The 115,343-nt window shown below is 61.8% G+C and carries 104 protein-coding genes, 1 tRNA gene and 1 pseudogene (1 of these 106 running past the window's edge); 57 read left to right on the top strand and 49 right to left on the bottom strand.

Annotated features, from left to right (window positions below; all coding sequences use genetic code 11):
• Positions 1–290 precede the first annotated feature (290 nt).
• Positions 291–1,490, bottom strand: coding sequence for a tyrosine--tRNA ligase (gene tyrS / locus BBG20_RS14465; RefSeq protein ID WP_065904579.1), 1,200 nt, complete (start codon positions 1,488–1,490; stop codon positions 291–293).
• Positions 1,491–1,699: 209 nt separating this feature from the next.
• On the opposite strand from tyrS, the gene BBG20_RS14470 reads away from it, so the two are divergent.
• Complete coding sequence (locus BBG20_RS14470; RefSeq protein ID WP_065904580.1) at positions 1,700–3,118, top strand: peptidoglycan DD-metalloendopeptidase family protein; 1,419 nt, start codon at positions 1,700–1,702, stop codon at positions 3,116–3,118.
• 3 nt (positions 3,119–3,121) lie between these two features.
• On the top strand, positions 3,122–4,213 hold the full coding sequence (locus BBG20_RS14475) for an anhydro-N-acetylmuramic acid kinase (protein WP_065904582.1): 1,092 nt from the start codon (positions 3,122–3,124) through the stop codon (positions 4,211–4,213).
• An 80-nt stretch (positions 4,214–4,293) separates the two neighbouring features.
• Here the strand turns inward: BBG20_RS14475 and erpA are convergent, their stop codons facing one another.
• Entirely contained in the window at positions 4,294–4,644 is a 351-nt protein-coding gene (erpA, locus tag BBG20_RS14480; RefSeq protein ID WP_003176443.1) for an iron-sulfur cluster insertion protein ErpA, read from the bottom strand.
• A 146-nt stretch (positions 4,645–4,790) separates the two neighbouring features.
• Positions 4,791–5,825 (bottom strand): N-acetyl-gamma-glutamyl-phosphate reductase, encoded by a 1,035-nt coding sequence (gene argC / locus BBG20_RS14485; RefSeq protein ID WP_065904584.1) that lies wholly within the window; start codon positions 5,823–5,825, stop codon positions 4,791–4,793.
• Positions 5,826–5,961: 136 nt separating this feature from the next.
• On the opposite strand from argC, the gene hemJ reads away from it, so the two are divergent.
• From hemJ to coq7, 6 genes are all read left to right on the top strand, one after another.
• Positions 5,962–6,390, top strand: a complete 429-nt coding sequence (gene hemJ, locus BBG20_RS14490) for a protoporphyrinogen oxidase HemJ (RefSeq protein WP_065904586.1) — start codon at positions 5,962–5,964, stop codon at positions 6,388–6,390.
• A 24-nt stretch (positions 6,391–6,414) separates the two neighbouring features.
• Positions 6,415–7,377, top strand: coding sequence for an NAD(P)H-dependent flavin oxidoreductase (locus BBG20_RS14495; RefSeq protein WP_065904588.1), 963 nt, complete (start codon positions 6,415–6,417; stop codon positions 7,375–7,377).
• Positions 7,378–7,446: 69 nt separating this feature from the next.
• Entirely contained in the window at positions 7,447–8,409 is a 963-nt protein-coding gene (locus BBG20_RS14500) for a DUF805 domain-containing protein (RefSeq protein WP_065904590.1), read from the top strand.
• A 62-nt stretch (positions 8,410–8,471) separates the two neighbouring features.
• Positions 8,472–9,260, top strand: coding sequence for an SDR family NAD(P)-dependent oxidoreductase (locus BBG20_RS14505; RefSeq protein WP_065904592.1), 789 nt, complete (start codon positions 8,472–8,474; stop codon positions 9,258–9,260).
• A gap of 46 nt (positions 9,261–9,306) precedes the next feature.
• Positions 9,307–9,645, top strand: a complete 339-nt coding sequence (locus tag BBG20_RS14510; protein ID WP_010206940.1) for a histidine triad nucleotide-binding protein — start codon at positions 9,307–9,309, stop codon at positions 9,643–9,645.
• A gap of 137 nt (positions 9,646–9,782) precedes the next feature.
• Complete coding sequence (coq7, locus tag BBG20_RS14515; protein ID WP_017138087.1) at positions 9,783–10,430, top strand: 2-polyprenyl-3-methyl-6-methoxy-1,4-benzoquinone monooxygenase; 648 nt, start codon at positions 9,783–9,785, stop codon at positions 10,428–10,430.
• A gap of 71 nt (positions 10,431–10,501) precedes the next feature.
• Here coq7 and BBG20_RS14520 read toward each other — a convergent pair whose 3' ends face one another.
• Positions 10,502–10,924 carry an OsmC family protein gene (locus tag BBG20_RS14520; protein WP_005792019.1) on the bottom strand — a complete coding sequence of 141 codons (423 nt, stop codon included), beginning with the start codon at positions 10,922–10,924 and terminating at the stop codon, positions 10,502–10,504.
• A gap of 248 nt (positions 10,925–11,172) precedes the next feature.
• On the opposite strand from BBG20_RS14520, the gene crp reads away from it, so the two are divergent.
• Positions 11,173–11,817 carry a cAMP-activated global transcriptional regulator CRP gene (crp, locus tag BBG20_RS14525; RefSeq protein WP_065904593.1) on the top strand — a complete coding sequence of 215 codons (645 nt, stop codon included), beginning with the start codon at positions 11,173–11,175 and terminating at the stop codon, positions 11,815–11,817.
• Here crp and BBG20_RS14530 read toward each other — a convergent pair.
• The 14 genes from BBG20_RS14530 to BBG20_RS14595 all read right to left on the bottom strand — a co-directional run bounded on the left by BBG20_RS14530 (position 11,814) and on the right by BBG20_RS14595 (position 27,056).
• Positions 11,814–12,509, bottom strand: a complete 696-nt coding sequence (locus tag BBG20_RS14530) for a lipoate--protein ligase family protein (protein WP_065904595.1) — start codon at positions 12,507–12,509, stop codon at positions 11,814–11,816. The two genes, crp and BBG20_RS14530, sit on opposite strands and share 4 nt — an antisense overlap.
• Positions 12,510–12,665: 156 nt before the next feature.
• Positions 12,666–13,502: an indole-3-glycerol phosphate synthase TrpC gene (gene trpC / locus BBG20_RS14535; protein ID WP_065904597.1), complete on the bottom strand. Its 837-nt coding sequence runs from the start codon at positions 13,500–13,502 to the stop codon at positions 12,666–12,668.
• A complete protein-coding gene (trpD, locus tag BBG20_RS14540; RefSeq protein WP_065904599.1) occupies positions 13,499–14,548 on the bottom strand; it encodes an anthranilate phosphoribosyltransferase in 1,050 nt (349 codons plus the stop codon). The genes trpC and trpD overlap by 4 nt, the downstream gene beginning before the upstream one ends.
• A gap of 9 nt (positions 14,549–14,557) precedes the next feature.
• Entirely contained in the window at positions 14,558–15,151 is a 594-nt protein-coding gene (locus BBG20_RS14545) for an aminodeoxychorismate/anthranilate synthase component II (RefSeq protein WP_065904600.1), read from the bottom strand.
• 10 nt (positions 15,152–15,161) lie between these two features.
• The gene (gene trpE, locus BBG20_RS14550) at positions 15,162–16,643 is read right to left on the bottom strand and encodes an anthranilate synthase component I (protein WP_065904602.1); all 1,482 of its coding nucleotides are present in this window, start codon (positions 16,641–16,643) and stop codon (positions 15,162–15,164) included.
• Between the two features lie 68 nt (positions 16,644–16,711).
• The gene (locus tag BBG20_RS14555) at positions 16,712–17,530 is read right to left on the bottom strand and encodes a phosphoglycolate phosphatase (RefSeq protein WP_065904604.1); all 819 of its coding nucleotides are present in this window, start codon (positions 17,528–17,530) and stop codon (positions 16,712–16,714) included.
• A complete protein-coding gene (rpe, locus tag BBG20_RS14560; protein ID WP_065904606.1) occupies positions 17,527–18,201 on the bottom strand; it encodes a ribulose-phosphate 3-epimerase in 675 nt (224 codons plus the stop codon). Before rpe ends, BBG20_RS14555 begins: the two co-directional genes overlap by 4 nt.
• A gap of 84 nt (positions 18,202–18,285) precedes the next feature.
• Positions 18,286–19,434: an iron-containing alcohol dehydrogenase gene (locus BBG20_RS14565; protein WP_065904608.1), complete on the bottom strand. Its 1,149-nt coding sequence runs from the start codon at positions 19,432–19,434 to the stop codon at positions 18,286–18,288.
• 209 nt (positions 19,435–19,643) lie between these two features.
• Positions 19,644–20,468, bottom strand: a complete 825-nt coding sequence (locus BBG20_RS14570; RefSeq protein WP_017739612.1) for an ABC transporter permease — start codon at positions 20,466–20,468, stop codon at positions 19,644–19,646.
• Between the two features lie 12 nt (positions 20,469–20,480).
• Positions 20,481–21,713: an ABC transporter permease gene (locus BBG20_RS14575; RefSeq protein ID WP_065904609.1), complete on the bottom strand. Its 1,233-nt coding sequence runs from the start codon at positions 21,711–21,713 to the stop codon at positions 20,481–20,483.
• 197 nt (positions 21,714–21,910) lie between these two features.
• Positions 21,911–22,951 (bottom strand): ABC transporter substrate-binding protein, encoded by a 1,041-nt coding sequence (locus tag BBG20_RS14580; RefSeq protein WP_065904610.1) that lies wholly within the window; start codon positions 22,949–22,951, stop codon positions 21,911–21,913.
• 43 nt (positions 22,952–22,994) lie between these two features.
• Positions 22,995–24,107 (bottom strand): ABC transporter ATP-binding protein, encoded by a 1,113-nt coding sequence (locus BBG20_RS14585; protein ID WP_065904611.1) that lies wholly within the window; start codon positions 24,105–24,107, stop codon positions 22,995–22,997.
• A 306-nt stretch (positions 24,108–24,413) separates the two neighbouring features.
• Positions 24,414–25,043 carry a response regulator gene (locus tag BBG20_RS14590; RefSeq protein ID WP_065904613.1) on the bottom strand — a complete coding sequence of 210 codons (630 nt, stop codon included), beginning with the start codon at positions 25,041–25,043 and terminating at the stop codon, positions 24,414–24,416.
• A gap of 18 nt (positions 25,044–25,061) precedes the next feature.
• Positions 25,062–27,056 carry a PAS domain-containing sensor histidine kinase gene (locus tag BBG20_RS14595; RefSeq protein WP_065904615.1) on the bottom strand — a complete coding sequence of 665 codons (1,995 nt, stop codon included), beginning with the start codon at positions 27,054–27,056 and terminating at the stop codon, positions 25,062–25,064.
• Between the two features lie 77 nt (positions 27,057–27,133).
• On the opposite strand from BBG20_RS14595, the gene BBG20_RS14600 reads away from it, so the two are divergent.
• Positions 27,134–28,108, top strand: a complete 975-nt coding sequence (locus tag BBG20_RS14600) for an alpha/beta hydrolase family protein (RefSeq protein ID WP_065904617.1) — start codon at positions 27,134–27,136, stop codon at positions 28,106–28,108.
• Between the two features lie 87 nt (positions 28,109–28,195).
• Here BBG20_RS14600 and BBG20_RS14605 read toward each other — a convergent pair whose 3' ends face one another.
• Genes BBG20_RS14605 through BBG20_RS14615 form a run of 3 tightly spaced genes read right to left on the bottom strand, consistent with a single transcriptional unit; the run spans position 28,196 to position 30,661 of the window.
• A complete protein-coding gene (locus tag BBG20_RS14605; protein ID WP_065904619.1) occupies positions 28,196–28,963 on the bottom strand; it encodes a TerB family tellurite resistance protein in 768 nt (255 codons plus the stop codon).
• Between the two features lies 1 nt (position 28,964).
• Positions 28,965–29,639, bottom strand: a complete 675-nt coding sequence (murU, locus tag BBG20_RS14610) for an N-acetylmuramate alpha-1-phosphate uridylyltransferase MurU (RefSeq protein WP_065904621.1) — start codon at positions 29,637–29,639, stop codon at positions 28,965–28,967.
• The gene (locus BBG20_RS14615; RefSeq protein WP_065904623.1) at positions 29,636–30,661 is read right to left on the bottom strand and encodes an aminoglycoside phosphotransferase family protein; all 1,026 of its coding nucleotides are present in this window, start codon (positions 30,659–30,661) and stop codon (positions 29,636–29,638) included. Before BBG20_RS14615 ends, murU begins: the two co-directional genes overlap by 4 nt.
• A gap of 130 nt (positions 30,662–30,791) precedes the next feature.
• Between BBG20_RS14615 and BBG20_RS14620 the strand changes: the two genes are divergently transcribed.
• The 11 genes from BBG20_RS14620 (at position 30,792) to BBG20_RS14670 (ending at position 44,926) form a co-directional block, all read left to right on the top strand.
• Entirely contained in the window at positions 30,792–33,602 is a 2,811-nt protein-coding gene (locus BBG20_RS14620) for an LPS-assembly protein LptD (RefSeq protein WP_065904625.1), read from the top strand.
• Positions 33,577–34,917, top strand: a complete 1,341-nt coding sequence (locus tag BBG20_RS14625; RefSeq protein ID WP_065904630.1) for a peptidylprolyl isomerase — start codon at positions 33,577–33,579, stop codon at positions 34,915–34,917. Before BBG20_RS14620 ends, BBG20_RS14625 begins: the two co-directional genes overlap by 26 nt.
• Positions 34,914–35,903 (top strand): 4-hydroxythreonine-4-phosphate dehydrogenase PdxA, encoded by a 990-nt coding sequence (gene pdxA / locus BBG20_RS14630; protein WP_065904632.1) that lies wholly within the window; start codon positions 34,914–34,916, stop codon positions 35,901–35,903. The genes BBG20_RS14625 and pdxA overlap by 4 nt, the downstream gene beginning before the upstream one ends.
• Positions 35,900–36,712, top strand: coding sequence for a 16S rRNA (adenine(1518)-N(6)/adenine(1519)-N(6))-dimethyltransferase RsmA (rsmA, locus tag BBG20_RS14635; protein WP_065904634.1), 813 nt, complete (start codon positions 35,900–35,902; stop codon positions 36,710–36,712). Before pdxA ends, rsmA begins: the two co-directional genes overlap by 4 nt.
• A gap of 175 nt (positions 36,713–36,887) precedes the next feature.
• On the top strand, positions 36,888–37,268 hold the full coding sequence (apaG, locus tag BBG20_RS14640; RefSeq protein WP_065904636.1) for a Co2+/Mg2+ efflux protein ApaG: 381 nt from the start codon (positions 36,888–36,890) through the stop codon (positions 37,266–37,268).
• Positions 37,268–38,119, top strand: coding sequence for a symmetrical bis(5'-nucleosyl)-tetraphosphatase (locus BBG20_RS14645; RefSeq protein ID WP_065904637.1), 852 nt, complete (start codon positions 37,268–37,270; stop codon positions 38,117–38,119). The genes apaG and BBG20_RS14645 overlap by 1 nt, the downstream gene beginning before the upstream one ends.
• A gap of 29 nt (positions 38,120–38,148) precedes the next feature.
• A complete protein-coding gene (gene glpE / locus BBG20_RS14650; RefSeq protein WP_065904641.1) occupies positions 38,149–38,478 on the top strand; it encodes a thiosulfate sulfurtransferase GlpE in 330 nt (109 codons plus the stop codon).
• A 285-nt stretch (positions 38,479–38,763) separates the two neighbouring features.
• Entirely contained in the window at positions 38,764–40,686 is a 1,923-nt protein-coding gene (locus BBG20_RS14655) for a PrkA family serine protein kinase (RefSeq protein ID WP_003194732.1), read from the top strand.
• A gap of 113 nt (positions 40,687–40,799) precedes the next feature.
• Entirely contained in the window at positions 40,800–42,071 is a 1,272-nt protein-coding gene (locus BBG20_RS14660) for a YeaH/YhbH family protein (RefSeq protein ID WP_065904643.1), read from the top strand.
• Entirely contained in the window at positions 42,068–43,633 is a 1,566-nt protein-coding gene (locus tag BBG20_RS14665) for a SpoVR family protein (protein ID WP_065904645.1), read from the top strand. Before BBG20_RS14660 ends, BBG20_RS14665 begins: the two co-directional genes overlap by 4 nt.
• 63 nt (positions 43,634–43,696) lie before the next feature.
• On the top strand, positions 43,697–44,926 hold the full coding sequence (locus BBG20_RS14670; RefSeq protein WP_065904647.1) for a multifunctional CCA addition/repair protein: 1,230 nt from the start codon (positions 43,697–43,699) through the stop codon (positions 44,924–44,926).
• A gap of 57 nt (positions 44,927–44,983) precedes the next feature.
• On the opposite strand, the gene folK is transcribed toward BBG20_RS14670, so the two are convergent.
• Both folK and folB read right to left on the bottom strand, forming a co-directional pair.
• On the bottom strand, positions 44,984–45,502 hold the full coding sequence (gene folK / locus BBG20_RS14675) for a 2-amino-4-hydroxy-6-hydroxymethyldihydropteridine diphosphokinase (protein ID WP_065904649.1): 519 nt from the start codon (positions 45,500–45,502) through the stop codon (positions 44,984–44,986).
• Positions 45,493–45,846, bottom strand: coding sequence for a dihydroneopterin aldolase (gene folB / locus BBG20_RS14680; protein ID WP_015886183.1), 354 nt, complete (start codon positions 45,844–45,846; stop codon positions 45,493–45,495). Before folB ends, folK begins: the two co-directional genes overlap by 10 nt.
• Positions 45,847–45,920: 74 nt before the next feature.
• Between folB and plsY the strand changes: the two genes are divergently transcribed.
• On the top strand, positions 45,921–46,490 hold the full coding sequence (plsY, locus tag BBG20_RS14685; protein ID WP_065904651.1) for a glycerol-3-phosphate 1-O-acyltransferase PlsY: 570 nt from the start codon (positions 45,921–45,923) through the stop codon (positions 46,488–46,490).
• A gap of 33 nt (positions 46,491–46,523) precedes the next feature.
• On the opposite strand, the gene tsaD is transcribed toward plsY, so the two are convergent.
• A complete protein-coding gene (gene tsaD / locus BBG20_RS14690) occupies positions 46,524–47,549 on the bottom strand; it encodes a tRNA (adenosine(37)-N6)-threonylcarbamoyltransferase complex transferase subunit TsaD (protein ID WP_065904654.1) in 1,026 nt (341 codons plus the stop codon).
• Positions 47,550–47,751: 202 nt separating this feature from the next.
• Here tsaD and rpsU point away from each other — a divergent pair, with 202 nt between their 5' ends.
• The 15 genes from rpsU to pqqE all read left to right on the top strand — a co-directional run bounded on the left by rpsU (position 47,752) and on the right by pqqE (position 65,938).
• On the top strand, positions 47,752–47,967 hold the full coding sequence (rpsU, locus tag BBG20_RS31825; RefSeq protein WP_002551877.1) for a 30S ribosomal protein S21: 216 nt from the start codon (positions 47,752–47,754) through the stop codon (positions 47,965–47,967).
• A gap of 444 nt (positions 47,968–48,411) precedes the next feature.
• Positions 48,412–50,382: a DNA primase gene (dnaG, locus tag BBG20_RS14700; protein ID WP_065904655.1), complete on the top strand. Its 1,971-nt coding sequence runs from the start codon at positions 48,412–48,414 to the stop codon at positions 50,380–50,382.
• A 67-nt stretch (positions 50,383–50,449) separates the two neighbouring features.
• Positions 50,450–52,300, top strand: coding sequence for an RNA polymerase sigma factor RpoD (rpoD, locus tag BBG20_RS14705; RefSeq protein WP_065904657.1), 1,851 nt, complete (start codon positions 50,450–50,452; stop codon positions 52,298–52,300).
• A gap of 136 nt (positions 52,301–52,436) precedes the next feature.
• On the top strand, positions 52,437–56,180 hold the full coding sequence (locus BBG20_RS14710; RefSeq protein ID WP_065904658.1) for an EAL domain-containing protein: 3,744 nt from the start codon (positions 52,437–52,439) through the stop codon (positions 56,178–56,180).
• 15 nt (positions 56,181–56,195) lie between these two features.
• Positions 56,196–56,272 (top strand) — tRNA-Ile (locus BBG20_RS14715).
• 169 nt (positions 56,273–56,441) lie between these two features.
• A complete protein-coding gene (locus BBG20_RS14720) occupies positions 56,442–56,960 on the top strand; it encodes a cupin domain-containing protein (RefSeq protein ID WP_065904660.1) in 519 nt (172 codons plus the stop codon).
• Between the two features lie 84 nt (positions 56,961–57,044).
• The gene (locus BBG20_RS14725; protein ID WP_065904662.1) at positions 57,045–57,491 is read left to right on the top strand and encodes an Lrp/AsnC family transcriptional regulator; all 447 of its coding nucleotides are present in this window, start codon (positions 57,045–57,047) and stop codon (positions 57,489–57,491) included.
• 168 nt (positions 57,492–57,659) lie between these two features.
• A complete protein-coding gene (locus tag BBG20_RS14730) occupies positions 57,660–59,342 on the top strand; it encodes a flavin monoamine oxidase family protein (RefSeq protein WP_065904799.1) in 1,683 nt (560 codons plus the stop codon).
• A gap of 10 nt (positions 59,343–59,352) precedes the next feature.
• Positions 59,353–60,147, top strand: a complete 795-nt coding sequence (locus tag BBG20_RS14735; protein ID WP_065904664.1) for a carbon-nitrogen hydrolase family protein — start codon at positions 59,353–59,355, stop codon at positions 60,145–60,147.
• A gap of 48 nt (positions 60,148–60,195) precedes the next feature.
• A complete protein-coding gene (gene pqqF, locus BBG20_RS14740) occupies positions 60,196–62,562 on the top strand; it encodes a pyrroloquinoline quinone biosynthesis protein PqqF (RefSeq protein WP_065904665.1) in 2,367 nt (788 codons plus the stop codon).
• A gap of 159 nt (positions 62,563–62,721) precedes the next feature.
• Positions 62,722–62,796, top strand: a complete 75-nt coding sequence (gene pqqA, locus BBG20_RS14745) for a pyrroloquinoline quinone precursor peptide PqqA (RefSeq protein ID WP_003194766.1) — start codon at positions 62,722–62,724, stop codon at positions 62,794–62,796.
• Positions 62,797–62,867: 71 nt separating this feature from the next.
• Complete coding sequence (pqqB, locus tag BBG20_RS14750) at positions 62,868–63,779, top strand: pyrroloquinoline quinone biosynthesis protein PqqB (RefSeq protein WP_065904667.1); 912 nt, start codon at positions 62,868–62,870, stop codon at positions 63,777–63,779.
• An 11-nt stretch (positions 63,780–63,790) separates the two neighbouring features.
• Positions 63,791–64,543, top strand: coding sequence for a pyrroloquinoline-quinone synthase PqqC (gene pqqC, locus BBG20_RS14755; protein ID WP_017138042.1), 753 nt, complete (start codon positions 63,791–63,793; stop codon positions 64,541–64,543).
• On the top strand, positions 64,540–64,815 hold the full coding sequence (pqqD, locus tag BBG20_RS14760; RefSeq protein WP_065904669.1) for a pyrroloquinoline quinone biosynthesis peptide chaperone PqqD: 276 nt from the start codon (positions 64,540–64,542) through the stop codon (positions 64,813–64,815). The genes pqqC and pqqD overlap by 4 nt, the downstream gene beginning before the upstream one ends.
• Complete coding sequence (gene pqqE, locus BBG20_RS14765; RefSeq protein WP_065904671.1) at positions 64,808–65,938, top strand: pyrroloquinoline quinone biosynthesis protein PqqE; 1,131 nt, start codon at positions 64,808–64,810, stop codon at positions 65,936–65,938. The genes pqqD and pqqE overlap by 8 nt, the downstream gene beginning before the upstream one ends.
• Positions 65,939–65,943: 5 nt before the next feature.
• On the opposite strand, the gene BBG20_RS14770 is transcribed toward pqqE, so the two are convergent.
• From BBG20_RS14770 to BBG20_RS14780, 3 genes and pseudogenes are all read right to left on the bottom strand, one after another.
• Entirely contained in the window at positions 65,944–66,102 is a 159-nt protein-coding gene (locus tag BBG20_RS14770; protein WP_007904205.1) for a YqaE/Pmp3 family membrane protein, read from the bottom strand.
• A gap of 96 nt (positions 66,103–66,198) precedes the next feature.
• A pseudogene (locus BBG20_RS14775) lies at positions 66,199–66,369 on the bottom strand (helix-turn-helix domain-containing protein); the annotation flags it as partial.
• A gap of 169 nt (positions 66,370–66,538) precedes the next feature.
• Complete coding sequence (locus tag BBG20_RS14780; RefSeq protein WP_065904673.1) at positions 66,539–67,807, bottom strand: aspartate aminotransferase family protein; 1,269 nt, start codon at positions 67,805–67,807, stop codon at positions 66,539–66,541.
• A gap of 209 nt (positions 67,808–68,016) precedes the next feature.
• On the opposite strand from BBG20_RS14780, the gene BBG20_RS14785 reads away from it, so the two are divergent.
• Positions 68,017–68,916 (top strand): LysR family transcriptional regulator, encoded by a 900-nt coding sequence (locus tag BBG20_RS14785; protein ID WP_065904676.1) that lies wholly within the window; start codon positions 68,017–68,019, stop codon positions 68,914–68,916.
• Between the two features lie 241 nt (positions 68,917–69,157).
• Here the strand turns inward: BBG20_RS14785 and BBG20_RS14790 are convergent, their stop codons facing one another.
• The 10 genes from BBG20_RS14790 to bioB form a co-directional block, all read right to left on the bottom strand.
• Positions 69,158–70,936 (bottom strand): acyl-CoA dehydrogenase C-terminal domain-containing protein, encoded by a 1,779-nt coding sequence (locus BBG20_RS14790; RefSeq protein WP_065904677.1) that lies wholly within the window; start codon positions 70,934–70,936, stop codon positions 69,158–69,160.
• 247 nt (positions 70,937–71,183) lie between these two features.
• A complete protein-coding gene (locus tag BBG20_RS14795) occupies positions 71,184–72,953 on the bottom strand; it encodes an acyl-CoA dehydrogenase C-terminal domain-containing protein (protein WP_065904679.1) in 1,770 nt (589 codons plus the stop codon).
• Positions 72,954–73,043: 90 nt separating this feature from the next.
• On the bottom strand, positions 73,044–74,333 hold the full coding sequence (locus tag BBG20_RS14800) for a GGDEF domain-containing protein (protein WP_065904681.1): 1,290 nt from the start codon (positions 74,331–74,333) through the stop codon (positions 73,044–73,046).
• Positions 74,334–74,541: 208 nt separating this feature from the next.
• Positions 74,542–76,347 carry a phenylacyl-CoA dehydrogenase gene (locus BBG20_RS14805; RefSeq protein WP_065904685.1) on the bottom strand — a complete coding sequence of 602 codons (1,806 nt, stop codon included), beginning with the start codon at positions 76,345–76,347 and terminating at the stop codon, positions 74,542–74,544.
• Between the two features lie 316 nt (positions 76,348–76,663).
• Complete coding sequence (locus BBG20_RS14810; protein ID WP_065904687.1) at positions 76,664–76,945, bottom strand: pyrroloquinoline quinone biosynthesis protein PqqE; 282 nt, start codon at positions 76,943–76,945, stop codon at positions 76,664–76,666.
• 106 nt (positions 76,946–77,051) lie between these two features.
• Complete coding sequence (bioD, locus tag BBG20_RS14815; protein ID WP_065904689.1) at positions 77,052–77,732, bottom strand: dethiobiotin synthase; 681 nt, start codon at positions 77,730–77,732, stop codon at positions 77,052–77,054.
• Complete coding sequence (bioC, locus tag BBG20_RS14820; RefSeq protein WP_065904691.1) at positions 77,729–78,541, bottom strand: malonyl-ACP O-methyltransferase BioC; 813 nt, start codon at positions 78,539–78,541, stop codon at positions 77,729–77,731. The genes bioD and bioC overlap by 4 nt, the downstream gene beginning before the upstream one ends.
• Positions 78,534–79,265, bottom strand: a complete 732-nt coding sequence (locus tag BBG20_RS14825) for an alpha/beta fold hydrolase (RefSeq protein WP_065904693.1) — start codon at positions 79,263–79,265, stop codon at positions 78,534–78,536. Before BBG20_RS14825 ends, bioC begins: the two co-directional genes overlap by 8 nt.
• Positions 79,258–80,427 carry an 8-amino-7-oxononanoate synthase gene (bioF, locus tag BBG20_RS14830; protein ID WP_065904696.1) on the bottom strand — a complete coding sequence of 390 codons (1,170 nt, stop codon included), beginning with the start codon at positions 80,425–80,427 and terminating at the stop codon, positions 79,258–79,260. Before bioF ends, BBG20_RS14825 begins: the two co-directional genes overlap by 8 nt.
• A gap of 163 nt (positions 80,428–80,590) precedes the next feature.
• Positions 80,591–81,646, bottom strand: a complete 1,056-nt coding sequence (bioB, locus tag BBG20_RS14835; protein ID WP_016977842.1) for a biotin synthase BioB — start codon at positions 81,644–81,646, stop codon at positions 80,591–80,593.
• 92 nt (positions 81,647–81,738) lie between these two features.
• Here bioB and BBG20_RS14840 point away from each other — a divergent pair, with 92 nt between their 5' ends.
• The 5 genes from BBG20_RS14840 (at position 81,739) to rarD (ending at position 87,618) form a co-directional block, all read left to right on the top strand.
• Positions 81,739–82,476 carry a ComF family protein gene (locus tag BBG20_RS14840; protein WP_065904698.1) on the top strand — a complete coding sequence of 246 codons (738 nt, stop codon included), beginning with the start codon at positions 81,739–81,741 and terminating at the stop codon, positions 82,474–82,476.
• A 57-nt stretch (positions 82,477–82,533) separates the two neighbouring features.
• Positions 82,534–83,298 carry a TOBE domain-containing protein gene (locus BBG20_RS14845; RefSeq protein WP_065904701.1) on the top strand — a complete coding sequence of 255 codons (765 nt, stop codon included), beginning with the start codon at positions 82,534–82,536 and terminating at the stop codon, positions 83,296–83,298.
• 79 nt (positions 83,299–83,377) lie between these two features.
• Entirely contained in the window at positions 83,378–85,276 is a 1,899-nt protein-coding gene (locus tag BBG20_RS14850; RefSeq protein WP_065904704.1) for a PhoX family protein, read from the top strand.
• Between the two features lie 311 nt (positions 85,277–85,587).
• Positions 85,588–86,562: a serine/threonine protein kinase gene (locus BBG20_RS14855; protein ID WP_065904707.1), complete on the top strand. Its 975-nt coding sequence runs from the start codon at positions 85,588–85,590 to the stop codon at positions 86,560–86,562.
• Positions 86,563–86,733: 171 nt separating this feature from the next.
• Positions 86,734–87,618: an EamA family transporter RarD gene (gene rarD / locus BBG20_RS14860; RefSeq protein WP_065904709.1), complete on the top strand. Its 885-nt coding sequence runs from the start codon at positions 86,734–86,736 to the stop codon at positions 87,616–87,618.
• A 222-nt stretch (positions 87,619–87,840) separates the two neighbouring features.
• On the opposite strand, the gene BBG20_RS14865 is transcribed toward rarD, so the two are convergent.
• The gene (locus tag BBG20_RS14865; RefSeq protein ID WP_065904712.1) at positions 87,841–88,353 is read right to left on the bottom strand and encodes a glycine cleavage system protein R; all 513 of its coding nucleotides are present in this window, start codon (positions 88,351–88,353) and stop codon (positions 87,841–87,843) included.
• A 365-nt stretch (positions 88,354–88,718) separates the two neighbouring features.
• On the opposite strand from BBG20_RS14865, the gene BBG20_RS14870 reads away from it, so the two are divergent.
• Positions 88,719–90,896: a malate synthase G gene (locus tag BBG20_RS14870; protein WP_065904715.1), complete on the top strand. Its 2,178-nt coding sequence runs from the start codon at positions 88,719–88,721 to the stop codon at positions 90,894–90,896.
• A 50-nt stretch (positions 90,897–90,946) separates the two neighbouring features.
• Here BBG20_RS14870 and BBG20_RS14875 read toward each other — a convergent pair whose 3' ends face one another.
• Together BBG20_RS14875 and BBG20_RS14880 are read right to left on the bottom strand one after the other, a co-directional pair.
• Complete coding sequence (locus tag BBG20_RS14875) at positions 90,947–91,387, bottom strand: hypothetical protein (RefSeq protein ID WP_065904717.1); 441 nt, start codon at positions 91,385–91,387, stop codon at positions 90,947–90,949.
• Between the two features lie 126 nt (positions 91,388–91,513).
• Complete coding sequence (locus BBG20_RS14880) at positions 91,514–91,960, bottom strand: response regulator (protein WP_065904718.1); 447 nt, start codon at positions 91,958–91,960, stop codon at positions 91,514–91,516.
• A gap of 245 nt (positions 91,961–92,205) precedes the next feature.
• Here BBG20_RS14880 and BBG20_RS14885 point away from each other — a divergent pair, with 245 nt between their 5' ends.
• The 8 genes from BBG20_RS14885 to BBG20_RS14920 all read left to right on the top strand — a co-directional run bounded on the left by BBG20_RS14885 (position 92,206) and on the right by BBG20_RS14920 (position 101,152).
• Positions 92,206–94,128 (top strand): putative nucleotidyltransferase substrate binding domain-containing protein, encoded by a 1,923-nt coding sequence (locus BBG20_RS14885; protein ID WP_065904720.1) that lies wholly within the window; start codon positions 92,206–92,208, stop codon positions 94,126–94,128.
• Positions 94,125–94,832 carry a 3'-5' exonuclease gene (locus tag BBG20_RS14890; RefSeq protein WP_065904723.1) on the top strand — a complete coding sequence of 236 codons (708 nt, stop codon included), beginning with the start codon at positions 94,125–94,127 and terminating at the stop codon, positions 94,830–94,832. The genes BBG20_RS14885 and BBG20_RS14890 overlap by 4 nt, the downstream gene beginning before the upstream one ends.
• A gap of 100 nt (positions 94,833–94,932) precedes the next feature.
• Positions 94,933–95,451, top strand: a complete 519-nt coding sequence (locus tag BBG20_RS14895) for an RNA polymerase sigma factor (protein ID WP_065904725.1) — start codon at positions 94,933–94,935, stop codon at positions 95,449–95,451.
• Complete coding sequence (locus BBG20_RS14900) at positions 95,448–96,416, top strand: FecR domain-containing protein (RefSeq protein WP_065904726.1); 969 nt, start codon at positions 95,448–95,450, stop codon at positions 96,414–96,416. The genes BBG20_RS14895 and BBG20_RS14900 overlap by 4 nt, the downstream gene beginning before the upstream one ends.
• Before the next feature lie 234 nt (positions 96,417–96,650).
• A complete protein-coding gene (locus BBG20_RS14905; RefSeq protein WP_065904728.1) occupies positions 96,651–99,083 on the top strand; it encodes a TonB-dependent siderophore receptor in 2,433 nt (810 codons plus the stop codon).
• Positions 99,084–99,145: 62 nt separating this feature from the next.
• The gene (locus tag BBG20_RS14910) at positions 99,146–100,249 is read left to right on the top strand and encodes a PepSY-associated TM helix domain-containing protein (RefSeq protein WP_065904730.1); all 1,104 of its coding nucleotides are present in this window, start codon (positions 99,146–99,148) and stop codon (positions 100,247–100,249) included.
• Positions 100,246–100,443 carry a hypothetical protein gene (locus BBG20_RS33185; protein ID WP_065904732.1) on the top strand — a complete coding sequence of 66 codons (198 nt, stop codon included), beginning with the start codon at positions 100,246–100,248 and terminating at the stop codon, positions 100,441–100,443. The genes BBG20_RS14910 and BBG20_RS33185 overlap by 4 nt, the downstream gene beginning before the upstream one ends.
• A gap of 79 nt (positions 100,444–100,522) precedes the next feature.
• Entirely contained in the window at positions 100,523–101,152 is a 630-nt protein-coding gene (locus tag BBG20_RS14920) for a glutathione S-transferase family protein (protein ID WP_065904739.1), read from the top strand.
• Positions 101,153–101,409: 257 nt separating this feature from the next.
• Here BBG20_RS14920 and creD read toward each other — a convergent pair whose 3' ends face one another.
• From creD to rloA2, 4 genes are read right to left on the bottom strand one after another with little or no spacing between them, the layout of a single operon-like run.
• Positions 101,410–102,783 (bottom strand): cell envelope integrity protein CreD, encoded by a 1,374-nt coding sequence (gene creD / locus BBG20_RS14925; RefSeq protein WP_065904740.1) that lies wholly within the window; start codon positions 102,781–102,783, stop codon positions 101,410–101,412.
• A 51-nt stretch (positions 102,784–102,834) separates the two neighbouring features.
• Positions 102,835–104,274 (bottom strand): two-component system sensor histidine kinase CreC, encoded by a 1,440-nt coding sequence (gene creC, locus BBG20_RS14930; RefSeq protein ID WP_065904741.1) that lies wholly within the window; start codon positions 104,272–104,274, stop codon positions 102,835–102,837.
• Positions 104,274–104,942 carry a two-component system response regulator CreB gene (gene creB, locus BBG20_RS14935; RefSeq protein WP_065904742.1) on the bottom strand — a complete coding sequence of 223 codons (669 nt, stop codon included), beginning with the start codon at positions 104,940–104,942 and terminating at the stop codon, positions 104,274–104,276. The genes creC and creB overlap by 1 nt, the downstream gene beginning before the upstream one ends.
• Positions 104,943–104,950: 8 nt before the next feature.
• A complete protein-coding gene (rloA2, locus tag BBG20_RS14940; RefSeq protein WP_065904748.1) occupies positions 104,951–105,451 on the bottom strand; it encodes a retropepsin-like aspartic peptidase RloA2 in 501 nt (166 codons plus the stop codon).
• 173 nt (positions 105,452–105,624) lie between these two features.
• Between rloA2 and BBG20_RS14945 the strand changes: the two genes are divergently transcribed.
• The gene (locus BBG20_RS14945) at positions 105,625–106,512 is read left to right on the top strand and encodes an acyltransferase (RefSeq protein ID WP_065904750.1); all 888 of its coding nucleotides are present in this window, start codon (positions 105,625–105,627) and stop codon (positions 106,510–106,512) included.
• On the opposite strand, the gene BBG20_RS14950 is transcribed toward BBG20_RS14945, so the two are convergent.
• Positions 106,509–107,081 (bottom strand): DUF2780 domain-containing protein, encoded by a 573-nt coding sequence (locus BBG20_RS14950; RefSeq protein ID WP_065904752.1) that lies wholly within the window; start codon positions 107,079–107,081, stop codon positions 106,509–106,511. The two genes, BBG20_RS14945 and BBG20_RS14950, sit on opposite strands and share 4 nt — an antisense overlap.
• 127 nt (positions 107,082–107,208) lie before the next feature.
• Between BBG20_RS14950 and BBG20_RS14955 the strand changes: the two genes are divergently transcribed.
• The 4 genes from BBG20_RS14955 (at position 107,209) to BBG20_RS14970 (ending at position 109,606) form a co-directional block, all read left to right on the top strand.
• Complete coding sequence (locus tag BBG20_RS14955) at positions 107,209–107,853, top strand: sigma-70 family RNA polymerase sigma factor (RefSeq protein ID WP_065904754.1); 645 nt, start codon at positions 107,209–107,211, stop codon at positions 107,851–107,853.
• Positions 107,850–108,527 carry an anti-sigma factor gene (locus BBG20_RS14960; RefSeq protein WP_065904756.1) on the top strand — a complete coding sequence of 226 codons (678 nt, stop codon included), beginning with the start codon at positions 107,850–107,852 and terminating at the stop codon, positions 108,525–108,527. Before BBG20_RS14955 ends, BBG20_RS14960 begins: the two co-directional genes overlap by 4 nt.
• Before the next feature lie 76 nt (positions 108,528–108,603).
• The gene (locus tag BBG20_RS14965; protein WP_065904758.1) at positions 108,604–109,062 is read left to right on the top strand and encodes an anti-sigma factor; all 459 of its coding nucleotides are present in this window, start codon (positions 108,604–108,606) and stop codon (positions 109,060–109,062) included.
• Between the two features lie 139 nt (positions 109,063–109,201).
• Positions 109,202–109,606, top strand: coding sequence for a DUF3757 domain-containing protein (locus tag BBG20_RS14970; protein WP_065904760.1), 405 nt, complete (start codon positions 109,202–109,204; stop codon positions 109,604–109,606).
• Positions 109,607–109,635: 29 nt separating this feature from the next.
• On the opposite strand, the gene fdhA is transcribed toward BBG20_RS14970, so the two are convergent.
• The 4 genes from fdhA to BBG20_RS14990 form a co-directional block, all read right to left on the bottom strand.
• A complete protein-coding gene (fdhA, locus tag BBG20_RS14975; RefSeq protein ID WP_034116135.1) occupies positions 109,636–110,835 on the bottom strand; it encodes a formaldehyde dehydrogenase, glutathione-independent in 1,200 nt (399 codons plus the stop codon).
• A 194-nt stretch (positions 110,836–111,029) separates the two neighbouring features.
• Entirely contained in the window at positions 111,030–111,887 is an 858-nt protein-coding gene (purU, locus tag BBG20_RS14980) for a formyltetrahydrofolate deformylase (protein ID WP_005792124.1), read from the bottom strand.
• A 125-nt stretch (positions 111,888–112,012) separates the two neighbouring features.
• On the bottom strand, positions 112,013–112,645 hold the full coding sequence (locus BBG20_RS14985; protein WP_065904762.1) for a sarcosine oxidase subunit gamma: 633 nt from the start codon (positions 112,643–112,645) through the stop codon (positions 112,013–112,015).
• Between the two features lie 132 nt (positions 112,646–112,777).
• Positions 112,778–115,343, bottom strand: partial view of a sarcosine oxidase subunit alpha gene (locus BBG20_RS14990; RefSeq protein WP_065904764.1) — the 3' portion only. 452 nt of this gene lie beyond the right edge of the window; only the last 2,566 of its 3,018 coding nucleotides appear in the window; the start codon falls outside the window, past its right edge — the gene reads right to left on this strand; the stop codon is at positions 112,778–112,780.

The following is a 115,343-nucleotide window of genomic DNA, read 5'->3' on the forward strand; positions in this document are numbered from 1 at the left end:
ACTTCAACCACTTGCGCTTCCGATCTCTCGTTAGCGGGAGGCGAATTCTACAGCGTTACACGCTGCTGTCAACACCTCTTTTTCTCCGCTTTCGACCGAGAAGATCGAAACGTTAATAGAGCCAAACAACACTGCTCTACCAACTCCTTCTGGGCTTCGATGAACTGAAGCAAGTCGCTGTCGAATCTCGCGTAACTCTTTGTTTACCAAGGAGTTTTCCGTTTCGACTGCGCCGGAAGTGGGGCGAATTATAGACAGATATAATTCGCCGTCAACACTTAATTTCAGGTTTATTCGGATTTGAGCGTAATACGCGCAAATGCCTTCTTCCCGGCCTGGCAGACGTGGGTAGCGCCCAGCGCGTATATAAAGGTGCGATCGACAACCTCACCATCTATACGCACACCACCGGAACCCAGGAGGTCACGCGCAACCGCCGAGTTCTTGACCAGACCTGCCTTATTAAGCACAGCAGCAATCGGCATCGCCTCAGCGGCAGACAGCTCAATCTCCGGCAGATCATCCGGCAGCTCGCCATCCTTCATGCGATTGCCCGCCGCGCGATGCGCACTGGCCGCTGCCTCTTCACCATGGAAGCGCGCAACGATCTCTTCAGCCAGCTTGATCTTGACGTCACGCGGATTTGCGCCCGCCTCGACATCGGCGCGCAGGGCATTGATCTCATCCATGGAGCGGAAGCTCAACAGCTCGAAGTAGCGCCACATCAGCGCGTCGGGAATGGAAACCAGCTTGCCGTACATCACGCCCGGCGCTTCCTGGATGCCGACATAGTTGCCCAGGGACTTGGACATCTTCTTGACGCCATCCAACCCTTCCAGCAACGGCATGGTCAGAATGCACTGAGCCTCCTGCCCATAAGCACGCTGCAGTTCACGCCCCATCAACAGGTTGAACTTCTGGTCAGTGCCGCCCAACTCAACGTCAGCACGCAACGCTACCGAGTCATAGCCCTGAACCAGCGGATATAGGAACTCATGAATGGCGATCGGCTGATTTGTCGAGTAACGCTTGTCGAAGTCATCGCGCTCAAGCATGCGCGCCACGGTGTACTGCGAGGTCAGGCGAATGAAATCCGCCGGCCCCATCTGATCCATCCAGGTGGAGTTGAACGCCACCTCGGTTTTCGCCGGATCGAGAATCTTGAACACCTGAGTCTTGTAGGTCTCAGCATTGTCGAGAACCTGCTCGCGCGTCAGCGGCGGACGCGTCGCACTCTTGCCGCTCGGATCACCGATCATCCCGGTGAAGTCACCTATAAGGAAGATGACCTGGTGCCCCAGCTCCTGGAACTGGCGCAGCTTATTAATAAGCACGGTATGCCCCAGGTGCAGATCCGGCGCCGTCGGATCAAAGCCAGCCTTGATACGCAGGGGCTGGCCACGCTTGAGCTTTTCGATCAGCTCGGCCTCGACCAACAGTTCTTCCGCACCACGTTTTATCAGCGCTAGCTGCTCTTCAACCGACTTCATAACAGACCCGCAAGGCTCAGATTCAAAAGGGAACCAACCATACAAGATCAGGGACTAATTACAAGTTTTGCCCTGCGCACGGACACCGTTCAGCAAGCCCAGCGTTCGCGAGCTTGCGCCACAGATGATTTGGTTATATTTTATACAGTTATTTCATCTTCATCATGTCATTCATCTTTTCCATTTCATCTTCAAAGTCAAAATTACTTATGACCACAGAACCGTCTAAAGCGCCGCCGCTTTACCCGAAGACCCACCTGCTCGCAGCAAGTGGTATCGCCGCCCTTCTCAGCCTGGCACTCCTGGTATTCCCTTCCAGTGACGTAGAAGCCAAACGAACATCCCTGAGCCTTGACCTGGAAAGCCCGGTTGAACAACTCACACAAGATCAAGACGCTTCCGACGCACAACAAGCCACAAATGCGCCAACCGAATCGCCGTTCGCACAGATAGAAAGCAGCCCCGAAGACACCCAGCAGGCAACCCAGGACCAGCCTGCACCGGCTGCCGACGCGGCCAAGAACCCTCTGCACCGCGAAGTGATCGTGACAAAGGGCGACACTCTGTCGACCCTGTTCGGGAAAGTCGGCCTCCCTGCCACTACCGTTAACGAGGTACTGGCCAGCGACAAACAAGCCAAGCAATTCACCCAGCTCAAACATGGCCAAAAGCTTGAATTTGAATTCACTCCCGATGGCCAGCTGAACAACCTGCACAGCAATGTCAGCGACCTTGAAAGCATCACCCTGACCAAGGGAGCCAAAGGCTTCGCCTTCAACCGCATTACCACCAAGCCGGTGATGCGCTCCGCCTACGTCCACGGCGTGATCAACAGCTCGCTGTCACAATCCGCCGCGCGCGCCGGCTTGTCCCATAGCATGACCATGGACATGGCCAGCGTGTTTGGCTACGACATCGACTTCGCTCAGGACATCCGCCAGGGCGACGAATTCGACGTGATCTACGAGCAGAAAGTCGCCAAAGGCAAAGTGGTCGGTACCGGCAATATTCTCTCCGCGCGCTTCACCAACCGCGGCAAGACCTACACCGCCGTGCGCTACACCAACAAGCAAGGCAACAGCAGCTACTACACCGCCGATGGCAATAGCATGCGCAAGGCCTTCATCCGCACCCCGGTAGACTTCGCTCGTATTAGCTCGCGTTTCTCCATGGGTCGCAAGCATCCAATTCTGAACAAAATTCGCGCTCACAAGGGCGTGGACTATGCAGCCCCGCGCGGCACGCCCATCAAGGCAGCCGGTGACGGCAAGGTGCTGCTGGCCGGACGTCGCGGCGGTTACGGCAATACCGTGATCATCCAGCACGGCAATACCTACCGCACGCTGTATGGCCACATGCAGGGCTTCGCCAAGGGCGTGTCGACCGGCAGTAATGTCAAGCAAGGCCAGGTGATCGGCTACATCGGCACCACAGGCCTGTCGACCGGCCCGCACTTGCACTACGAGTTCCAGGTGAATGGCGTGCACGTCGATCCACTGGGCCAGAAACTGCCAATGGCCGACCCGATCGCCAAGGCCGAGCGCGCACGCTTCCTGCAACAAAGCCAGCCGCTGATGGCGCGCATGGACCAGGAGCGCTCCACCCTGCTCGCCTCGGCGAAGCGCTAAGCCATGCCACGCTATATAGGTGTGATGTCCGGGACCAGCCTTGATGGCCTGGACATAGCCCTGATCGAACAAGACCCGGCGATCAAACTGATCGCCACGCACTACATCCCCATGCCCAGCGCCCTGCGCACCGAGCTGCTGGGTCTTTGCGCCAGCGGCCCGGATGAGATAGCGCGCTCGGCCATCGCCCAGCAGCACTGGGTAGAACTCGCCGCGCAAGGCATTCACGCCTTGCTCGAGCAGCAAAACCTCAAGCCCCAGGACATCCGCGCGATTGGCAGCCATGGCCAGACCATCCGCCACGAACCCGCTCGGGGCTTTACGGTGCAGATTGGCAACCCTGCTCTACTCACAGAGCTGACAGGCATCACGGTTGTCAGTGACTTTCGCAGCCGCGATGTGGCTGCCGGCGGCCAGGGCGCGCCATTGGTGCCCGCGTTTCATGAGGCATTGTTTGGTGAACGCACCGGCAACCGTGCCGTATTGAATGTGGGAGGCTTCAGCAATCTCAGCCTGATCGAGACCGGCAACCCTGTCGCCGGTTTCGACTGCGGCCCGGGTAACGTCTTGTTGGACGCCTGGATTCACCTGCAGCGCGGCGAACACTTTGATCGCGACGGCCAGTGGTCTGCCAGCGGCAAGGTAGAACCCCAGTTGCTCAACGCGCTGCTGGCCGATCCCTTCTTCCAGACCCAAGGCCCGAAAAGCACCGGGCGCGAAGTGTTCAACCTCGAGTGGCTGCAACGACACCTCGCACGCTTGCCCGTGTTCGAGCCCCAAAATGTCCAGGCTACCCTGCTGGAACTGACGGCCCAGACCATCGTCGAGTCCTTGCAGGCTGCACAGGCCCAGACAGAGACCCTGCTGGTCTGTGGCGGCGGCGCCCACAATGGCACACTGATGAAGCGGCTGGCCGCGCTGCTCCCTGCGACCCAGGTCAGCAGTACTGCCACTTTCGGCGTAGACCCCGACTGGGTCGAAGCGATGGCCTTCGCCTGGCTGGCCCATTGCTGCCTGGCAGGCATTGCCGCCAACCGCCCGAGCGTCACCGGTGCACGCGGACTGCGGGTACTGGGTGCCATCTACCCCGCGTAACAATCCCCAGACAGCAAAACGCCGCTTGGCCGATCAAAGCCAAGCGGCGTTTTTGTATCCGTTGCAGACCAGGACGTCGATCAGATCGAGAACGAAGACCCGCAACCACAGGTAGTGGTAGCGTTAGGGTTCTTGATCACGAAACGCGACCCCTCCAGACCTTCCTGGTAATCCACCTCGGCACCTGCCAGGTATTGGAAGCTCATCGGATCCACGACCAGGCTCACGCCCTCGCGCTCGACGATGGTGTCGTCATCGGCCACATCTTCATCGAAGGTAAAACCGTACTGAAACCCTGAACAACCGCCGCCCGTAACGAATACGCGCAGCTTCAAGCGATCATTACCCTCTTCATCGACCAGGCTCTTCACCTTGTGCGCAGCACCGTGGGTGAATTGCAAAGCCGTGGGGGTGAAGGATTCAACGCTCATGCTGATAATCTCCCGGCGTAGCGCCGCCATATGCGTAATGGCCGGCATTATCCGCTTCTCCTAGAAAAGCGGTCAACTATTATGGGAACAGTGGCAAGCTTCAAGCCATGAGCTTCAAGCTTGCCACTTACACCTTGAAGCTGTTTTTAAGGCAGCATGCCCGCGTGGGACAAGCCCAGCTTCTCATCCAGGCCAAACAGGATGTTCATGTTCTGCAGCGCCTGGCCCGACGCACCCTTGACCAGGTTGTCGATCACCGACAGCACCACGACCAGGTCGCCATCCTGAGGACGATGCACGGCAATCCGGCACACGTTGGCACCGCGCACGCTGCGGGTTTCCGGGTGGCTGCCAGCTGGCATCACGTCGACGAACGGTTCATTGGCGTAGCGCTTTTCAAACAATGCCTGCAGATCCACCGACCGATCGACCACGGTTGCGTAGAGTGTGGAGTGAATGCCACGGATCATCGGCGTCAGATGCGGCACGAAAGTCAGGCCCACCTCCTTACCTGCGGCACGGCGCAGCCCTTGGCGGATTTCCGGCAGATGGCGATGCCCTTTTACCGCGTACGCCTTCATGCTTTCCGACGTCTCGGAGTACAGCGACCCCACAGCCGCACCACGACCGGCGCCGCTCACACCCGACTTGCAGTCCGCGATCAGGCGCGAAGCATCCGCCAGACCCGCTTCCAGCAATGGCAGGAAACCCAACTGCGTGGCGGTCGGATAGCACCCCGGTACCGCGATCAGCCGCGCTTGCTTGATCTGCTCACGATTGACTTCCGGCAGGCCGTAGACCGCTTCCTCCAGCAATTGCGGCGCACCGTGGGGCTGGCCGTACCACTTGGCCCACTCATCGGCGTCCTGCAGGCGAAAGTCCGCCGACAAATCGATCACCTTGGTGCCCGCAGCCAGCAATTCGCCAGCCAACGCGTGAGCAACGCCGTGAGGAGTGGCAAAGAACACCACATCGCAGGCGCCCAGTGTCTTGATGTCCGGAACGCTGAACGCCAGGCCGTCATAGTGGCCGCGCAGGTTCGGGTACATATCGGCCACGGCCAGTCCGGCCTCGGATCGGGAAGTGATGACCACCACCTCAGCTTGCGGATGCTGAGCCAACAGACGCAGCAATTCGACACCGGTGTAACCCGTGCCGCCGACGATACCGACCTTGACCATAAACCTGCCCTCAACGAACCCACTGGAAAGCCGTCGATAATAGGGGCCGTATCGTCCTGCGACAACCGTCAACGTGACGTACGGGCGCATGAGCCACTACTATCTTCAGTTACCGTGAACCTGGGAATAACTAGAAATGCTCTATCTATGGATCAAAGCCTTCCACATCGTCAGCATCGTCTGCTGGTTTGCCGGGTTGTTCTACCTGCCACGCCTGTTTGTCTACCACGCCCAAAGCGAAGACACCGTCAGCAAGGAACGCTTCAGCATCATGGAGCGCAAGCTCTACCGCGGCATCATGGGCCCGGCGATGGTCGCCAGCCTGGTATTCGGCATCTGGCTGATTGCGCTCAACCCTGCGATCTTTAAATCCGGCGCCTGGATCCACGCCAAGCTCAGCCTGGTGGTGTTGCTGATCGGCTACCACCACATGTGCGGCGCGCAGGTAAAACGCTTCGCCCGTGGCGAAAACACCCGCAGCCATGTCTTTTATCGCTGGTTCAATGAAGTGCCCGTTCTGATATTGCTGGCTATCGTAATTTTGGTCGTGGTCAAACCGTTCTAATTTCAATTACTCGGGGTACCTCCAATGTCGCTGCCCGCTTTGCTTGAACAACGTCTGCGCCTGCCGGTCGTCGCTGCGCCGATGTTTCTGATTTCCAACCCCCAACTGGTCCTGGCGTGCTGTCGCAACGGGGTGGTCGGCAGCTTTCCGGCGCTCAATCAGCGCGAGAGCAGCGGCTTCAAGGCTTGGCTGGAGGAAATCGAAGCGGGCCTGGCGCAGTTGGACAATCCCGCGCCGTATGCCGTCAACCTGATCGTGCATAACAGCAACCCACGGCTTGAGGCTGACCTGGCGATCTGCGTCGAGCACAAGGTGCCCATCGTCATCACCAGCCTCGGTGCAGTGAAGGAGCTGGTGGATGCCGTCCACAGCTACGGCGGCTTGGTGTTCCACGATGTCACGACCCGGCGCCATGCCGAAAAGGCCGCTGAAGCCGGCGTGGATGGCTTGATTGCCGTAGCCGCCGGAGCCGGTGGTCATGCTGGCACCTGGAGCCCATTCGCGCTGATCGCCGAGATTCGCCAGTTCTTCGACAAGACCCTGCTGCTGGCCGGCTGCCTCAACCATGGACACGAAATCCTCGCGGCCCAGTTGTTGGGCGCAGACCTGGCGTATTTCGGCACGCGCTTTATCGGCACCACCGAAAGCCACGCCCCGGATGCCTATAAAGAGATGCTGCTCACATCGCGCGCCGCCGACATCGTGCACACTCCCGCTGTCTCCGGCGTGCCTGCCAGCTTCATGCGCCAGAGCCTGGAAAACGCCGGTTTCGACCTGGCTGCGCTGCAAGGCAAGGGCGAAGTCAACTTCGGCTCCAAGCTCAAGCCGTTGAGCGACGAAGCGAAAGCCTGGAAGACGGTATGGTCTGCCGGCCAGGGGGTCGGCGAGATTGACGATTTGCCCAGCGTCGATGAACTCGTTGCCCGCCTGGATGCCGAATACCGCAAGGCGCGCGAGCAGGCGGCACAATTGCGCTGGCCACGCTGAACCCATCGCAAGGCCTGCCCATCCGGCAAGCCTGCACCACCTCCCTGAACAAGTGACAAGGAAGCCCGCATGAGCGACAACCGTTTCAAGATTGTGTTTGATGGAGCCTTGCTCCCGGGTGTCGAAAGCACCACGGCCAAACTGAACCTGGCCGAGCTGTTCAAGAGTGAAGTCGAAGCCATCGAGAAACTCTTCACTGGCCGCCCGGTTGCACTCAAACGCGATCTATCCCGTCCGGATGCCGAAACCTACCTCACTGCGCTGAAAAACGCCGGGGTGGATGCGCGCATCGAACCCGAACAACCAGTGGCCTTCAGCCTCGCCGAAACCCACGAGACGGAGTCCTCCAACACCGATTACTCGCGCCCGGCGGCCTCACCTTACGCCCCGCCACGCGCCACCGTGGGCGATGACCTGCCGGAATACGCCACCCTCAAGGTCTTTACCATCCACGGGCGCATTGGCCGTCTGCGGTATCTGGCCTGGACGCTGGTACTGACTCTCGCGCTGCTGGTGGCTGGCGGCATTATCAGCACCGTCAGTTTCGCGGTAGCCACGGCCTCGCCAGTATTGGGCACCCTCATTGGCGTGGTGCTCGGCCTGGCATTGTTCGTTGCGCTGGTGTGGGTCAGCGTGCAAATCGGTGTGCAGCGCCTGCACGACCTGGGATGGTCCGGCTGGCTGTACTTTCTCAACCTCGTACCGCTGGTGAACAGCGTCTTCCCGATCCTGCTGCTGGTATTGCCAGGTAATGCGGGCGCCAACCAATACGGCGCACCGCCTCCGCGCAACTCCACGGCGGTAAAAGTCCTCGCCACGTTGTGGCTGGCGTTTATCCCGGTGGTGCTGGCCATCGTCGTCACGCTGGGCATGAACGGTTACCTGGACCAGCTCGAAGCCAACATGGACAGCAGCTACGAAAGCAGCTCCATCACCTCCGATGACGAAGCCGATCAAGCCGCCACTGTCGAGGAAGACGACGCGCAAAGTGCTGACGAAGCGGCCGAACCTGTAGACTCTCCAGAACAGTAAAGAAACGCCCGCCGCCTGTGATGCCTCCGTCACAGGCCGGGGGCGTTGCGATGGAGAAAGGCATGACCCGTTACGCTCTGATCACCGGTGCCTCAAGCGGCATCGGCCTGGCCTTGGCCGAAGCCCTTGCCCGTCGCGGCCGCAGCTTGATTCTGGTGGCCCGCCAGCGTGATCAGTTGGAAAGCATTGCAATCGAATTGACTCAACGCTTTGGCGTCGAAGTGCTGTTTCGCGCCTGCGACCTGGGCGAGCCACTGCGCTTGTCCGGGTTCCTGCTGGAGCTGGAAGAAGGCGAGCGGCAGATCGATTTGCTGGTGAACTGCGCCGGCATCGGCACCAGCGGCCCATTCCTGGCCCAGGACTGGATGACCGAGCAGGATCTGATCGAAGTCAACATCCTGGCCCTGACCCGCATGTGTCACGCCCTTGGCAATGCCATGGCGCTGCATGGCGGCGGGCAGATCCTCAACGTTGCCTCGGTTGCAGCGTTCCAACCCGGCCCGTGGATGAGCAGCTATTACGCCAGCAAGGCCTATGTACTGCACTTCTCCGAAGGACTGCGTGAAGAACTCAAGACCTGTGGCATCAAGGTCTCGGTGCTCTGCCCGGGCCCGACGCGTACCGCGTTCTACGGCACCGCGCAAATGGACACGGCCAAGCTCGAGGGCAGCGACAAGCTGATGAGCCCGGAAGAAGTGGCGCTTTACACTGTGCGTGCGCTGGAAAAGAACAAAGCCATCATCATTCCCGGCCGACGCAACCGCTGGATCGCCTTCAGCCCGCGTTTCAGCCCGCGCTGGCTCACCCGCAAGATTGCCGGGGCCATCAACAAGGCCTATTGCCCGCGCTGATTGCCTGAGTACACTCACCCTGCACTTTCATAATGGAGAAACAGCTGTGGATACTCTGTTCACCAAGATCATCAACAGAGAAATACCCGCGGATATCATCTACGAAGATGATCAAGTCCTTGCCTTCAAGGACATCCACCCGGCAGCCCCCGTACATTTCCTGGTGATCCCGAAGAAACACATTCCCACCCTCAACGACCTGACTGAGGAAGACAAGGCCCTGGCTGGCCATATTCTGTTCACTGCCCAGCGCCTGGCGGTGGAGCAAGGCTGCGAAGAAGGCTTCCGGGTGGTGATGAACTGCAACCCGAAAGGCGGACAGACCGTTTATCACATCCATATGCATGTGCTGGGTCAGCGCCAGATGAACTGGCCGCCGGGCTGATTCCCCGTTGGAGCTTGCGACTGCTTCGTAGTCGAACGGCAGCAAGCTCCCTCGCCACAAGGGCAAATTGACTCAGCGCAAACGCTCCCCCCTCTCTTGCGGTAAACTGGCCGCCGAGATTCTTCCCGGAGGTCAGCATGACTACCCAACGTCACTACTCGCCGATTGATCGCCTGTTGCTGCAAGCCGACATGGCCATGCGCACGCTGCTGCCTTTCAGCGGCCAACCGTATCGCCCGTCGCCCGCCATCGTGCAGCCCGATGCACAGATGAGCGAGACCGATACCCGCCATGTCGCTGGCCTGATGCGTATCAACCATACCGGTGAAGTCTGTGCCCAGGCGCTGTATCAAGGCCAGGCCTTGACCGCCAAGCTGCCGCAGGTGCGTGCAGCCATGGAGCATGCGGCCGAGGAAGAAATCGACCACCTGGCCTGGTGCGAGCAACGCATCCGCCAGTTGGGGAGCCACCCTAGCGTGCTGAACCCGCTGTTTTATGGCTTGTCGTTTGGCATCGGCGCCGCCGCAGGGCTGATCAGCGACAAGGTCAGCCTGGGTTTTGTCGCAGCAACCGAACATCAGGTGTGCAAGCACCTGGATGAACACCTTGAGCAACTGCCGGCCGAAGACGAAAAGTCGCGGGCGATTCTCGAACAAATGCGCATCGACGAAGAGCACCACGCCGAAAGCGCGCTGGATGCCGGCGGCTTTCGCTTCCCGGCTCCGGTGCGGTTTGGCATGAGCGTGCTGGCCAAGGTCATGACCAAAAGCACGTATCGGATCTGAATGCAGCAAGCCTGAGTCGCAAAAAAGGGCGCTTTCAAAGCGCCCTTTCTTTTTGCCAGCAGATTGTGCGATCAACCCAGCTCAATGATTTCGTAATCATGGGTGATGGCCACACCGGCCGCGCCCAGCATGATCGACGCCGAGCAGTACTTCTCTGCCGACAGCTCGATGGCCCGCTTGACCTGGGCTTCCTTCAGCGCCCGCCCCTTGACCACAAAGTGCATGTGGATCTTGGTGAACACCTTGGGATCTTCAGTGGCGCGCTCGGCTTCCAGGAAGGCTTCGCAGCTTTCCACGGCCTGGCGGGACTTTTTCAGGATACTGACCACGTCGAAATTGCTGCAACCGCCTACACCCAGCAGGAGCATTTCCATCGGGCGTACGCCCAGGTTACGGCCACCGGCTTCCGGCGGGCCGTCCATGACCACCACATGGCCACTGCCCGACTCACCGAGGAACATGGCTTCGCCCGCCCATTGGATGCGTGCCTTCATCGCCCAGACTCCACTGCTAAAAAAGGGTCGCCAGCTTAGCACAGGGGCTGATCACGGCAGTGTTTCCCATGAAAGCGATCAATAGCAGGATTTCCCGGCTAATTTGGCTAATAGAGACAGAATGTGTCTGGTAAGCTGGCGCCAACTCAATGGCGCATTGCCATCCTTTGTACAGCGTGTATCAATGCCGATACCGCTGGTATAAAAACAAATCCATCTACACCGTGCAGTCTTTTCGGGATACAACCATGGTTGCTCTTACTCCCATACCCAAGATCAAGAATCTCGACAAGCTGCTGATGCACTGCCAGCGCCGGCGCTATCCGGCCAAGCACAACATCATCTGCGCCGGCGAGCGCTCCGAAACGCTGTTCTTCATTATCAAAGGCTCGGTCACCATCCTGATCGAGGATGAAGACGGCCGTGAAATGATCATCGCCTACCTGAACACCGGGGATTTCTTTGGGGAGCTGGGGCTGTTTGAACAGGCCGGCAAGGAGCAGGAGCGCAGTGCCTGGGTGCGCGCCAAGGTCGAATGCGAAGTGGCCGAGATCAGTTACGCCAAATTTCGCGAACTGGCCCAGCACGATCCCGACATTCTCTACGCCCTCAGCGGTCAAATCGCCCAGCGTCTGCGTGACACCACGCGCAAGGTCGGCGACCTGGCGTTCTTTGATGTCACCGGCCGCGTGGCGCGCTGCCTGTTGGAGTTGTGCAAGCAGCCCGACGCCATGACCCATCCCGACGGCATGCAGATCAAAGTCACGCGCCAGGAAATCGGGCGCATTGTCGGCTGTTCACGGGAGATGGTCGGACGAGTGCTCAAGGACCTCGAAGAACGCAACCTGGTGCACGTCAAAGGCAAGACGATGGTGGTGTTCGGTACCCGTTAACCCGGCAGGAAGCTGGCCAACATCTGACGGTACAACGTGTCGAGCCGGCTGATGGCGTCCGGCGCGGCGAAGGCTTCGTGCAGGGCGATATGGCTGTCGGCACGCACCCGCTGCTCAAGGCCACACGCCTGGTTGAAGCGATTGACCGCCGCGATCAACTCATCGCGATCGTTTTCCAGCAACAGCGCACCGTGCACCAACCCCACCGGACGACCGCCGACTTGCCGCCAGCGCTGGGCAGTGCCGACCATCTTGCGACCGTTGAGGTTGACGTTATAGCGACCATCACAGAACGCCCCGTCGATTTCACCGACCGAGGCGTCACCGCCCAACTCGATCAACATATCGCAGATCGGCTGGCATAAACGCTGGTAACCGGTTTCGATGCGGCCTTGGTCGCCTTCGCTGCGTGGGGGTGCGTAGACCAGGGCAATATTCACCGTGGCACTCGACTGCGGCACCGGCTCGCCGCCGGTTTCGCGCAGCAATACCGGCCAACCGGCGTCCGCCGAGACCTGGCTAGCGGTTTCGAACGCTGGCAGCCGACTCAAGCGGCGGGGCATTACCAGGGCTTGGTCGCTGGGTTGCCAGAATAATAGGCCGAATTCCTGCTCACCCGCGCAAACGGCCGCCAGGAGGTCTTGCTCGCCGGCAAGACCTGCTTGGACAGTCATCGACATTGGCTTGGTCATCGAACACCTACCTCTCTGGATCAGCACAGAATCAAATGTGGGAGCTGGCTTGCCTGCGATGCAAGCACCTCGGTGTATCTATATCACCAAGGTGACGCTATCGCAGGCAAGCCAGCTCCCACAAAAGCCAGCCCCCACACTTACCGACGTTGAAAGTCAGTCGAGGGTCGAACCACTCACCGCCACGCCACGCTCCGGGAAGAACAGACGCTGCAACTCCGCCCCCGGGTTCTCGGCACGCATGAAGGTCTCGCCCACCAGGAACGAGTACACCCCACTGATTTCCATCAGTTCCACATCGGCACGGTTGACGATGCCACTCTCGGTAATCACCAGACGGTCGCGCGGAATCCGCGGCAGCAGGTCGAGGGTGTTTTCCAGGCTGACTTCGAAGGTGTGCAGATTACGGTTGTTGACGCCCACCAGCGGGGTGTCGAGGGTTTTCAGCGCACGTTCCAGCTCATCACCGTCGTGTACTTCGACCAGCACATCCAGGCCGACACTCTTGGCCACGGCCGCCAGCTCCGCCATCTTCACATCATCCAGCGCGGAGACGATCAGCAGCACGCAGTCGGCGCCCAAGGCGCGGGCTTCGACGATCTGGTACGGGTCGACCATGAAATCCTTGCGGATCACCGGCAACTTGCACGCCGCGCGAGCCTGCTGCAGGAACAGGTCGCTGCCTTGGAAGTAATCGATATCGGTGAGCACGGAGAGGCACGTCGCCCCGCCCTTCTCATAGCTCTTGGCAATGTCTTCAGGAATGAAGATCTCGCGGATCACACCCTTGCTGGGCGAAGCCTTCTTGATTTCAGCAATGACGGCAGGCTGTTTTTCCTTGGCCTGCTTGATCAGTGCATTGGCAAAACCACGCGGTGCGTCAGCGATTTTCGCCTGGCTTTCCAGCTCGGCGAGGCTGACGCGAGCACGGCGCTCGGCGACTTCTTCGGCCTTGCGGGCCAGGATCTTTTCCAGAACGGTCGGCACACTCATCCTTCATTCTCCATCTTGAATACTGCGGTGAATGCTCCCAGTTCTTCGAGCTTCTCGCGAGCCAGACCAGTGTGCAGCGCATCGTGGGCCAAGGCGACACCTTCCTTAAGACTATAGGCGTGGTCGGCTGCGTAAAGTGCCGCGCCAGCATTCAGAACAATCATTTCCGCCGCTTTTTGACCGTTCTCGGTCTTGCGACGCCCGAGGGCATCGCGAATCAGTTCCAGCGATGCCGCCGGGCTTTCCACCGCCAGGCCGTGCAGGCTCTGGCTTTTCATGCCCAAGTCTTCAGGCTCGACCCAGTATTCGGTGACCTGGTCGTCCTTCAACTCCGCCACGAAGGTCGGTGCTGCCAGGCTGAATTCGTCCAGGCCGTCCTTGGAATGCACCACCAGCACATGCTTGCTGCCCAGGCGTTGCAATACTTCCGCCAGCGGCCGGCACAGGGCCTGGCTGAACACGCCGACCACCTGGTGCTTCACACCGGCCGGATTCGTAAGCGGGCCGAGCATGTTGAACAGGGTACGCAGGCCGAGGTCCTTGCGCGGGCCTGCGGCGTGCTTCATCGCGCCATGGTGGGACTGGGCAAACATGAAGCCGATGCCGACGTTGTCGATGCAGCGCGCCACTTGTACCGGGGTCAGGTTCAGGTAGATGCCGGCCGCTTCCAGCAGGTCGGCGCTGCCGCTCTTGCCGGACACCGCACGGTTGCCGTGCTTGGCCACGGTGCAACCCGCCGCCGCGACCACAAAGGAGGACGCCGTCGACACGTTGAAAATATTCGCACCGTCGCCGCCGGTGCCGACCACGTCGACCACGCCATCGAGGGTCTTGAGCTCAACCTTGTCCGCCAGCTCGCGCATGACCGACACGGCGCCGACGATCTCGTCGATGCTCTCGCTCTTCATGCGCATGGCCATCATGAACGCGCCGATCTGCGCGTCGGTGCATTGACCGGTCATGATCTCGCGCATCACATCGCTCATTTCAGCGGTGCTCAGGTCCAGGTGGCCGACGATACGGCTCAGGGCAGTCTTGATATCCATGGAAAGTCCTTAGCGCGTGCCGCCGCTCTGCTTGAGAAAGTTGGCGAACAGCTCGTAGCCCTGCTCGGTCAGGATCGATTCGGGGTGAAATTGCACCCCTTCGATATTCAGTGTCTTGTGGCGCAGGCCCATGATCTCGTCGACCGAACCGTCTTCCAGCTGGGTCCAGGCGGTGAGTTCCAGGCATTCCGGCAGGGTCTCGCGCTTGACCACCAGCGAATGGTAGCGGGTCACGGTCACCGGCAGGTTGAGGCCGTGAAACACGCCCACATCATTATGGAACACCGGGCTGGTCTTGCCGTGCATCACCTGGCGCGCGCGCACCACGTCACCGCCAAAGGCCTGGCCGATGGACTGGTGGCCCAGGCACACGCCCAGGATCGGCAGCTTGCCGGCGAAATATTGGATTGCTTCCAGGGAAATACCCGCCTCGGTCGGCGTGCACGGGCCTGGCGAAACCACGATACGCTCCGGGTTCAGGGCAGCGATCTCGGCCACGCTCAGTTCGTCGTTGCGCACTACCTTGACCTCGGCACCCAGCTCGCCCAGGTACTGCACAACGTTGTAGGTAAAGGAGTCGTAGTTATCAATCATCAGCAACATGGGGGAAACCTCAGGAATTGGGGGTCTGTTCAGCCAGCGCAACGGCGCGGAACATCGCGCGGCGCTTGTTCAGGGTTTCTTCCCATTCGAGGGCCGGCACCGAGTCGGCGACGATCCCGCCGCCGGCCTGCACGTGCAGTTCCCCGTCCTTGATCACCGCCGTACGGATCGCAATGGCGGTGTCCATGTTGCCGTTCCAGGCGAAATAACCCACGGCGCCGCCGTAGACACCGCGCTTGACCGGTTCCAGCTCGTCGATGATCTCCATCGCGCGGATCTTCGGCGCACCCGACAAGGTGCCCGCCGGCAGAATCGCGCGCAGCGCGTCCATCGCGGTCAAGCCGGCTTTCAGCTCACCGGTGACGTTGGACACAATGTGCATCACATTCGAGTAACGCTCGATCACCATCTTCTCGGTGAGTTTCACCGAACCGATTTCCGACACACGCCCGGTGTCGTTGCGGCCCAGGTCGATCAGCATCAGGTGCTCGGCGATTTCCTTGTCGTCACTGAGCAGGTCTTCTTCCAGCGCCAGGTCGGCTTCTTCGGTCGCGCCACGCGGGCGTGTGCCGGCGATCGGACGCACGGTGATCAGGTTGTCTTCGACCCGCACCAGCACTTCCGGCGAACTGCCCACCACGTGGAAGTCGCCAAAGTTGAAGAAGTACATGTACGGCGTCGGGTTGAAGCAGCGCAGCGCGCGATACAGGTCGATCGGCGCAGCCTTGAAGTCGATGGACATGCGCTGCGACGGCACCACTTGCATGCAGTCACCGGCGAGGATGTATTCCTTGATGGTATCGACCGCGCGCTCGTAGTCATCCTGAGTAAAGCTTGAACGAAAGATCGGGTCGGCTGCCGGTGGACGGCTGAGGTCCAGGCCGCGACGCGGAGTGATTGGCTGGCGCAGTTTTTCCAGCAGGGCTTCGAGGCTGGCCTGGCCCTGCTCGAAGGCGTCAGCCTTGGACGGGTCGGCGAGCACGATCGCGTGCATCTTGCCGGCGAGGTTGTCGAACACCACCACCGCATCCGAGACCATCAACAGAATGTCCGGTACACCCAGCGGATCCGGGTTCGGGCATTTGCCCAGGCGTTTTTCCACGTAGCGCACGCAGTCGTAGCCGAAATACCCCACCAGGCCGCCGTTGAAACGCGGCAGGCCAGGGATGGTCGGCACGTTGTAGCGCGCCTTGAAGGTTTCGACGAACGCCAGCGGGTCTTCCACGTCATGGCTTTCAATCTCGACGCCATCATGGGTGATGCTCACGTGATGGTCGTGCACCCGCAGTACGGTGCGGCACGGCAGGCCGATGATCGAGTAGCGGCCCCACTTCTCGCCGCCCTGTACCGATTCGAGCAGGTAGGAGTTGGGCTCGTCGGCCAGTTTCAGGTAGATCGACAGCGGCGTATCGAAGTCGGCCAGGGTTTCGCAGGCCATGGGAATGCGGTTATAGCCGGCAGCGGCCAAACGCAGGAATTCTTCGCGGGTCATGATGTGCCTCGTGGCATGAGGGTCTAACAGTCAGGTATGCAAACGTGCCGCAGCGCGGCCAGGATCAGTCAGGCGCGCCAACGCCAGCGGGCCAGGGCCTTGATGACTTTCATCCAGAGTTTGCGAGTGACCACCACGATGGAATTTCCAGAAGGGGACGGATCGATGTCGGGCAACGTTATCTCAGCGCCCGCTCCCAAGCAACCGGGGATTAACAGTCGCAGGTCATCAATCACCAGCGCCGGCGACTCTTCGGCGATCGGCCGGCCATGGTTGTAGCCGTAACTGAGCGCCACGCACTGCACGCCAGCGGCCTTTGCCGCCAGCACATCACTGCGCGAATCGCCGACAAACAACGACTGGGAGGCAGGAATATTGGCCATTTTCATCACGAAAAACAGCGCTGCCGGGTCGGGCTTCTTCTGCGGCAAGGTATCGCCACCGATGATCCAGCGGAAATACCGGCCGATTTTCATCTGGTCCAACAGCGGCGCGACGAAACGCTCCGGCTTGTTGGTGATCAGGGCCATTTCCACGCCCTGCTTGCTCAACCATTTGAGCGTGTCGCGCACGCCGGGGTAGACCACGGTCAGTTCGTGGCCGCCTTCATAGGCGGCATTGAACAGTTCCAGGGCGTGCTCGGCCTCGACATCGTCGACGCCTTCGGCATCGATGTGATTGGCCAAGGCCCGGCGCACCAGCATCTGCACGCCGTTGCCGACCCACTCGCGCACCGATTCGATCCCCGCCGGCTTGCGCCCCAGCTTGAGCAGCATCTCGTCCACCGCCGCTGCCAGGTCAGGCACCGAATCGATCAACGTACCGTCCAGATCGAACATCACCAGCCGTGGCAGCTTGCCGGGAAACAGCTGCTCGAAGCCGCTCATGGACGCGCCAGCGCCAGTTCTGCACGCATCTTGTCGATGACTTCCTGGTAATCGGGGGCGTTGAAGATCGCCGAGCCGGCCACAAAGGTGTCGGCGCCTGCTGCTGCGATTTCACGGATATTGTTGACGTTGACCCCGCCGTCGATTTCCAGGCGGATATCGCGGCCCGAGGCATCGATCAGCGCGCGGGCTTCGCGCAGTTTGTTCAGGGTGCCGGGGATGAACTTCTGCCCGCCGAAGCCTGGGTTGACGCTCATCAGCAAGACCATGTCGACCTTGTCCATCACGTATTCAAGCACGCTCAACGGGGTGGCCGGGTTGAACACCAGGCCCGCCTTGCAACCGCCTTCGCGGATCAGTTGCAGGGTGCGATCGACGTGCAGCGTGGCTTCCGGGTGGAACGTGATGTAGGTGGCGCCGGCCTCGATGAAGTCGCCGACGATGCGGTCCACCGGGCTGACCATCAGGTGCGCGTCGATCGGCGCGGTGACGCCGTACTTGCGCAGCGCCGCGCAGACCATCGGGCCAATGGTCAGGTTGGGCACGTAGTGGTTGTCCATGACATCGAAGTGCACGAAGTCGGCACCGGCGGCCAACACTTTGTCCACTTCCTCACCCAGGCGGGCGAAGTCGGCGGAGAGAATCGATGGAGCAATGACGAAGGGCTGCATGACGCACCTTTTTTGAGCTAAATCACGATGGCGCGCATTGTATACCTCATGCTTTGCCCTGCGCACCGTGACCTGGCTCAACGGCTAGTACGCAGCCCGATAGATTTTCTCGATATCCGCCGCGCTGAGCTTGCGCGGATTGTTGCGCATCAGGCGCTCGATACCGGCCGCTTCGGTGGCCATGGACGCGATAGCCTCCTCGGGCACGCCAAAGCTGCGCAGGCCTGCCGGGATCTCCACGGCAGCGCACAAGCGTGTCATCGCCTCGACTGCCTGGTCGGCCGCATCGTTGACGCTGAGCCCGCTCACATTCACGCCCATGGCCTGGGCAATGTCCTGCATGCGCTCGACACAGGCCAGCTTGTTCCAGTGCATCACATACGGCAGCAACAGGGCGTTGCTCACGCCGTGGGCGATATTGAAGCGTCCACCCAGCTGGTACGCCAATGCGTGCACCGCGCCGACCCCGGCGTTACCGAATGCCATGCCGGCCATCAGGCTCGCGGTGGCCATGTCATCGCGGGCCTGCAGGTTGGCCGGGTTGGCGTAGGCCTTGGGCAGCGCCGTGGCAATCAGCTTGATCGCACCAATGGCCAGGGCATCGGTGATCGGCGAGGCGTTCAGCGACAAATAGGACTCGATGGCATGCACCAGCGCATCCACACCACTGGCCGCAGTGACACTGCGCGGGCAGGTCAAGGTCATTTGCGGGCTGATCAACGCGACATCCGGCAGCAGGTAATCGCTGACGATGCCTTTCTTCAACTGCGCGGCCTTGTCGGAGAGGATCGCCACATTGGTCACCTCGGAGCCGGTGCCGGCAGTGGTAGGGATCGCGATCAGCGGCGGGCCCTTGCGCGGCACCTGGTCGACGCCGAACAAATCCGCCAGCGCGCCGTGATAACCGGCATAGGCCGCGACACTCTTGGCGATGTCGATGGCGCTGCCACCGCCCACGCCGATCAGGCCATCGTGCCCGCCTTCGCGGTACACGCGCATGCAGTCCTCGACGATGGCGATTTCCGGGTCGGGCAGCACGCGGTCGAAGATTTCGTAAGTGCGCTCACCAAGGTGTTCGAGCGCCAGCGCCACGGTGCCGGACTTGACCAGTGCGGCATCGGTGACGATCAGCGGGTTGTCCACATCCAGGCGTGTGAGTTCGGCAGCCAGTTGTTCGATGGCGCCAGCGCCGGTCAGCAGTTTGTGGGCGATCTTGAATGAGGAAGTACTCATGTGCGCGGCCTCTTATTCGGAAATGGGCTGGCACTAGAGTAGCTGAGGGAAATAGGTTGTCAGCCATTCAGCAACTGAATGGTCTGAATGAACACAAACCCAATGTGTGCGGGCTTGCTCGCGAAAGCGGTGTGTCAGTCAACAGACCTTTTACTGATCCACCGCTTTCGCGAGCAAGCCCGCTCCCACATTTTGATCTCCATTTGGGTTTAGACCTGCGCGGTACGCAGTTTCTCGCTGCGGCCACGCAGCCATTCCAGGGTCAGCAACAGCAAGACCGAGAAGGCAATCAACAAGGTCGCTGCCGCAGCAATGGTCGGGCTGAGGTTCTCGCGGATGCCGCTGAACATCTGGCGCGGCAGGGTCGCTTGCTCGGGGCCGGCGAGGAACAGCGTCACCACCACCTCGTCGAACGACGTGGCGAAGGCGAACAGCGCGCCGGAGATCACCCCCGGTGCAATCAACGGCAGGGTCACCCGGCGAAACGCGGTCAATGGCGAAGCGCCCAGGCTGGCAGCCGCCCGCACCAGATTATGGTTGAACCCCTGCAACGTCGCCGACACGGTGATGATGACAAACGGCACGCCAAGCACGGCGTGCACCACAATCAGCGAGAAGAAACTGTTGCCCAGGCCCAGCGGCGCAAAGAACAGGTAACTGGCCACGCCGATGATCACCACCGGCACCACCATCGGCGAAATCACCAAGGCCATGACCAAGGCTTTGCCGGGGAAATTCCCGCGCGTCAGGCCAATCGCCGCCAGCGTGCCGAACACCATGGCCAGCACCGTGGCCGCCGGGGCGACGATGATGCTGTTCTTCAAGGCACGCATCCATTCGGCCGAGGCGAAGAAGTCCTGGTACCAGTGCAGCGAAAAACCCTGCAGCGGGTACACCAGGAAACTGCCGCTGTTGAACGACAGCGGGATGATCACCAGCACGGGCAGGATCAGGAACAGCAGGATCAGGCCGCAGAGAATCCGCAAGCTGTAGAACCACACCCGCTCGACGGGCGACATATAAGGACTCAGCATCGCAAGGTCTCCTCAGCTCAGGCGCAGGCGACTGGCGCCCACCAGCCGGTTATAGATCAGGTACAGCACCACGGTCGCCAGCAGCAGCAAGCCGCCCAGCGCCGTCGCCATGCCCCAGTTGATGCTCGTGTTGGTGTAGAAGGCCACGAAGTAGCTGACCATCTGGTCGTTCGGGCTGCCGAGCAGCGCCGGCGTGATGTAGTAACCAATCGCCAGGATAAACACCAGCAGGCAGCCGGCGCCGACCCCGGCGTAGGTCTGCGGGAAGTACACGCGCCAGAAGCTCGCGAATGGGTGACAACCCAGGGAAATTGCCGCACGCATATAGGTGGGCGAGATACCCTTCATCACGCTGTAGATCGGCAGGATCATGAACGGCAGCAGGATGTGCACCATCGAGATGTAGACCCCGGTGCGGTTGAACACCAGCTCCACCGGTTTGTCGACCAGGCCCATGCCCATCAACGCGCTATTGATCAGGCCACCGGACTGCAGCAACACGATCCACGCCGCCACCCGCACCAGGATCGAGGTCCAGAACGGCAGCAGCACGAGGATCATCAGCAGGTTGCTTTTGCGCGCCGGCAGGTTGGCCAACAGGTAGGCCAGGGGATAGGCCAGCAGCAGGCACACGAAGGTGATCACCAGGCCCATCCAGAAGGTGCGGGCGAAGATGTCCAGGTAGATCGCCTGGTCCGGCGTGGCCGGGGCGACTTCGCCGAGGTCGTCGATGCGATGATCGACGGCCGCCAGCAGGTAATACGGTGTGAGGCTGCTGGTATTGCGCCGGATCGCCTGCCAGTACGCCGGGTCGCCCCAGCGTTCATCGAGGCTTTCCAGCGCTTCTTTATAGGAAGCGGGTGCGTCGCTGAACGGCAGCGCCCGCGCGGTTTTGGTCAGCAGGCTGCGATAGCCGGCCAGTTCCATGTTCAAGCGCTTGGACAGGTCGCCCAGGGTCTGGTTTTTACGCGCTTCGCCCAGGTCCTCGCTGAGGGCCTGATACACCGGCTCGCCCGGCAAACCCCGGCCATCCCAGGTCTTCACCGCGACCACGGTGCGCGGCAGGCCGCCCACCACTTCCGGGTTGCCGACGCTTTTGTAAAGCAGCGCAACAATCGGCACCAGGAACACCAGCAGCAAAAACAGCACCAGCGGCGCAATCAAGGCCTGCGCCTTCCAGCGATTGAGCCGCTCGGCACGCGCCAGGCGCTGCTTGAGGGTGGGGCTGGGAATGGCGATAACCATGGCAAACTCCGGAACTTGAAAATGAATGCGCTCTGCCCAACACAGCAGATTTCATGTGGGGGCGGGCTTGTGTGGGAGCGCGCTGGCTCGCGAATGCGGTGTGACAGTCAGCCCATGAGTAGACTCATCCACCGTATTCGCAAGCAAGCCCGCTCCCACACTTACCGGTTCGCACATGGGTCCAGCGGTGTTGCAGGTTATTTGGCAGCCCAGGAATTGAAGCGCTGCTCCAACTGCTCGCCGTTATCCGCCCAGAAGCTCACATCGATCTGCACCTGGTTGGCGATGTTCTCTGGCGTGGTCGGCATATCCTTCAGCACATCCTTGGCCAGCAACGGTACGGCTTGAGTATTGGCCGGGCCGTAGGCGATGTTTTCCGAATAGGTTTTCTGCTGCTGCGGCTGCACCGAGAAGGCGATGAATTTCTTCGCCGCTTCCGCGCGATCCTTGGCCAGGCCCTTCGGAATAGCCCAGGCATCGAAGTCGTAGATGCCGCCGTTCCACACCACTTTCAGGTTGCTCTCTTTCTGCACGGCAGCGATGCGACCGTTGTAGGCCGAGCTCATCACCACGTCGCCCGAGGCGAGGTACTGCGGTGGCTGTGCACCGGCTTCCCACCACTGGATCGACGGCTTGAGTTCGTCGAGTTTCTTGAACGCACGGTCCTGGCCATCCTTGCCGGCCAGCACTTTGTAGACGTCCTTCGGTGCAACCCCATCAGCCATCAAGGCGAATTCCAGGGTGTACTTGGCGCCCTTGCGCAGGCCGCGCTTGCCCGGGAATTTCTTGGTGTCCCAGAAATCTGCCCAACTGGTCGGCGCAGAAGCCAGCTTGTCGGCGTTGTAGGCCAATACGGTGGACCACACGAAGAAGCCCACGCCGCACGGCTGGATCGCGCCCTTCACGTAGTCGGCCGCGTTGCCGAACAGTTTCGGGTCCAGCGGCTCGAACATGTCTTCGTCGCACCCACGCGACAGTTCCGGGGATTCGACTTCCACCAGGTCCCAGGACACGCTCTTGGTGTCGACCATGGCCTTGACCTTGGCCATTTCGCCGTTGTACTCGCCAGCGACGATCTTGCCGTTGCCGGCGCTTTCCCACGGTGCATAGAAGGCCTTGACCTGGGCCGCCTTGTTCGCGCCGCCGAAGGACACGACCGTCAGGTCCGGGCCTGCCATGGCCTGTGTCGCGCCCATCAATCCAATCGCCAGGGCCGAATATTTAAGGGATCTCAACATTGTTGTTCTCTCCACGTGCAGGGTTGGTGAAGCCATGGGGCGATCAATTCGCCTCTAGAAGTGGGTCGAGTGCGCGAACGTGCTCGACTTGCCAGCCAATCGGTACCACGTCGCCAACCGCCAACGCTGGGTCCAGCTCGGCGATCGGTTGTTTCACAAAAAAATCGGTCTTGCCGCAGACTTCCAGGCGCACACGCACGTGGTCACCCAGGTAGATGAACTCCGCCACCCGCCCGGAGAAACGGTTGCTGCAGCTCTCGCTGGAACCATTCAGGCTGACGCGTTCAGGGCGTACCGACAGGGTCACCGGGCCACCGACCTGGCCGACGTTCACCGCCAGCGCCTCGACCTTCTCGCCGCGCGCCAGCTCCACCACGCAACGGTCGCCGGTATGGCTGTGCAGGCGCCCGTTGAGGCGGTTGTTCTCGCCGATGAAGTTGGCGACGAAGGTGTTCTTCGGCTCTTCATAGAGGGTGCGCGGCGCGGCAATCTGCTGGATCTCGCCCTGGTGGAACACCGCTACCCGGTCAGACATGGTCAAGGCTTCGCCCTGGTCGTGGGTCACGTACACCACGGTCACGCCGAGCCGCTGGTGCAGGTGCTTGATCTCCATCTGCATGTGTTCACGCAGTTGTTTGTCGAGGGCGCCGAGGGGTTCGTCCATCAGCACCAGTTGCGGCTCGAACACCAGCGCCCGGGCCAATGCCACGCGCTGTTGCTGGCCGCCGGAGAGTTGCGCCGGGTAGCGCTGGGCGAAGGCGTCGAGCTGGACCATATTCAGCACGCGCTTGACCCGCTCGCTGATGTCGGTCTTGCTCAAGCCGCGCACCGACAGCGGGAACGCGAGGTTCTCGGCGACGGTCATGTGCGGGAACAACGCGTAGTTCTGGAACACCATGCCGATATCACGCTTGTGCGGCGGCACGTTGTTGATGGAGCGACCGGCCAATTGGATTTCGCCGGCAGTCGGCGTTTCAAAGCCGGCGAGCATCATCAGGCTGGTGGTCTTGCCCGACCCGGACGGCCCGAGCAGGGTGAGGAACTCGCCCTTGCGAATCTCCAGGTTGAGGTCCTTGACGATCAGGTTCTCGCCGTCGTAGCTCTTCTGCACGCCACGAAAGCTGACCAGCACATCATTTGAATCCACCTCGCTCATACCCGCACCTTTGTGTTTTGGACTGCCGTGGCACAAGCGTAGTCCAGCCGCGAGCCCCCGGAAATCGGGGGCCAGGAGAGAATCGCATCAGCCGGATGGAAGGTTGGGGGTAGGGATCGCCCTACACGAATGGCGGGGACAGGACAGTGCTGCGACAAGATGCGAGCTGCAAGCGGCAAGAATGGGCATCTACCTGCGAAACACCTGTCGCAAACAGACACGCCCCTTCCCTGTAGAAGCCCGGCTCGGCGGCGATGCGTACGAAGAATCGCTTTCGCCGGCAAGGAATAGACGTCTCCCCGCGCCCTACAAAAGCTTGTGCTCCATGGCGTACTTCACCAGTTCCGCCAACGAAGTGATATTGAGCTTCTGCATAAGCCGCGCCTTGTGGGTGCTGATGGTCTTGCTGCTCAGCGCCAGCTGCTGGGCGATGTCATTGACATTCGCGCCCTGAGCCAGGCGCTCGAACACCGAGAACTCCCGCTCCGACAGCAGCGAATGCAGCGGACGGGCATCCGTCAGGCCGACTTCAAAGACCATGCGGTCCGCCAGGTCCGGGTCGATGTAGCGCCCACCGGCCGCCACCTTGCGGATCGCCGTGAGCAACAGCGCCGGGTCGCTGTCCTTGGTTGCGTAACCGGCAGCGCCGACCTTCAGGGCGCGGGCGGCCATCTGCGCTTCATCGTGCATGGACAGCACCAGGATCGCCGGCGGATTGCTCAACGCGCGTATCCGCGCAATCGCCTCCAAACCGTTGACGCCAGGCATCGAGATATCCAGCAACACCACCTCGCAGGGTACATGGCGCAAGGTCTCAAGCAACTGCTCGCCATTGCTCGCCTCGCCCACGACCTGCAGGTCTTTGGCCAGGCCGATCAATTGCTTGATGCCTTCTCGAACGATGGTGTGGTCTTCGGCTACCAGTACGCGAATCACAAGGCCTTCCTCTTAGGGTTATGCATCCAACGGCACCGTGACACTCAGGGTCGTGCCCTCCCCCAGCTCGCTGTCCAGGCTCAGTTGCCCGCCCATGATCAACACCCGCTCGCGCATGCCCACCAGGCCAAACGACACGGGACGCCCGTTGGCCTGGACGAAGCCGACGCCGTCATCACTGATGGTCAGCCGCAGGTGGGGACCTTCCACCACCAGCGTCAGCTCGACAGTATGCGCCTGGGCATGGCGCATCACATTGGTCAGCGCTTCCTGCAGGATCCGGAACAGGCCGATGGCCTTGGCATCACTCAGGGTCGGCAGGTTCTCCGGGACTTGCACCAGGCAGGGGATTTGCGTGCGCGCTTCAAAGCGCCGCGCCTGCCACTCGATGGCCGAGGCGATCCCGGCATCCAGGATCGGCGGGCGCAGCGCCGTCGCCACGTCCCGCACCAGTTGGAACAGCTGGGCGATCAGGCGCTTCATGCTGTTCAGGCGCTCATGCAGGCCTGGGTCCAACTGTGCATAGGCCAATTCGCACATGGAGGTTTCCAGCTTGAGCACGGTGAGCATTTGCCCCAGCTCGTCGTGGACTTCGCGGGCGATGCGCGCTTTTTCTTCTTCGCGCACCGTTTCCAGGTGGGCCGACAACTCGCGCAACTGCGCTTCACTTTGCAACAGGGCGGCCAGGGTACGGCGCAGTTCGGTGACATCGTTGAGGTAGACCACCAGGTATTCAGCTTCGGCGAACCGCAGAAAACTCAAGGACACGTTCGCCGGCAGGATGCTGCCATCGGCGCGCCGGCAATCGGTGGCGAAGTTCTGTGGCCCGTCTTCACTGGCCCGCGCGCGCTTCCACAGGTTGAGCCAACGGTCCATGTCCAGGGAAGGATCGAGGTCGGCCAACGGCCGTTCGATCAGGGCGCCGGCGTTATAACCGAGCATGTTTTCGGCCGCGCGGTTGGCGTAGCGCACGTGGCTGTCCCAGTTGACCCACAGGATGCCAACGGTGCTTTGGTCGATGGAGAACTGCGTCAAGCGCAAGGCTTCAGCACCGGCGGCGCGGGCCGCGCTTTCTTCGCGGGCGGCCAGCAGGCCTTGCTCGAGCACGCGTTGCTGGCGGCGCTGCCAGAACACAATGGCCAGGCTGGCGAACAGGAGCAGTCCCAGCAACAGGCTGAGGTTTTGCCACAGGCCCGGGGATTCCGTCATGCGTAGGTATTTGGGCTGCAGCCAGCGGTTGTGCAGTTGGTCCAGGTCACGGGCGGGGATGGCGCGCAAAGCGCTTTGCATGATGCCGGCCAGCTCCGGCCAATCCCGGCGCGTGGCCACTCGCAGCAACTGCGGCAGGCCGATGTCGCCCACCACCGCCAGCCCGGCGAACTCGGCCTCGCCGGACAAGCGGCTCAACTGCGCTTCATCCACCACGGCATACCGGGCCTGTTGGCTGACGAGCAACTGCAGGGCCTGGCGCTCCATGGGCACACCTTGCAGATTGAGGCCGGGATACGTACCGCGCAGGTAATCGGCCACGGCACTGGGCATGCGCACCGCGACACGCGATTGCTCGTCGAGCTTTTCCAGTTCGACCGCCCCGCCACCGTCACGGACACCCACGATGTGTTGCGGCACGCGCATATAGGGATCGGTGAACAGCCACAGGCGCAAACCGGCCGGGGTCTGTTGCAGGCCGGGGGCGATGTCCACTTCGCCGTCGCTCAGGGCCGCCTCCAACTGCTCCTGGCTGGGGAAGTTGCGCCAGGTCAGTTCGATATTCAGCGCCTTGGCCAGCCATTGCATCAGCTCGACATTAGCCCCGGACAACCGCTGCAGGCGGCGGTCGTATTGTGCGTACGGCGCCTGCAACACCAGGCCCACCCGCAACTCCGGGTGCCGGGCCAGCCATTCGCGCTGGGCCGCATTCAACTGCGCTTGTGGGGCCGCGGGCGCAGGGGCGGCGTTCGCCATCAAGGCAAAGCATAAACAGCCGATAACCAGCAGACAGCGAAAACCCATGATCCACGTCTCACATCACTGACAAATACTGACCAACCCATTAGGCTGCTGGAATCACTTCTGGCCGGGAATTAACGATGCCCTTTCTCCACCGTTCGGCACTGCCAGCATTGTGCCTGTCGCTTCTCTTTACCAGTGCCTTTTCCGTACAGGCGGCCGATGCACCCGCGCCTGCGGCGGAAAAACCGGTCGAACGCCTGCCCTTGCCCGAGCGCAGCCAGGAAGAAGCCAGTGCCCTTGAGCGAAAAATCCCGCAACAGGAACAGCAACAGTTGCAGGCCGGCAGCGACTCATTCCTCGCCCTGTGGAAACCGGCCAACAGCGCCGAACCCGAAGGCGTGGTGATTATCGTACCGGGCGCCGGCGAAAATGCTGACTGGCCGCAAGCAATCGGCCCGTTGCGACGCAAATTTCCGGATGCCGGGTGGGGCAGTCTCAGCCTGTCGTTGCCGGACACCAGCATGGACACGCTGCCGCCGCGCGTCATGGAAGCGTCCAAGGCCACTGTCGACACCAGCAGCAAAGACGCGAGCACCGCCGACAAACCCATCGAACAGGCCGCCAGTGCCGAAGCCGAAGGCACTGACCCGGCCGTGGTACCCGGCGCCGACGAGCAAGACAAGACCGACGCCTCACGCATCTTCGCGCGCATCGATGCCGCCGTGGCCTTCGCCCAGACCCAGGGCGCACGCAGTGTGGCGCTGGTCGGTCATGGCACCGGGGCCTGGTGGGCCGCGCGTTACTTGAGCGAGAAGCAGCCGTCCCAGGTACAGAAATTTGTCATGGTCGCGGCGCAGACGCCCACCGGCCGCCAACCGGACGTCGAGCAGTTGGCTCCCGGCCTGAAACTGCCGACCGCCGATGTCTTCTATCAAGACACCGCCCAGGCACGCAAAAACGCCCTGGCCCGTGCGCAGGCGGCCAAGCGCTTGAAGAATGAAGGGTATAAGCAAGTGACATTGAAGACCCTGCCCGGCAACAGCGCGGCCGAGCAGGAGCAGTTGTATCGGCGGATTCGCGGCTGGCTGAGCCCGCAGGCAAGCAGCGACTAACCCCGACTTTCAGGAAAGCCGCAGACCTCCTGTGGGAGCAGGCTTGCTCGCTCTCACAATAGGGTTGTCACACTCACATCGCGTGACTTAACGGAAATCCCGGCGCTCGCGAATCAACGCATAGGCGCTGTGCAATTCGCGGGTGCGCTCGGTGGCCTCACGCACTTGCGCGGGAGTTGCGCCACTGCCGGCAATCTTGTCCGGGTGGTGGCGACTGAGCAGGCGGCGGTAGGCGCGCTTGATCACCGACGGCTCGCTGGTGGAGGTCACGCCAAGCAAACGCAGCGCGTCCTGATAACTGCCACCGCGATTGACCAATGGCTTGCGCTCCGGCGTGTAGTCCGCGGCCAGTGCCTGCAGTTGCTGCGGCGTCCAGCCCAGCCACTTGCCCCACAGGTCGATCAGGTCACGCTCGGCGTCATCCGCCCGGCCGTCCGCCCAGACCATCCGCCAGCACGCACGCAACACACCTTCGGCTGCATGCGGCTGAGCCTTGAGCACACGCAGGTAGTTGCGCACACGGTCAGACCCGGATTTGCCGCGATTGAACGCCGCGATCGCCCGGCGCTGGGCCGAGTCGGTCATGTCCAGCGAACGCATCTCCTGGCGCGCCTGCTGGATATGCCCGTCCACCACGCGACCATTGCTCTTGGCCAGGCGCCCCAGCAGCACGAACAATAATTCATCATTGCGCAACGCCGGGCGCCCGCCCAGGCGCTCGCGCAACTGTGCCCAGCTTTGCAGTTGCAGGCGGCGGTCCAGCGCCTGCCCCAACAGCGCACCCAACAAGGCCCCCGGAATGCTGGCAATGGCAAAGCCAGCCCCGGCGCCGATCAGCGTCCCTGGCCACAACATGCTACTGCCCCGCTGTCAGCAGGGTTTCGACTTGCGCCAGGCGCTCCAGCGTGCCGACATCAATCCAGCGTCCCGCCATGTGTTCCCCCGTCACCAAACCTTTGGCCATCGCCGCGCGTAGCAGCGGCGCCAGCTTGAAGGCACCGGCACTGCAACCCGCGAACAATTTCGGGTCGAGCACTGAAATGCCACTGAAGGTCAGGTTATCGGCACCGGGCGCCGCATCATGAAGCACGCCTTGATCAAGGTAGAAATCACCGCCGGAGGGGTGATGCGCCGGGTTGTCGACCATCACCAGATGCGCCAGGCCCTGCAGCGGTTGGCGCAGCCGGGTGAAGTCGTAGTCGGTCCAGATATCACCATTGACCACCAGGAAGGGTTCATCCCCCAGCAGCGGCAAGGCCTGGAAAATCCCGCCGCCGGTTTCCAGCGGCTCGCCTTCCGGGGAGTAGCGGATGCGCAAGCCAAATTGCGCGCCGTCGCCCAGGTAGCTTTCGATCTGCTGGCCCAGCCAGGCGTGGTTGATCACGATATCGGTGAAGCCGGCCTTGGCCAGCGCCTCCAGGTGATATTCGATCAGGCGCTTGCCACCGGCCTGCACCAGCGGCTTGGGCGTGTGCAAGGTGAGCGGGCGCATGCGCTCGCCTTTGCCCGCCGCCAGGATCATCGCCTTCATACGCTGGCCTCGGCGGGCTGGCGCAGGCTGGTCAGCAACTCAGCCAGCTCGCTCAACTCGGCACGCTCGGCCAGCACTGCCTCTATATAAGCAAAGAAGCGCGGCACGTCGGCCAGGTAGCGCGGCTTGCCATCACGATGGCAAATGCGCGCGAAGATGCCGATAACCTTGAGGTGACGCTGGACGCCCATCAGGTCGCTGGCGCGCAGGAACTCGTCGAAATCCGCCTGCACCGCAATGCCGGCCTGCCCCGCGCGCTGCCAATAGCCGCGTTGCCATTCCCGCACGCGGGCCTGGGGCCAACTGAGGAATGCATCCTTGAACAGGCAGGTGATGTCGTAGGTGACCGGGCCGTAGACCGCGTCCTGGAAATCCAGCACGCCGGGGTTCGGCTCGCTGATCATCAGGTTGCGTGGCATATAGTCGCGGTGCACCAGCACTTTGGGCTGCGCCAGGGCGCTGTCGATCAGCCGATCACTGACGCGCTGCCAGAGCGCTTGCTGCTGTGTATCGAACTCGATACCCAGGTGCCTGCGCACGTACCACTCCGGAAACAATTCCAGCTCGCGGCGCAGCAAGGCGACGTCGTAGCTGGGCAACGGCGCATCCATCGGCAACTGCTGAAAGGCCAGCAATGCATCGATGGCATCGGCGAACAATCGGTCGGCGTTTTGCTCGTCGATGACGTCCAGGTAGGTTTTTCTGCCCAGGTCATTGAGTAAAAGAAAGCCTCGCGACAAATCTTCTGCATAAATTTTTGGAACATTTATGCCGGACTTCGCGAGCAAATGAGCGATATCGACGAAAGGTTTGCAGTTTTCCTGGGGGGGTGGAGCGTCCATCACGACGAACGTGCGACCACCCCCTTCCCACCGGAAATACCGCCTGAAACTCGCGTCGCTGCTGGCCGCGGTCAATGTGGCCGGGGGTACGGCACCCCAGCCTTGAGCGTTGAAAAGAATCGGCAACTGCTCATCCAGCCAGACTTCCAGCTGTTGTAAACGTAGATCTTGCTCGGGCATTACAAGGGTCTCCGACGGCGCTAGCCGTCAAGCGGGTCATGCTTTATTATCACGCATCTTTTTCAGACCATCGAGAGGCGTGCGGCCCACACCGCGGGCAGATGGCACGCAGGAAGCCCGGACTAATAAGATGGCATTGAAATCCCCCGCGTTTCGTAGAAAATTTCCGTTGCTGGTAACCGGCAGTCTGCTGGCCATGCAACCCTTCGCCACCTCATTCGTGGTCGCCGCGGAACAGTATGACTGCTCAGTCTCTGCTTCGGGTGCCTGGGATTGCGCGCCGAAAACCGCCGCTGCCCCTCTACCACCGCGCCCGGTGCATGACGGCGCTGCCGTCAGCTCGGCCAATAGTACGGCTCAGGCCGATACCGGTGGCAAAGCCGATGCCGAGCCTAAGACCGCACTGGTTACCGAAGCCAAGGGCCGTGGCCTGCGTTCGCGCAGCGCCGACTACAGCCACCTGGACTGGGTACCGCGCGACAAGCTGACCGCAGCCCAGTTGGCCGAAACCGGTCCTTACTGCGGCGGTGCGTACATCGAGCCGATTCGTCCTGGCATGAACGACAAGACGAACAAGAGCGATGCGCCCACCTTCATCGGTGCCAAGGCCTCTCGCTACGAGCAGGAACAACAGGTCGCGACCCTGGCCGGTGACGTCGTCATGCGCCAGGGCAGCATGCAGCTGGAGTCCGAGGAAGCCAGCCTGTACCAGGCTGAAAACCGCGGCGAGCTGAACGGCAATGTGCGCATGCGCGACAACGGTGCCCTGATCGTCGGCGACCACGCCGAGGTCCAGCTGGACACCGGTGCGGCGCAGATCGACAACGCCGAGTACGTGCTGCACAAGTCGCGCATCCGCGGCAATGCGCTGTACGCCAAGCGTGCCGAAAACGCGATCATCCGTCTCAAGGACGGTACGTACACCACGTGCGAGCCAGACAGCAACGCCTGGCAGCTCAAGGGCAACAACATCACGTTGAACCCGGCCACCGGCTTCGGTACGGCTACCAACGCGACGTTGCGGGTCAAGAACATCCCGATCCTGTACACCCCGTACATCTATTTCCCGATCGACGACCGTCGTCAATCCGGCTTCCTGCCACCAAGCTTCAGCAGCGGCAGCGAAACCGGCTTTACCTTGGTAACGCCGTACTACTTCAACCTGGCGCCCAACTATGACGCCACGTTGTACCCGCAATACATGACCAAGCGCGGCCTGATGATGGAAGGCGAGTTCCGCTACCTCACCAAGTCCAGCGAAGGCCAGGTCGGCGGCGCGTACCTGAACGACGACAACGACGAACGCAAGCGCCAGACCGATTACGAAAAAACCCGCTACATGCTCAACTGGCAACACAAGGGCGGGCTGGATTCGCGTGTACTGACCCAGGTCGACTACACCACGATCAGCGACCCTTACTACTTCCAGGACCTCAAGTCCTACCAGGAAGGTGTCGAGAGCCAGGACTACGTCAACCAGCAGGGTTCCGTCACTTATCGCGGCGACACCTTCCAGGCACGTCTGAACCTGCAGGCCTACCAGTTGGCCACGATTTCCCAGGTCACCCCGTATGACCGCCTGCCGCAGATCACCTTCAACGGTACCCTGCCGTACCATCCAGGTGGCTTGAACTTCAGCTACGAGACCGAAGCCGTACGCTTCGACCGCGACCTGGAAAACGGTAGCTTCACCAACGAAAACGGCGAGATTGAACCGCGCCTGGACACCTATGTTCGCGGCCTGACCCGTGCAAACGGTACTCGCCTGAACGTAGCGCCAGCCGTCGAATACCCGATGAACTGGACCTACGGCTTCGTGACGCCGAAGCTCAAGTACGTCTACACCAAGTACGACCTGGACCTGGACAACATCGGCAAGAACCAGATCGTTGCTGATCAGGCTGCAGCCACCGCTGCCAACCCGTACGCGGGCGGCACCTTCAAGAGCTCCCAGGACCGTGCGCTTCCGGTGGCCAGCATCGACAGCGGCCTGTACTTCGATCGCAACACCAACTGGTTCGGCAAAGACTATCGCCAGACCCTCGAGCCGCGTGCGTTCTACCTGTACGTACCGAACAAGGACCAGAGCGATATCCCGGTGTTTGACACCAGCGAGTACTCGTTCAGCTACGCGTCGCTGTTCCGCGACAACCGCTTCAGCGGCTCCGACCGTATCGGCGACGAGAACAAGCTTTCCCTGGGCTTGACCAGCCGCTGGATCGAAGACAACGGCTTCGAGCGTCAGCGCGTATCCGTGGGCCAGGCGCTGTACTTCAAGGATCGTGAAGTGCAACTGCCGGGCATCCTGGCTTCCGACCGTGCCGACGCACAGTCCGATGTCTCGCCAATCGCCCTGGACTACGAGTTCCGCTTCAACCGCGACTGGCGCGCCACTGCCGACTACAACTGGGACACCGAGAATCACAGTCCTCGTTCCGGCAGCGCGATGCTTCACTACCAGCCGGAAGACAACCCGAACAAGATCATCAACGTCGGCTATCGCTATCGTAACGACCAGGTCGTCTACAACCAGCTGACCGGCAAATGGCAGTTCGGTGGTGACTATGGCCAGCCAGGCGATCCGAACTTCGTGAAGGATTACTACAAAATCCAGCAACACGACTTCTCGATGATGTGGCCGATCATTCCACAGTGGAACCTGATCACCCGCTGGCAGTATGACTACGCTCGCAACCGTACCCTGGAAGCCTTCGGTGGTTTCGAGTACGACAACTGCTGCTGGAAACTGCGCTTGATCAACCGTTACTGGGTTTCCAACGACGAATACAGCCAGATCGCCCCGCTTAACGAAAAGGGTGACCACGGGCTCTTCCTGCAAATCGTCCTCAAAGGACTCGGCGGCCTGACCGGCGCCAAGGTAGAGAGCTTCCTCGACAAAGGCATTGAAGGTTATCGTGAACGTGAAGACCAAGCTTTCTGATTGTCTGCGCCCGCTAGTGCTGGGCGCGCTGTTCCTGGGTACCGCATCGGCTCACGCTGCGGTTCAAGAACTGGATAAAGTAGTGGCCATCGTCGATAACGACGTGATCATGCAGAGCCAACTGGACCAGCGCGTCAAGGAAGTCCAGCAAACCATCGCCAAGCGTGGCGGTGGCGTGCCGCCTACCAGCGTCCTGGACCAGCAGGTGCTTGAGCGCCTGATCGTCGAGAACCTGCAACTGCAGATCGGCGACCGTTCCGGCATCCGTATTTCGGATGAAGAACTGAACCAGGCCGTGGGCACCATTGCCCAGCGCAACAACATGAGCATTGACCAGTTCCGCGCGGCCCTGGCCCACGATGGTTTGTCCTATGAGGACGCCCGTGACCAGATCCGTCGTGAAATGATCATCAGCCGTGTGCGCCAGCGTCGTGTGGCCGAACGCGTTCAGGTGTCCGAGCAGGAAGTGAAGAACTTCCTGGCGTCTGACCTGGGCAAGATGCAGCTGTCCGAAGAGCTGCACCTGGCCAACATCCTGATCGCCACGCCTGACAGCGCCACATCCGAGCAGCTGAATGCCGCTGCGGCCAAGACCCAGGCTATCTATGATCGCCTGAAGGCCGGTGCCGACTTCGCCCAAATGGCGATCGCCCAGTCGGGCAGCGACAACGCCCTCGAAGGCGGTGACATGGGCTGGCGTAAAGCTGCTCAATTGCCACCTCCGTTCGACCGCGAGCTGAGCGCGATGGAAGTCGGTGGCATCACCCAGCCTGCACGCACGCCGGGTGGCTTCATCATCCTCAAGCTCCTGGAAAAACGTGGCGGCGAGACCTCGCTGAAAGACGAAGTGCATGTTCGTCATATCCTGGTCAAACCAAGCGAAATCCGCAGCGAAGCGCAAACCAAGGAACTGGCCCAGAAGATCTATGACCGCATCGAAAGCGGTGAAGACTTCGCCACCCTGGCCAAGAGCTTCTCGGAAGACCCGGGTTCTGCCCTCAACGGCGGCGACTTGAACTGGATCGACCCGAAGGCCCTGGTGCCGGAGTTCCAGCAGGTGATGGCCGAAACGCCACAAGGCGTGCTGTCCAAGCCGTTCAAGACCCAATATGGCTGGCACGTACTGGAAGTCCTTGGCCGTCGCGCCACCGACAACACCAGTCAGGCCCGCGAGCAACAAGCACTGAACGTACTGCGTAACCGCAAATACGACGAAGAGCTGCAAACCTGGCTGCGTCAGATCCGTGACGAAGCTTATGTAGAGAACAAGCTGCCAGGCGCCGAGCAAACAGGCACCGACCAGGCAGCCCAGTGAAACCCCAGCGTTTCGCGGTGACACCCGGCGAGCCGGCCGGCATTGGTCCAGACCTGTGCCTGCTGCTCGCCTCGCAACCCCAGCCACACCCCCTGATTGCCATTACCAGCCGTGACCTGCTCCTTGAGCGGGCCGCGCAGCTGGGCGTGGCGGTCAATCTGCTGGACGTCGCGCCGGGCAACTGGCCTGACCTGCCTGCTCCTGCCGGCAGCCTGTACGTGTGGGACACCCCGCTTGCAGCCAAGGTCGTGGCCGGGCAGCTGAACAAGGCCAATGCGGCCTTTGTCCTGCAAACCCTGACACGTGCTGGCCAGGGCTGCATCGACGGCGACTTCGCCGGCATGATCACCGCGCCGGTGCACAAAGGCGTGATCAACGAATCCGGTATCGCCTTTTCCGGCCACACCGAATTCCTTGCCGAGCTGACGCACACCGAACAAGTCGTGATGATGTTGGCCACGCGCGGCCTGCGGGTCGCCCTGGTGACCACGCACCTGCCACTGCGCGAGATTGCCGACGCCATCACCGTTGAACGTGTCGAACGCGTAACGCGCATCCTGCACGCCGACCTGCAACATAAATTCGGCATTGCCCAACCGCGCATCCTGGTTTGTGGGCTCAACCCCCACGCCGGTGAAGGCGGCCATTTGGGCCATGAAGAAATCGACATCATCGAACCAACCCTGGAGCGTCTGCGCCAAGAAGGCATGGACCTGCGCGGCCCGCTGCCTGCAGACACTCTGTTTACCCCCAAATATCTGGAGCACTGCGATGCAGTGCTGGCGATGTACCATGACCAGGGGCTGCCCGTGCTGAAATACAAAGGCTTCGGCGCCGCAGTCAACGTGACACTGGGCCTGCCGATCATCCGCACCTCCGTCGACCATGGCACCGCCCTGGACCTGGCAGGCAGCGGCAAGATCGATACCGGCAGCCTGCACGTGGCCCTGGAAACCGCCTATCAGATGGCCGAGACCCGTATATGACCGAGCATTACCAACACCGGGCGCGCAAGCGCTTCGGGCAAAACTTCCTGCACGACGCTGGCGTGATCGACCGCATCCTGCGCTCCATCCATGCCAAGCCCGAAGACCGCCTGCTGGAAATCGGCCCGGGCCAGGGCGCACTGACCCAAGGCCTGTTGGCCAGCGGCGGCCAACTGGACGTGGTGGAACTGGACAAGGACCTGATCCCGATCCTCAACCAGCAGTTCGCCGGCAAGCCCAACTTCAATCTGCACCAGGGCGACGCCCTGAAGTTCGACTTCAACACCCTCAATGCCGCGCCCAACAGCCTGCGCGTAGTCGGCAACCTGCCGTACAACATCTCCACACCGCTGATTTTCCACCTGCTGAACAACGCCGGGATCATCCGCGACATGCACTTCATGCTGCAGAAAGAAGTGGTCGAACGCCTGGCTGCAGGGCCTGGTGGTGGTGATTGGGGCCGCCTGTCGATCATGGTCCAGTACCACTGCCGCGTGGAACATCTGTTCAACGTCGGCCCAGGTGCGTTCAATCCACCGCCCAAGGTTGACTCAGCCATCGTGCGCCTGGTGCCGCACGCCGTTCTGCCGCACCCGGCCAAGGATCACAAGCTGCTCGAGCGCGTGGTGCGCGAAGCGTTCAATCAGCGCCGCAAGACCCTGCGCAACACGCTCAAGGCGCTGTTGAGCAACGCCGAAATCGAAGCCGCCGGCGTCGACGGCAGCCTGCGCCCCGAACAACTGGACCTGGCGGCGTTCGTGCGCCTGGCGGACCAGCTTGCCATTCAGCCCGCCCCCGCCGTCGAATAACCCCGTAGCAGCCGGCTTGCCGGCGATGGCGCACTCAAACTCGCTATCGCCAACAAGCCGGCTCTAACAAGGGCGTGCCCACCCGGCCAGACGGCATGTCTGGCCTAGTGCCCACCTATTGGCCTAGACTGATCCGCATCTGCTGTCCTCCGCTTTTGCTTTTAAGGCCTCTTGCATGTCCGATCCTCGCTACCAGATCGACGTCAGCGTCGTCACCCGCTTCCTGGCGGACCAATCGCAACCTGAACAGAACCGCTTCGCCTTTGCCTACACCATCACGGTGAAAAACAACGGGCTGGTGCCGGCCAAGCTGCTGTCACGCCACTGGGTGATCACCGACGGTGACGGCCAGGTCGAGGAAGTGCGCGGCGCCGGGGTGGTCGGCCAGCAACCGTTGATCGATATTGGCGCCAGCCACACCTACAGCAGCGGCACGGTGATGACCTCCAAGGTCGGCACCATGCAAGGCTCCTATCAGATGAAAGCCACCGACGGCCAACTGTTCGACGCCGTCATTGCTCCCTTTCGCCTTGCCGTGCCGGGAGCCCTGCACTGATGGCGATGTACGCGGTCGGTGACCTGCAAGGCTGCCTGGAGCCCCTCAAGTGCCTGCTCGAGCGCGTCGCCTTCGACCCGTCGCGCGATCGCCTGTGGCTGGTGGGTGACCTGGTCAATCGTGGCCCGCAATCGCTGGAGACGCTGCGCTACCTCTATAGCCTGCGCGACTCGCTGGTGTGCGTACTCGGCAACCACGATCTGCACTTGCTGGCGGCCGGCAATAACATCGAACGCCTGAAAAAGGGCGACACCCTGCGCGAAATCCTCGAAGCCCCGGATCGGGCCGAATTGCTCGACTGGCTGCGTCGGCAAAAACTCATGCATTACGACGAAGGCCGCAACATGGCCATGGTGCATGCTGGCATCCCGCCGCAGTGGACGTTGAAGAAAGCCCTCAAGTGCGCCGCCGAAGTCGAGACCGCGCTGGCTGATGACACCCTCTACACCACCTACCTCGACGGCATGTACGGCAATGAGCCAGTGAAGTGGGACAACGACCTTACCGGCGTGACCCGCCTGCGGGTCATCACCAACTACTTCACCCGCATGCGTTTCTGCACTGCCGAGGGCAAGCTGGACCTCAAGAGCAAGGAAGGCGCCGACACCGCGCTGCCCGGCTACAAGCCCTGGTTCGCCCATAAAGAGCGCAAGACCCGCGACACGCAGATTGTCTTCGGTCACTGGGCCGCCCTTGAGGGTAAATGCGACGAGCCCGGCGTGTTCGCCCTCGACACCGGCTGTGTGTGGGGCGGCACCATGACCCTGATGAACATCGACACCGGCGAGCGCCACGGCTGCCAGTGTCAATCCACCCTTCCCGTTACACTGCCGGCTGCCGCCAAGCGCTAGACGCAGCCGCCATGCCCAAGGAGCCCGCCATGAGCGAATTCAAACGTATCCCTCCCGAACAAGCCCAGGCCCTGCGCGAGCAAGGTGCCGTGGTGGTCGACATCCGTGACCAGCCGACGTATGTGGCAGGCCACATCACCGGTGCCCAGCACCTGGACAACGTCAACATCGCCGATTTCATCCGCGCCGCCGACCTCGACGCGCCGCTAATCGTGGCCTGCTACCACGGCAACTCCAGCCAGAGCGCGGCCGCCTATCTGGTCAGCCAGGGCTTCTCCGACGTCTACAGCCTGGACGGTGGCTTTGAGCTGTGGCGTACGACGTATCCTGCAGAAATTGCTTCAGGGGATTCGCAATAATTTTTTTCACACCCCGCTACCCCGCGTGACGCTTGGGCTCGCGCCGCTTCTGACGAACGGCGCAGCCAAACTAATTGCGCATCGCGCCTTGACCTCTCCGATTCCGAACTATCCTTAAGCGCAGGCCATCCGAATCAGGGGAGAGCCGGTACACCGGCGTGCGGGTCATCGGTAGCGTTTCAGGGTGTTCTGGGGGGAAAACGGCCATTGGCGTTCGTCAATGACTGCCAGCATCGACTGATTGATCCGGCGTCGGCTCCACGTATCGAGCGAGGTGACGACGTCATGAGTATTTTCAGCCACTTCCAACAACGCTTCGCATCCACACAGCAGGAAGAACTCACGCTTCAAGAGTATCTCGAGCTGTGCAAACAGGATCGCAGCACCTACGCGTCTGCCGCCGAGCGCCTGCTATTGGCGATTGGCGAGCCGGAGCTGGTGGAAACCGCCAACAATTCGCGCCTGTCGCGAATATTCTCCAACAAGGTGATCCGCCGCTATCCGGCCTTTGAAGACTTCCACGGCATGGAAGAATGCATAGACCAGATCGTCTCCTACTTCCGCCACGCCGCCCAAGGCCTGGAGGAGAAGAAACAGATCCTCTATCTGCTCGGCCCCGTCGGCGGCGGTAAATCGTCCCTGGCCGAAAAACTCAAACAACTGATCGAGAAGGTGCCCTTCTACGCCATCAAGGGCTCACCGGTCTTCGAGTCGCCCCTGGGCCTGTTCAACGCCACGGAAGATGGCGCGATCCTCGAAGAAGACTTCGGCATCCCACGCCGCTACCTCAACACCATCATGTCGCCCTGGGCCACCAAGCGCCTGGCCGAATTCGGCGGCGACATCAGCCAGTTCCGCGTCGTGAAACTCTACCCATCGATCCTCAACCAGATCGGCGTGGCCAAGACCGAACCTGGCGACGAGAACAACCAGGACATCTCGGCGCTGGTCGGCAAGGTCGATATCCGCAAACTGGAAGAATTCCCACAGAACGACGCCGACGCCTATAGCTACTCGGGCGCACTGTGCCGGGCCAACCAGGGCCTGATGGAGTTCGTGGAGATGTTCAAGGCGCCGATCAAGGTGCTGCACCCATTGCTCACCGCGACCCAGGAAGGCAACTACAACAGTACCGAAGGCCTCGGCGCGATTCCGTTCACCGGGATCCTGCTGGCCCACTCCAACGAATCGGAATGGCACACCTTCCGCAACAACAAGAACAACGAGGCCTTCATCGACCGGATCTATATCGTCAAGGTGCCGTACTGCCTGCGCGTCAGCGATGAGATCAAGATCTACGACAAGCTGCTGTTCAACAGCTCCCTGGCCAAGGCGCATTGCGCACCCGACACCCTGAAGATGCTCGCCCAGTTCACCGTGCTGTCGCGCCTCAAGGAGCCGGAGAACTCGAATATCTATTCGAAGATGCGCGTATACGACGGCGAAAACCTCAAGGACACCGATCCCAAGGCCAAGTCGATCCAGGAATACCGCGACACGGCAGGTGTGGATGAGGGCATGAACGGCCTGTCGACACGTTTCGCGTTCAAGATCCTGTCCAAGGTCTTCAACTTCGACCCCCATGAGATTGCCGCCAACCCGGTGCACTTGCTGTATGTGCTGGAGCAGCAGATCGAACAGGAACAATTCCAGGCCGAAACCCGCGAGCGCTACCTGCGCTTCCTCAAGGAATACCTGGCACCGCGCTACATCGAGTTCATTGGCAAGGAAATCCAGACGGCTTACCTGGAGTCCTACAGCGAATACGGCCAGAACATTTTCGATCGCTACGTGCTGTACGCCGACTTCTGGATCCAGGACCAGGAATATCGCGACCCGGAAACCGGCGAAATCCTCAACCGCGTGGCCCTCAACGAGGAACTGGAAAAGATCGAAAAACCGGCAGGTATCAGCAATCCGAAGGATTTCCGCAACGAGATCGTCAACTTCGTGTTGCGCGCCCGCGCCAACAACAACGGCAAGAACCCCACCTGGCTCAGCTACGAGAAGCTGCGGGTGGTCATCGAGAAGAAAATGTTCTCCAACACCGAGGATCTGCTGCCGGTCATCAGCTTCAATGCCAAGGCCAGCAAGGAGGATCAGCAAAAACACAACGACTTCGTCACACGAATGGTCGAGCGTGGCTACACCGACAAACAGGTACGGCTGCTCTCCGAGTGGTACCTGCGAGTTCGTAAATCGCAGTAAGGCAGCGGCAGGCGTGCGCTGCCAGGTCTTTGGCCTGGCAGCTGACCGCTTGTCTCTAAGCTTCCAGCTCGCGGCTTGAAGCTTGTAACGTGAAGCTGCCCGGAGGGCTCCCCATGAGCTATGTGATCGACCGACGCCTCAATGGCAAGAACAAGAGCACGGTAAACCGCCAGCGTTTCCTGCGGCGTTACCGTGACCACATCAAAAAGGCCGTTGAAGAGGCCGTCAGCCGCCGCTCCATCACCGACATGGAGCATGGTGAACAGATCAGCATTCCCGGAAGGGACATCGACGAACCAGTGCTTCACCATGGCCGGGGCGGCAAACAGACCGTCGTGCATCCCGGCAACAAGGAATTCACCACCGGCGAACATATCCAGCGCCCCCAAGGCGGTGGCGGCGGCAAGGGCCCGGGCAAGGCCGGCAATTCCGGCGAAGGCATGGATGAGTTCGTGTTCCAGATCACCCAGGAAGAGTTCCTCGAGTTCATGTTCGAGGACCTGGAGCTGCCCAACCTGGTCAAGCGCAACCTGACCGGCACCGATACCTACAAGACCGTACGCGCCGGGATCAGCAACGAGGGCAACCCGTCCCGGATCAACATCATTCGTACCCTGCGCTCGGCCCACGCCCGGCGTATCGCCCTGTCCGGCAGCAGCCGCGCCAAACTGAAGGAAGCCAAGGAAGAACTGGCACGCTTGAAACGCGAAGAACCGGACAACTTCGGCGATATTCAGGAAATGGAAGCGGAAATCGAAAAACTCAGCGCGCGTATCCATCGCGTGCCGTTTCTCGACACCTTCGACCTCAAGTACAACCTGCTGGTCAAGCAGCCCAACCCCAGTTCCAAGGCCGTGATGTTCTGCCTGATGGACGTGTCCGGCTCCATGACCCAGGCCACGAAGGACATCGCCAAGCGGTTCTTCATCCTGCTGTACCTGTTCCTGAAGCGAAACTACGACAAGATCGACGTGGTGTTTATCCGTCATCACACCAGCGCCCGGGAAGTCGACGAGGAGGAGTTCTTCTACTCAAGGGAAACCGGCGGCACCATCGTCTCCAGCGCCTTGAAGCTGATGCAGGAGATCATGGCCGAACGCTACCCGGCCAACGAGTGGAACATCTACGCCGCCCAGGCTTCCGACGGCGACAACTGGAACGACGATTCACCGATCTGCCGCGACATCCTGATCAACCAGATCATGCCGTTCGTGCAGTACTACACGTACGTCGAGATCACCCCCCGTGAGCACCAGGCCCTGTGGTTTGAATACGAGCGCATCGGCGAAGCCTTTGCCGATACATTCGCGCAACAGCAACTGGTCTCGGCCGGCGATATCTACCCGGTCTTCCGTGAACTCTTCCAGCGCAGGTTAGTGACATGACCGCCAAAAAAGAGCATAAGCGCCAACCCATTTCCACGGGGTCTGAATGGACCTTCGAACTGATCCAGGCCTATGACCGGGAAATCAGCCGCATCGCGGCGGGTTATGCCCTGGATACCTACCCCAACCAGATCGAAGTGATCACCGCCGAACAGATGATGGATGCCTACGCCTCTGTCGGCATGCCTCTGGGTTACCACCATTGGTCCTACGGCAAACACTTCCTCAGCACCGAGAAGTCCTACACCCGCGGGCAGATGGGCCTTGCCTACGAGATCGTGATCAATTCCGACCCGTGCATCGCCTACCTGATGGAAGAAAACACCATCTGCATGCAGGCGTTGGTGGTGGCCCACGCCTGCTATGGCCACAACAGCTTCTTCAAGGGCAACTACCTGTTCCGCACCTGGACCGACGCCAGCTCGATCATCGATTACCTGGTATTCGCCAAGCAGTACATCATGCAGTGTGAGGAACGCCACGGCATCGACGCGGTGGAAGACCTGCTCGACTCCTGCCACGCCCTGATGAACTACGGCGTTGACCGCTACAAACGCCCTTATCCGATTTCCGCCGAGGAAGAACGCCTGCGCCAGAAGGAGCGCGAGGAGCATCTGCAGAAGCAGATCAATGACCTGTGGCGCACCATTCCTAAAAAGGCCGGCAAAAACAACGACAAGGACAATGCACGCTTCCCCGCCGAACCTCAGGAAAACATCCTGTACTTCCTTGAAAAACACGCGCCGCTGCTGGAGCCATGGCAACGGGAAATCGTGCGCATCGTGCGCAAGATCGCCCAGTATTTTTATCCACAGCGCCAGACCCAGGTGATGAACGAAGGCTGGGCGACGTTCTGGCACTACACCTTGATGAACGACCTGTACGACGAAGGCCTGGTCACTGACGGCTTCATGATGGAGTTCCTCACGTCCCACACCAGTGTGGTGTTCCAGCCGGGCTTTGACAGCCCGTACTACAGCGGCATCAACCCGTATGCCCTGGGGTTTGCCATGTACCGCGACATCCGGCGCATGTGCGAACACCCCACCGAGGAGGATCGCCGCTGGTTCCCGGAGATCGCTGGCAGCGACTGGCTCTCGACCATCAAGTTCGCCATGAGCAGCTTCAAGGACGAGAGTTTCATCCTGCAGTACCTGTCGCCTCAGGTTATTCGCGATCTCAAGCTGTTCAGTATTCTGGATGACGACCTCAAGGATGACCTGGTGGTACCCGCCATCCATGACGAACCCGGTTATCGCGTCATCCGCGAAACCCTGGCGGCGCAGTACAACCTGGGCAACCGAGAACCCAACGTGCAGATCTACAGTATCGACGTACGTGGCGACCGCTCGCTGACCCTGCGTCATCAGCAGCACGACCGCAAACCGCTGGGTGAATCCACCGAGGAAGTGCTCAAGCACCTGCATCGGCTGTGGGGGTTCGACATCCATCTGGAGACCCTGCAGGGCGATCAGGTGATGAAAACCCACCACGTGCCGCCGCGCAGCGATCACAACGACAACGACTACGGCCGCCTGGACCTGGCCGTCGTTCATCTCTGAAACAGCAAAGCCTCCATTGGTCAGGCACAGGCGGTATCCTGTGCCGCTAATGGAGGCTTTTTCATGAAAATCTACAAAGTCGGCGGCGCCGTACGGGACCGCCTGCTGGGCATCGAAGTCACCGATATCGACCGTGTCGTCGTCGGTGCAACGACCGAAGAGATGCTCGCCAAGGGCTACAAGCCGGTGGGTGCTGACTTCCCGGTATTCCTGGACCCGAAAAACGGCGATGAATACGCCCTGGCCCGCACTGAGCGCAAGAGCGGCAGGGGTTATGGTGGTTTTGTATTCCACGCCAGCCCCGAGGTCACGCTGGAAGAAGACCTAATCCGCCGCGACCTGACCATCAACGCCATGGCCGAAGACGACGACGGCAGCCTGACCGACCCTTACCACGGCCAGCGCGACCTTGAAGCGCGCGTTTTGCGCCACGTTTCCCCCGCGTTCGCCGAAGATCCCCTGCGTGTACTGCGTGTTGCCCGCTTTGCCGCGCGCTACGCACACCTGGGTTTCACCGTCGCACCCGAGACCCTGGAACTGATGCGTCAGCTCAGCGAATCCGGTGAACTGGAGGCCCTCACGCCAGAGCGCAGCTGGAAAGAAATCTCCCGCGCACTGATGGAAGATCAGCCACAGGTCTTTATCCAGGTCCTGCGCGACTGCAACGCGCTGAAAACATTGATGCCGGAAGTGGACGCACTGTTCGGCGTGCCACAGCCCGCAGCCCATCATCCCGAGATCGACACCGGCGTACACACCTTGAGCGTGCTGCAGCAGGCCGCCTTGCACCAACAGCCGCTGACCGTGCGCTGGGCCTGCCTGCTGCATGACCTGGGCAAGGGATTAACGCCTGTGGATAAGTTGCCACAGCATATTGCCCACGAACACCGTGGCTTGAAGCTGATCAAGGCGGTCAACGAGCGCTTCAAAGTGCCCAGGGACTGCCAGGAATTGGCACTGCTGGTCGGCCAGTATCACACCCACGGTCATCGCGCACTGGAGCTCAAAGCCTCGACACTCCTGGATTTGCTGCAGAGTTTCGATGTCTACCGGCGGCCGCAGCGCTTTGAAGAGTTTGTGGTGAGTTGTGAGATGGACGCGCGAGGCCGTAAAGGTCTGGAGCAAAGGAGTTATCCACAGGCGGATTATTTGCGCGGCGCGGCCAAGGTCGCGCGCGAAGTTGCAGTCGCGCCCTTGCTGGAGAAGGGTTTCAAAGGCCCGGAATTGGGCGAGGCACTCAAGCGCGAACGGCTCAAAGCATTAAAAATCTACAAGGAACACCACGCCCTGTAGCAGTCGGCTTGCCGGCGATCGTGTATCCGCGGTCGCTATCGCCGGCAAGCCGGACTTCTACAGGAGTGTGTTCGGCGTCAGTTGCTGGCCTTGCCACTCAAATGCGACCGGGGCCAGCACCTGGTCGATCTGTGCATCGCGCCACAGCTCAGCCAGGGTCTTGCCCACCTCAGGGTGCACACGCTCCGGCGCCATCAACGACAGCGGCCACAGCACAAACGCATTCTTCAGGATCTCCGCACGCGGCAGGATCAAACCATCGAAATTGCCCACCAGTTCGCCATACAGCAGCACGTCGATGTCCAGCGGCAGGCCCTTGCGGTCTGGCGCATAGCGACCGTTATCGGCCTCGATGAACTTGAGCCGACGGTCCAGTTCCATCAACGGCAGGTCGGTATAGCCCGACACCACCAAGTTGAAGAAGGGCCCGCTCTTGATGCCCACCGGCTGGCTTTCGAACACCGCCGAACAGCGCATATCCGTCAAAAAGCTCGCCAGGGCATCCAGGCCTGCGTGCAAACGCGGCTCGCGCTCGATATTGCTACCGAGACCAAGATAAACCTGAGTTAGCGACATCCGCGCTCGATCTCCACGCCCACGCCCTTGGCAGCCGGCACGGCTCCCGGCTTGGTCAACTTGAGGTGCAGCCAGGGAATCTGGAACTCACTCATCAGCACTTCGGCCAGGCGCTCGGCGAAGGTTTCCACCAGTTGGTACTGGGACTGCTCGGCAAAGGCCTGGATACGCGCGGACACGCTGGCGTAATCCAGGGCCAGGGTCAGGTCGTCACCCGCAGCCGCCGGGCGATTATCCCAGGCAAAACTCAGGTCCAGGCGCAGACATTGGCGAATGCCACGCTCCCAGTCGTAGGCCCCGATCACGGTGTCGACTTCCAGGCCTTCGATAAACACTCTGTCCAAGCACTCTTCTCCGCAGCACGACAAGGGCGCGATGCCCCGTTAGAATCAGGGCGTCCTCGCCCGGAATAGTTAGCATGTTTTGGTCACTGGCGATTCTCGCCTACCTGCTCGGCTCGCTGTCCTTTGCCATTTTGCTCAGCCGCCTGACGGGAAATCCCGACCCGCGAATGAGTGGCTCAGGCAATGCCGGCGCCACCAATATGTTGCGCCTGGCGGGCAAGAAGCTTGCCGTCCTGACGTTGCTCGGCGACGTCTGCAAGGGCCTCTTGCCCGTACTGATCGCCAATGCTGCCGGCCTGTCCCTGCAGCAGCAGGCCTGGGTGGGCGTGTGCGCCGTCCTGGGCCATCTGTTTCCGCTGTACTTCCGCTTTCGCGGCGGCAAAGGGGTCGCGACGGCAGCCGGCATGCTGCTGGGGATTTACCCTCCCGCGGCGTTGCTGGCCGTGCTGGCCTGGCTGCTGACGTTCTACCTGACCCGCACCAGCTCACTGGCCGCATTGATCGCCACCCCGCTCACCCTACCGTTGCTGGCCTGGCAGGAACCGGCAGCGCTGCTGCCGATGAGCGTGTTGACGCTGCTGATCGTCTGGCGCCACCGGGGCAATTTACGCGACCTGTTTGCCGGGCGCGAACGGCATTTTTAAATACCCCCCAATGCGCCCGGCCCACGCTGCACCTCACAGCGGTGACAACTGCTCCATCGGCCAACGTGCCTGCACGCTGATCGCCAGGCTTTCATGTTGCCCGGCCTGCAGGCGCTGGCAACCGGCATAGGCGATCATCGCGCCGTTGTCGGTACAGAACTCCGGCCGCGCGTAGAACACATCACCCTTCATGTCGCCGAGCATTTTTTCCAGCGAAGCGCGCAAGGCCTTGTTGGCGCTGACGCCGCCTGCGATCACCAGGCGCTTCATGCCAGCCTGTTTCAGGGCACGCTTGCACTTGATGGTCAAAGTCTCCACCACGGCCTGCTGGAACGCCAGCGCGATGTCGCAACGGGCTTGCTCACTGTCGTCCCCGGCGCTGACGCTCTGCTGCCAGGTGTTCAGCGCCGAGGTTTTCAAGCCGCTGAAGCTGAACATCAGGCCCGGCCGATCGCACATCGGGCGCGGGAAGGTGTAGCGGCCCGGCACGCCCTTTTCGGCGAGCCGGGCGATTTCCGGACCACCGGGATAATTGAGCCCCATCATCTTCGCGGTCTTGTCGAATGCTTCACCGGCAGCGTCATCCAGCGACTCGCCTAACAACGTGTATTGGCCGATCCCGTCGACCTGGACCAGCTGCGTATGACCGCCGGAAACCAACAAAGCGACGAACGGGAACTGCGGCGGTGTTTTTTCCAGCATCGGCGCCAATAAATGGCCTTCCATGTGGTGCACACCCAGGGCCGGAATCCCCCAGGCGAAGGCCAGCGCCTGGGCGCAAGAGGCCCCAACCAGCAGGGCTCCGACCAATCCGGGGCCAGCGGTGTAGGCAATGGCGTCGATCTCGGTCGGCACGCAACCGGCTTCGTCCAGCACCTGGCGAATCAACGGCAGCATGCGCTTGACGTGATCACGGCTGGCGAGCTCGGGCACCACGCCGCCATAAGCGCGGTGCAGGTCGATCTGACTGAACAGCGCATCGGCGAGGAGCCCGCGTTCACTGTCGTAAAGTGCGACACCGGTTTCGTCGCAGGAGGTTTCAAGTCCCAGTACTAGCATGGGTTTGCGCCTTGTAGAGGCTGAATTCGAAGGCGCGCATAATAGTCGCCACTCCCCCTCCCGACTAGCGGTTTTCGATCAGAGGCTTTGCATTCCGGGCAATGAGGGGTTAACATCCGCAACCCTTAAAAACCGACGACCTCAGCCGCGAATTTTTTGCGACGAGAACGTTGATCCCGGTAATGAAAGAAGGTAGCTCTGGATGCCAGCCGTCAAAGTAAAAGAGAACGAACCCTTCGACGTAGCTCTGCGTCGTTTCAAGCGCTCCTGCGAAAAAGCCGGTGTTCTGGCTGAAGTTCGTAGCCGCGAATTTTACGAGAAGCCAACTTCTGAGCGTAAGCGTAAAGCAGCAGCCGCTGTTAAGCGTCACGCCAAGAAAGTTCAGCGCGAGCAGCGCCGCGCCGTTCGTCTGTACTAATACACAGACGTTCGTAGCAAGCTTCTGCCAAGCCCGGCCCTCAGCCGGGCTGTTGGCATTTGCGGATATCGCTTGATGCTTCACCGTCGACGCCGCACACGCGACCGAGACACTGCTTCACACGTCAGGACTGGCTCTTCTGCCAGCGGTGCACGTCTCTTCTGACGAGCCTAACAAGGCTACTGACGAGCACACTTATTCCATAAACAGGCGATCAACTGGATCGACTGTGCCCATCAAGGCGTTTCCGAGGCCCACCGTTGGCCAATACCGGGCGCCAGGGCAACATTTCCACACCGAAGACTGATTAGAAACTAACGTCAGTGAATATTCGGCAGATACACTTCCGTACACCCCATGCAGACGCTAGATGCTCGAGCACTCGATACGCGCGCTTGAACACTTCACGGGCCCTCATTTACACGCAGTGATGACGAGAACGCCATGGCCGGGCTGATTCCCCAGAGCTTTATTGACGACCTTCTGAACCGCACCGACATCGTCGATGTTGTCAGCTCGCGCGTGCAAATGAAGAAGGCCGGCAAGAACTACACCGCCTGCTGCCCGTTCCACAAAGAAAAGACACCCTCGTTCAGCGTCAGCCCTGACAAGCAGTTCTACTACTGCTTCGGCTGCGGCGCCGGCGGCAACGCCCTCGGCTTCATCATGGACCACGACAACCTGGACTTCCCCCAGGCCGTCGAGGAACTGGCCAAAGCCGCCGGCATGGAAATCCCCCGCGAGGAAAGTGGCCGTGCGCACAAACCGCGCCAGCCTACCGATTCGCCGCTGTACCCGCTGCTGACGGCCGCTGCCGACTTCTATCGTCAGGCGCTTAAAAGCCATCCGCAGCGCAAGGCCGCCGTCGACTACCTCAAGGGTCGCGGACTCACCGGTGAAATCGCCCGCGACTTCGGCCTCGGTTTCGCCCCGCCGGGCTGGGACAACCTCTACAAGCACCTGAGCAGCGACACCCTGCAGCAAAAAGCCATGATCGATGCTGGCCTGCTGGTGGAAAACGCCGAGACCGGCAAGCGCTATGACCGTTTCCGCGACCGCGTGATGTTTCCGATCCGCGACAGTCGGGGCCGCATCATCGCCTTCGGCGGCCGCGTGCTGGGTGATGACAAGCCCAAATACCTGAACTCCCCGGAAACCCCGGTGTTTCACAAGGGCCAGGAGCTGTACGGGCTGTTCGAGGCGCGCAAGAACAACCGCAACCTCGATGAAATCATTGTGGTTGAAGGCTACATGGACGTGATCGCGCTGGCTCAGCAAGGCCTGCGCAATGCGGTGGCCACCCTTGGCACCGCGACCAGCGAAGAACACATGAAGCGCCTGTTTCGCGTGGTGCCCAGCGTATTGTTCTGCTTCGACGGCGACCAGGCCGGCCGCAACGCCGCCTGGCGCGCCCTCGAAGCCACGCTGTCGAGCCTGCAGGACGGGCGCCGCGCTCGCTTCCTGTTTTTGCCCGAAGGCGAAGACCCGGACACCCTGGTCCGTTCCGAAGGCACCGACGCGTTCCGCGCGCGCATCAACCAACATGCACAGCCGCTGGCCGACTACTTCTTCCAGCAACTGACCGAAGAAGCCGATCCACGCTCGCTTGAAGGCAAGGCCCACATGGCCACCCTCGCTGCGCCGCTGATCGACAAAGTCCCAGGCGCCAACCTGAAGTCGCTGATGCGCATGCGCCTGCTCGAAATCACCGGACTGAGCGGTGAAGCCGTCAGCCAGCTGGTGCACAACGCCCCGCAGGACGCGCCGCCTGCCTACGACCCAGGCATGGATTACGACGCCATGCCGGACTATTCGGATTTCCATCAACCGCAGGAGGCCTACGCGCCACAGCAGGAATGGACGCCGAAAAAACCCGGCGCCGGCGGCAAGAAATGGGACAAGAAGCCCTGGAGCAAGAACGGCAAGCGCGGTGATCGCGACGAAGCCTACGCTCCGCGCACGCCGGTTGCCGTAGAGGCACCGACGTTGATTGCCCTGCGCACGCTTATCCACCACCCGCAACTGGCGGGCAAGGTTGAAAGTGCCGAACACTTTGCCAACGAGAGCAACACTTACGCTCAGGTGCTGATCGCCCTGATCGAAGCCGTGCAGAAAAATCCTAAGCTAAACTCTATTCAGCTGATGGCTCGCTGGCATGGAACCGAACAAGGCCGCTTGTTGAAAGCCCTCGCGGAAAAGGAGTGGCTAATTGACGGCGATAACCTTGAACAACAGTTTTTAGACACCATTACTAGGTTATCCGCGGGTCAGCACACGCAGACCCTCGATGAACTGATCAAGAGAGCAAGGCAGCCGGGATTGTCGGCTGAAGAGCAAATTCAGATAGCAAAACAGATGCGCGACCTCTTAAAACAGAATGTTTCCGCATCAAACCCGACCTCAGCTGGCGTGTGAGGTCATAGCTCGGGTATAATCCTCGGCTTGTTTTTTGCCCGCCAAGACCTTCAGTGGATAGGGTGTTATGTCCGGAAAAGCGCAACAGCAGTCTCGTATCAAAGAGTTGATCACCCTTGGTCGTGAGCAGAAGTATCTGACTTACGCAGAGGTCAACGATCACCTGCCTGAGGATATTTCAGATCCAGAGCAGGTGGAAGACATCATCCGCATGATTAACGACATGGGGATCCCCGTACACGAGAGTGCTCCGGATGCGGACGCCCTTATGTTGGCCGACGCCGATACCGACGAGGCAGCCGCTGAAGAAGCCGCTGCCGCGCTGGCCGCGGTGGAGACCGACATCGGTCGCACGACTGACCCTGTGCGCATGTATATGCGTGAAATGGGTACCGTCGAGTTGCTGACACGTGAAGGCGAAATCGAAATCGCCAAGCGTATCGAAGAGGGTATCCGTGAAGTGATGGGCGCAATCGCGCACTTCCCAGGCACGGTTGACCACATTCTCTCCGAGTACACTCGCGTCACCACCGAAGGTGGCCGCCTGTCCGACGTCCTCAGCGGTTATATCGATCCGGACGACGGCATTGCGCCGCCTGCCGCCGAAGTACCGCCGCCTGTCGATGCCAAGGCCGCGAAAGCCGACGACGATTCCGAAGACGACGACGCTGAAGCCAGCGGCGATGACGAAGATGAAGTCGAAAGCGGTCCGGACCCGATCATTGCTGCCCAGCGTTTCGGTGCGGTTTCCGATCAAATGGAAATCACCCGCAAGGCCCTGAAAAAGCACGGTCGCGCCAACAAGCAGGCAATTGCCGAGCTGCTGGCCCTGGCTGAGCTGTTCATGCCGATCAAGCTGGTACCGAAGCAATTCGAAGGCCTGGTTGAGCGTGTTCGCAGCGCCCTTGAGCGTCTGCGTGCACAAGAACGCGCAATCATGCAGCTGTGTGTGCGTGATGCACGCATGCCGCGTGCCGACTTCCTGCGCCAGTTCCCGGGCAACGAAGTTGACGAAAGCTGGACCGACGCACTGGCCAAGGGCAAGGCAAAATACGCCGAAGCCATTGGTCGCCTGCAGCCCGACATCATCCGTTGCCAGCAGAAGCTGACCGCGCTTGAGACCGAAACCGGTCTGACGATTGCCGAGATCAAGGACATCAACCGTCGCATGTCGATCGGTGAGGCCAAGGCCCGCCGCGCGAAGAAAGAGATGGTTGAAGCGAACTTGCGTCTGGTGATCTCCATCGCCAAGAAGTACACCAACCGTGGCCTGCAATTCCTCGATCTGATCCAGGAAGGCAACATCGGCTTGATGAAGGCTGTGGACAAGTTCGAATACCGTCGCGGCTACAAGTTCTCGACCTATGCCACCTGGTGGATCCGTCAGGCGATCACTCGCTCGATCGCCGACCAGGCCCGCACCATCCGTATTCCGGTGCACATGATCGAGACGATCAACAAGCTCAACCGTATTTCCCGGCAGATGTTGCAGGAAATGGGTCGCGAACCGACCCCGGAAGAGCTGGGCGAACGCATGGAAATGCCTGAGGACAAGATCCGCAAGGTATTGAAGATCGCTAAAGAGCCGATCTCCATGGAAACCCCGATCGGTGATGACGAAGACTCTCATCTGGGTGACTTCATCGAAGACTCGACCATGCAGTCGCCAATCGATGTCGCCACCGTTGAGAGCCTTAAAGAAGCAACTCGCGACGTACTGTCCGGCCTCACTGCCCGTGAAGCCAAGGTACTGCGCATGCGTTTCGGCATCGACATGAATACCGACCACACTCTTGAGGAAGTCGGTAAGCAGTTTGACGTGACCCGTGAGCGGATCCGTCAGATCGAAGCCAAGGCGCTGCGCAAGTTGCGCCACCCGACGCGAAGCGAGCATCTGCGCTCCTTCCTCGACGAGTGATACCAGAACCCCCGGCCCAGGCCGGGGGTTTTGTTTTGTATCGATTTAACTCGACAGATTAACTGCCCCCGCACCACCCCTCCCCCGCAATGCCCGTCTACACTCGAAACATTCCCCGTGCCATAACGAGACCGTTATGCCCAGATTGCCGACTGTGTTACTGCTGTCGCTGCTGACCTGGACCGCAACGGCTGGCGCGTTGACTCTTACTGATGATGAGCGTGGCTGGCTGGCGGACCATCAGGAGCTGCGCCTGGGGGTGGACGCGTCGTGGCCACCTTTTGAATACCGCGACGAAAACGGCCGCTACCAAGGCCTGGCGGCGGATTACGTGCGCCTGATCCAGGACCGCCTCGGCGTGAGGGTCAAGCTGATCGAGCCAGTGAACTGGAGCGCGGTGCTGGAGCAGGCCCGCAACAACCAGCTCGACCTGCTGCCAGGCATCATGTCCACGCCGGAGCGCCAGGGCTACATGGCGTTCACGCGCCCATACCTGGACTTCCCTATCGTCATCCTGGCCCATGAAGGCGGCGCCACTCCCCGCACCCTGAAGGACCTCTACGGCCTGAAGATTGCCGTGGTCGAGAACTACGCTCCCCATGAGCTGCTGCGCACTCACCATCCCGACCTCAACCTGGTGGCCATGCCAAACGTCAGTTCGACGTTGCAGGCCCTGGCGACCGATGAGGTGGATGCGGTGGTCGGCGACCTGGCCTCCAGCGTCTGGAGCCTGCGCCAGCTCAAACTGGATGGTTTGTACGTCAGCGGCGAAACCCCCTATCGCTACCAACTGGCGATGGGCGTGCCACGAGACAACAAAATGCTGGTGGGCATCCTGGACAAGGTCCTGGCCGACCTCAGCCCGCAGGAAACCGACGCGATCCAGCAACATTGGGTCGGCAGCTTCACCGATCACCGCACATTCTGGACCGATCTGCTGATGTACGGCCTGCCTGCGGTGCTGTTGCTGAGCACCGTCCTGGCCATCGTGATTCGGATCAATCGTCGGCTTAGCTCGGAAATTTCCCGCCGTGTCGCCCTCGAACAGGAACTGCGCAGCAGCGAATATCACTATCGCGGGCTGGTGGAGAGCCTGTCCGCCATTGCCTGGGAAGCCAGCGTCACCGACTTCACCTATAGCTACGTCTCACCACATGCCGAGGAATTGCTCGGCTATCCCCGCGCGCATTGGCTGATTCCGGGCTTCTGGCGCAACATCATCCACCCGGCCGACCTGACGCGGACCGAAGCCTATTGCTACCGCGAAACCCGCGCCAGCCGCGATCACAGTGTCGATTACCGGGTGATCACTGCCGACGGTCGCTGCCTGTGGGTGCGCGACATTGTCAGCCTGATCGAACACGGCCACGAACCGGTACTGCGCGGCTTGATGATCGACATCAGCGAAGCCAAGCGCACCGAGGAGGCGCTGCAACTGTCCGAGCAGAAATTTGCCTCCGTGTTCCAGCAGTGCCCGGACATTCTGGTGATCGCGCGGCTGTCCGATGGCTGTCTGCTGGAGGTCAACAAAGCGTTCGAGGACCAGGTTGGCCTGACGGCCGAGGAAGTGCTCGGCAAAACTGCGACGTCCCTGAATATCTGGGGCATCCCGGGCATCGGCCCCGACCTGCTGAAACGGGTGCAAACCACCAGTATCCGCAACCTCGAAATGCCTTTCCGGCGCAGCAACGGCCAGGCGTTCACCGGGCTGATTTCGGCCGAGCCGTTCCAGCTCGACACCACCGAAGCCTTGGTGGTGGTGGTGCGCGACATCACCCAACTCAAGGAAACCCAGCAACAACTGCAAACCTCCGAGGAGAAGTTCGCCAAAGCCTTCCACGCCTCCCCTGACGGTTTGCTGCTGAGCCGGCAACGCGATGGCCTGCTGATTGAAGTCAACGATGGTTTCAGCCGCATCACCGGCTTCAACAGTGCCACCTCCCTCGACCAGTCCACCCTGGACCTGGGCATCTGGGTCGACCTCAACGAGCGCAAGCACATGCTGGAGTTGATGCACCGCGATGGTTTTGTGCGTGACTTCATCTGCCATATCCGTCGCAGCGACGGGCAGATCCGGCTATGTGAAGTGTCCAGCCGCCCGCTGCCGATTGCCGGTGAAGATTGCATGCTGACCATCGCCCGCGACATTACCGAACGCCAGCTGATGCAGGAAAAACTGCAACAGGCCGCGACGGTGTTTGAAAGCACCGCCGAAGGCGTCTTGATCACCGACATTCGGCAGAACATCAGCGCCGTCAACCGCGCCTTCAGCGAAATCACCGGATACAGCGAGGCTGAAGCCCTTGGCAATACACCGCGCCTGCTCGCCTCCGGCCTGCATGACAGCGCGTTTTACGCCGCGATGTGGCACCAATTGACTGCCCAGGGGCACTGGCAGGGCGAGATTTCCAACCGGCGCAAGAACGGCGAGCTGTACCCCAGCTGGCTGACCATCAGCGCCGTGCGCAACCGCGATCAGATGATCACGCACTTCGTCGCCGTCTTTGCCGATATCTCCAGCCTCAAACTGGCCCAGGCCCGTCTCGACTACCAGGCGCACCACGATCCACTGACCGGCCTGCCCAACCGCACCCTGTTCGAGAGCCGCCTGCAGGCCGCCCTCAATGGCCATCAGGAAACCGGCAAACAGGGTGCCGTGCTGTTTCTCGACCTGGACCGCTTCAAACATATCAACGACAGCCTCGGCCATCCGATCGGCGACTTGCTGCTCAAAGACATCGCGGTGCGCCTCAAGGAGCAACTGCGCGACATCGACACCGTTGCGCGCCTGGGCGGTGATGAATTCATCATCCTGCTCCCCGGCCTGCAACATGCCAGCGACGCCCAGTACCTGGCGAACAAGCTTTTGGCGTGCTTCACGCCGCCCTTCCAGGCCGGCGAACACGAGTTTTTCATCAGCGCCAGCATTGGCACCAGCCTCTATCCCCAGGATGGCACCGACGTCGCCACCTTGGTCAAAAATGCCGACGCGGCGATGTACCGCTCCAAGGCCAAGGGCCGTAACCGCGTCGAAAGCTACACCCGCGACCTTACCGCCCAGGCCAACGAGCGCGTGGCGCTGGAACATGAACTGCGCCGCGCCATCGAGCGCGACGAGCTGAGCCTGTATTACCAACCCAAACTCAGCCTGGAAACCCACGAACTGATCGGCGCCGAAGCACTGATTCGCTGGCGTCACCCCACCTTTGGCGACGTACCGCCCGAACACTTCATTGCCCTGGCCGAAGAGAACGGCATGATCCTGCAGATTGGCGACTGGGTGCTGGAGCAGGCCTGCCGGCAAATGCATGCCTGGCAATCCGCCTTCGATGATTTCGGCCCGCTGTCGGTCAACCTCGCCGGCGCGCAACTGCGTCACCCCGGCCTGCTGGGGCGCATCGAACAGTTACTGCATGACTACCGCCTCGACCCCGGCTGCCTGCAACTGGAGATCACCGAAAACTTCATCATGAGCCAGGCCGAAGAAGCGCTGGAAGTTCTGCATCAGCTCAAACGCCTGGGCGTACAGCTGGCAATCGATGACTTCGGCACCGGCTACTCGTCCCTCAGCTACCTCAAGCGCCTGCCGCTGGACTTCCTGAAAATCGACCAATCCTTCGTCCGCGGACTGCCCGACGACCCGCACGACGCCGCGATCGTGCGCGCCATCATTGCCTTGGGCCACAGCATGCAATTCACCATCATCGCCGAAGGTGTGGAGAACCCTGCGCAACAGGCATTCCTCGCCGCCGAGGGCTGTGAACAGATGCAAGGCTACATCGTCAGCCTGCCCCTGCCGCCGGAGCTTTTTGCAGCGACGTTTCTTCGTATGGACCTTGAGGACTTTTCGGATAGCACAGTGGAGAAACCATCGTTATAATCCGCGACCTGTTTAGGGCCTATAGCTCAGTTGGTCAGAGCAGAGGACTCATAATCCTTTGGTCCACGGTTCAAGTCCGTGTGGGCCCACCAAACAAGAAAGCCGCGCATTGCGCGGCTTTCGTCGTTTCTGGCGCGTGCAAATTCGGGGCGCTGCTGCACTCGACCTCGGCAATGAAAGATTTGTTAATTGTTCGCGCCAGCTGCGACGCAGACCATGGCCGGCGATCAATATCGACTTCAGTACGAGGAAACCGGCTCCATGCCTCAAGCCCCACGTTCGCCGCACGCGCTCATCCGCCCCCTGTTCAACCTGGGCAGCGCCCTCGCCATCAGCCTTGCGACCTTCAGCTGCGCCCATGCCGCAACGCCCGCCCCGGCCACGATCAAGGCGTTCAAACTGTGTACGGGCGCGGACAATGCGTCGCACGTCCTGGTCGGCAGCATCGACCAGAACATGCGCAATGACGTCACCGCCATTCACTTCAAGCAAAGCCCGGCGCATGCCGCTTACGGTTGGCATAACGACCCGGAGCCGCAATACGTGATGACGCTATCCGGCACCCTGGCGTTCGCTACGCGGGGTGGCGAGACGTTCACGTTGCATCCCGGTGAAGTGCTGGTCGCCGAAGACAATACCGGCTCAGGCCATCGCTGGAAGCTCATCGACGACCAGCCTTGGCGGCGTGGCTACGTGGTGTTGAAGCACGGCGCAGTCGATTCGTTTGTGCCCGACGACCCCGCCGCGGCGAAGGTGTGCAAGGCGCCCGCCGCGAGCTGAGCGCAGCCTGGAACCGAACGTGCGGTTCCAGGACGCAAGCCTGTAACATGCCACTCCATTGCCGTCCGCTCTGGAGCTTTGCCCTTGCCCGTCCTCGATGAAATCGATCGTCAACTGATCGCCGCCCTGCAGATCAACGCGCGTGAAAGCGTGGCCATGCTCGCTCGGCAGCTGGGCATCGCGCGTACCACGGTGACGTCGCGCCTGGCACGGCTGGAGAAAACCCAGGTGATCACCGGTTACGGCGTGCGCCTGGGACAGCGTGTCGTGGATGGCGGTTTGCAGGCTTATGTCGGGATCACCGTACAGGCGCGCTCGGGCAAGGAGGTGCTGCGCAAGTTGAGTGCCATGGCCCAGGTGCAGCAGCTGTGTGCAGTGAGTGGTGAGTTCGATTACGTCGCCTGGCTGCGCACCGATTCGCCGGAGCAACTGGACCAACTGCTGGACCAGATCGGCAGTGTCGACGGCGTGGAAAAAACCACCACCTCGATCATCCTCAGTAACAAATTGGACCGCGGCCAGCCAATCTGACCAGTAACCTCGTCACATTGACTGAAACCAATTCATTCCGACGACACATTGCGTCTTATTAACGAGCGCAACGCTCCCTAAACTGGCTGCCATCTTTTCCTATACTCAGCGGGTCACGTCCTGCCGAGTCGTCAGCAAGGGTCAGCCATGAGCATTCCGTCCAGCACCATCAGCAAGACCAATCGCCACCCCGCAGACGGCAAGAAACCCATCACCATCTTCGGCCCGGACTTTCCGTTTGCCTTCGATGACTGGATCGAACACCCGGCCGGGCTGGGCAGCATTCCCGCCGCCAACCATGGCGCCGAAGTGGCGATCGTCGGGGCCGGGATCGCCGGCCTGGTCGCCGCCTACGAGCTGATGAAACTGGGCCTAAAGCCCGTGGTGTACGAAGCCTCGAAGATGGGCGGCCGCCTGCGCTCCCAGGCCTTCGAAGGCGCCGAAGGCATCATCGCCGAGCTGGGCGGCATGCGCTTCCCGGTGTCGTCCACCGCGTTTTATCACTATGTCGACAAGCTGGGCCTGGAGACCAAACCCTTCCCCAACCCGCTGACGCCGGCGTCCGGCAGCACGGTGATCGACCTCGAAGGCCAGACCCATTACGCCCAAAAGCTCTCCGACTTGCCGGTGCTGTTCCAGGAAGTCGCCGATGCGTGGGCGGATGCCCTGGAAGCCGGCTCACAGTTCGGGGATATCCAGCAGGCGATCCGCGACCGTGACGTGCCACGCCTCAAAGCGCTGTGGAACAAGCTGGTGCCACTGTGGGACGACCGCACTTTCTACGACTTCGTCGCCACCTCCAAGGCATTCGCCAAGCTCTCGTTCCTGCACCGCGAAGTGTTCGGCCAGGTCGGTTTCGGCACCGGCGGCTGGGACTCTGACTTCCCCAACTCGATGCTGGAAATCTTCCGCGTGGTCATGACCAACTGCGACGACCACCAGCACCTGGTGGTCGGCGGCGTGGCCCAGGTGCCGATGGGCATCTGGCGTCACGTACCGGAGCGTTGCGCCCACTGGCCGGCCGGCACCAGCCTCAGCTCGTTGCACCGCGGCGCGCCGCGCGCCGGGGTCAAGCGCATCGCCCACGCCGCCGATGGCCGCTTTGCCGTCACCGACAACTACGGCGACACGCGCGAATACGCCGCCGTGCTCACCACCTGCCAAAGCTGGCTGCTGACCACCCAGATCGAGTGCGATGAAACCCTGTTCTCGCAAAAGATGTGGATGGCCCTCGACCGCACGCGTTATATGCAGTCGTCGAAAACCTTCGTGATGGTCGACCGCCCGTTCTGGAAAGACAAAGACCCGGAAACCGGCCGCGACCTCATGAGCATGACCCTCACCGATCGCCTGACCCGTGGCACCTATCTGTTCGACAACGGCGACGACAAACCCGGCGTGATCTGCCTGTCGTACTCATGGATGAGCGACGCGTTGAAAATGCTGCCGCAGCCCATCGATAAACGCGTGAAGCTGGCCCTCGACGCGCTGAAAAAGATCTACCCGAACGTCGACATCAAGGCACGCATCATCGGCGATCCGATCACAGTGTCCTGGGAAGCCGACCCGCACTTTCTCGGGGCCTTCAAGGGCGCGCTGCCGGGTCACTATCGCTACAACCAGCGGATGTATGCGCACTTCATGCAGAAGGATATGCCCGCTGAACAACGTGGGATTTTTATCGCCGGCGATGACGTGTCCTGGACCCCAGCCTGGGTCGAGGGCGCGGTGCAGACCTCGCTGAACGCGGTGTGGGGCATCATGACCCACTTTGGCGGCAGCACTCACCCCGAGAATCCCGGGCCGGGTGATGTGTTCGATGAGATCGGCCCGATCGCCCTGGCGGACTAAGGAGTTGAGGATGCGTGTCGCCCTGTACCAATGCCCGCCGTTGCCGCTGGATGTGGCCGGTAACCTCAAGCGTCTGCACCAACTGGCGCATGAAGCTTCGGATGCCGATGTGCTGGTGCTGCCAGAGATGTTTCTCAGCGGCTACAACATCGGCGCCGAGGCGGTTGGCGCCCTGGCCGAAGCGCAGGATGGGCCATCGGCTCAAGCAATTGCCGAAATGGCGCAAAGCGCTGGCCTGGCGATTCTGTACGGCTACCCGGAACGCGCCGAAGACGGACAGATCTACAACGCCGTGCAATTGATCGACGCCCACGGCCAGCGCTTGTGCAACTACCGCAAGACCCATCTGTTTGGCGACCTGGACCACTCGATGTTCAGTGCCGGCGGCGATGATTGGCCGCTGGTGGAGCTCAATGGCTGGAAGCTCGGCGTCCTGATCTGCTACGACCTGGAGTTCCCGGAAAATACCCGCCGCCTGGCTCTCGCCGGAGCCGAGCTGATCCTGGTACCCACGGCCAATATGGTGCCGTTCGACTTTGTTGCCGACGTGACGGTGCGGGCACGCGCCTTCGAGAACCAGTGCTACGTGGCCTACGCCAATTACTGTGGGCATGAAGGCGAGATTCAGTACTGTGGGCAAAGCAGCATCGCCGCGCCGGACGGCCAGCGAATCGCCCAGGCAGGCCTGGATGAAGCCTTGATTGTCGGCAAGCTGGATCACCAATCGATCCGCGACGCGCGCGCCGCCAATCACTACCTGCAAGACCGCCGCCCCGAACTGTACGGCGCACTGCACAAGCCCTGATCCTGCGGGTTTGCTAGCATAGGCACCTCTCTTGTTTCGGAAGTGCCCATGCCTGCGCCGGCCCACCCTCATCGCCAACACCTGACCCTGGCCAACGGCCTGCGGGTTTCCCTGCACCATGCGCCGCGCTTGAAGCGCAGTGCGGCGGTCTTGCGGGTGGCTGCCGGCAGCCATGATGTGCCGCTGGCGTGGCCGGGGCTGGCGCATTTTCTGGAGCACCTGTTGTTTCTCGGTACTGTGCGTTTTCCCACGGGCGAAGGCTTGATGGCCTACGTGCAACGCCAGGGTGGCCAAATCAATGCCAGCACGCGCGAGCGCACCACGGAGTTCTTCTTCGAGTTGCCGGTGGCGGGCTTGGCGCAGGGTTTGGAGCGGCTGGCAGACATGCTGACTCACCCGCGCCTGACGGTCGAAGACCAGTTGCGTGAGCGCGAAGTCCTGCACGCCGAGTATGTGGCCTGGTCCCAGGATGCCCAGGCGCAACAGCAGGTCGCGTTGCTGGCAGGCCTGGCGGCGGATCATCCGTTGCGAGGTTTTCATGCGGGTAACCGCGACAGTCTGCCGGTGGAGCGTGAGGCTTTTCAGCAAGCGTTGCGGGCATTCCACCAAGGGTTCTATCGCAGCGGGCAGATGACGTTGAGCCTTGCCGGCCCCCAGTCGCTGGCAGACTTGCAAGCCTTGGCGCAGCAGTTCAGCGCGGCCCTGACCTCGGGGCCTTTGCAGCCCCAAGTCGAGCCGCCGCCACTGGCGCAAGGCCAGGCACCGAGTTATCAACATGTCGCCGATAACCACCTGCACCAGGTCATTGCCTGCAGGGCTCCCCGCGAAGCACTGGATTTTCTCTGCACCTGGCTAAACGCCTCGGCGCCGGGCGGCCTGTTGGCGGAACTGAAGGCAAGAAAACTCGCCAGCGCAGTGCAGGCGTCGGTGCTTTACCACTTTGCCGGACAAGCAGTGCTGGATATCGACTTCACGCTCGCGAACCAAAGCGCTTCGACGACACACATTGAGGCATTGCTTTACGACTGGCTGAGCTTTTTCGCACACAGCGACTGGGCTTCACTGCGAGAAGAATTCGCCCTGCTGGCGGCGCGCCAACAGCAGGTGCAAGGCGCACTGGCCTTGGCCCGACACGACAGCGAAGGCCTGACGGATGAGGATGTCGCGGCCCTCAAGATCCTGCTGGAGACCCTGCACCTACCGTCCTGCGAACAGGCCTGGCAACTGCCGCCCAACAATCCGTTCCTGCGCCCTCCCGTCAAGGACGAGCGCGCCGGCCTGATTCGTGGCCAAACCAGCGCCCACCGGGGCTTGCGCACCTTTGCCCAAGACCGTTCGCGGGGGCGGCGAGAGCTGTCGGCACTGACATTCAACCAAGGGTTGGCGAATGACAGCGATGAGGGCGCGCTCTACCTGCACTGGCGGTTTGAGGCTGCCATACCCGCCGGGCTGGATAGCACCTTGCAGGCGCTGCGCGAGAATGCTCGTCAGGCAGGTGTTGAAATGTCTTTCGAAACTGTCGGCAATGACTGGTTGGTGAAGCTGATCGGGCTGCAAGAGCCGATGCCAGCGATACTCGAGGCGCTGGCGCTCGACGTGCATCAACCGCAAGAGGCACCCAGCGCCCCGACACCGATGCTCGCGATCCGGGCATTACTCAAGGCGCTCCCTGCCTGTTGCACCGCCGGCGTCAGCGTCTCCAGCGAGCAACCCATGTCCTGGGCCACCGCACGTTGGCAAGGGCTTGGCGTTGGTTTGTCACCCGCCTCTGAAGTGGCGATCAAGGCTGCGGCCGCGCGCTTGCCCGGGCACGCAGCGCGACTGGAATCCACGTGCACCAGCATCAGCGGCCAACATCTCTGGCATCAACTGAACACCGAATCCGCAGAGGCGGCGTTGCTGCTGTTTTGCCCTGCGCCTACCCAGTCCCTGACGGACGAAGCCGCGTGGCGATTGCTCGGGCACCTGCTCCAGGGCCCCTTCTACCAACGTCTGCGGGTCGAGCTGCAGTTAGGCTACGCCGTGTTCAGCAGCGTCCGACAAATCAACGGGCAAATCGGACTGCTGTTTGGCGTGCAATCCCCCAGCGTTTCACTTGAAGGGATCCTTGAGCACCTGCAGGCTTTCCTGGCGCAGTTGCCTGCGCTGATCGACAGCCGCCCGCTGGATAACCAGGCCCTGGCGCAACAATTCACGGTCCAGGCGCTGCCCATCGCCCACGCCGCCGAACTGCTCTGGCAGGCGTATTTGGCGGGCCATCCGTCGGATTACCTCACGCGCCTCCAACAAGCGATCCAGGCCTGCACACGCGAAGACCTGCTGCACGCCGCCCGACAGCTCGAGGGTGCTGCAGGCGGCTGGCGCTGCATCGCCAACGGCCCGCGCATCAACGATGCCTGGCAAGTGCCAGACTGATCATTGCCGCCCTTGCAAAAGGCTTTTGTTACCGAGACAGCGCTAACTTGAAAAGAATTGCGTAACATTCATACGCACACCTCTGAACATCTCCGACTGGAGGTGGACTATATGTATTACTTGGTAGTGAATGTCCCATCCCTTCGTAGGAGTAAGAATATGACCTGGTCCAAACCTGCTTACACTGATCTGCGCATCGGTTTCGAAGTCACCATGTACTTCGCCAGCCGGTAATCCGCTGGGTAATACAACGCCTCGGTTCGCCCGGGGCGTTTTTGTTTTGAGCTTTGCTTGATGGAGCGGCCATGTTTGTCCAGATTCTAGGTTCCGCCGCCGGCGGTGGCTTCCCGCAGTGGAACTGCAACTGCGTGAACTGCGCGGGTTTTCGTGACGGTAGCCTGCGGGCGCAGGCGCGCACCCAATCGTCCATCGCGATTTCCGACGACGGCGTGAACTGGGTGTTGTGCAATGCCTCGCCGGATATCCGCGCGCAACTCCAGGGCTTTGCGCCGATGCAACCCGGCCGCGCCCTGCGCGACACCGGTATCAGCGCGATCATCCTGATGGACAGCCAGATCGACCACACCACCGGCCTGCTGAGCCTGCGCGAAGGTTGCCCACATCAGGTGTGGTGCACCGACATGGTCCATGAAGACCTGAGCACCGGCTTTCCGTTGTTCACCATGCTCACCCACTGGAACGGTGGCCTGGCCTGGAACCGTATCGAACTGGACGCCAGCTTCACCATCCCGGCCTGCCCCAACCTGCGCTTCACCCCGCTACCGTTGCGCAGCGCCGCGCCGCCTTATTCGCCGCACCGCTTCGATCCGCACCCAGGCGACAACATCGGCCTGATCGTCGAAGACCTGCGCACCGGCGGCAAACTGTTCTACGCCCCGGGCCTGGGCAAGGTCGACGCCGCCTTGCTGGAAATCATGGCTGGCAGCGATTGCCTGTTGGTGGACGGCACAATGTGGGATGACGACGAAATGCAGCGCCGTGGCGTCGGCACCCGCACCGGTCGCGAGATGGGGCACCTGGCACAAAACGGCCCCGGCGGCATGCTGGAGGTGCTGGAACAGCTGCCCAAACAGCGCAAGGTGCTGATCCATATCAACAACACCAACCCGATCCTCGATGAAGACTCCCCCGAGCGTGCCGAGCTGGGGCGACGCAATGTCGAAGTGGCTTACGACGGCATGAGCATTGAATTGTAGGAGTGATCGAAATGACTGACACACCGCTGACCACAGCCGAATTCGAAGCCGCGTTGCGCGCCAAAGGCGCCTTCTATCACATCCATCACCCCTACCATGTGGCGATGTACGAAGGCCGCGCCACCCGCGAGCAGATCCAGGGTTGGGTCGCCAACCGCTTCTACTATCAGGTGAACATTCCGTTGAAAGACGCCGCGATCCTGGCCAACTGCCCGGACCGCGAGATCCGCCGCGAGTGGATCCAGCGCTTGCTCGACCACGACGGCGCGCCCGGCGAAGACGGCGGCATCGAAGCCTGGCTGCGCCTGGGCCAAGCCGTCGGCCTTGACCCGGACCAACTGCGCTCCCAAGAGTTGGTGCTGCCCGGCGTACGGTTTGCGGTGGATGCCTACGTCAACTTTGCGCGCCGCGCCAGTTGGCAGGAAGCCGCCAGCAGCTCGCTGACCGAACTGTTCGCGCCGCAGATCCACCAATCGCGCCTCGACAGCTGGCCGCAGCATTACCCATGGATAGACCCCGCCGGCTATGAGTACTTCCGCACCCGCCTCGGGCAGGCTCGGCGTGATGTCGAGCATGGCCTGGCGATCACGCTGCAGCACTACACCACCCGCGAAGGCCAGGAACGCATGCTGGAAATTCTCCAGTTCAAACTCGACATTCTGTGGAGCATGCTGGATGCCATGAGCATGGCCTATGAATTGAAACGCCCGCCGTATCACAGCGTGACCGAGCAGCGGGTCTGGCATAAAGGGATCACCCTATGAGCTTCGATCGCAGCAGAAAACCGACCTGGCGCCAGGGCTATCGCTACCAGTATGAACCGGCGCAGAAAGGCCATGTGTTGCTCTATCCCGAGGGCATGATCAAGCTCAACGACAGCGCCGCGCTGATCGGTGGCCTGATCGACGGCGATCGCGATGTCGCCGCGATCATTACCGAACTTGAGCGGCAATTCCCCGGCGTACCGGAGCTGGGTGAAGACATCGAGCAGTTCATGGAGGTCGCCCGTGTTGAGCACTGGATCACCCTTGCCTGACAAGCCGCCCATTGGCTTGCCATTATGGCTGCTGGCCGAGCTGACTTACCGCTGCCCGTTGCAGTGCCCATATTGCTCCAACCCACTGGATTTCGCCGAGCAGGGCAAGGAGCTGAGTACCGAACAGTGGTTCAAGGTATTTCGCGAGGCGCGTGAGATGGGGGCCGCGCAGCTGGGCTTTTCCGGCGGCGAGCCGTTGGTGCGCCAGGACCTCGCCGAGTTGATTGCGGAAGCACGCAGGCTGGGCTTCTACACCAACCTGATTACCTCCGGCATTGGCCTCACCGAGCAGAAGATCAGCGACTTCAAGAAGGCCGGCCTGGACCATATCCAGATCAGCTTCCAGGCCAGCGACGAACAGGTGAACAACCTGCTGGCCGGTTCGAAAAAAGCCTTCGCGCAAAAACTCGAAATGGCCCGCGCGGTCAAGGCGCACGGCTACCCGATGGTGCTGAACTTCGTCACCCATCGGCACAACATCGACAAGATCGACCGCATCATCGAGCTGTGCATTGCGCTGGAGGCGGACTTCGTCGAGCTCGCCACCTGCCAGTTCTATGGCTGGGCGCAACTCAATCGTGTGGGCTTGTTGCCGACCCGCGAGCAACTGGTGCGCGCCGAACGCATCACCAACGAATACCGCGCCAAACTGGAAGCCGAAGGCCACCCGTGCAAGCTGATATTCGTGACGCCGGATTACTACGAGGAACGCCCGAAAGCCTGCATGAACGGCTGGGGCAGCATCTTCCTGACCGTGACACCGGACGGCACTGCCCTGCCCTGTCACGGTGCCCGACAGATGCCGGTGCAATTTCCGAATGTGCGTGACCACAGCATGCAGCACATCTGGTACGACTCGTTCGGCTTCAACCGCTTTCGCGGCTACGACTGGATGCCCGAGCCGTGCCGCTCATGCGACGAAAAAGAGAAGGACTTCGGTGGCTGCCGCTGCCAGGCCTTCATGCTCACGGGGGATGCGAGCAACGCCGACCCGGTGTGCAGCAAGTCCGAGCAGCACGGCATCATCCTGCAAGCGCGGGAAGAAGCCGAGCATGCCACCCAGACCATCGAGCAACTGGCCTTTCGCAATGAGCGCAACTCAAGGCTCATCGCAAAAGGCTGACGGCCTCAACGCTTGGCGATGATGTACACCGCGTGCACAATGCCGGGAATGTAGCCGCACAGGGTCAGCAGGATGTTCAACCAGAACGCGCCGGCGAAACCTACCTGCAGGAACACACCCAGTGGCGGCAACAGAATGGCGATGATGATACGAATGAAATCCATGGGATCAGCTCCAGAAAATCGGCTCGTGTGAGCCGTCTAGCTAATCGACCTTGGGCGTTCGTGAGGGTTCAGTGGGATCTGGCACTGGGCCATCCTTCAGGTCAGGATCTGCAACCCGTGTTTTCGCACGATGCTCAGCAGCTTGAGCGCCATGCCGCTGGGCTGTTTCTCGCCGGACTCCCATTTTTTCACCGTGGAGGCGCTGGTGTTCAGGTAGCGGGCGAAAACTGGTTGGCTCACATGACTGCTTTCACGAAGCTGCTTGATGAGTGCCCGGTCGGCATTCCTTGCCGACGTCCGCTAAAAAGCCATTGTTTTCACTGACGCTCAATCAACCTTTTCAATCCAAAAATTTCACCGACAAAAAAACGCCCCCAGCCAAAAGAATCAGGCTGGAGGCGCCGCGTATGCCGCGAGACGGTTCGAGAATCAGGATTTAAACGACGATGCCCTTGCGGCATTGCAGTTGGGCTGTGCGCACGCGGGAGAAGGCACGGGCCAGGCGCAGGAGCATTTCGTCGATGTTGCTCTTGCTCACCGTCAGGGCCGGGGTGAAACGCAGGCAGTTGGGTTGTGGCGCGTTTAGGATCAGGCCTTCATGCAGTGCGGCTTTTACCACTGCATCCGCAGAATCATCCGACAAGGTCAGTCCCCAGATCAGGCCGTGGCCACGCAGTTGGCCATGGTCGTAGCGATAAGCCAGGCGGGCAAGGCCTTCGCCCAGGTAGCAACCCGACCCACGCACCTGTTCAAGAAAACCGTGCCCCAGCACCGTATCGAGTACCGCCAGCCCGGCCGAGGCCATCAGCGCATTGCCATGATGGGTGCCTTCCAGCTCGCCCGCCGCAAAGCAACAGGCTTTGCCACGCGCCAATAGTGCCGCCAACGGGACGCCGCCGCCCAGGCCTTTGCCGAGGGTGAGAATGTCGGCGCGCACGCCGTACTGCTGTTCGGCGAGCAAGGCGCCGCAACGGCCGAGGCCGGTCTGGACTTCATCGAGGATCAGCAGGATCCCCAGTTCCCGGCACAGGCGCTCGACGCCTTTGAGGTAGTGCTCGGTCGCAGGGATCACGCCGGCTCCGCTCTGGATCGGTTCCAGCATGATCGCGACGGTTTGCGCATCGACGGCGGCATGCAGCGCCGGCAGATCGTTAAAGGGCACATGGCTGAAGCCCGGCAGTTGCGGTTCAAAGCGGTTTTCACCGGCGTTCGACGAGGCAGCCATCGCGGCAAAACTGCGGCCATGGCAACCGCTGCTGGCGCTGATGATGCGGTAGGCGCCACCCCGGTGCAGTTGGCCCCATTTGCGCGCCAGCTTGATCGCCGCTTCGCAGGCCTCCGCGCCGCTGTTGAGCAGGTACGCCTGGTCGCTGCCGGTGCGGTGGCACAGGCGGTCGACAAGGTTGAGTTGGGCACGGTTATGCAAGCCGATACCGGGATTGATCAGTGCCTGGGTCTGGTCGGCCAAGGCTTTGATCAGCACCTGCGGGCTGTGGCCGAGGCTGTTGGCGGCATTGCCCTGGCTGAAATCCAGGTAGGCCCGGTCGTCGCTGTCCCACAGCCATGAGCCCTGGCCGCGTACGAAGACCTGGGCAGGCCGCGCGACGGTGGGCATCAGGCAGTCACTGGACAGGTCGTGGTGGGAGGCGTCCTCGATCAGGTCGTCGAGACTCGGCACAGGGCGGCGCATATTGAACAGGTTCACACTTCACCCCCGATGGCAAGCACACCATGGTGGGTCACCCCTGCACTCACGACCTTGAGGTTTTTTGCGTTGCCTATGTAAATACCATCAACATAAACACTGTTCATTGCCCGATCCGGCCCTGTAAGCCCTGCGAATAGGCGCTAGACTAGGCGTCTCGGGGGCCAACGGCCATTTCGATTTTCCAGCTTTTTCGATAAGAAAGACTTATGGATTTCAAGCAACTGCGTTATTTCGTCGCGGTGTATGAAGAAGGCCACGTAGGCCGCGCGGCTGAACGCCTGTCGATCTCACAACCGGCGTTGTCGCAACAGATTCGCCAGCTGGAGCAGAACCTCGATGTGAGCCTGTTCGAGCGCAGCAGCAAGCGCCTGCTGCCGACCCTCGCCGCCCACACCCTGTACAACCACGCCCTGCCGCTGATCGATGGCATGCAGCAGGCCGTCGAAGCCTTGCGCAACTTCAAGGGCCAGGCCATGCGCACCTTGGCCATCGGCGTGCTGCAAACCGTGCACACCAGCCTGGTCCCGCAAATGCTTGAGCGCGTGCGCAAGGCCCAGCCGCACCTTGTGGTGCAGATCTACGAATTGACCGGGCTGGAGATCGAGCGCCGCCTGCTCAACGGATCGCTGGACATCGGCATCAGCTACCTGCCGCCGCGCCAGCCAGGCCTGCACGGCGTGCTGCTGTATGAAGATGAGTTGAAGGTCGTCATCCCTGAAGACCACCCCTTGCGGGAGTTCAAGAAAGTCTCGCTGAAACAGGCGGCCGAGTTGCCGATGTTGCTGCTGGGGGAAGAATTCCAGGTGCGGCAGATCTGGCAGGGCCAGTTGTCCAACCTCGGGCGCCGGCCGCAGGTGCAGGCCGAACTGAATACCATGGTGGGAATTCTCGACAGCCTGCCACATACCAAGCTGGCCACCGTGCTACCGGGGCGCTCGCAGGACGAGCACAACAGCAAGGCATTGCTGTGGAAACCCTTGAGTGAACCCAGGGTGCCATTGAAGGTAGGTTTGGTGTGCCGCGATGTGCAGCGCCAGCAGGCGACGGTGGCATTGCTGCGCACGCTGCTGGAAGACGTGATGAACGCCCCGCCGGTACAGCCGTGAAGTGGGCGGTCCGGACTTTTTCGCGGGCAAAAGAAAACCCCGCCGAAGCGGGGCTTTGCAGACTGTTTCCCTGACATCCATTTCACTCCGCCGTCCTGGCAGAATCCTACGTGTCCGTGTTGTTGCTTTGCGCTTCCTGCGCGACGTCCATGTGAAGTAGATTATCCGTGGATCCAATTTGGCGATAGAGGACGAATAGCAGTACGTCATGTAAGAGAATGCTTACACGACCTCCACGCCGTTAGAACAAGGCTTCATCCAGCAGGAACAGCGATTCGCTGCCGGCTTTGACCGACGCACTCAGTGAATGAATACGTGGCAGCAGGCGGGCGAAGTAGAAGCGCGCGGTCCCCAGTTTGCTGGCGTAGAAATCTTCCTCAGCCTCCTTGCCCAACGCCGCCTTGGCCATGCGCGCCCACATATAGGCATACGCCAGGTAGCCAAAGGCGTGCAGGTACTCCACCGATGCCGCGCCGATTTCATTCGGGTTGGCCTTGGCGCGATCCAGCACCCAGGCGGTCAATTCATCCAGGTTATCCAGCGCTGCGCTGAGCGGACGGGTGAACTCACCCAACTCGGCGCCCGCGGTGGTGATGAACTGGCGGATTTCATCAGCGAACAACCGGTAGAACGCGCCGCCGCTGCCGACGATCTTGCGCCCCATCAAGTCCAGCGCCTGGATGCCGTTGGTGCCTTCGTAGATCTGCGTGATGCGCACATCACGCACCAGCTGCTCCTGGCCCCACTCACGGATGTAACCGTGGCCACCGAACACCTGCTGGCCGAGCACGGTGGTTTCCAGGCCGAGGTCGCTGAGGAACGCCTTGGCCACCGGCGTCAGCAACGCCACCAGGTTATCGGCACGCTCGCGCGCCGCCGCGTCTTCGCTGAACTTGGCGATGTCCAGTTGCGTCGCCACGTAGGTGGAAAACGCCCGGCCGCCTTCGTTGGCGGCTTTCATGGTCAGCAGCATGCGACGCACGTCCGGATGGACGATGATCGGGTCGGCCACTTTGTCCTTGGCCTGCGCGCCAGTCGGCGCACGGCTTTGCAAACGGTCGCGCGCGTATTCAATCGCGTTCTGGTAGGAGCGCTCGCCCGACGCCAGGCCCTGGATACCCACACCCAGGCGCTCGTAGTTCATCATCGTGAACATCGCCGCCAGCCCACGGTTAGGCTCGCCCACCAGGTAACCCACGGCTGCGTCGAAGTTCATCACACAGGTGGCGGAGGCCTGAATGCCCATCTTGTGTTCGATGGAGCCACAGCTCACCGGGTTGCGCGCGCCCAGGCTGCCGTCGGCATTGACCATGAATTTCGGCACCAGGAACAGCGAGATGCCCTTGGGACCGGCCGGCGCGTCCGGCAGTTTGGCCAGCACCAGATGGATGATGTTTTCAGTGAGGTCGTGTTCGCCACCGGTGATGAAGATCTTGGTCCCGCTGATCGTGTAGGAACCGTCCGCCTGAGGCTCGGCCTTGGTGCGGATGATGCCCAGGTCGGTCCCGGCGTGCGCTTCGGTCAGGCACATGGAACCGGCCCACTCGCCGGAGTACATCTTCGGCAGGTAGGTTGCCTTGAGTTCTTCGCTGGCATGGGTGTTGATCGACACACAGGCGCCGGACGTCAGCATCGGGTACAGCCCGAATGCCAGGCTCGAGGAGTTGATCATCTCTTCGACCTGCGCCGACACCGCCTTGGGCATGCCCATGCCGCCGAAGATCGGATCACCGCCTACGCCCACCCAACCGCCTTCGGCGTAGGTTTTGTAGGCCTGTGGATAACCATCCGGCGTGGTGACTACGCTGTCCGCCCAACGGCAACCCTGCTCATCGCCACCGCGACTGAGCGGGGCGATGGATTTGGCGGTGACTTTGCCGGCTTCTTCGAGGATTGCCTCTACGGTTTCGGCGTCAACGGTGTCTGCCAATGCCGGCAATTGGGCCCAAGTCTTGGCGACCTCAAAAACTTCGTTGAGGACGAAGCGCATATCACGCAGCGGCGCTTTGTAATCAGCCATGGCAAACCTCGTGAGAACGTTAAAAGTAATTCGGTAGGATCGGTTTTACAGGCTCCGAGTGTAACTGAACAACTTTTGAGACACATAGGGTCCATTCGTGACCATTCAGTATTTATAAGTCACACGCGAGTCTAATATGGCAGCGGGCTTGCTCGCGAAGGCGCTGTGTCAGTCACCTGGGGTGCTTCTGACACATGACCTTCGCGAAGCAAGCCCGCTGCGCAGTTAGCGCTTGGAGAATCCGTGCCTACAGTGCAAACAACTGCGCCGGCAAGCTCATCAGGCACTCGCTGCCCGCCTCCACAGCGGCGCGGTGAGTCGCTGTACGCGGCAGCAAACGCTTGAAGTAGAAGTCGCAGGTAGCCAGTTTGGCTTGGGCAAACTCGGCATCGTCGTGTGCCTGAGCCGCTATTGCCATACGCAACCACAAGTAGGCCAAGATGATGTAGCCGCTGTACATCAGGTAATCCACGGCCGCTGCACCGACTTCATCGGGGTTTTTCATCGCAGCGGTGCCGACCTTTACCGTCAACTCGCCCCACTCCTGGTTCAGCTGATTGAGTTGTGCCACATAGGCCTTGAGCTGCGGATGCTCGGCATTCGCCGCGCAGAACTTATGCACAATTTTGGTAAAGCCGCGCAACAACTTGCCCTGGCTGCCGAGCACTTTGCGCCCCAGCAGGTCGAGGGCCTGGATGCCGTTGGTGCCTTCATAGATCGGTGCAATCCGCGCATCGCGGGCCAGTTGCTCCATGCCCCATTCGCGGATGTAGCCGTGGCCGCCGAAAATCTGCATGCCATGGTTGGTCACCTCCAGCCCAGTGTCGGTCATGAAGGCCTTGCAGATGGGGGTGAGGAACGCCAGCAGGTCTTCGGCCTCCTGGCGTTGGCCGGCGTCGCTGCCCAAGTGCGCGGTGTCGAGCAATTGCGCGGTGAAATAGGTCAGCGCGCGGTTGCCTTCGTTGAAGGCTTTCATGGTCAGCAACATGCGGCGTACATCGGCATGCACGATGATCGGGTCGGCGGGTTTCTCCGGGGCCTTGGCGCCGGTCAGCGAGCGCATTTGCAGACGGTCGTTGGCGTACTTGACCGCGCCCTGGAAGCTCGCCTCGCCATTGCACAAGCCCTGCATGCCGGTGCCCAGGCGCGCATGGTTCATCATGGTGAACATGCAGTTGAGGCCTTTGTTCGCCTCACCAATCAAGAAGCCCTTGGCACCGTCGAAGTTGAGCACGCAGGTGGCCGAACCCTTGATGCCCATCTTGTGCTCGATGGAGCCGCAGTGCACCGCGTTGCGTTCGCCCGAATCGGCATGGAACTTGGGCACGATGAACAACGAGATGCCCTTGGTACCCGCCGGCGCATCCGGCAGCTTGGCCAGCACCAGGTGGATGATATTGGCGCTCATGTCGTGCTCGCCGGCCGAGATGAAGATCTTGCTCCCGGTGAGCGCATAACTGCCATCCGCCTGGGGCACGGCGCGGGTCTTGATCAGGCCCAGGTCGGTGCCGCAATGGGCTTCGGTCAGGCACATGGTGCCGGTCCATTCACCGGCGGTGAGTTTGCCCAGGAAGGTGGCCTTCTGTTCGTCGGTGCCGTGGGCATGGATCGCCGACATCGCGCCGTGGGTCAGGCCCGGGTACATCCCCCAGGAGGTGTTGCTGGAGCCGATCATCTCGCTGAGCACCAGGCCGAGCGATTGCGGCAGGCCCTGGCCACCGTAGGCCGGATCCGCCGCCACGCCGTGCCAGCCGCCCTCCACATACTGGGCGAAGGCCTGCTTGAAGCCCTTGGGCGTGGTGACCACGCCATTATCGAAATGGCAGCCTTCTTCATCACCGCTGCGGTTGAGCGGTGCGAGCACGTTCTCGCAGAATCTGGCGCCTTCTTCGAGGATGGCACTGACCATGTCCGGGCTGGCATCCGTCGCGCCCAAGGCCGCGTAGTGGCCGTGGAAATCAAACACGTTGTCGATCAGAAAGCGCATGTCGCGCAGAGGAGCTTTGTACTCAGGCATGGCAATGTCTCCGGCAGCAGATGGTTTTAACCTACTGCCGGCCGGCGCCCCGGACAATCACTGTAGAACCGCTGAATACAGCGCCATCACTCAACCGGCAGCACTCTCCGTGCGCACGGCGCCACGTCGGGTTTGCCCGGCCGCCACCACACAGTTACGCCCCGCGCCCTTGGCGGCGTAAAGCGCCTGGTCGGCGGTCTTGAGCACCTCTTCGGGGGTGCGCTGCTCGACCTGGCGCTCGGCCACGCCGATGCTGATAGTCACCGACACACTCGATGCGCCGCTGCCGGCACGGCGCTGACGGCCCTGATGATCGTCCTGGGGACGGTCCGAGTTGCGCAGCTTGATGTCGTAGTCGGCGATGATCTCGCGAATCTCTTCCAGGTGCGGCATGCACTCATCCAGGGTCTTGCCGGCGAACACCACGGCGAATTCCTCACCGCCATAGCGATAGGCACGCCCACCGCCGTTGACCTTGGACAGTTTGCTCGCCACCAGGCGCAGCACCTGGTCGCCTACGTCATGGCCGTGGGTGTCGTTGAAGCGCTTGAAGTGGTCGACATCACTCATCGCCAGCACGTAGTTGCGCCCCAAGCGCTGCATGCGCTCATTCAGCGCTCGGCGCCCCGGCAAGCCGGTCAGCTCGTCGCGGAAGGCCATTTGATACGCCTCGTGGGCCACGCCGGCGGCGATCATCAGCATCACCTGGCTGCACATGATGTTCAGGGTAAACGGCAGGATGAAAGTTTGCGGCAGCATCCAGAACAACCCCAGCAACCCCACCAGTTGCGCCGCGTGCAGTGGGCGCGGCTGGTACCAGTACTGGGCGGCGAGGGTCAGGAAGCCGATCAGGAACATCGGGTACGACAGCTGGATCAGGCTCATCCAGGTGCCATGCAGCGCCGGCCAGCGAATCTCTGCCAGCCAGTTCAGCACGGCCTGGGGATAACTTTGCTCCAGCGCCAATGCCACGCTGCCGACCGCCAGCAGCACCGCGCCACGGGCGACGAAGTCACGGAACAGGTGGGTCTTCTCCTGCCAGAGCGCGTAGATGCTGAAAAGCAGTGGCAACAACAGGCAACACAAGTGAAAGACCACGGCGGCGTCTTCGCGCACGCGCCCATTGTCACGGTAGAAGTCGGTCTGGGTGTCGAGCAGGAAATAGGCGATGTACACCGTGATCATCAAGAACAGTTCACGTTGGCGGCGATACACCGCGCAGTACGAACCGCCGAGCAACAGCACCAGGGTCGGCAGCACGTTGAACAGCGAGGTGAAGAAGACGTTGAGATCCTTGACGTACGCAGCCGAGAGCCCGGCCAGCAAGAGCAGCAACGAAGGGAGAAAATGACTGAAACGTACAGCGGACACGCGTGACAAGGGTAAAGCTCCGACCCGCAAAGAAGTAATGGCACTGTGCCTTCACGCAGACAGTTAAGCACAACCTGTGTGACATGTATCACATTGCCATCACTTTAACGGCAGCCTGCGGCAATCCCTGAGCGCATTACTGCGGTTTTTTCTCACGCATAAAAAAACCGCCGCGCCTCAAAAGGCGCGGCGGTTTGTTCAGACAACCCGGTAAGGCTTAGTAAGCCAGGCCGAAGTCCTCTTCTTTCATGTCCATCAGGTTGTTGGCGCCCGACAGCATGGTGGCCACGTGGGTACGAGTCCGTGGCAGGATGCGCTGGAAGTAGAAGCGCGCAGTTTGCAGCTTGGCGGTGTAGAACGCCTCTTCGGTGGTGCCGGCAGCCAGTTTCTCGGCGGCCAGGCGGGCCATGTCGGCCCAGAAGTAGGCCAGGCAGGCGTAACCCGAGTACATCAGGTAATCCACCGACGCCGCACCGACTTCTTCACGGTCTTTCATCGCGGCCATGCCGACCTTCATGGTCAACTCGCCCCACTCTTTGTTCAGCGCGGCCAGCGGCGCAACGAATTCCTTGACGGCCTCGTTGCCTTCGTTGGCCTGGCAGAACTTGTGCACGATCTTGGTGAAGCCCTTGAGCGCTTCGCCCTGGGTCATCAGCACTTTACGGCCGAGCAGGTCCAGCGCCTGGATGCCGGTGGTGCCTTCGTACAACATCGAGATGCGGCTGTCGCGAACGTTCTGCTCCATGCCCCACTCGGCGATGAAGCCGTGGCCGCCGTAGATCTGCACGCCGTGGTTGGCCGATTCAAAACCGACTTCGGTCATGAACGCCTTGGCGATCGGAGTCATGAAGGCCAACAAGCCATCAGCCTGTTTCTTGGCGTCTTCGTCGGTGCCGTACTTGACGATGTCCACTTGCTTGGCGGTGAAGTACACCATCGCACGGTTACCTTCGGCGAAGGCTTTCATGGTCAGCAGCATGCGGCGCACGTCAGGGTGCACGATGATCGGGTCAGCGGCTTTGTCCGGGGCTTTCGGGCCGGTCAGCGAACGCATTTGCAGGCGGTCGCGAGCGTACTTCAGGCCGCCCTGGAAGCCGATCTCGGCGTGGGACAGGCCTTGCAGCGCGGTACCCAGGCGAGCGGTGTTCATAAAGGTGAACATGCAGTTCAGGCCTTTGTTCGCCGGGCCGATCAGGAAACCGGTGGCCGCGTCGAAGTTCATCACGCAGGTGGCGTTGCCGTGGATGCCCATCTTGTGTTCCAGGGAGCCACAGGTCACTGCGTTGCGCGCACCGATCGAGCCGTCTGCGTTAGGCAGGAACTTGGGCACGATGAACAGCGAGATACCTTTGGTACCCGCCGGTGCATCCGGCAGGCGGGCCAGCACGATGTGGACGATGTTGTCGGCCATGTCGTGTTCACCGGCCGAGATGAAGATCTTGGTGCCGGACACTTTGTAGGAACCGTCGGCCTGAGGCTCAGCCTTGGTGCGCAGCATGCCCAGGTCGGTGCCGCAGTGTGGCTCGGTCAGGCACATGGTGCCGGTCCATTCGCCCGACACCAGCTTGGTCAGGTAAGCGGTTTGCTGCTCGGGGGTGCCGTGCTCGGAAATAGTGTTCATCGCACCGTGGGACAGGCCCGGGTACATGCCCCACGACCAGTTGGCCGCGCCAACCATTTCGCTGACCGCCAGGCCCAGGGATTCCGGCAGGCCTTGGCCGCCGTGCTCGACGTCGTGGGCCAGGCTTGGCCAGCCGCCTTCGACGAACTGCTTGTAGGCTTCTTTGAAACCGGTAGGGGTCTTAACGCCTGACTCGCTCCAGGTACACCCTTCGATGTCGCCCACGCGGTTCAACGGTGCCAGCACTTGCTCACAGAACTTGGCGCCTTCTTCGAGGATGGCGTCAACCATGTCCGGGGTAGCGTCCTGGCAAGCCGGCAGGCTCTGATAGTGCGCTTCATAACCGAGCAGTTCGTCACGAACGAAGCGAATATCACGCAAGGGGGCCTTGTAGTCAGGCATAGCGATAAACCTCTGCTGATGAATCTGGAATGAACAACCGCATGGATTTGTTGTGGCGGTCAAACAGGTGTTTGAAACATACGTTTACGACCTGGGGTTGTCAAGCATCGTCCCGACGCCGTTTGTCATGACGCGCATCAATGCCATGCACGGCAAGGCCTGCGGCGGGATGCCACAAGGCGCTCAGGAGAGAAATAGAACCGCAGGAGCTGGCTTGCCTGCTTTACAGGCGCCGCGGGGTATCAAGGGGACCAGTAGAGGCTATCGCAGGCACGCCAGCTCCCACAGAAGAACCGGCCTACCTGGAAAGAGGGGATCAGGCGTAGGTGTCGATCAGCGTGCCGAGCATTTCATCCGAAGCCTTGGCGACTTTGGCGCCCAGCTCCACTTGAAACTTGCCTTCGGCCATTTCGACCATATTGCTGGCCGAGTTGGAAGGCTGGGCCCGGTCGTTGGCGCGAAGACGATCGATCTGCGCATCCGACGGTTGGGTAGTCGCGGCGCTGGCAATTTTGCCGGCGGCCTGGTCGACACGGTTCTGCCCGGTCTGAATGCTGCTCAGGCCCGAGTAAAACGCGCTGCTTCCAGAGATTTCCATGGCGTAAGCCTGCCTTTAGAGAATCGTGAACGCTGATTGAAGCAGAGAACCGGGCAAAACGCCCGTCAAAAACACTAATGGCATAATGCCTTGTCGATAGCCAAAATCAGTCAAGCAGGTCCAACTGCAGGTGCTGCGCCACGGCTTCGGCGCTGGCGTGCTTGAGTTTCGGCACGCGGCCCAGGCACGGTGCGGGCAAGCGTTCGGCCAGGGTGGCGAGGTTTTCTTCCAGACGAGAGGTCTTGGGATCGATGATGTTCGCCACCCAACCCGCCAGCGGCAAACCGTCCCGCGCGATGGCTTCGGCGGTGAGCAAGGCATGGCTGATACAGCCCAGGCGCACCCCGACGACCAGAATCACCGGCAGCTTGAGCGCCATGGCCAGGTCCGACAGGTTGTCCTGGTCGGCCAACGGTACACGCCAGCCGCCTGCGCCTTCGATCAAGGTGAAATCTGCTTGCCGCGCCAGGATCTGCTGCATGGGCTTCAACAGCGATTGCACGGTCAACGCCACCCCCGCCTCGCGCGCGGCCAGGTGTGGGGCGATGGCAGGCTCGAACGCCACCGGATTGACCTCGGCATAACTCAGCGGCAATGAACATTCGGCCAGCAGCGCCAGCGCGTCCGCGTTACGCAAGCCTTTGGGCGTGACCTGGCAACCGGAGGCCACCGGCTTTCCGGCGGCGGTGCTTTTGCCGAGCTGGCGTGCGGCGTGCAACAGGCCGGCGGCGACGGTGGTCTTGCCGACATCGGTGTCGGTGCCAGTGATGAAGTAGGCGGCGCTCATAGAGGTTTCTCCAGTACGGCATACACCACTTGGTAAGTCGCCGGCAGGCCCTGGGCCTGGCGGAACTGCTCGTAAGCGTTCACCAGTGCAACAATCCGCGCGCGGCCCGTCAACCCTCCCGGGCGACCCGGGTTGAGGTTATGCGCGCCCAATGCCTTCAATTCGTGGGTGAGGCTGCGCACATCCGGATAATGCAGCACATGCGGGCGACGCTCCAGGCTCACCACGCGCAAGCCGCTGGCGGCGCACAACTGCTGATACGCCTCGAACGTGCGGAAGCGATTGACGTGAACCAGCCCGTCGACGGCGCGCCAGCTGTCGCGCAGCTCACCCAGGGTGCCCACGCACAAGCTCGCAAACGCCAACACACCGCCGGGCTGCAGCACGCGCCAGGCTTCGCTGAGTACGGCGTCGAAATTCGCGCACCATTGCACCGCCAGGCTGGAGAAGATCAGCCCACAACTCTCGTCTTTCAACGGCAGGCGCTCGGCATCACCGGCGATGAAATGCTCGGCCCCGCCCAGTGGACGCGCGTGGTTGAGCATGCCTTCGGCGATATCCAGGGCCACGCCCTGGCTGGCTGGCAATAACCCCGCCAGCGCGCGGCTGAAATAGCCGGTGCCACAGCCCATGTCCAGCCAACGATCTGGCGCGATAGCCGTCGGCAGGCGTGCCAGCAGCGCATGCCCTACCGCGCGCTGCAACTCGGCGACGCTGTCATAACTGGCCGCCGCACGGGAAAAGGAGGCCGCCACCTGGCGCTTGTCCGGCAACGCGCCGGGCAAGGAAGGCTGGGATAGATCAGTCATCGACGCACTCATGCAAAAAAGCCTGGATGGCCCCCGCCACACCGTGGGGGTCTTCCAGAAGAAAAGCGTGACCGGCCTGTTCAATCAGGCCGATTTCAACATCGGGCAGCAGGGCCAGCAAGTGGCTGGCGGCCTCGGCGGGGACCAGTTCGTCCAACCCGGCAAACAGGTGCATCTGCGGGCCGCGATAGGCCAGCAAGGCTTCGCGGGTGTCCAGTTGGGCGAGCAGCTCCAGGCCGCTCATCAATGCGCTGGACGGCGTAGTCGGTGCCCCGCTGACCAACAGGCGCGCCAGCCCGCGCGGGTCTTCGGCCCCCTTGGCGCACAGCAGGCCGAAGCGTTTGAGGGTCACCTGTGAGTCGGCATGGCAACCGGCGAGAAACGCATCGAAGGTCTCGGCGGGCATCGCACTGGGCCAGCCGTCATGGGCGACAAAACACGGATTGCTAGCCAACGTCAGCAGGCCGCAGCAGCGCTCGCCGCGACGCGCCGCCAGCTCAGAGGCGAGCATGCCGCCCAGGGACCAGCCGCCCAGCCAGGCGTTGTCCGGCAGCGTGGCGTCGAGTTCGTCGAGCCACTCATCCACGTCGCTGGAAGCCAGCAGCGGCAAGGGCTCGATCTGCACCCGCAGGTGCGCATCAATCCCGTGCAAGGCGGCGGCCAGGGGTTCCAGCGGTGATACGCCAAGGCCCCAGCCGGGCAGCAATATCAGTCGATCACGCATGGTCGGACTCCAAGCGAAAACACGCTTCCAACGCGTTTAACAATAGCTGCACCTGCGCTGCGCTGTGGGCCGCCGTCAAGGTCACGCGTAAACGTGCACTGCCGGCCGGCACGGTGGGCGGACGGATCGCGGTAACCATCAGCCCGCGCTCGCGCAGCCGCTGGGACAGGCGCACAGCCTTGGCGCTGTCGCCAATCAGGATGGGCTGGATCGGCGTAAAGCTGTCCATCAAGTCCAGGCCAAGCTGCTCGGCGCCCTGGCGGAACTGGCGAATCAGGCCATTGAGGTGCTCGCGGCGCCAATGCTCGGTGCGCAGCAACTCCAGGCTTTTCAGCGTGGCGCAGGCAAGCGCCGGCGGCTGGCTGGTGGTGTAGATGTAGGGCCGGGCGAATTGGATCAGGCTTTCGATCAGCTCTTCACTGCCGGCGACAAACGCGCCCGCGGTGCCGAACGCTTTGCCGAGGGTGCCGACCAACACCGGCACGTCCTCCTGGCTCAAGCCGAAATGCTCGACAATCCCACCCCCATTGGCGCCCAGCGGGCCGAAGCCGTGCGCGTCATCCACCATCAGCCAGGCACCCTTGGCCCGGGCTTCACGGGCCAGTGCCGGCAAGTCGGCCAGGTCGCCGTCCATGCTGAACACGCCATCGGTGACCACCAGGGTATTGCCGGTGGCTTTCTCCAGGCGCTTGGCCAGGCTGGCGGGGTCGTTGTGGAGGTAGCGATTGAAACGCGCCCCGGACAGTAGCCCGGCATCCAGCAAGGAGGCGTGGTTGAGGCGATCTTCCAACACCGTATCGCCCTGCCCGACCAGCGCCGTGACGGCGCCAAGGTTGGCCATGTAGCCGGTGGTGAAGAGCAAGGCGCATGGACGCCCGGTGAGGTCGGCCAACGCTTCTTCCAGTTCATGGTGCGGCGTGGCGTGCCCGACCACCAGGTGCGAAGCGCCGCCGCCCACGCCCCAGCGGGACGCACCGGCGCGCCAGGCTTCGATCACTTGCGGGTGATTGGCCAGGCCGAGGTAATCGTTGTTACAGAAGGCCAGCAACGGCTGGCCATCCACCACCACTTCCGGGCCTTGGGGGCTGCCGAGCAAGGGGCGTTGGCGATAAAGGTGTTCGGCACGGCGGGCAGCGAGGCGCGCGGCGAGATCGAAAGACATGCAGGCCTCGGCAGATCAAGGAACTTGAGACTGAATGCGATCAACTGTGGGCGCGGGCTTGCTCGCGAAGGCGGTGGGTCAGTCAGCACATCTGACACTGATACACCGCCTTCGCGAGCAAGCCCGCTCCCACCTTTGGAATGCATTCCAATAGAGGGCGGCGTCAAACCACGGCGTTATAGAACTGCTCGCTGCTCTTCTGCTCCACCAACGCCTGCTCGATCGCCGCCTGGTGCACTTCATCGGCGTGCTCTTCGCGCGCTTCCGGCAGGATGCCCAGGCGTGAGAACAGCTGCATGTCCTTGTCGGCCTGTGGGTTGGCGGTGGTCAGCAGTTTGTCGCCGTAGAAAATCGAGTTGGCGCCGGCAAAGAATGCCAGTGCCTGCATCTGCTCGTTCATCGCCTCGCGGCCGGCCGACAGCCGCACATGGGATTGCGGCATCAGGATGCGCGCCACGGCGAGCATGCGAATGAAGTCGAACGGGTCGATATCTTCGGCGTTTTCCAGCGGCGTGCCGGCGACTTTCACCAGCATGTTGATCGGCACCGATTCCGGATGCTCCGGCAGGTTGGCCAGCTGGATCAGCAGGTTGGCGCGGTCGTCCAGCGACTCACCCATGCCGAGGATGCCGCCGGAGCAGATCTTCATCCCCGAGTCACGTACGTAGGCCAGGGTTTGCAGGCGCTCGCTGTAGGTGCGGGTGGTGATGATCGAGCCGTAGAACTCCGGCGAGGTGTCGAGGTTGTGGTTGTAGTAGTCGAGGCCGGCCTGAGCCAGGGCTTCGGTCTGGTCCTGGTCGAGACGGCCAAGGGTCATGCAGGTTTCCAGGCCCATGGCCTTCACCCCTTTGACCATCTGCAGCACGTAGGGCATGTCTTTGGCCGACGGGTGCTTCCACGCCGCGCCCATGCAGAAACGCGTTGAGCCGATGGCTTTGGCGCGCGCGGCCTCTTCGAGGACCTTCTGTACCTCCATCAGCTTTTCTTTTTCCAGGCCGGTGTTGTAGTGGCCCGACTGCGGACAATATTTGCAATCTTCCGGGCAGGCGCCGGTCTTGATCGACAGCAAGGTCGACACTTGCACGCGGTTGGCGTCGAAATGCGCGCGGTGCACGGTCTGCGCCTGGAACAACAGGTCATTGAACGGCTGCACGAACAACGCTTTGACTTCGGCTAAGGACCAATCGTGACGCAACGTGGCGGTGGTGCTGGCGCTCATGGGCGATTCCTTGATTATGCTTGGGCAAGCGCTGCGGGAAGGGCAATACCCACAAGCGCGACACGGATGCTCGGCATATTTAAGGAAGATTCATGCACTGTCAACCCGACTACAAACACAAGGTTTACATCTGGTTAAAAAACACACAGACATGTTTACTCTGTGATGAAAGCACCCAAACAGCCGAGTGCGTGTGCACTGCCTGCGAATCGCAATTGCCCTGGCTGACGGAACACTGCGAGGTGTGCGCCCTGCCGTTGCCCATGGACGGGTTGATCTGCGGCCAATGCCAGCGCCAGCCGCCGGCCTTTAAACAAGTGGTCGCGCCCTTCACCTTCAGCTTTCCCGTCGACACCATGATCACCCGTTTTAAGCATCAGGCCCGCTGGCCACTCGGGCACCTGCTGGGCCGCCTGCTGGGTCAGCACCTGCGCCATCGCCTGGACAACGCCGAACTCAGCCGCCCCGATTGCCTGCTGCCGGTGCCCATGGCGCGCAAACGCCTGCGCGAACGCGGTTACAACCAGGCGCTGATGCTGGCGCGCTGGCTCAGCGAGGAGCTGGACATCGGCGTTGATGAACACCTGCTGCTGCGCCCCCAGGAAACCGTCGCGCAACAGGCGCTGGACGCCAAGACCCGCCGACGCAACCTGCTCGGCGCTTTCGCCCTGGCGCCCGGCGCGCTGGTGCAGGGCCGGCACTTTGCGCTGGTGGACGATGTACTCACCACCGGCGCCACCGCCCACAGCCTGGCGCGCCTGCTGCTGAGCGCCGGGGCGCGGCAGGTCGATGTGTATTGCCTGGCACGCACGCCCAAACCGGGCGGCTGACTTGACTCCCGCGCGCCAGCGCTGCAACGTCCGCTCATCTCAACGAAGCGTGTGCCCATGTCCCTGCCGACTTCCCTCAGCCAACACATTATCCGTCGCCCCCAGCGCATCGCCTTGCTGGGGCATATCGCCGAGCAGGGCTCTATCACCCGTGCCGCCAAGAGTGCCGGCCTGAGTTACAAGGCGGCCTGGGACGCCATCGACGAGCTCAACAACCTGGCGCAAAAACCGCTGGTGGAGCGCAGCGTCGGTGGCAAGGGCGGGGGCGGCGCCAAGCTGACGGCCGAAGGCGAGCGCGTGTTGCGCCTTTACCAGCGCCTGCAAATGTTGCAGGCCGAGGTGCTGGGTTCGGATGAGGCCGCCAGCGACTTCAGCCTGCTCGGCCGCTTGATGCTGCGCACCAGCGCGCGTAACCAGTTGCACGGGCAAGTGATCGCCATCGAGCAGCATGGCCGCAACGACCTGATCTGCCTGCAACTGGCCGGCGGACTGACCCTGCAAGCACAAATCACCCACGACAGCACGCAACGGCTGGAGCTGGAAATGGGCGTCGAAGTGGTCGCGCTGATCAAGGCGGGCTGGCTGGAACTGCTCGCTCCGGAACAAGCTGCAACACCTGGACACAATTGCATGGGCGGCAGCGTCGAGGCCATTCTCGCGGCCGAGGACGGCCCCAGCGAAGTGCGCATCGCCTTGCCCACTGGCCAGGTTTTATGCGCCCTGGCCCAGCCCGACGCACTCAAGGCCCTGGGTGCCGTGGAAGGAAAGACGCTCCAGGTGCAATTTGCGCCGAGCAATGTGCTGCTCGGCACACCGGTGTAGCAACGCCCCGCCTTCAAACTGCAACAATTTCGTCACGCCCGCTCCTTAAGGTGTCTGCAAAAACCGCAGGGAGCCTGAGATGAGCCTATTAGAAGAAAACCAAGCCACCGACCTCGAGCAGATGGTCGGCCTTACCCGCCGCCGCTTTATCGGCGCCGGCGCCCTGTGCGGTGCCGCGATGTTCCTCGGCGGCAACCTGCTGAGCCGCAGCGCATTGGCCGTCAACGCCGCCACAGCCAGCCCGTTGCTGGGCTTTACCAGCATCGCCGCCGCCACCAGCGACGCCATCACCCTGCCGCCCGGCTACAGCGCCTCGGTGCTGATCAGCTGGGGCCAGCCACTGCACAAGAACGCGCCGGCGTTCGACCCGTCCGGCAACGGCACCGCCAAGGCCCAGGAGCAGCAGTTCGGGGACAACAACGACGGCATGAGCCTGTTCGCTTTCCCCGGCGACGATAACCGCGCGCTGATGGCGATCAACAACGAATACACCAACTATCGCTACCTCTTCGCCCACGGCGGTGCGCCGCAGTCGGCTGAAGACGTGCACAAGGCCCAGGCAAGCGAAGGCGTGTCGGTGATCGAAGTGCAGCGCAAAGGTGACAGCTGGCAGTTCGTCCAGGACTCGCGCTACAACCGCCGCATCCACGGCAACTCGCCGATCCGCGTAGGGGGTCCCGCTGCCGGCCACGCCTGGCTGAAAACCACTGCCGACAAGTCCGGCAAGCAGGTGCTGGGCACCTTTCAGAACTGCGCCAACGGCAAGACGCCGTGGGGCACTTACCTGACGTGCGAGGAGAACTTCACCGACTGCTTCGGCAGCAGTAACCCCCAGCAAAGCTTCGACGCCGGGCAGAAACGCTACGGCGTGGTGGCCGCCAGCAAAGACATCAACTGGCACCTGCATGACCCGCGCTTCGACATCGCCAAAAACCCCAACGAGCTCAACCGCCACGGCTGGGTGGTGGAGATCGACCCGTTCGACCCGCACTCCACGCCGGTCAAGCGTACCGCCCTGGGCCGCTTCAAACACGAGAACGCCGCCCTCGCCGAAACCCGCGACGGCCGCGCTGTGGTGTACATGGGCGATGATGAACGCGGTGAGTTCATCTACAAATTCGTCAGCCGCGACAAGATCAACCACAAGAATCCGAAGGCCAACAAAGACCTGCTCGACCACGGCACCTTGTACGTGGCGATCTTCGATGCAGGCGACGGCGATGCCGACCACCCCAAGGGCAAGGGCCAATGGGTCGAGCTGACCCACGGCAAAAACGGCATCGATGCCAGCAGCGGTTTTGCCAGCCAGGCTGAAGTGCTGATCCACGCCCGCCTGGCCGCCAGCGTGGTGAAAGCCACGCGCATGGACCGCCCGGAATGGATCGTGGTCAGCCCCACCGACGGCCAGGTCTATTGCACCCTGACCAACAACGCCAAGCGTGGCGAAGACGGCCAGCCGGTGGGCGGCCCCAACCCGCGTGAAAAGAACGTCTACGGCCAGATCCTGCGCTGGAAGGCGGATGCCGATAACCACGGTGCCGTCACGTTCAGCTGGGACCTGTTTGTGGTCGCCGGCAACCCCGGTGTGCATGCCGGCGCGCCGAAGGGCGGCTCGTCGAATATCAACCCGCAGAACATGTTCAACAGCCCCGACGGGCTGGGGTTCGACAAAGCCGGACGCCTGTGGATCCTCACCGACGGCGACTACAGCAACGCGGGCGACTTCGCCGGCATGGGCAATAACCAGATGCTGTGCGCAGACCCGAGCACCGGTGAGATTCGCCGCTTCATGGTCGGACCGGTGGCCTGTGAGGTGACGGGGATCAGCTTTTCGCCGGATCAGAAGACCCTGTTTGTGGGGATTCAGCACCCGGGCGAAACGGGCGGTTCGACGTGGCCGGAGCATCTGCCCAACGGCAAGCCGCGCTCGTCGGTGATGGCGATTCGGCGGGATGATGGTGGCGTCGTGGGCGCCTGATAGGCCGTCTTCGCGGGCAAGCCCGCTCCCACAGGTGAATGCATTCCAGCCTGGGGACGTGGGCGGATGCTAATTGCATCTGCGGGGTTGGTGGTGCCTGAGAGGTCGTCTTCGCGGGCAAGCCCGCTCCCACAAGTGGACGCATTCCAACCTGGGACATGGGCGGATTGGACGCCAGTTCATGCTGGAACTGGGTCAACTGTGGGAGCGGGCTTGCCCGCGAAGGCGTCCGCACAGCCACCACCTATCTCTGCCCGTGTGCGTTACCATACCCGGCCGGACGCGGCGCTCTGCTGCGCGCAGGAGTTCGCATGGCCCATCCGTTTGAAACACTCACCCCCGACCTGGTGCTCGACGCCGTCGAAAGCATCGGTTTCCTCAGCGATGCGCGCGTTCTCGCGCTCAACAGCTACGAAAACCGTGTCTACCAGGTGGGCATCGAAGACGCCGAACCGCTGATCGCCAAGTTCTACCGCCCCCAGCGCTGGACCAACGAAGCGATCCTCGAAGAACACCGCTTCACCTTTGAACTGGCCGAGTGCGAAGTCCCGGTGGTTGCGCCGCTGATCCACAATGGCGAAAGCCTGTTCGAACACGCAGGTTTCCGCTTCACCCTGTTTCCTCGCCGTGGCGGCCGCGCGCCGGAGCCGGGCAATCTCGACCAACTCTATCGCCTCGGGCAATTGCTCGGCCGCTTGCACGCGGTGGGGGCCACGCGCCCGTTCGAACACCGCGAAGCCTTGGGCGTGAAGAACTTCGGCCACGACTCCCTCACCACCCTGCTGGAAGGCAACTTCATCCCCAAGAGCCTGTTGCCAGCCTATGAATCGGTGGCCCGCGACCTGCTCAAGCGGGTGGAAGAGGTGTACAAGGCCACCCCGCACAAGAACATCCGTATGCACGGCGATTGCCACCCCGGCAACATGATGTGTCGCGACGAGATGTTCCATATCGTCGACCTCGATGACTGCCGCATGGGCCCCGCCGTGCAGGACCTGTGGATGATGCTCGCCGGCGACCGCCAGGAATGCCTGGGGCAGCTGTCAGAACTGATGGACGGTTACCAGGAATTCCACGACTTCGACCCGCGTGAACTCGCGCTGATCGAACCGCTGCGCGCCTTGCGCCTGATGCACTACAGCGCCTGGCTGGCACGGCGCTGGGATGACCCGGCGTTTCCCCACAGCTTCCCGTGGTTCGGCAGTGAACGGTACTGGGGCGATCAGGTGCTGGCGTTGCGCGAACAGCTCTCGGCGCTCAACGAAGAACCGCTGAAACTGTTCTGACCGAAATGCCCCTGTGGGAGCTGGCTTGCCTGCGATGGCGTCACCTCGGCGTGCCTGATACACCGAGTTGCCTGCATCGCAAGCAAGCCAGCTCCACAGAAAAGCCAGTCCCACTGTCTGACAAAAATCCTTACAATCGCGCTTTGTTAGCTGCCTAAGCAAGGATTCTGCATGCACGCCGCCAACCCTCGCAAAGGGTACATTTTGGGCCTGAGCGCCTATGTCATCTGGGGTCTGTTCCCGCTCTACTTCAAAGCCATCGCCAGCGTACCCGCCGCCGAAATCATCGTGCACCGGGTGCTGTGGTCGGCGCTGTTCGGTGGCGTGCTGCTGATGGTGTGGAAACACCCCGGCTGGTTCCGCGAACTGCGGGACAACCCCAAGCGCCTGGCGATCCTGGCCCTCAGCGGTTCGTTGATTGCGGGTAACTGGTTGACCTATGTGTGGTCGGTGAACAGCGGGCGCATGCTCGAAGCGAGCCTGGGTTACTACATCAACCCGTTGGTGAATGTGCTGCTGGGCATGCTGATCCTCGGCGAACGCCTGCGCCGCCTGCAGTGGGTCGCCGTAGGCCTGGCAGCGGTGGGTGTAGCACAGCAGGTGTGGCAGGTGGGCAGCTTGCCGTGGGTGTCGCTGGTGCTGGCACTGACTTTCGGGTTCTACGGCCTGATCCGCAAGCAGGCACCCGTCAAGGCGTTGCCGGGGCTGGTGGTTGAGACCTGGATGCTGGTGCCGATTGCGGTGGCGTGGCTGCTGTTCAATCCGTCGGCGCACAGTGCGCAGCTGGAATTCTGGAGCACATCCGAGGCCTGGTGGCTGGTGGCCGCAGGCCCGGTCACGTTGATCCCGCTGGTGTGCTTCAACGCCGCTGCGCGGCATTTGCCCTACACCGCATTGGGCTTCCTGCAGTACGTAGCGCCGACGCTGGTGCTGCTGGAAGCCGTGCTGCTGTTCGGCGAACATCTGGCGCAAAGCACGCTGATCGCCTTCGCCTTTATCTGGGCCGGCCTGGTGGTCTACAGCCTGGACGCCTGGATGAGCGTGCGCAAACGCTGATCAAATAACGTACAAACCCCTGCAGGCCACGAATGGCGTGGCTTGCAGACATCCACCCCAAGGTTATCCACAACCTGATCCCCGCCATTTGTGCACAAGCCCTTGAAACTGCTCGTTTTTTGCTCAGCTCGCGAAGACGCACGCAGTGCGTGGCCTGGGGCCAGGTCTCTACAGGTTATCCACAGGCCCATGCAAGATTTCCATGCATAACCTTGTGCGTGGTTATTCCTCGTTGCGCAGTTCCACCATCAGGTCATCCGCCAGGGTTTCCAAGGATTCCTGCAACGCCTCCAGGGACACGTTCGACGGCACCTGCAGCAGGGCCTCGGCGCTGAACAGCAGGTCACCGCTCATCGGCGCCGGGCGTACATCGGTGCTCAAGCGCTCAAGGTTGACCCCCTGCTTGCTCAGCAGCGCCGTGATCTCGCGCACGATGCCCGAACGGTCATTGCCCACCAGCGTCATCAGGATCGGTTTGGACGCCGACGCCTGCCCGCTGCTGCCCTCGCCCACCAGCACCCGAATGCCGTGGGTGGACAAGTCCTCCAGCGCGGCCACCAGGGCCTGACGGCTTTCCGCCGGCACACTGACGCGCAGGATCCCGGCAAACTGCCCAGCCATGTGCGCCATGCGGCTTTCCAGCCAGTTGCCGCCGTGCGCCGCGATGTTCTGCGCGATGCGTTCCACCAGGCCGGGTTTGTCGGCGGCGATAATAGTGAGTACAAGATGGTCCATGGCGAATTCCTCAGATGTTGTTGTTTTCTGCAGGAGCCGGCTTTCCGGCGACAGCGGCCTGATCATCGCCGCAAGGCTCAAGGGCCTCATCGCTGGCAAGGACTCAGCGTCCCTCCAGCTCTTACAAGGTGGACGCAGGCGTGGCTGAAAACAAATCGTGTACCATTTTTAGATTTATCTGGAACAATCTCATAGTTTTTTGAGAACATCCCGTTCTCCGCTGTGACCGTACGACCAAAGTGGGTCGCTAAACGACGTATTTAGTCTAATTTTCACAACCGCAAGTCATCATGTAGTATGCCCAACCGTGCACTACATAATGAAAATCTGAAACAGCGCATAAGCTCCGCAGAGTGAGGCAAGCAATGACTGAACACGTTCAAGTCGGTGGCCTGCAGGTCGCCAAAGTCCTGTTCGACTTCGTGAACAACGAAGCCATTCCCGGCACCGGCATCACTGCCGACCAGTTCTGGGCCGGCGCCGACAAGGTCATCCATGACCTGGCACCGAAGAACAAAGCCCTACTCGCCAAACGCGATGATTTCCAGGCGCGGATCGACACCTGGCACCAGACTCACGCCGGCCAGGCCCATGACCCGGTGGCCTACAAAGCCTTCCTGCAAGATATCGGATACCTGCTGCCAGAAGCCGCAGATTTCCAGGCAACGACCCAAAACGTCGATGACGAAATTGCCCGCATGGCCGGCCCCCAGCTGGTCGTGCCCGTGATGAATGCCCGCTTCGCCCTCAACGCCTCGAATGCGCGCTGGGGTTCGCTGTACGACGCGCTGTATGGCACCGACGCCATCAGCGAAGCCGACGGCGCCGAGAAGGGCAAGGGCTACAACAAGGTGCGTGGTGACAAGGTCATCGCCTTTGCCCGCGCTTTCCTCGACGAAGCCGCGCCGCTGACGGCCGGCAGTCACATCGACTCCACCGGCTACAAGATCGTCGACGGCAAGCTGATCGTCAGCCTCAAGGGCGGCAGCAACAGCGGCCTGCGCGACGACGCCCAGTTGATCGGTTTCCAGGGCCCCGCGGCCGAGCCGATCGCAATCCTGCTCAAGCACAACGGCCTGCACTTCGAAATCCAGATCGACGCCAGCACCCCGGTCGGCCAGACCGACGCCGCCGGCGTCAAAGACGTGCTGATGGAAGCCGCGCTGACCACCATCATGGACTGCGAAGACTCCGTCGCCGCCGTCGATGCCGATGACAAAGTGGTGATCTACCGCAACTGGCTCGGCCTGATGAAAGGCGACCTGGCCGAAGAAGTGGCCAAGAGCGGCAAGACCTTCACCCGTACCATGAACGCCGACCGTGTCTACACCGGCGTGGATGGCCAGGACGTGACCCTGCATGGCCGTTCGCTGCTGTTCGTGCGCAACGTTGGCCACTTGATGACCATCGACGCGATCCTCGACAAACACGGCAACGAAGTCCCGGAAGGCATCCTCGACGGCCTGCTCACCAGCCTGGCGGCGATCCACAGCCTCAACGGCACCAGCAGCCGCAAGAACAGCCGCACCGGTTCGGTGTACATCGTCAAACCGAAGATGCATGGCCCCGAAGAAGCTGCGTTCACCAACGAGCTGTTCGGCCGCATCGAAGACGTGCTGAACCTGCCGCGCAACACCCTGAAAGTCGGGATCATGGACGAGGAGCGCCGTACCACGGTCAACCTCAAGGCCTGTATCAAGGCCGCCAGCGAGCGCGTGGTGTTTATCAACACCGGCTTCCTCGACCGTACCGGTGACGAAATCCACACCTCCATGGAAGCCGGCGCAATGGTGCGCAAGGCGGCGATGAAGGCGGAAAAATGGATCGGCGCCTACGAAAACTGGAACGTCGATATCGGCCTGAGCACTGGCTTGCAGGGCCGTGCGCAGATCGGCAAAGGCATGTGGGCGATGCCCGACCTGATGGCCGCGATGCTCGAACAGAAGATCGCGCACCCGCTGGCCGGTGCCAACACTGCCTGGGTACCCTCGCCGACCGCCGCGGCGCTGCACGCGTTGCACTATCACAAGGTCGACGTGTTCGCCCGCCAGGCCGAACTGGCCAAGCGCGAGCGCGCCTCGGTGGACGATATCCTCACTATCCCGCTGGCGCAGAATACCGACTGGTCCGAGGAAGAGATCCGCAACGAACTGGACAACAATGCCCAGGGCATCCTCGGCTATGTCGTGCGCTGGATCGACCAGGGTGTGGGCTGCTCGAAAGTGCCGGACATCAACGACGTCGGCCTGATGGAAGACCGCGCCACCCTGCGCATCTCCAGCCAACACATCGCCAACTGGCTGCGCCACGGCATCGTCAATGAAGCCCAGGTGCTGGAAAGCCTCAAGCGCATGGCGCCGGTGGTGGACCGTCAGAATGCCGGGGATGCGCTGTACCGTCCGCTGGCGCCGGATTTCGATAGCAACATTGCCTTCCAGGCCGCGGTGGAGTTGGTGATTGAAGGGACCAAGCAGCCGAATGGGTATACCGAGCCGGTGTTGCATCGTCGGCGTCGGGAGTTCAAGGCCAAGCATGGGCGTTGAGTAAACGCTGAAACGAAAAAAGCCCTGTTCGTGAGAACAGGGCTTTTTTCTTAGTGTGAAGACTTTTGAAAAACAAAAGTGGCCTCACCCGTGCCGCTGATAGTAACTTCTTGTCCCTGATGCTCAAACTTCAAATTGACGTAGTTAATATGATTTATGTACGTATCCGGAAGACCCGCAGACTCGGAAAAAACATAAAACGCCCCCGATATAGGCATTATAAAATAAACACCGTTTTCGTCTCTATAATCGATATTTCCTCGATGCTTCTCTATATCTCGAGGAAAGCCGAACTCGTACCGTTCGTCCCGCGGAAACAGCGTATTCCCATACTCCGCTGTCAATGAACCAGCGCCATCCGTGATGACCGAAAAACTTCTCAAGCTTGCTTGTACATTGGAAGAATCAAAAAAGCGGGGCCTTTCATCCCTGATAACTAGAATTCTTGCGTTATTGCTAGCCACTTGATTTTTAGGCTGTTGAGTAGACATAACTAGCTCCTTTGGCGGGATAGGATCCTGATTGAAGACCGGACCCTCCCGTGCAGTAAACTCGCTGACCACTTATTTGCCTACTGTGAGAATTGACAGTTCAAATAAAAAAAAGATAAACGGTACCTACTGCGCCATCCCCAATTCCCGCTTGACCATCTTCGCCAGCTTCACGCTATCAATCGGCTTGAGCAAGAAGTCCACCACGCTCAAATGCATTGCATCGATCACATCCGGGGCTTCGGCGTCTCCCGACATAATGATGATCGGCAACGCCGCACGGGTGGAACTGCGCACCTGGCGAATCAGTTCCAGGCCATTGCTGGGGGCCATGCGCAGGTCAGTGATGAGCAAACCGATGGAGCTGCTGGAGCTCAACAATTCCCACGCTGTCTTGCCGCTGTCGGCCGTCATGCAGCGAATACCGTCCAGGCCCAGGATCTCCGCCAGCAGTTCACGCGCATCCTTGTCGTCGTCAACAATCAACACGCGTTGTGGCGGTAAATCAGGCTCCAGCATCACGGCGCTCAGCGCCTCGCGCTCGGCATCACTCAAAATATCGTGGTCGGACATACAGTTCTCAGCAGTTCTCATCAATCTCCCAGCACACTCGTCAGACATCTGCGGAAGGGCGTTCAATGTGCACTTCGTCGGAAAGTTTGCCTAGTGGGCGTTCTACGGGGTTTGGACGATAGTCATGTAAGGTTTTTCCTTAGTTTTACGCCGTTTTCATCGACCTAGACTTACGTCCAATGGGCACCTGCCGCGCAGGAGTCGACCATGCAGGACGATAACGACAAAAAAATTGCGGTCATGTTATGAGTAAAGCTGATGCCTTCGCCCAAGCGGGGAAAACTGCTGTATTGCAGAACATCCACGGCACCCTGCAGTTCCTGCAACGCTTCCCACCGTTCAACCAGATGGAGCACGCACACCTGGCGTTCCTGGTGGAGCAGTGTCAATTACGCTTCTTCGGCCCCGGCGAGAGCATCCTCAAACCGTCGGGCGGGCCGGTGGAGCACTTTTACATCGTCAAGCAAGGCCGCGTGGTGGGTGAGCGGCCGGACTCGAAGCAAGCCACCTTCGAAATCACCGCCGGCGAGTGTTTCCCCCTCGCCGCGCTGTTGGGCGAGCGGGCCACACGGACCGAGCACAAGGCCGCCGAAGACACCTTTTGCCTGCAACTGAACAAGCCGGCCTTTATCAAGCTGTTCGCCCTTTCCAGCCCGTTTCGCGACTTTGCCCTGCGCGGCGTCAGCAGCCTGCTGGACCAGGTCAACCAGCAGGTGCAGCAAAAAGCCGTGGAAACCCTCGGCACCCAATATTCCCTGAACACCCGCCTGGGCGAGTTGGCCATGCGCCACCCGGTCACCTGCAGCCCGCAAACACCGCTGCGTGAGGCGGTGACGCTGATGCACGAGCAACAAGTCGGCAGCATTGTGATCGTCGATGAACACAAGGCGCCGCTGGGGATTTTCACCCTGCGCGATTTGCGCCAGGTGGTGGCCGATGGCACCAGCGATTTCAGCCAGGGCATCGACGCCCATATGACCCAGGCGCCGTTCTTCCTGACCCCGGACCACAGCGCGTTCGACGCTGCCATCGCCATGACCGAACGGCATATCGCCCACGTGTGCCTGGTGAAGGAAAAGCGCCTGTGTGGCGTGGTGTCCGAGCGCGACCTGTTTTCCCTGCAGCGGGTCGACCTGGTGCACCTGGCACGCACCATCCGCAACGCGCCCCGGGTGGAGAACCTGGTGGCGATTCGCGGCGAGATCGGCCAGTTGGTCGAGCGCATGCTGGCCCACGGCGCGTCGTCGACGCAGATCACCCACATCATTACGCTGCTCAACGATCACACCGTGTGCCGGGTGATCGAGCTGACCCTGGCGGAAAAAGGCGACCCAGGCGTGCCCTTCAGTTGGCTGTGTTTTGGCAGCGAAGGCCGCCGCGAGCAGACGCTCTTCACCGACCAGGACAACGGCATCCTGTTCGACGCCAAGGACGCCGTCGAGGCGGCAACCCTGCGTGGGCGCCTGCTGCCCCTGGCGCAGCAGATCAACCAGAGCCTGGCGCTGTGCGGCTTCAGCCTGTGCAAGGGCAATATCATGGCCGGCAACCCCGAGCTGTGCCTGTCACGGGCCGAATGGGCGCGGCGCTTCGGCGCGTTTATTCGCGAGGCGACGCCGGAGAACCTGCTGGGTTCGAGCATCTATTTCGACCTGCGCGTGGTGTGGGGTGATGAGCGCGGCTGCGAACAACTGCGCCAGGGCATTCTCGATCAGGTCGCGGATAACCGGCTGTTCCAGCGCATGCTGGCGGAAAACGCCTTGCGCCAGCGCCCACCTGTAGGACGTTTCCGTGATTTTGTGCTGTCGCGCAAAGGTGCGGAAAAAGCCACCCTCGACCTCAAGGTCCAGGGCTTGACGCCCTTCGTCGACGGCGCGCGATTGCTCGCCCTGGCCAATGGCATCCACGCCAATAACACCCTGGAGCGCCTGCGCCAGCTGGTGGTCAAGGAGGTGATCGAGCCGCTCGACGGCGCCGCCTACGAAGAGGCCTATCACTTCATCCAGCAAACCCGCATGCAGCAGCATCAGTTGCAGACCCGGGAGAACCAGCCGTACTCCAACCGCGTCGACCCTGACAGCCTCAACCACCTGGACCGCCGCATCCTGCGTGAGTCCCTGCGCCAGGCCCAGCGCCTGCAAAGCAGCCTGACCCTGCGGTACCAGCTGTGAGCCTGTTCGGCTGGCTGCGCGCGGCTAAACCCGGGCTCGATGCCGCGCAGCAACAACGCCTGGCGCAATTGCCCAAGCCTGCGGCCCTGGGCGACGGTCCGCTGCGCAGTCAGCGCTGGGTGGTGGTGGACCTGGAAACCAGCGGCCTGAACCTCAATCGCGACCAGGTGCTGTCGATCGGTGCAGTGGTCATCGAGGACGGCGCGGTGGATTTCTCCCAGCTGTTCGAGCGCACCTTGCACCGCGCCGACACCAAGCTCAGCCCCAGCGTGCTGATCCACGGCCTGGGCCCGAGTGCAATTGCCGCGGGCAGTGATCCGGTGGAAGCGCTGCTGGATTTCATGGCGTTTGTCGGCGACAGCCCGCTGCTCGCGTTCCACGCGCCATTCGATCAGCACATGCTGTGCCGGGCGCTCAAGGACAGCCTGGGCTATCGCCTGGCCCACACGTTTCTGGATGTGGCCGACATCGCCCCACTGCTGTGCCCCGAAGCGCACATCCGTGAAGCCGGGCTGGATGACTGGATCCATCACTTCAACCTGCAGGTGGGCGAACGCCATCATGCCAGCGCCGACGCCCTGGCCACGGCGGAGCTGATGCTCATCCTGTTGAGCCGTGCGCGCCAGCAGCAGATCGACACGCCCCAGGCGCTGCAAGCGCGTTTGAGCCAATGGAAACGGCGTAAACAGGCGCCATCGTTTTAATGTCATCTCCCGACAGACGCCAATTGCGCCCACCCCACGCCTCTGACACAATCGCGAATAATTCTCGTTAGTTTAAACCTCTTGTTTATTCGGTGATGCCTTGTCGTCGGTCCAGAACCCACACAGTGAGCTTGTTGGCGCGTTGTATCGCGACCATCGTGGCTGGCTGTTGGCCTGGCTGCGGCGCAATGTGGCCTGCCCGAGCCGCGCCGAGGACCTGAGCCAGGACACCTTCATGCGCCTGCTCGGCCGTGACGAGTTGCGCGCACCCCGCGAGCCGCGTGCCTTCCTGGTGGCAATCGCCAAAGGGTTGTTGTTCGACTACTTCCGTCGCGCAGCGCTGGAACAGGCGTACCTCAGCGAATTGATGCTGATCCCGGAAAGCGAACACCCGTCGCCCGAAGAACAGCAGTTGATCCTCGAAGACCTCAAGGCCATCGACCGCCTGCTCGGCAAGCTGTCGAGCAAGGCCCGCGCGGCCTTCCTCTACAACCGCCTGGATGGCCTGGGCCACGCGGAAATCGCCCAGCGCCTCGGCGTCTCCGTGCCGCGCGTGCGCCAATACCTGGCCCAGGGCATTCGCCAGTGCTACATCGCCCTGTATGGCGAGCCGCTGTGAGCGTGATCAGTTCCAAGCCCGTGTCGGCCCGCGTGTTGGATGCAGCAATCGCCTGGCAACTGTCGCTGGATTCCGGCGACGGCAGCGCGGTGGAGCGCGAGGAATTCGACAAATGGCTGGCCAGCGATGAAGAGCACGCCCGCGCCTGGCGCCAACTGGGCATGCTCGACCAGCGCTTCAGCGTGGCCTCGGGCCCGGCGCGAGTGGCGTTGCTGCAGTCGCGCGAGGGCATTCGCCAACGCGTGCGCAAACTCGGCAGCGGCCTGGCGAGCATTGCGCTGGTGTGCGGCCTGGCGCTGTTCGCCGGCGAACGCTACGTGCCGATCCACTATTGGCTGGCCGACCAACGCACGGCCACCGGTGAACAACGCACGCTGAAACTGGCGGACGGCACGCTGATTAACCTCAATACCCACAGCGCCATTGACGTGCGTTTCGATGACAAGCGCCGGCTGATTGTGCTGCAGGAAGGCGAAATCCTCGTCGAAACCGGCCACAACGATGCGCGCCCGTTCTACGTGCAAACCCGCGACGGCAACCTGCGGGCGCTGGGCACGCGGTTTATCGTCAAGCGCGAAGACCACGCCACGCGCCTGAGCGTGCTGCAGTCGGCAGTGGGCGCCCAGCCCGAGGCATTGCCGCAGGAACAGATCTTCAAGGAAGGCCAGCAAGTGCTGATGCGCAGTGACGGCCTTGGCCCTGCGCTGGCCGTCACCCCCGCTACCGATGCGTGGACGCGCGGCATGCTGGTGGTCGAAAACGCCCGTCTCGGCGATGTGGTGGCCGAGCTTGGCCGCTACCGCACCGGCCATTTGGGTGTGGATAAAAGCGTGGCGGACCTGCGCATCACCGGCAGCTTCCCGTTGCATGACACCGACCTGGCCCTCAACGCGCTGCTGCCGACCCTGCCGGTGCAGATCCAGCAGCACACGCCGTGGTGGGTGACGGTGACCGCCAAGCCTTAGCTCAGGCGGGGCCTGGGCCATGGCTATCGCGGGCAAGTCGAATCGTCGCACCGCCCCTCCCACAGGTTGATGTGCGAATACCTCAAATGTGGGAGGGGCGGTGCGACGATTCGACTTGCCCCCGATGAGGCCCTCAAACCCACCACAAAAAATATTTTAATGCTGCCCTATCACTTTTCGATTCTCGCTCGGCACATAGGCAATTGCGAATTACTTCCATTCAGGAGCCGCCCTATGTCCCGCACGCTAGACACCTTGTTGCGCCCCAGCCTGTTAGCCGTGGCGATTGCCCTCTGCACGCCGCTGGCGAGCACCGCGCTGATCGCCGCCGAGCAGTCCGCCAGCGTGCGCGCCTACAACCTGCCGGCTGCGCCGCTGTCCAGCACCCTGAACCAGATCGCCAGCCAGGCCGGCCTGGCCTTGACCCTCAACCCGGCGTTGGCATCGGGCAAGACCTCGGCGCCGGTCCAGGGCCAGTTCGATGCCCCGGGCGCGCTGCGTGAGGCACTGCGTGGCACCGGGCTGCAGCTGGAGCAAAGCAGTGCGGGGACTTATTCCCTGGTGGCGATCCCGGAAGGCGTGATGGCGCTGCCGGTCACCAACATTACCGGGCAAGAGGGCAACCAGGAAAGCGCCTGGGGCCCGGTGCAAGGCTACCTGGCCACACGCACCGCCGCCGGCACCAAGACCGACACCGCCCTGGTGGAAGCGCCGCGCTCGATCTCCGTGGCGACCCGCGAGCAGATGCAGGACCGCAACGTGCAGAACCTGGATGACGCGGTCAAATACATGCCCGGCATCGTGTCCGCCAGCTACGGCAGCGACACCCGTTATGACTGGATGCGCGTGCGCGGCTTCGAACCCACCCAGTTCCTCGACGGCCTGCCACTGCCGCGCGGCGTGTATGCCAACCCCAAAGCCGAGACCTGGAACCTCGACCGCATCGCCCTGCTGCGCGGCCCGGCCTCGTCGGTGTATGGCCAGACCCCGCCAGGCGGCCTGCTGGACATGGTCAGCCGCCGTCCGAGCGCCGAATCGAGCAATGCCATCCAGGTGCAATACGGCAGTGACAACTACCGCCAGATCAACTTCGCCAGCACCGGCAAGATCGACGATGAAGGCCAGTTCCTCTATGGCGTCAGCGGCGTGGTGCGCGATGCCGGCACCCAGGTCGACCACATCGACAACAAGCGCTACAACATCGCGCCGAGCCTGACCTGGAACATCGACACCGACACCAAGCTGACCCTGCTGTCGCAGTTCACGCGTGACGATACTGGCACCACCAGTCAATTTCTGCCGATCCAAGGCACCAAGATCAAGCTCCCCCAAGGCGAGGTCTCCCACCACAAGAACCTCGGCGACCCCGACTATGAGTTCTACGACCGCACCTACTACGCCCTGGGTTATGCGTTCGAGCATCGCTTCAACGATACCTGGCAGTTCAAGCAAAACCTGCGCTATACCAAGTCTGAGCTGTCGTTCCAGCAACTGACGGTCGGTTCCTATATCTACTCCCCGGCTGACGCCAACGGCAATATCAGCCGCTCGAGCACCAACGTTGACGAGGACATCGGCCAGTTCGCAGTGGATAACAATTTCCAGGCTGACTTCGCCACGGGCGACATCACCCACACGGTACTGCTGGGCCTGGACCACCAGCGCACCGACACCTCCTTCCGGACGATCTACGGCACGGCGTCGAACATCAATATTTTCAACCCGATCAACACCGTGCCCACCCTGCGCCCGACGGACGTCACGCCGTACTACGACTACAACCAGAAAACCATCCAGACCGGCCTCTACGCACAAGACCAGATGGCCCTCGACAACTGGCGCCTGACCCTGGGTGGGCGTGAGGACTGGGTGCATCAGGGCACCACTTACTTCAACAAGCTGGACGCGACCAACACTGACCGCAGCAAGAACTTCAGCGGCAACGCGGCGCTCAGCTATGTGTTCGATTCGGGCTTCGTGCCCTACCTGTCGTACGCCGAGTCGTTCCAACCGGCGAGCAACGCCAGCGTCGACCCCGTCAAGTCGTACAAGCCCACCGAAGGCAAGCAATGGGAACTGGGGATCAAGTACCAGCCACCTGGCTCCAATACGCTGCTGAGTGCGGCGGTCTACGACTTGACCCAGAAAAACGTGCTGGTGACCCGGATCGGCTCGGGTAACCAATCGATCACCGACCAGGCCGGCGAAGTGAAGGTCAAGGGCCTGGAACTGGAAGCGGTGTCCGACGTGACCGAAAACCTCAAGGTCATCGCCGCCTACACCCTGTCCAAGTCCGAAGTGCAAACCGGTATCTACAAAGGCAACCGCCTGCAACTGATCCCCAACCAGCAAGCCTCGCTGTGGACCGACTACACCTGGCACACCGGTGTACTCGATGGCTTCGGCATCGGCTTCGGCGCGCGCTACACGGGCAACACTTATGGCGACCAAGGCAACACATGGCTCGGCAAGGCCAACGCCTACACCGTGTTCGACGGCGCGGTTCACTACGACCTCGGCCGCCTGGACAACAGCCTCAAAGGCGCCTCGGTGAAACTCAACGCCACCAACCTGTTCAACAAGGACTACATTTCCACCTGCGATGGCTCCTACTGCTACTTCGGCGACCAACGCAGCGTCGTCGCCAGTGCCACCTACCAGTGGTAATCGACTGAGTTAACCATCAGGCCGTCCTCCGGGGCGGCTTTGGTGCGCCTGAAGGCTGGAAAATGAAAAGTAAAACCATCCGCCGCTGGTCCTTTATCCACACCTGGACCAGCCTGGTCTGCACGGTGTTCCTGCTGCTGCTCGCCCTGACCGGGCTGCCGCTGGTGTTCCACCACGAGATCGATCACCTGCTGGGCAACGAGCCAGAACTGGCGCAGATGCCCGCCGATACGCCGCAGCTCAACCTTGAACAGCTGGTGGCCAAAGCGCAGGCCCATCGCCCTGGCGAAGCCATGCAATACCTGGCGTGGGACGAGGACGACAAGAACGGCGTGATCGCAATCATGGCTGCGACGGCCGGCACCGAACCCAACTCGTCGCACACTTTCATGCTTGATGCGCGCACCGGCGACGCTGTCGAAATGCCCTCCGCGAATGGCGGGCTGACCCTGTTCCTGCTGCGCCTGCATGTGGATATGTTCGCCGGCCTGCCGGGCAAGTTATTGCTGGCGTTCATGGGCATTCTGTTTGTGCTGGCCATCGTGTCGGGCACGGTGCTGTACCTGCCTTTCATGCGCCGCTTGAAGTTCGCCACCGTGCGCCAGGACAAATCCACCCGCCTGCGCTGGCTCGACCTGCACAACCTGATCGGCGTGGTCACCCTGACCTGGGCGCTGGTGGTGGGCGTCACCGGCGTGATCAGCGCCTGTGCCGACCTGATCATCGCAGCCTGGCGCCAGGACAGCCTCAGCGCCATGATCGAGCCGTACAAACATGCCCCGCCGCTGACCCAGCGCGCGCCCGCCACCGAGCTGCTGAGCATTGCCGCCCAGGCCGCGCCCGGTATGCAGCCGGACTTCATTGCCTTCCCCGGCACGCGCTTTTCCAGCGAGCACCACTACGCGGTGTTCATGAAGGGCAGCACGCACCTGACCTCCCACCTGCTGACGCCGGTGCTGATCGACGCCAGCACCCTGGCCGTCACCGCCATCGCCGAACGGCCTTGGTACATGGACGCCATGGGCATGTCCCAGCCCCTGCACTTTGGCGATTACGGCGGCATGCCGATGAAAGTCCTCTGGGCGGTACTGGATGTGCTGACCATCATCGTGCTGATCAGCGGGATTTACCTGTGGATCGTCAGGCGCAAGGCGGGCAAGGCATGAAGCCACGGCAGTCGAATTTCTGGAAAGTGTTTGGCATTCCGCTGGGGATTGGCCTGCTCAGCGCCGCCGGGTTGTTTGCGGCGTTGCTGGGGGATGGGTGGTGGGATTCGCTCAGTTGGGTGGGGCTTGGGATACCTGCGGTGATCGGAGTATGGGCCCTCCTGCGGAAGCCGGCTTGCCGGCAAAAACCCTGAGAGTAGCGCGTCAAATCTGATGCACTGCGCTATCGTAAGCGTCCTTCGCGAGCCCGCTCGCCCCTCCAGAGGAATGCCCATGTCTGTGCCCAGCATGACCTTGTTCCACAACCCCGCTTCACCGTTTGTTCGCAAAGTTCGCGTGCTGCTGATCGAGACCGGCCAGCAGGACCGCGTGGCGCTGCACGGCTGCATGCCGACGCCGGTCAACCCGGATGCGCAGGTGATGCAAGGCAACCCCGTGGGCAAGATCCCGGCCCTGCGCCTGGCTGACGGCAGCGTGCTGCATGACAGCCGGGTGATCCTCGATTACTTCGACCACCAGCATGTCGGCAACCCGCTGATCCCCCGCGACGGCTCGGCCCGCTGGCGGCGCCTGACCCTGGCCTCGATGGCTGACGGCATCATGGATGCGGCCGTACTGGTACGTTACGAGTCGGCCCTGCGTCCGGCGGAAAAGCACTGGGCACCGTGGCTCGACGAGCAACGCAACAAGATCCGCCGCACCCTCGCCGAGCTGGAACAGGACGCCATCGCCGAGCTGACCAGCCACTTCGACATCGCCTCGATCAGCGTGGCCTGCGCCCTCGCCTACCTCGACTTCCGCCACCCCGATATGCACTGGCGCGCGGCCAACCCACAGCTGGCCGCCTGGTACGCCGAGGTCAGCCAGCGACCTTCGATGCTGGAGACCCAGCCGCCGGTATAGCCCTGTTGCCACCTGCCCCTGTGGCGAGCGGGCTTGCCCCGCGTTGGGCTGCGAAGCAGCCCCATCAGGCCACCGCGTTTTATCCGATGAAACTCATCTCAGGTTTTGGGGCTGCTGCGCAGCCCAACGCGGGGCAAGCCCGCTCACCACAGAAAACCCGCTCACGACAGGAGGCTCGCCCGCCACAACCACGGGGAACAGCCGGTTGATCCTCGCCACCAGCTGCACCTTCACTCGCTGATCCTCACGCAAGCCGATCATTGCACGTCCTCCAGGTCGAACTGCAACGGCTCGGCGACCTTGCGCTTGCCCACGCTGTACCAATCCAATTTGCGCGTCAGCACCATCACCGTCCCCAGCAGGCCAAACAGCAACAGCGAGCCCATCAGCAGCGCGTAATCCTCGGCACTCAACAACCCGTACAACAAGCCATACAACGCCGCCAATCCAGCGGAAAAGCCCAGGCCATGGGCGACGCTGCGCAGCACGTGGCACACATAAAATCCGATCAGCAACACACAGGCACTCGCCGAGATCAGGTAGGCCAGCGCAAAGCCCAGGTGCTCGGACAACGACAACAGCAGCAGGTAGAAAAACGCCAGCGCAAAGCCCACCAACGCATATTGGACCGGGTGCACCGCCAGGTTCTTGAGCACTTCGAAGAGGAAGAAACCGGCAAAGGTCAGGGCAATGAACAGCAGCGCGTATTTGATCGCGCGGTCGCTCTTGAGGTACTGGTCCACCGGATCGATGAAGTTCACGCCAAAGCTGCGGTTGTTGAAGTCGTTGCAGCCCTGGCTGTCCAGGCAGGTCTGCAGGGCCTGCTCAAGGTTGGTGGAGAAGAACGAAGTCTGCCAACTGGCGCTGAAGCCTTGATCGGTGACTTCGCGCTGGGTCGGCAGGAAGTTGCCGATGAAGCTGGGGTGCGGCCAGTTGGAGGCGAGCGAGACCTGGCTGGTCTTGCCCACGGGCACCACTCGCAGTTGTTCGGTGCCTTGCAGGCGCAGGTCGAAAGCGAAGTCCACCACGGCCGGTTTTTTACTGTCCTGTTCGGGCAATGCCACGTGCACGCCCTCTCCCAGCCAGTCCACTTGGGAGCCCGGCGAGAACTCCAGGCGCTGGCTGCCCAGCTCGAGTTTCAGCGCGTTTTCGATGCCACGAATATCACTGATGCCCACCGCCAGGAATGCCGGTTCGAAGCGGTAATCGGCAAAGTCTTCGGTGATCCCCAACTGCGCAGGCAGCTCGAAACGCCCGCTGATGCGGGTGTCGGCATGGAACAGCCGCGCCTGGTAGATGCCCCGGGCACGCAGTTCGGTTTGCACCTTGCCGTCGAGCTCGAAACGGTCCGGCAGGAAATACAGGCGACCGCGCTCCTCACGGGTGACCTCGTAGCGTTTGTTGAGCTTTTCATTGAGTTTCCACTCGCGCACGGTCTTGCGATACGGCACCACCATCACCGGTCCGGTGAGGCGCTGGGCATAGCTGGAGCTGCGCGCGATGTCCATCAGGACGCCGTCGCGCAGTTGCTGGCGATCGCCGATAATGCCGTTGATCATCAGCAACGGAATCAGCAACAGCAGGATCAGCAGCGCAATCGCGCCAAGTTTGAAAAGCAGGCTGCGGTTCATGGGTCTCTCCCTGTTTTGATGGGCAGAGCATGAGCCGCGCGTGTGGGGGATTTATGTGGGCAATGTGGAGACTGTGTGGAGATGCAGCACCACCTGCACGCCACCCGGCACATTGCCGATCTGCAACGCGCCGCCGTGCAGCTTCATCACTTCCTCGACAAAGTTGAGGCCCAGGCCAGTGCTTTTGCGCCCGCTGGCCGGGCGTGGCAAGGAGTAGAATCGCTCGCTCAGGCGCGGCAAGGCGTAGTCGGGAATCGGCGCGGCCTGGTTGAACAGGCTGACCTGCACCGCGTGGTGCTGTGTCTGCGCACTGAACCTCAAGGTGCCGCCGGACGGGGTGAAGTCCAGGGCATTCTCGAGCAGATTGCCCAGGGCCTGGCGAAGCAGAAAAGGTTCGCCGAACACCTTCACGTCGGCGCCGATCGTTTGTTCGATGTGCAGGCCGGCGCCTTCGATACGCGCGCATTGGGCCAAGAGAACCTCATCGACCAAGCCGGCCAATGGCAGGCTGACCTGTTCTTCCAGGCCCTGGCGTTGCTCCACTTGCGCCAGGTTCAGCAGGCGCTCGATCAACTGCTGCAGGCGCGCGCTCTCGCTGTCGATATTGCCGACGAAACGCTGCTGTTGCTCGCGGCTCATATCGCCCTGCAACAGCTCCGCCGCGCCGCGAATCGCGGCCAATGGGCTTTTCAATTCATGGGTCAGGGTGTGCACGTAATGCTCGACGTAGGCCTTGCCCTCCAGCTGCGTGCGCATATGCTCCACGGCGGTGGACAGCTGCTTGAGCTCGCCGCCGCGGTAGTGCGGCAACTCGGCACGCCGGCCTTCGCTGACCGCCTGCGCATAGGCCGTCAACCGGTGCAGGGCTCTGCTCAGCCACCATGACAACACCGCCCCCAGCAACAGGCCGAGCACCACCAGCCCGGCGCCGTACCAGAGCAGCCGCCGCTCGGTGCGATCGACATACGGCTGCAGCGAGCTGTTGGGCTTGGCCACCGTGACCACGCCGATGATCTGGCCGTTATCGCGGATCGGCGCGCCCACGTGCATCACCGATGAGGCCGGGTCATCCAGTTCGCTGCGGGTGGAACGCGCGCCGTATTCGCCGCGCAGGGTCAGGTACACGTCGTTCCATTTCGAGTAGTCCTGGCCCACCGCTTCGCCGCTGGAATCGAGCAGCACGGTGCCCTTGGCATCGGTCACGTAAATACGGTGGTTGACCTGGTTTTTCGGCAGGCCCCAGATGGTCGCGCCCGGCTGGCGATTGCCGTAGGCCTTGAGCAGCTGCGGCCAGTGGCTCTGGCCGAGGGTGTGGTTTTTCACGTCATCGCGCAGGATCTCGGCCAACAGGTTGGCGGTGTCCACCAGGGTTTCTTCGGTGGACTGGCGCACGCCGGGGCGGATTTCCTTCATCACCGTGCTAAGCACGAAGTAGCCGGTCAGGCCGATGAACAGCGCATACACCAGGAAAATCCGCAGCCCCAGGCGCATCAGCTGTTGCCCGGGCTGTAGCTGTAGCCGAGGCCGCGATGGGTCTGGATCGGCTCGGCATCCGCGGCAATGCCACGCAATTTGCTGCGCAGGCTCTTGATGTGGCTGTCGATATTGCGCTCGTAGCCGGCATCCGCCGCCACGCCCACCGCGTCCAGCAACTGCTCGCGGCTGAACACCCGCTCGGGTTGCTCCAGCAGGCTCTGCAGCAGACGGAACTCATGGCGCGTGAGGCTCAGGGGCTGGCCGCGATAACTGATCTGCATGCGCTCCAGGTCAACCTGGAACACGGCGGGAGCCACGCCAGGGCCGACCCTCTTGAGGATCGCCCGCACCCGCGCCGCCACTTCCCGCGGGCTGAACGGCTTGACCACATAATCGTCAGCGCCGATCTCCAGGCCCACCACCCGGTCGATCTCGCCATCGCGCGCACTCAGGAACATCACCGGCACTTCGCTGAAACGCCGCAATTGCTTGCAGGTCTCAAAGCCGGTGATATCCGGCAGGCCGATGTCGAGGATGATCAGGTCAGCCGGTGTTTGCCGTTGATAGGCCAGCGCTTCCTGGCCAAGGCTCAGCCAGGTGGTGGTGAAGCCCTCACCTTGCAGGGCAAAGATCAGCGTGTCGGCTATCGCCGCTTCGTCTTCGACAATCAGGATGTGCGGCATGGGTTCGATCAGCAGTCCGGTTTGTCAGCGGTATAGCGACGGGCCGGGTTCACCGCTGCGCCAAACTCGCGCAGGGCCTTGGCGCCGATCAGCAACGGGTAGTTGAAGCTGCTGCGGTCGGTCAGGTTGACCTCGACGGTGCGCTTGACGTCGCCCAGGCACATTTCGAGGTCGATCACCGGACGCTTGGCCACGCTGGCCTCGTCCTTGTCGTCGTCTTCGTCGGCGCGGCTCTTGATCTTGCTGATGCGCGACACTTTGTGTTCGTAGACTTTGTTGCTGGCGTCCTTGCCGCCGAGGCGGAAGCGCACCCAATCGTCGCCGTCACGGGTGAAGGTCTCGATGTCACGGGCCGACAGCGAAGCGGTCAGCGCGCCGGTGTCCATCTTGGCCTTGAAGGTTTCGCCGATCTCCGGCAACTGGATGTATTCGTAGCGACCGTAAAGGGTCGGCTCGGCAGCCATGACGGGCAGGGCAACCAGGGCGAGCGAGGCAAGGAGCAGTTTCACGAAGTGGTTTCCTCGGAAAGAAGTAGGCGGATTCTAGACCGCAAAGGGGGCACTTAGTTAGCTGATCCGAGCATAACCGGCACATTGTGAAACATTCGTCCGGTGATTTGAGATTTGGCCTGCAGACCAAGCTCTCTTATCATGACCCGCCCACACGATCCCAAGAGTTGCTTATGCGCCGCCTGCTCACCGGCTGTTTCGTTACCCTGCTGCTGTTGCTCAACACCCTGGTGCTGTTCGGGCCGTTGATGGTGTTTGCCCTGCTCAAGCTGGTGGCTCCCGGACGTTTTCGCGACTACGCATCCTGGGCAGTAATGTGGATCGCCGAGACCTGGGCCGAGATCGACAAGCTTATTTTCTCGTGGTGCATCCCGACCCGCTGGGACATTCGCGGCGGCGGCGACCTGCGCGGCGACACCAGCTACCTGGTGATCAGCAACCACCAATCGTGGGTGGATATCCCCGCGCTGATCCAGGCCCTCAACCGGCGCACACCGTTCTTCAAATTCTTCCTGAAAAAAGAGCTGATCTGGGTGCCCTTCCTCGGCCTGGCCTGGTGGGCGCTGGATTACCCGTTCATGAAGCGCTACACCAAGGCTTTCCTGGCCAAGCACCCCGAGTTGGCCGGCCAGGACCTGAAGATCACCAAAGAGGCCTGCGAGCTGTTCAAGCGCCAGCCGGTGACGGTGGTCAATTACCTGGAAGGCACGCGGTTCACCCCGGCCAAGCGCAAGCAGCAGGACTCGCCGTTCGAGCGTCTGCTCAAACCCAAGGCGGGTGGCGTGGCGTTTGTATTGGCGGCGATGGGGGAACAACTGGACGCCGTGCTCGACGTTACGGTCGTCTATCCCCAGGAGAAGATCCCGGGCTTCTGGGACTTGATCTGCGGCTCGGTGCCGACGGTGATCATCGATATCCAGACCCGCGAGCTGGATCCGGCGTTGTGGCAGGGCGATTACGAAAACGATCCGGTGTTTCGCCAGACCGTCCAGAACTGGGTGAACCAGCTCTGGCTGGAGAAAGACGCGCGCATCGCCCAACTGCGCGCGGAAAACCCTTAACTGCCGGTGCCCCACGCCTGGGCCAGTTTGCCCAACACGGAGCTGCTGGCGCCCTGGCCGCCAAGGTACTGCAGAATCACCGGGGCAAACTGGCCGACCATGCCGCTGTCCATGCCCAGGGCGCTGAACGCAGTGTTCAGGTCATTGGTGTTTTTCACATTGCCCAGCAGGCCATCCAGGCCGCTGGTCTTGCTGCCGCCGGTCTGGCCGAGCATCCCGCTCAAGGCCCCGAGGCTGCCCAACGCGTTGTTGCCCGACAGCTGATCCAGACCCGGCACGCTCTTGCCCAGTTGCGAGTAGTCGGTGCTGCTCAGTTGGTTCTTGGCCAGGCCGAGCATCGCGCCGGTGCCGCCGACCGCTTGCTCGGGGGTGACATTCAATTGCGAGGTCAATGCGCTCAGCAGGCCGGCCGTCTCGGACGACGGCGCGGCGGCAGCGGCTTTGTTGTTGCCCCCCTGCATGCCGGAAATGGCATTGGCCGCGTCGCCAAGGCTGAACCCTGCGGCGAACACCGGGCCGGCCGCCAGGGTCATCAGGCAGGAAAGGGCGAAACCGCGTGAAATCTTCATCGAAACAACCTCTGGATATAGGTGCGAAAGCAGGCGTTTGACTGGGTAGCCCGGGGGATTGTTCCCAGTGCATCCAATCCCCCGCCTGCTGCGTATAACCACCACACACCTGTTGAGGACGACGCCGGTGAATGGAACGCACGCGCAACCTGGACTACCCTCTGCCTGCCACCGCTTGCACGTGCAGTCCCACCGCCCTGTCGCCAGGGCCTGGAGAAGCCCTATTTCCACTTCCGACGCTGACCCGCTGCGGCCCCTGCTGGCCCAATGCGCCCTGGGCAACCGCCAGGCGTTCGAAACCCTCTACCGTACGGTTTCACCGCGGCTGCACGGCGTTGCCTTGCGTTTCATGGGCCGCCCGGACCTGGCTGAAGAGGTGCTGCAGGAAGCCTTCGTGCGTATCTGGTACAACGCCTCGCGCTACGAGGCCCACCTGGCGGCGCCGATGACCTGGATGATAAACATCACCCGCAACCTGGCCATCGACCAACTGCGCAAACGCCGTGAACAACCGTTGGCAGATGGCCAACAGGACGCCCTGCTCGATGACAGCCCCAGCACCTTCGAACAGCTCGACAGCGAGCGCGAGGCGCGCGCGCTGAACCGCTGCCTCGACACGCTCGACGGCATGCAGCGCCAATCGATCACCGTGGCTTACTTCCAGGGCCTGTCGTGCTCGGAATTGGCCGACCATCTGGCCGCGCCGCTGGGTTCGGTCAAGTCCTGGATTCGTCGCGGCATGGAACGCCTGCGCAGGTGCCTTGAATCATGAACTACCAGACCACTCCCCTGCGCCGCGCCCTGGCGGGCGACTACGCCATCGGCCTGATGCCCGCTACCGCCCGCCGCCGTTTTGAGGCGCTGCTGCTCGACGACGCCGCATTGCGCGTGGAACTCGGCCATTGGCAGGCGGCCCTGGCCAGCCTGACCGGGACCCTGCCCGAACGGCCGGTGCCCGATCACGTGTGGGAAGGCATCCAGGCGCGGATCGAGCCGCAGGTCCTGCACCTGCCGGCGAAGAAACCGTTGTGGCTGAACCTGCGGCTATGGGCGGCCGCCTTCGGGATTGTCATCGCGGTGCTGGTGGGCGTGCTGTACCAGCGCGATCTGGGCGTGGAATACAACGCCACACTCGTCGCTGCCAACCAGCAACCGGCGCTGCAGATCAAGGCGTTTGCCGATCACCTGCAAGTGGAGCCGCTGGCGTTGGCCGCGCTTGAGCCGACGCGCGACCTGGAATTGTGGGCCATCCAGCCCGGTGGCAAACCGATCTCGCTGGGCCTGGTGCCGACGGCAGGCAGGGGCCGGATTCAGCTGAGCCCGGCACAGCAAGCCTTGCTTGCCGCACCGCTGACCCTGGCCGTGAGCCTGGAGCCGCGCGGCGGTTCGCCCACCGGGCAGCCGACCGGACCGGTGCTGTATCAGGGCCAATTGGCATCACTTTGAGCGCCAACCGGTTCAGGAACCCATCGCGTAAACCAGGGTCCATGACAGGACTGAAAGCCCTGTCAGGACCCTCTTCATGAGCGCGACACGCCCCACCATCATCGAGCCCAAACCCCCTTTCTGGAGCCGTCCGCGCCTGTTCATCGGTGTCTGCGTGGCCGTGATCGCCGGCCTCGGCGGCGCGTTCTACACCCAGGACAACGTCAAGTCCGCCGCCACCCTGGTGACCACCACCCAGCAGCCGGCGGCGCAGGTCATGGCGCACAAGGATTACCTCGAAGTCGAACCGATCGCCACGACAGCGCCCGAGCCCGATCGCAGCCTGGAACTGTGGGCCATGCCCGAAGGGGGCAAACCGGTCTCCTTGGGGCTATTGCCGGAAGACGGCAAAGGCATCATCGGTCTCAACCCGCGCCAGCAGGCAAGCATCCGCCAGCCGGTGGCGTTACTGGTGAGTTCGGAGACCAAGGGCGGCTCGTTGAGCAAACAGCCGACAGGGCCGACGGTGTATCAGGGCGCGCTGGCAGTGCGGTGAGTTGGCCTTTTGCGTGTCTCGCGATAAAAGCCCATCGATTAATCGCGACCTGTTCTAGAAAACTGTTATTTCTCACAGTAGCCGACGACGCAAAACCACCCGCAGCATAAAGCTTCCCGCGCGCCACAGGAGGTGGGCCATGAACAGCGCAATGTCTGCAGGTGTGTTCTTCACTATCGCACTGATGAACCCTGCCCACGCGGCGGCAACTTCCACCTGCCCGCCGATCCAGGACATCAAGCAAACGGCAATGGCCAACGGCGGTTACCGCTACGAAACCTCACAGCCTGACGGGCTCACCTGGACAGGCGAAAACCCGCAGGCGGCGGTGTCGGACCTGACTGACTCGACCTTCCACGATGCCCGTTACGACATGAACAGCAAGGCCGTCATCTGCACCTACAAAGGCCCCATGAACAACGAAGCCAGCGTTTCGGTAACGGCACCTGTCGTTGATTGGAACCTTACGCCCACCAGAGGCGAGTGGAGAGGCACCTATTGCGAAGCCTTGGACCGTTCCAGGTGTGAATTTACGCACCACTGAAAAGGGCGACTTGAAGTCGCCCTTTTTTATTACGCCGCGCTGAACAACTTGTGCGGATCGATCACAAATTTCTTCGGCACACCCGCATCGAACTCGCCGTATCCACGCGGTGCATCATCCAGGCTGATCACCTGCACGCCGACGATCTCGGCAATGTTGATACGGTCCCACATGATCGCCTGCATCAGCTGGCGGTTGTACTTCATCACCGGCGTCTGCCCGGTGTGGAAGCTGTGGGATTTGGCCCAGCCCAGGCCGAAGCGAATGCTCAGGCTGCCCATTTTCGCGGCGGCGTCGACGGCGCCCGGGTCTTCGGTCACGTAGAGGCCGGGGATACCGATCTTGCCCGCCACGCGCACCACGCCCATCAGCGAGTTGAGCACGGTGGCCGGGGCCTCCGCCTTGGCGCCTTCATGACCGTGGCCACGGGCTTCGAAGCCTACGGCGTCGACGGCGCAGTCCACTTCCGGCTCGCCCAGCAGCGCGGCGATCTGTTCGTGCAGCGGGGTGTCCTTGGACAGGTCGGCAATCTCAAACCCCTGGGCCTTGGCGTGGGCCAGGCGGATCGGGTTGACGTCACCGATAATCACCACCGCCGCGCCCAGCAGGCGTGCCGAGGCCGCTGCAGCCAGGCCGACCGGGCCAGCGCCGGCGATGTAGACGGTGCTGCCAGGGCCGACACCGGCCGTCACGGCGCCGTGGTAACCGGTAGGCAGGATGTCGGAGAGGCAGGTCAGGTCGCGGATTTTCTCCATGGCCTTGTCGCGGTCCGGCAGTTTCAGCAGGTTGAAATCGGCGTACGGCACCAGCACGTACTCGGCCTGGCCGCCGGTCCAGTCGCCCATGTCGACATAGCCATAGGCGCCCCCCGCACGTGCCGGGTTGACGGTCAGGCAGACGCCGGTGTGTTGCTCCTTGCAGGATCGGCAGCGGCCGCACGCCACGTTGAAGGGGACGGAGACCAGGTCACCGATCTTGAGGTTTTCGACGTCGCTGCCCTTCTCGATCACTTCGCCGGTGATCTCGTGACCGAGCACCAGGCCGGTCTGGGCGGTGGTGCGGCCGCGCACCATGTGTTGGTCGGAGCCGCAGATGTTGGTGGAGACCACGCGCAGGATGACGCCGTGCTCGATCTTCCTGCCACGGGGGTCCTGCATTTTGGGATAGTCGATTTTCTGTACTTCGACCTTGCCGTTGCCGAGATACACGACACCACGATTACCAGACATGCTTTCACCTCGCTGTTGTTTTTATGGAACCGCGTTGCCCAGGCAGGCAGCGCGTTTAAGTGCTCGGGTACAGATGCTGTTTTTGCGTTGTTGCTGATGGCCCTTTCGCGAGCAAGCCCGCTCCCACATTCGACCGGGTTCCACCTTTGGAATGCGGTCGAATGTGGGAGCTGGCTTGCCTGCGAAGGCGTCCGTCAGAGCACCACCGTGCGATTGGCGTTCAAGAACACCCGCCGCTCAATGTGATACCCCACTGCCCGGGCCAGGGTCAGGCCTTCGATATCGCGCCCCTTGGCAATCAAATCCTCCGGATAGTGGCTGTGATCCACCACCTCCACACCCTGGGCGATGATCGGGCCTTCATCCAGGTCGTTGTTGATGTAATGCGCCGTGGCGCCGACCAATTTCACGCCCTTGTTGTAGGCCTGGTGATAGGGCTTGGCGCCCTTGAATCCCGGCAGCAACGAGTGATGGATATTGATCGCCTTGCCATCCAGCTTGCGGCACAGCTCCGGCGACAGCACTTGCATGTAGCGCGCAAGGATCACCAGCTCTGCCCCTGTGTCTTCCACCACTTGCCACACCTGCCGCTCCTGGGACGGTTTGTCATTGGGGTCGAGGGGGAAATGGTAGTAGGGAATCTGGTGCCAGTCGGCCAAAGGTTTGAGATCGGGGTGATTGGAGACCACCGCGACCACATCCATCGACAGCTGGCCGATGCGTTGGCGGTACAGCAGGTCATTCAGGCAGTGATCGGCCTTGGAGACCATGATCACCACTTTTGGCCGGTAGTTCGGCGCCGTCAGCTCGAAGATCATGCCAAAGGCTTCACCGCGCGTGGCCAGGCCATCGCGGAAAGCCTGCTCGTCAAAGCCGTCGGGCTGGCGGAATTCCACGCGGATAAAAAATCGGCCCGAGAGGCGGTCATCGAACGAATGGTGCTCGGTGACGTAGCACCCCTGCTCGAACAGATAGCGAGTGACCGCGTCCACCGTGCCGAGCACGCTGGGGCAGTCGGCGGTCAAAATCCATGTATCGGGTGCGCGGCTCATAGTGCATGACTCCTTGATCGTTCCCACGTTCTGCGTGGGCATGCCGCCATGGACGCTCTGCGTCCGCTCTTGGGACGCAGGGCGCCCCGGGATGCATTCCCACGCGGAGCGCGGGAACGATCATGTCAGGCTTGAACGTTGAGGCCGAATTCGGCCGAGGCATCCTGCAGCCACAACCACCAGTAGTCCGAGAAGCTGCGACGAATCACCAGCTCCCAGGTGTCTTCAGCGGTATGGCGGATCACCAGTTGCGACTTGGCGAACACCGTGCCCACCGCCTTGCCCACCGGGAAATTGTTGGGGTGTACGTCGTAGCTGGTGGACTTCATCAGCACGTCGCGCACATTCGGGCCGCTGAGCTCGAGGATCTGCTGGCCGCCGCTGACGTTGACGATCTGGATATGCAACTCGCCCAGCGCCTCGCGCAAACTTTTCTCGGCGGCGAACTCTTCACCGCTCGGCACGACCAGTAGCCACTCATCCGGGCCGAGCCATTGCAGGCTGGTTTCGCCATTGACGATCACTTGCAGGGCGCCAGGCAACTCGATGCCCAGGGCCTTGTGCACGCCGGCGGCGAAGGCGGCATCGTGGCCATCGCCACGGATGGTCAGGTGGCCGAGGAGTTTCTTTTCACGCACGGTCACGCCGGCATTCTTGCGGCCCTTGCCGACCAGGCTGGCGAGGTCGGCATGGTGCAGCGACGACTCGGCCTTGGCGCCGGTGGTGGGGCGTTGTTGGTAAACATTGGCTGCTGTCATAAAGCACCTGTGTTGAATTTGATCGTTCCCACGCTCTGCGTGGGAATGCCGCCATGGACGCTCTGCGTCCGCTCTTTGGGCGCAGAGCGCCCCGGGATGCATTCCCACGCGGAGCGTGGGAACGATCAGGTGTCAGATGTTCTGGCGCTCGCCTTTCGGGTCAAAGAACACCGAAGACACGATCTCCGCCTCGATCACGCTGCCGTCGGCCTGCGGCGAAAACACCCGCTCGCCGATGCGCTTCAAGCCGCCCTTCACCACCGCCATCGCAAACGAATAACCCAGCGAGTTGTGCGCATAACTTGAGGTGACGTGGCCAACCATCTTCATCGGGATCGTCTGCTTCGGATCGAACACCAGTTGCGCGCCTTCCGGCAGCCACACGTTCGGATCGATCGGCTTCAAGCCCACCAGTTGCTTGCGCTCTTCGCGCACGCAGTCTTCACGGTTCATCCCGCGCCAGCCGATCCAGGAGAACGGCTTGGTGCGACCGACACACCAACCCATGTTCAGGTCGTCCGGGGTCATCGAGCCGTCCGTGTCCTGGCCGACGATGATGAAGCCCTTCTCGGCCCGCAGCACGTGCATGGTCTCGGTGCCGTAGGGCGTGAGGTTGTACTTTTTGCCGGCCTCGACGATTTTCTCCAGCACACCCATCGCATAGTCGGCCTGCACGTTGACTTCGTACGACAGCTCACCGGTAAACGAGATGCGGAACACCCGCGCCGGCACACCGCCGACCAGGCCTTCCTTCCAGGTCATGAACGGGAAGCCGTCCTTGTCCAGGTCGATGTCGGTCACTTCACTCAACAGCTTGCGGCTGTTGGGACCAGACAGGGTCATGGTCGCCCAGTGGTCGGTGACCGAAGTGAAGTAAACCTTGAGGTCTGGCCACTCGGTCTGCTGGTAGATCTCCAGCCACTGCAGCACGCGCGCGGCGCCGCCGGTGGTGGTGGTCATCAGGAAGTGGTTGTCGGCGAGGCAGGCGGTGACGCCGTCGTCGAAGACCATGCCGTCTTCCTTGCACATCAGGCCGTAGCGCGCCTTGCCCACATCGAGCTTGGTCCACGCGTTGGTGTAGATGCGGTTGAGGAACTCACGCGCGTCCGGGCCCTGGATGTCGATCTTGCCGAGGGTGGATGCATCGAGCAGGCCGACACTGTCGCGCACGGCCAGGCACTCGCGCTTCACGGCGGCGTGCAGGTCTTCACCGTTACGCGGGAAGTACCACGGGCGTTTCCACTGGCCGACGTCTTCAAACTCGGCGCCGTTTTTCACGTGCCAGGCCTGCAACGCGGTGTAGCGCACCGGCTCGAAGATGTGCCCACAGTGGCGGCCCGCGACGGCGCCGAAGGTCACCGGCGTGTAGTTGGGACGGAACATGGTGGTGCCCATCTGCGGGATGGTCACGTTCAGCGAACGGGCGGCGATGGCCAGGCCATTGACGTTGCCCAGCTTGCCCTGGTCGGTGCCGAAGCCCAGCGCGGTGTAGCGCTTGACGTGCTCGACCGACTCGAAACCTTCGCGGGTCGCGAGTTCGATGGCGGCGGCGGTGACGTCATTCTGCAAATCCACAAATTGCTTGGGCGCCCGCGCGGTAGCTTTCTCATGGGGCACCTGGAACAACGCCAGTGTCGGCTCTTCCAGACGGCTCAAGGCTTTCGGCAAGGTGCCTTCCACCGGTGCGAAACCGGCGTCGCTGGCCGCGCGCACGCCGCCTTCAAAACCATCCGCCAGGGAATCGCCGAGGCCGTAGACGCCGTTGATACCACCGACGCATACGCGCTTCTGCGGCGCTTCGCCCGGGACGAAACCGAGGATGTCTTCACGCCAGGTCGGCTTGCCGCCCAGGTGCGAAGCCAGGTGGACCACCGGGCTGTAGCCGCCGGAGCTGGCGACCAGGTCGCAGTCCAGCCACTCGCCGGGGCTGGTGACTTTATGCGCCTTGACGTCGATGGCCGCCACGCGGGCGCCGGTCACGTGCTTGCTGCCACGGGCCTCGATCACGGCGCTGCCGGTGAGGATGCGAATGCCTTTGGCGCGGGCCTCTTCCACCAGCGCGCCGCGTGGGTTGTGACGCGCATCGGCCACGGCGACCACTTGCAGGCCAGCGTCGAACCAGTCCAGCGCCACGCGATAGGCGTGGTCGTTGTTGGTCGACAGCACCAGCTTCTTGCCCGGCGCCACGCCGTAGCGGCGCACGTAAGTCGAGACCGCACCGGCGAGCATGTTACCCGGCACGTCGTTGTTGCCGTACACCAGCGGGCGCTCGCACGCGCCGGTCGCCAGCACCACGCGCTTGGCACGCACACGGTGGATACGCTGGCGCACCTGGCCGATCGGGGCACGGTCGCCGAGGTGATCGGTAAGGCGTTCGTGAATGGTCAGGAAGTTATGGTCGTGGTAGCCGTTGACGGTCGCGCGAGGCAGCAGCACCACGTCCGGCAGGGCTTTCAACTCGGCGATGACGCTGGCGACCCACTCGGTGGCCGGCTTGCCGTCGAGGCTCTCGCGCGAATCCAGCAACGAGCCGCCGAACTCTTCCTGCTCGTCGGCGATGATCACGCGGGCACCGCTGCGCGCGGCGGCCAGTGCAGCGGCCAAACCTGCAGGGCCGGCGCCGACAATCAGCACGTCGCAGTGACGGTTCATGTTGTCGTAGGTGTCCGGGTCATTCTCGGTCGGCGAGCGGCCCAGG

Source organism: Pseudomonas aylmerensis, from assembly GCF_001702265.1.
In the GTDB taxonomy this organism is placed as follows: Bacteria; Pseudomonadota; Gammaproteobacteria; order Pseudomonadales; family Pseudomonadaceae; genus Aquipseudomonas; species Aquipseudomonas aylmerensis.

Bases quoted from the DNA above. Each gene is read 5' to 3' on its own strand.
- tyrS (WP_065904579.1), bottom strand. From the start codon at position 1,490: ATGAAGTCGGTTGAAGAGCAGCTAGCGCTGATAAAACGTGGTGCGGAA.
- BBG20_RS14470 (WP_065904580.1), top strand. From the start codon at position 1,700: ATGACCACAGAACCGTCTAAAGCGCCGCCGCTTTACCCGAAGACCCAC.
- BBG20_RS14475 (WP_065904582.1), top strand. From the start codon at position 3,122: ATGCCACGCTATATAGGTGTGATGTCCGGGACCAGCCTTGATGGCCTG.
- erpA (WP_003176443.1), bottom strand. From the start codon at position 4,644: ATGAGCGTTGAATCCTTCACCCCCACGGCTTTGCAATTCACCCACGGT.
- argC (WP_065904584.1), bottom strand. From the start codon at position 5,825: ATGGTCAAGGTCGGTATCGTCGGCGGCACGGGTTACACCGGTGTCGAA.
- hemJ (WP_065904586.1), top strand. From the start codon at position 5,962: ATGCTCTATCTATGGATCAAAGCCTTCCACATCGTCAGCATCGTCTGC.
- BBG20_RS14495 (WP_065904588.1), top strand. From the start codon at position 6,415: ATGTCGCTGCCCGCTTTGCTTGAACAACGTCTGCGCCTGCCGGTCGTC.
- BBG20_RS14500 (WP_065904590.1), top strand. From the start codon at position 7,447: ATGAGCGACAACCGTTTCAAGATTGTGTTTGATGGAGCCTTGCTCCCG.
- BBG20_RS14505 (WP_065904592.1), top strand. From the start codon at position 8,472: ATGACCCGTTACGCTCTGATCACCGGTGCCTCAAGCGGCATCGGCCTG.
- coq7 (WP_017138087.1), top strand. From the start codon at position 9,783: ATGACTACCCAACGTCACTACTCGCCGATTGATCGCCTGTTGCTGCAA.
- BBG20_RS14520 (WP_005792019.1), bottom strand. From the start codon at position 10,924: ATGAAGGCACGCATCCAATGGGCGGGCGAAGCCATGTTCCTCGGTGAG.
- crp (WP_065904593.1), top strand. From the start codon at position 11,173: ATGGTTGCTCTTACTCCCATACCCAAGATCAAGAATCTCGACAAGCTG.
- BBG20_RS14530 (WP_065904595.1), bottom strand. From the start codon at position 12,509: ATGACCAAGCCAATGTCGATGACTGTCCAAGCAGGTCTTGCCGGCGAG.
- trpC (WP_065904597.1), bottom strand. From the start codon at position 13,502: ATGAGTGTGCCGACCGTTCTGGAAAAGATCCTGGCCCGCAAGGCCGAA.
- trpD (WP_065904599.1), bottom strand. From the start codon at position 14,548: ATGGATATCAAGACTGCCCTGAGCCGTATCGTCGGCCACCTGGACCTG.
- BBG20_RS14545 (WP_065904600.1), bottom strand. From the start codon at position 15,151: ATGTTGCTGATGATTGATAACTACGACTCCTTTACCTACAACGTTGTG.
- trpE (WP_065904602.1), bottom strand. From the start codon at position 16,643: ATGACCCGCGAAGAATTCCTGCGTTTGGCCGCTGCCGGCTATAACCGC.
- BBG20_RS14555 (WP_065904604.1), bottom strand. From the start codon at position 17,530: ATGAGCGGCTTCGAGCAGCTGTTTCCCGGCAAGCTGCCACGGCTGGTG.
- rpe (WP_065904606.1), bottom strand. From the start codon at position 18,201: ATGCAGCCCTTCGTCATTGCTCCATCGATTCTCTCCGCCGACTTCGCC.
- BBG20_RS14565 (WP_065904608.1), bottom strand. From the start codon at position 19,434: ATGAGTACTTCCTCATTCAAGATCGCCCACAAACTGCTGACCGGCGCT.
- BBG20_RS14570 (WP_017739612.1), bottom strand. From the start codon at position 20,468: ATGCTGAGTCCTTATATGTCGCCCGTCGAGCGGGTGTGGTTCTACAGC.
- BBG20_RS14575 (WP_065904609.1), bottom strand. From the start codon at position 21,713: ATGGTTATCGCCATTCCCAGCCCCACCCTCAAGCAGCGCCTGGCGCGT.
- BBG20_RS14580 (WP_065904610.1), bottom strand. From the start codon at position 22,951: ATGTTGAGATCCCTTAAATATTCGGCCCTGGCGATTGGATTGATGGGC.
- BBG20_RS14585 (WP_065904611.1), bottom strand. From the start codon at position 24,107: ATGAGCGAGGTGGATTCAAATGATGTGCTGGTCAGCTTTCGTGGCGTG.
- BBG20_RS14595 (WP_065904615.1), bottom strand. From the start codon at position 27,056: ATGGGTTTTCGCTGTCTGCTGGTTATCGGCTGTTTATGCTTTGCCTTG.
- BBG20_RS14600 (WP_065904617.1), top strand. From the start codon at position 27,134: ATGCCCTTTCTCCACCGTTCGGCACTGCCAGCATTGTGCCTGTCGCTT.
- BBG20_RS14605 (WP_065904619.1), bottom strand. From the start codon at position 28,963: ATGTTGTGGCCAGGGACGCTGATCGGCGCCGGGGCTGGCTTTGCCATT.
- murU (WP_065904621.1), bottom strand. From the start codon at position 29,639: ATGAAGGCGATGATCCTGGCGGCGGGCAAAGGCGAGCGCATGCGCCCG.
- BBG20_RS14615 (WP_065904623.1), bottom strand. From the start codon at position 30,661: ATGCCCGAGCAAGATCTACGTTTACAACAGCTGGAAGTCTGGCTGGAT.
- BBG20_RS14620 (WP_065904625.1), top strand. From the start codon at position 30,792: ATGGCATTGAAATCCCCCGCGTTTCGTAGAAAATTTCCGTTGCTGGTA.
- rsmA (WP_065904634.1), top strand. From the start codon at position 35,900: ATGACCGAGCATTACCAACACCGGGCGCGCAAGCGCTTCGGGCAAAAC.
- apaG (WP_065904636.1), top strand. From the start codon at position 36,888: ATGTCCGATCCTCGCTACCAGATCGACGTCAGCGTCGTCACCCGCTTC.
- BBG20_RS14645 (WP_065904637.1), top strand. From the start codon at position 37,268: ATGGCGATGTACGCGGTCGGTGACCTGCAAGGCTGCCTGGAGCCCCTC.
- glpE (WP_065904641.1), top strand. From the start codon at position 38,149: ATGAGCGAATTCAAACGTATCCCTCCCGAACAAGCCCAGGCCCTGCGC.
- BBG20_RS14655 (WP_003194732.1), top strand. From the start codon at position 38,764: ATGAGTATTTTCAGCCACTTCCAACAACGCTTCGCATCCACACAGCAG.
- BBG20_RS14660 (WP_065904643.1), top strand. From the start codon at position 40,800: ATGAGCTATGTGATCGACCGACGCCTCAATGGCAAGAACAAGAGCACG.
- BBG20_RS14665 (WP_065904645.1), top strand. From the start codon at position 42,068: ATGACCGCCAAAAAAGAGCATAAGCGCCAACCCATTTCCACGGGGTCT.
- BBG20_RS14670 (WP_065904647.1), top strand. From the start codon at position 43,697: ATGAAAATCTACAAAGTCGGCGGCGCCGTACGGGACCGCCTGCTGGGC.
- folK (WP_065904649.1), bottom strand. From the start codon at position 45,502: ATGTCGCTAACTCAGGTTTATCTTGGTCTCGGTAGCAATATCGAGCGC.
- plsY (WP_065904651.1), top strand. From the start codon at position 45,921: ATGTTTTGGTCACTGGCGATTCTCGCCTACCTGCTCGGCTCGCTGTCC.
- tsaD (WP_065904654.1), bottom strand. From the start codon at position 47,549: ATGCTAGTACTGGGACTTGAAACCTCCTGCGACGAAACCGGTGTCGCA.
- rpsU (WP_002551877.1), top strand. From the start codon at position 47,752: ATGCCAGCCGTCAAAGTAAAAGAGAACGAACCCTTCGACGTAGCTCTG.
- dnaG (WP_065904655.1), top strand. From the start codon at position 48,412: ATGGCCGGGCTGATTCCCCAGAGCTTTATTGACGACCTTCTGAACCGC.
- rpoD (WP_065904657.1), top strand. From the start codon at position 50,450: ATGTCCGGAAAAGCGCAACAGCAGTCTCGTATCAAAGAGTTGATCACC.
- BBG20_RS14710 (WP_065904658.1), top strand. From the start codon at position 52,437: ATGCCCAGATTGCCGACTGTGTTACTGCTGTCGCTGCTGACCTGGACC.
- BBG20_RS14720 (WP_065904660.1), top strand. From the start codon at position 56,442: ATGCCTCAAGCCCCACGTTCGCCGCACGCGCTCATCCGCCCCCTGTTC.
- BBG20_RS14735 (WP_065904664.1), top strand. From the start codon at position 59,353: ATGCGTGTCGCCCTGTACCAATGCCCGCCGTTGCCGCTGGATGTGGCC.
- pqqF (WP_065904665.1), top strand. From the start codon at position 60,196: ATGCCTGCGCCGGCCCACCCTCATCGCCAACACCTGACCCTGGCCAAC.
- pqqB (WP_065904667.1), top strand. From the start codon at position 62,868: ATGTTTGTCCAGATTCTAGGTTCCGCCGCCGGCGGTGGCTTCCCGCAG.
- pqqC (WP_017138042.1), top strand. From the start codon at position 63,791: ATGACTGACACACCGCTGACCACAGCCGAATTCGAAGCCGCGTTGCGC.
- pqqD (WP_065904669.1), top strand. From the start codon at position 64,540: ATGAGCTTCGATCGCAGCAGAAAACCGACCTGGCGCCAGGGCTATCGC.
- BBG20_RS14770 (WP_007904205.1), bottom strand. From the start codon at position 66,102: ATGGATTTCATTCGTATCATCATCGCCATTCTGTTGCCGCCACTGGGT.
- BBG20_RS14785 (WP_065904676.1), top strand. From the start codon at position 68,017: ATGGATTTCAAGCAACTGCGTTATTTCGTCGCGGTGTATGAAGAAGGC.
- BBG20_RS14790 (WP_065904677.1), bottom strand. From the start codon at position 70,936: ATGGCTGATTACAAAGCGCCGCTGCGTGATATGCGCTTCGTCCTCAAC.
- BBG20_RS14795 (WP_065904679.1), bottom strand. From the start codon at position 72,953: ATGCCTGAGTACAAAGCTCCTCTGCGCGACATGCGCTTTCTGATCGAC.
- BBG20_RS14805 (WP_065904685.1), bottom strand. From the start codon at position 76,347: ATGCCTGACTACAAGGCCCCCTTGCGTGATATTCGCTTCGTTCGTGAC.
- BBG20_RS14810 (WP_065904687.1), bottom strand. From the start codon at position 76,945: ATGGAAATCTCTGGAAGCAGCGCGTTTTACTCGGGCCTGAGCAGCATT.
- bioD (WP_065904689.1), bottom strand. From the start codon at position 77,732: ATGAGCGCCGCCTACTTCATCACTGGCACCGACACCGATGTCGGCAAG.
- bioC (WP_065904691.1), bottom strand. From the start codon at position 78,541: ATGACTGATCTATCCCAGCCTTCCTTGCCCGGCGCGTTGCCGGACAAG.
- BBG20_RS14825 (WP_065904693.1), bottom strand. From the start codon at position 79,265: ATGCGTGATCGACTGATATTGCTGCCCGGCTGGGGCCTTGGCGTATCA.
- bioF (WP_065904696.1), bottom strand. From the start codon at position 80,427: ATGTCTTTCGATCTCGCCGCGCGCCTCGCTGCCCGCCGTGCCGAACAC.
- bioB (WP_016977842.1), bottom strand. From the start codon at position 81,646: ATGAGCGCCAGCACCACCGCCACGTTGCGTCACGATTGGTCCTTAGCC.
- BBG20_RS14840 (WP_065904698.1), top strand. From the start codon at position 81,739: ATGCACTGTCAACCCGACTACAAACACAAGGTTTACATCTGGTTAAAA.
- BBG20_RS14845 (WP_065904701.1), top strand. From the start codon at position 82,534: ATGTCCCTGCCGACTTCCCTCAGCCAACACATTATCCGTCGCCCCCAG.
- BBG20_RS14850 (WP_065904704.1), top strand. From the start codon at position 83,378: ATGAGCCTATTAGAAGAAAACCAAGCCACCGACCTCGAGCAGATGGTC.
- BBG20_RS14855 (WP_065904707.1), top strand. From the start codon at position 85,588: ATGGCCCATCCGTTTGAAACACTCACCCCCGACCTGGTGCTCGACGCC.
- rarD (WP_065904709.1), top strand. From the start codon at position 86,734: ATGCACGCCGCCAACCCTCGCAAAGGGTACATTTTGGGCCTGAGCGCC.
- BBG20_RS14865 (WP_065904712.1), bottom strand. From the start codon at position 88,353: ATGGACCATCTTGTACTCACTATTATCGCCGCCGACAAACCCGGCCTG.
- BBG20_RS14870 (WP_065904715.1), top strand. From the start codon at position 88,719: ATGACTGAACACGTTCAAGTCGGTGGCCTGCAGGTCGCCAAAGTCCTG.
- BBG20_RS14875 (WP_065904717.1), bottom strand. From the start codon at position 91,387: ATGTCTACTCAACAGCCTAAAAATCAAGTGGCTAGCAATAACGCAAGA.
- BBG20_RS14880 (WP_065904718.1), bottom strand. From the start codon at position 91,960: ATGTCCGACCACGATATTTTGAGTGATGCCGAGCGCGAGGCGCTGAGC.
- BBG20_RS14885 (WP_065904720.1), top strand. From the start codon at position 92,206: ATGAGTAAAGCTGATGCCTTCGCCCAAGCGGGGAAAACTGCTGTATTG.
- BBG20_RS14905 (WP_065904728.1), top strand. From the start codon at position 96,651: ATGTCCCGCACGCTAGACACCTTGTTGCGCCCCAGCCTGTTAGCCGTG.
- BBG20_RS14910 (WP_065904730.1), top strand. From the start codon at position 99,146: ATGAAAAGTAAAACCATCCGCCGCTGGTCCTTTATCCACACCTGGACC.
- BBG20_RS33185 (WP_065904732.1), top strand. From the start codon at position 100,246: ATGAAGCCACGGCAGTCGAATTTCTGGAAAGTGTTTGGCATTCCGCTG.
- BBG20_RS14920 (WP_065904739.1), top strand. From the start codon at position 100,523: ATGTCTGTGCCCAGCATGACCTTGTTCCACAACCCCGCTTCACCGTTT.
- creD (WP_065904740.1), bottom strand. From the start codon at position 102,783: ATGAACCGCAGCCTGCTTTTCAAACTTGGCGCGATTGCGCTGCTGATC.
- creC (WP_065904741.1), bottom strand. From the start codon at position 104,274: ATGCGCCTGGGGCTGCGGATTTTCCTGGTGTATGCGCTGTTCATCGGC.
- creB (WP_065904742.1), bottom strand. From the start codon at position 104,942: ATGCCGCACATCCTGATTGTCGAAGACGAAGCGGCGATAGCCGACACG.
- BBG20_RS14945 (WP_065904750.1), top strand. From the start codon at position 105,625: ATGCGCCGCCTGCTCACCGGCTGTTTCGTTACCCTGCTGCTGTTGCTC.
- BBG20_RS14950 (WP_065904752.1), bottom strand. From the start codon at position 107,081: ATGAAGATTTCACGCGGTTTCGCCCTTTCCTGCCTGATGACCCTGGCG.
- BBG20_RS14960 (WP_065904756.1), top strand. From the start codon at position 107,850: ATGAACTACCAGACCACTCCCCTGCGCCGCGCCCTGGCGGGCGACTAC.
- BBG20_RS14965 (WP_065904758.1), top strand. From the start codon at position 108,604: ATGAGCGCGACACGCCCCACCATCATCGAGCCCAAACCCCCTTTCTGG.
- BBG20_RS14970 (WP_065904760.1), top strand. From the start codon at position 109,202: ATGAACAGCGCAATGTCTGCAGGTGTGTTCTTCACTATCGCACTGATG.
- fdhA (WP_034116135.1), bottom strand. From the start codon at position 110,835: ATGTCTGGTAATCGTGGTGTCGTGTATCTCGGCAACGGCAAGGTCGAA.
- purU (WP_005792124.1), bottom strand. From the start codon at position 111,887: ATGAGCCGCGCACCCGATACATGGATTTTGACCGCCGACTGCCCCAGC.
- BBG20_RS14985 (WP_065904762.1), bottom strand. From the start codon at position 112,645: ATGACAGCAGCCAATGTTTACCAACAACGCCCCACCACCGGCGCCAAG.